This is a genomic window from Burkholderia sp. PvR073 (genome assembly GCF_054055695.1).
Genome location: NZ_JBSRXO010000004.1, coordinates 394,527 through 482,833, shown reverse-complemented (window position 1 = coordinate 482,833; position 88,307 = coordinate 394,527). Strand labels below are relative to the sequence as shown.

At 66.5% G+C, this 88,307-nt stretch carries 89 protein-coding genes and 1 tRNA gene (1 of these 90 only partly in view); 37 read left to right on the top strand and 53 right to left on the bottom strand.

The features are described from left to right. Positions 1-217: 217 nt before the first annotated feature. The 4 genes from ACVK00_RS16665 (at position 218) to ACVK00_RS16650 (ending at position 4,014) form a co-directional block, all read left to right on the top strand. Positions 218-1,435 carry a DUF2863 family protein gene (locus ACVK00_RS16665; protein WP_228904962.1) on the top strand — a complete coding sequence of 406 codons (1,218 nt, stop codon included), beginning with the start codon at positions 218-220 and terminating at the stop codon, positions 1,433-1,435. Positions 1,436-1,646: 211 nt separating this feature from the next. Beyond that, on the top strand, positions 1,647-2,483 hold the full coding sequence (locus tag ACVK00_RS16660) for a LuxR C-terminal-related transcriptional regulator (protein ID WP_166723666.1): 837 nt from the start codon (positions 1,647-1,649) through the stop codon (positions 2,481-2,483). 75 nt (positions 2,484-2,558) lie between these two features. Beyond that, the gene (locus ACVK00_RS16655; RefSeq protein ID WP_228904965.1) at positions 2,559-3,233 is read left to right on the top strand and encodes an energy-coupling factor ABC transporter permease; all 675 of its coding nucleotides are present in this window, start codon (positions 2,559-2,561) and stop codon (positions 3,231-3,233) included. A 136-nt stretch (positions 3,234-3,369) separates the two neighbouring features. Next, entirely contained in the window at positions 3,370-4,014 is a 645-nt protein-coding gene (locus tag ACVK00_RS16650) for a BspC domain-containing protein (protein ID WP_284891120.1), read from the top strand. A 69-nt stretch (positions 4,015-4,083) separates the two neighbouring features. Here ACVK00_RS16650 and ACVK00_RS16645 read toward each other — a convergent pair whose 3' ends face one another. Together ACVK00_RS16645 and yaaA are read right to left on the bottom strand one after the other, a co-directional pair. Continuing rightward, positions 4,084-5,238: a M14 family metallopeptidase gene (locus ACVK00_RS16645; protein WP_284890932.1), complete on the bottom strand. Its 1,155-nt coding sequence runs from the start codon at positions 5,236-5,238 to the stop codon at positions 4,084-4,086. A gap of 137 nt (positions 5,239-5,375) precedes the next feature. Further along, entirely contained in the window at positions 5,376-6,158 is a 783-nt protein-coding gene (gene yaaA / locus ACVK00_RS16640; RefSeq protein WP_228904969.1) for a peroxide stress protein YaaA, read from the bottom strand. A gap of 57 nt (positions 6,159-6,215) precedes the next feature. On the opposite strand from yaaA, the gene ACVK00_RS16635 reads away from it, so the two are divergent. Further along, positions 6,216-6,713 carry a putative toxin-antitoxin system toxin component, PIN family gene (locus ACVK00_RS16635; RefSeq protein WP_284890933.1) on the top strand — a complete coding sequence of 166 codons (498 nt, stop codon included), beginning with the start codon at positions 6,216-6,218 and terminating at the stop codon, positions 6,711-6,713. A gap of 32 nt (positions 6,714-6,745) precedes the next feature. Further along, a complete protein-coding gene (locus ACVK00_RS16630) occupies positions 6,746-7,918 on the top strand; it encodes a pyridoxal phosphate-dependent aminotransferase (protein ID WP_284890934.1) in 1,173 nt (390 codons plus the stop codon). Positions 7,919-7,965: 47 nt separating this feature from the next. Here ACVK00_RS16630 and ACVK00_RS16625 read toward each other — a convergent pair whose 3' ends face one another. Then, positions 7,966-8,622: a glutathione S-transferase family protein gene (locus ACVK00_RS16625; protein ID WP_228904975.1), complete on the bottom strand. Its 657-nt coding sequence runs from the start codon at positions 8,620-8,622 to the stop codon at positions 7,966-7,968. 211 nt (positions 8,623-8,833) lie between these two features. Here ACVK00_RS16625 and ACVK00_RS16620 point away from each other — a divergent pair, with 211 nt between their 5' ends. Both ACVK00_RS16620 and ACVK00_RS16615 read left to right on the top strand, forming a co-directional pair. Beyond that, positions 8,834-9,625: an oxepin-CoA hydrolase, alternative type gene (locus ACVK00_RS16620; protein ID WP_284890935.1), complete on the top strand. Its 792-nt coding sequence runs from the start codon at positions 8,834-8,836 to the stop codon at positions 9,623-9,625. 173 nt (positions 9,626-9,798) lie between these two features. Then, positions 9,799-10,491 (top strand): glutathione binding-like protein, encoded by a 693-nt coding sequence (locus ACVK00_RS16615; protein WP_228904980.1) that lies wholly within the window; start codon positions 9,799-9,801, stop codon positions 10,489-10,491. Positions 10,492-10,542: 51 nt separating this feature from the next. Here ACVK00_RS16615 and ACVK00_RS16610 read toward each other — a convergent pair whose 3' ends face one another. The 28 genes from ACVK00_RS16610 to ACVK00_RS16475 all read right to left on the bottom strand — a co-directional run bounded on the left by ACVK00_RS16610 (position 10,543) and on the right by ACVK00_RS16475 (position 37,457). Beyond that, a complete protein-coding gene (locus tag ACVK00_RS16610) occupies positions 10,543-11,019 on the bottom strand; it encodes a MaoC family dehydratase (RefSeq protein ID WP_284890936.1) in 477 nt (158 codons plus the stop codon). Next, positions 11,016-11,477, bottom strand: coding sequence for a MaoC family dehydratase (locus ACVK00_RS16605; protein WP_006750473.1), 462 nt, complete (start codon positions 11,475-11,477; stop codon positions 11,016-11,018). Before ACVK00_RS16605 ends, ACVK00_RS16610 begins: the two co-directional genes overlap by 4 nt. 34 nt (positions 11,478-11,511) lie before the next feature. Then, the gene (locus tag ACVK00_RS16600) at positions 11,512-12,645 is read right to left on the bottom strand and encodes an acyl-CoA dehydrogenase family protein (RefSeq protein ID WP_284890938.1); all 1,134 of its coding nucleotides are present in this window, start codon (positions 12,643-12,645) and stop codon (positions 11,512-11,514) included. A gap of 19 nt (positions 12,646-12,664) precedes the next feature. Next, positions 12,665-13,861, bottom strand: a complete 1,197-nt coding sequence (locus ACVK00_RS16595; protein ID WP_011657475.1) for an acyl-CoA dehydrogenase family protein — start codon at positions 13,859-13,861, stop codon at positions 12,665-12,667. A gap of 54 nt (positions 13,862-13,915) precedes the next feature. After that, the gene (locus ACVK00_RS16590; RefSeq protein WP_006756910.1) at positions 13,916-14,338 is read right to left on the bottom strand and encodes a DUF1178 family protein; all 423 of its coding nucleotides are present in this window, start codon (positions 14,336-14,338) and stop codon (positions 13,916-13,918) included. Positions 14,339-14,476: 138 nt separating this feature from the next. After that, complete coding sequence (locus tag ACVK00_RS16585) at positions 14,477-15,067, bottom strand: NUDIX domain-containing protein (RefSeq protein WP_228904985.1); 591 nt, start codon at positions 15,065-15,067, stop codon at positions 14,477-14,479. Between the two features lie 254 nt (positions 15,068-15,321). Further along, complete coding sequence (locus tag ACVK00_RS16580) at positions 15,322-15,618, bottom strand: DUF2818 family protein (RefSeq protein WP_228904987.1); 297 nt, start codon at positions 15,616-15,618, stop codon at positions 15,322-15,324. Then, entirely contained in the window at positions 15,618-17,072 is a 1,455-nt protein-coding gene (nuoN, locus tag ACVK00_RS16575) for an NADH-quinone oxidoreductase subunit NuoN (protein ID WP_228907630.1), read from the bottom strand. Before nuoN ends, ACVK00_RS16580 begins: the two co-directional genes overlap by 1 nt. A gap of 36 nt (positions 17,073-17,108) precedes the next feature. Then, positions 17,109-18,599 carry an NADH-quinone oxidoreductase subunit M gene (locus ACVK00_RS16570; protein ID WP_228904989.1) on the bottom strand — a complete coding sequence of 497 codons (1,491 nt, stop codon included), beginning with the start codon at positions 18,597-18,599 and terminating at the stop codon, positions 17,109-17,111. A gap of 18 nt (positions 18,600-18,617) precedes the next feature. Beyond that, the gene (gene nuoL, locus ACVK00_RS16565) at positions 18,618-20,672 is read right to left on the bottom strand and encodes an NADH-quinone oxidoreductase subunit L (protein ID WP_212086688.1); all 2,055 of its coding nucleotides are present in this window, start codon (positions 20,670-20,672) and stop codon (positions 18,618-18,620) included. A gap of 17 nt (positions 20,673-20,689) precedes the next feature. Continuing rightward, complete coding sequence (nuoK, locus tag ACVK00_RS16560) at positions 20,690-20,995, bottom strand: NADH-quinone oxidoreductase subunit NuoK (RefSeq protein WP_004185739.1); 306 nt, start codon at positions 20,993-20,995, stop codon at positions 20,690-20,692. A 17-nt stretch (positions 20,996-21,012) separates the two neighbouring features. Further along, on the bottom strand, positions 21,013-21,663 hold the full coding sequence (locus ACVK00_RS16555) for an NADH-quinone oxidoreductase subunit J (protein ID WP_006750464.1): 651 nt from the start codon (positions 21,661-21,663) through the stop codon (positions 21,013-21,015). Between the two features lie 114 nt (positions 21,664-21,777). Continuing rightward, positions 21,778-22,266 carry an NADH-quinone oxidoreductase subunit NuoI gene (nuoI, locus tag ACVK00_RS16550; RefSeq protein WP_006398806.1) on the bottom strand — a complete coding sequence of 163 codons (489 nt, stop codon included), beginning with the start codon at positions 22,264-22,266 and terminating at the stop codon, positions 21,778-21,780. A 15-nt stretch (positions 22,267-22,281) separates the two neighbouring features. After that, positions 22,282-23,349, bottom strand: coding sequence for an NADH-quinone oxidoreductase subunit NuoH (gene nuoH, locus ACVK00_RS16545; RefSeq protein WP_006750463.1), 1,068 nt, complete (start codon positions 23,347-23,349; stop codon positions 22,282-22,284). After that, complete coding sequence (gene nuoG / locus ACVK00_RS16540) at positions 23,350-25,680, bottom strand: NADH-quinone oxidoreductase subunit NuoG (RefSeq protein ID WP_228904991.1); 2,331 nt, start codon at positions 25,678-25,680, stop codon at positions 23,350-23,352. An 84-nt stretch (positions 25,681-25,764) separates the two neighbouring features. Next, positions 25,765-27,075: an NADH-quinone oxidoreductase subunit NuoF gene (gene nuoF, locus ACVK00_RS16535; RefSeq protein ID WP_006756904.1), complete on the bottom strand. Its 1,311-nt coding sequence runs from the start codon at positions 27,073-27,075 to the stop codon at positions 25,765-25,767. Then, the gene (nuoE, locus tag ACVK00_RS16530; protein ID WP_228904993.1) at positions 27,072-27,557 is read right to left on the bottom strand and encodes an NADH-quinone oxidoreductase subunit NuoE; all 486 of its coding nucleotides are present in this window, start codon (positions 27,555-27,557) and stop codon (positions 27,072-27,074) included. The genes nuoF and nuoE overlap by 4 nt, the downstream gene beginning before the upstream one ends. A 168-nt stretch (positions 27,558-27,725) precedes the next feature. Further along, positions 27,726-28,979, bottom strand: a complete 1,254-nt coding sequence (locus tag ACVK00_RS16525; RefSeq protein WP_011657482.1) for an NADH-quinone oxidoreductase subunit D — start codon at positions 28,977-28,979, stop codon at positions 27,726-27,728. 9 nt (positions 28,980-28,988) lie between these two features. Next, positions 28,989-29,591 (bottom strand): NADH-quinone oxidoreductase subunit C, encoded by a 603-nt coding sequence (locus ACVK00_RS16520; protein WP_228904996.1) that lies wholly within the window; start codon positions 29,589-29,591, stop codon positions 28,989-28,991. A gap of 21 nt (positions 29,592-29,612) precedes the next feature. Further along, complete coding sequence (locus ACVK00_RS16515) at positions 29,613-30,092, bottom strand: NuoB/complex I 20 kDa subunit family protein (RefSeq protein ID WP_006398799.1); 480 nt, start codon at positions 30,090-30,092, stop codon at positions 29,613-29,615. A 63-nt stretch (positions 30,093-30,155) separates the two neighbouring features. Next, positions 30,156-30,515 carry an NADH-quinone oxidoreductase subunit A gene (locus ACVK00_RS16510; protein ID WP_006398798.1) on the bottom strand — a complete coding sequence of 120 codons (360 nt, stop codon included), beginning with the start codon at positions 30,513-30,515 and terminating at the stop codon, positions 30,156-30,158. Positions 30,516-30,669: 154 nt separating this feature from the next. Further along, a tRNA-Leu gene (locus ACVK00_RS16505) sits at positions 30,670-30,754 on the bottom strand. A 110-nt stretch (positions 30,755-30,864) separates the two neighbouring features. Continuing rightward, positions 30,865-31,242, bottom strand: coding sequence for a preprotein translocase subunit SecG (gene secG, locus ACVK00_RS16500; RefSeq protein ID WP_114177584.1), 378 nt, complete (start codon positions 31,240-31,242; stop codon positions 30,865-30,867). 72 nt (positions 31,243-31,314) lie between these two features. Beyond that, entirely contained in the window at positions 31,315-32,070 is a 756-nt protein-coding gene (gene tpiA, locus ACVK00_RS16495) for a triose-phosphate isomerase (RefSeq protein WP_228904997.1), read from the bottom strand. A 141-nt stretch (positions 32,071-32,211) separates the two neighbouring features. Continuing rightward, positions 32,212-33,231 (bottom strand): NAD(P)H-quinone oxidoreductase, encoded by a 1,020-nt coding sequence (locus ACVK00_RS16490; RefSeq protein WP_284891001.1) that lies wholly within the window; start codon positions 33,229-33,231, stop codon positions 32,212-32,214. Between the two features lie 142 nt (positions 33,232-33,373). After that, positions 33,374-35,518, bottom strand: a complete 2,145-nt coding sequence (gene pnp, locus ACVK00_RS16485; protein ID WP_228904998.1) for a polyribonucleotide nucleotidyltransferase — start codon at positions 35,516-35,518, stop codon at positions 33,374-33,376. 291 nt (positions 35,519-35,809) lie between these two features. Continuing rightward, positions 35,810-36,079 (bottom strand): 30S ribosomal protein S15, encoded by a 270-nt coding sequence (rpsO, locus tag ACVK00_RS16480; protein ID WP_006398792.1) that lies wholly within the window; start codon positions 36,077-36,079, stop codon positions 35,810-35,812. Between the two features lie 118 nt (positions 36,080-36,197). Further along, complete coding sequence (locus tag ACVK00_RS16475) at positions 36,198-37,457, bottom strand: branched-chain amino acid ABC transporter substrate-binding protein (RefSeq protein ID WP_284891005.1); 1,260 nt, start codon at positions 37,455-37,457, stop codon at positions 36,198-36,200. Positions 37,458-37,647: 190 nt separating this feature from the next. Between ACVK00_RS16475 and ACVK00_RS16470 the strand changes: the two genes are divergently transcribed. The 3 genes from ACVK00_RS16470 (at position 37,648) to ACVK00_RS16460 (ending at position 40,783) form a co-directional block, all read left to right on the top strand. Next, positions 37,648-38,160, top strand: a complete 513-nt coding sequence (locus ACVK00_RS16470) for a hypothetical protein (protein ID WP_228905003.1) — start codon at positions 37,648-37,650, stop codon at positions 38,158-38,160. A gap of 392 nt (positions 38,161-38,552) precedes the next feature. Beyond that, entirely contained in the window at positions 38,553-39,194 is a 642-nt protein-coding gene (locus ACVK00_RS16465; RefSeq protein ID WP_284891006.1) for a carbonic anhydrase, read from the top strand. 38 nt (positions 39,195-39,232) lie between these two features. Continuing rightward, positions 39,233-40,783, top strand: a complete 1,551-nt coding sequence (locus tag ACVK00_RS16460) for a SulP family inorganic anion transporter (RefSeq protein ID WP_284891007.1) — start codon at positions 39,233-39,235, stop codon at positions 40,781-40,783. A 71-nt stretch (positions 40,784-40,854) separates the two neighbouring features. On the opposite strand, the gene ACVK00_RS16455 is transcribed toward ACVK00_RS16460, so the two are convergent. From ACVK00_RS16455 to ACVK00_RS16430, 6 genes are all read right to left on the bottom strand, one after another. Further along, positions 40,855-42,399: a 2-isopropylmalate synthase gene (locus ACVK00_RS16455; RefSeq protein ID WP_228905008.1), complete on the bottom strand. Its 1,545-nt coding sequence runs from the start codon at positions 42,397-42,399 to the stop codon at positions 40,855-40,857. Between the two features lie 313 nt (positions 42,400-42,712). After that, a complete protein-coding gene (pssA, locus tag ACVK00_RS16450; RefSeq protein WP_006750448.1) occupies positions 42,713-43,582 on the bottom strand; it encodes a CDP-diacylglycerol--serine O-phosphatidyltransferase in 870 nt (289 codons plus the stop codon). Between the two features lie 15 nt (positions 43,583-43,597). After that, a complete protein-coding gene (locus ACVK00_RS16445; RefSeq protein WP_059468119.1) occupies positions 43,598-44,242 on the bottom strand; it encodes a phosphatidylserine decarboxylase in 645 nt (214 codons plus the stop codon). Positions 44,243-44,369: 127 nt separating this feature from the next. Then, positions 44,370-45,386 (bottom strand): ketol-acid reductoisomerase, encoded by a 1,017-nt coding sequence (ilvC, locus tag ACVK00_RS16440; RefSeq protein WP_006750446.1) that lies wholly within the window; start codon positions 45,384-45,386, stop codon positions 44,370-44,372. A gap of 95 nt (positions 45,387-45,481) precedes the next feature. Continuing rightward, positions 45,482-45,973, bottom strand: coding sequence for an acetolactate synthase small subunit (gene ilvN, locus ACVK00_RS16435; RefSeq protein ID WP_034207977.1), 492 nt, complete (start codon positions 45,971-45,973; stop codon positions 45,482-45,484). Between the two features lie 110 nt (positions 45,974-46,083). Continuing rightward, positions 46,084-47,847, bottom strand: a complete 1,764-nt coding sequence (locus tag ACVK00_RS16430; RefSeq protein ID WP_006750444.1) for an acetolactate synthase 3 catalytic subunit — start codon at positions 47,845-47,847, stop codon at positions 46,084-46,086. Between the two features lie 353 nt (positions 47,848-48,200). On the opposite strand from ACVK00_RS16430, the gene ACVK00_RS16425 reads away from it, so the two are divergent. The 11 genes from ACVK00_RS16425 (at position 48,201) to ACVK00_RS16375 (ending at position 57,723) form a co-directional block, all read left to right on the top strand. After that, positions 48,201-48,764, top strand: coding sequence for an RNA polymerase sigma factor (locus tag ACVK00_RS16425; RefSeq protein WP_166723640.1), 564 nt, complete (start codon positions 48,201-48,203; stop codon positions 48,762-48,764). Then, positions 48,761-49,201 (top strand): DUF3619 family protein, encoded by a 441-nt coding sequence (locus ACVK00_RS16420; protein ID WP_228905009.1) that lies wholly within the window; start codon positions 48,761-48,763, stop codon positions 49,199-49,201. Before ACVK00_RS16425 ends, ACVK00_RS16420 begins: the two co-directional genes overlap by 4 nt. Positions 49,202-49,227: 26 nt before the next feature. Further along, the gene (locus ACVK00_RS16415; RefSeq protein ID WP_284891009.1) at positions 49,228-49,992 is read left to right on the top strand and encodes a DUF3106 domain-containing protein; all 765 of its coding nucleotides are present in this window, start codon (positions 49,228-49,230) and stop codon (positions 49,990-49,992) included. A gap of 6 nt (positions 49,993-49,998) precedes the next feature. Further along, positions 49,999-50,508 (top strand): RDD family protein, encoded by a 510-nt coding sequence (locus ACVK00_RS16410; protein ID WP_284891010.1) that lies wholly within the window; start codon positions 49,999-50,001, stop codon positions 50,506-50,508. 236 nt (positions 50,509-50,744) lie between these two features. Next, on the top strand, positions 50,745-51,683 hold the full coding sequence (locus tag ACVK00_RS16405) for a UDP-2,3-diacylglucosamine diphosphatase (protein WP_228905015.1): 939 nt from the start codon (positions 50,745-50,747) through the stop codon (positions 51,681-51,683). Between the two features lie 29 nt (positions 51,684-51,712). Beyond that, positions 51,713-52,747, top strand: coding sequence for a glycosyltransferase family 4 protein (locus ACVK00_RS16400; protein WP_284891012.1), 1,035 nt, complete (start codon positions 51,713-51,715; stop codon positions 52,745-52,747). After that, complete coding sequence (locus ACVK00_RS16395; RefSeq protein WP_228905017.1) at positions 52,744-53,280, top strand: diacylglycerol kinase; 537 nt, start codon at positions 52,744-52,746, stop codon at positions 53,278-53,280. The genes ACVK00_RS16400 and ACVK00_RS16395 overlap by 4 nt, the downstream gene beginning before the upstream one ends. Before the next feature lie 193 nt (positions 53,281-53,473). Continuing rightward, the gene (locus ACVK00_RS16390; protein WP_059680581.1) at positions 53,474-54,229 is read left to right on the top strand and encodes a TetR/AcrR family transcriptional regulator; all 756 of its coding nucleotides are present in this window, start codon (positions 53,474-53,476) and stop codon (positions 54,227-54,229) included. Beyond that, positions 54,226-54,810, top strand: coding sequence for an LOG family protein (locus ACVK00_RS16385; RefSeq protein WP_166726011.1), 585 nt, complete (start codon positions 54,226-54,228; stop codon positions 54,808-54,810). The genes ACVK00_RS16390 and ACVK00_RS16385 overlap by 4 nt, the downstream gene beginning before the upstream one ends. A 22-nt stretch (positions 54,811-54,832) precedes the next feature. Then, positions 54,833-55,594, top strand: a complete 762-nt coding sequence (locus tag ACVK00_RS16380; RefSeq protein WP_006754241.1) for an SDR family oxidoreductase — start codon at positions 54,833-54,835, stop codon at positions 55,592-55,594. Between the two features lie 230 nt (positions 55,595-55,824). Further along, positions 55,825-57,723: an ArnT family glycosyltransferase gene (locus ACVK00_RS16375; RefSeq protein WP_354122999.1), complete on the top strand. Its 1,899-nt coding sequence runs from the start codon at positions 55,825-55,827 to the stop codon at positions 57,721-57,723. A gap of 101 nt (positions 57,724-57,824) precedes the next feature. On the opposite strand, the gene ACVK00_RS16370 is transcribed toward ACVK00_RS16375, so the two are convergent. The 14 genes from ACVK00_RS16370 to ACVK00_RS16305 all read right to left on the bottom strand — a co-directional run bounded on the left by ACVK00_RS16370 (position 57,825) and on the right by ACVK00_RS16305 (position 73,717). Continuing rightward, positions 57,825-58,442 (bottom strand): DUF924 family protein, encoded by a 618-nt coding sequence (locus ACVK00_RS16370; protein WP_284891015.1) that lies wholly within the window; start codon positions 58,440-58,442, stop codon positions 57,825-57,827. Next, on the bottom strand, positions 58,439-59,170 hold the full coding sequence (locus tag ACVK00_RS16365; protein ID WP_228905023.1) for an alanyl-tRNA editing protein: 732 nt from the start codon (positions 59,168-59,170) through the stop codon (positions 58,439-58,441). The genes ACVK00_RS16370 and ACVK00_RS16365 overlap by 4 nt, the downstream gene beginning before the upstream one ends. A gap of 103 nt (positions 59,171-59,273) precedes the next feature. Further along, on the bottom strand, positions 59,274-59,684 hold the full coding sequence (locus tag ACVK00_RS16360) for a group II truncated hemoglobin (protein ID WP_006754237.1): 411 nt from the start codon (positions 59,682-59,684) through the stop codon (positions 59,274-59,276). A 43-nt stretch (positions 59,685-59,727) separates the two neighbouring features. Then, entirely contained in the window at positions 59,728-62,232 is a 2,505-nt protein-coding gene (locus tag ACVK00_RS16355) for an ABC transporter permease (RefSeq protein ID WP_354123052.1), read from the bottom strand. A 107-nt stretch (positions 62,233-62,339) separates the two neighbouring features. Further along, a complete protein-coding gene (locus ACVK00_RS16350) occupies positions 62,340-62,957 on the bottom strand; it encodes a DUF4126 domain-containing protein (RefSeq protein WP_012364337.1) in 618 nt (205 codons plus the stop codon). Positions 62,958-63,179: 222 nt separating this feature from the next. Continuing rightward, complete coding sequence (gene sugE / locus ACVK00_RS16345) at positions 63,180-63,500, bottom strand: quaternary ammonium compound efflux SMR transporter SugE (protein WP_228905025.1); 321 nt, start codon at positions 63,498-63,500, stop codon at positions 63,180-63,182. A gap of 160 nt (positions 63,501-63,660) precedes the next feature. Beyond that, the gene (locus ACVK00_RS16340; protein WP_284891016.1) at positions 63,661-63,945 is read right to left on the bottom strand and encodes a putative hemolysin; all 285 of its coding nucleotides are present in this window, start codon (positions 63,943-63,945) and stop codon (positions 63,661-63,663) included. Positions 63,946-64,106: 161 nt separating this feature from the next. Further along, a complete protein-coding gene (kdpE, locus tag ACVK00_RS16335) occupies positions 64,107-64,805 on the bottom strand; it encodes a two-component system response regulator KdpE (protein ID WP_059468136.1) in 699 nt (232 codons plus the stop codon). Continuing rightward, positions 64,798-67,632 carry a sensor histidine kinase gene (locus ACVK00_RS16330; protein WP_284891017.1) on the bottom strand — a complete coding sequence of 945 codons (2,835 nt, stop codon included), beginning with the start codon at positions 67,630-67,632 and terminating at the stop codon, positions 64,798-64,800. Before ACVK00_RS16330 ends, kdpE begins: the two co-directional genes overlap by 8 nt. Before the next feature lie 145 nt (positions 67,633-67,777). Continuing rightward, the gene (gene kdpC / locus ACVK00_RS16325) at positions 67,778-68,359 is read right to left on the bottom strand and encodes a potassium-transporting ATPase subunit KdpC (RefSeq protein WP_284891018.1); all 582 of its coding nucleotides are present in this window, start codon (positions 68,357-68,359) and stop codon (positions 67,778-67,780) included. Between the two features lie 24 nt (positions 68,360-68,383). Further along, positions 68,384-70,495: a potassium-transporting ATPase subunit KdpB gene (gene kdpB / locus ACVK00_RS16320; protein WP_228905031.1), complete on the bottom strand. Its 2,112-nt coding sequence runs from the start codon at positions 70,493-70,495 to the stop codon at positions 68,384-68,386. A gap of 45 nt (positions 70,496-70,540) precedes the next feature. Next, entirely contained in the window at positions 70,541-72,346 is a 1,806-nt protein-coding gene (gene kdpA, locus ACVK00_RS16315) for a potassium-transporting ATPase subunit KdpA (protein WP_228905033.1), read from the bottom strand. Next, positions 72,343-72,435 carry a K(+)-transporting ATPase subunit F gene (gene kdpF, locus ACVK00_RS16310; protein ID WP_006752209.1) on the bottom strand — a complete coding sequence of 31 codons (93 nt, stop codon included), beginning with the start codon at positions 72,433-72,435 and terminating at the stop codon, positions 72,343-72,345. Before kdpF ends, kdpA begins: the two co-directional genes overlap by 4 nt. A 307-nt stretch (positions 72,436-72,742) precedes the next feature. Beyond that, complete coding sequence (locus ACVK00_RS16305) at positions 72,743-73,717, bottom strand: quinone oxidoreductase family protein (protein ID WP_166725070.1); 975 nt, start codon at positions 73,715-73,717, stop codon at positions 72,743-72,745. Between the two features lie 372 nt (positions 73,718-74,089). Here ACVK00_RS16305 and ACVK00_RS16300 point away from each other — a divergent pair, with 372 nt between their 5' ends. Both ACVK00_RS16300 and ACVK00_RS16295 read left to right on the top strand, forming a co-directional pair. Beyond that, positions 74,090-74,443, top strand: a complete 354-nt coding sequence (locus tag ACVK00_RS16300; protein ID WP_175677880.1) for a Rap1a/Tai family immunity protein — start codon at positions 74,090-74,092, stop codon at positions 74,441-74,443. A 15-nt stretch (positions 74,444-74,458) separates the two neighbouring features. Then, on the top strand, positions 74,459-74,926 hold the full coding sequence (locus tag ACVK00_RS16295) for a T6SS effector amidase Tae4 family protein (protein WP_284891050.1): 468 nt from the start codon (positions 74,459-74,461) through the stop codon (positions 74,924-74,926). 141 nt (positions 74,927-75,067) lie between these two features. On the opposite strand, the gene ACVK00_RS16290 is transcribed toward ACVK00_RS16295, so the two are convergent. Next, positions 75,068-75,460: a methylglyoxal synthase gene (locus tag ACVK00_RS16290; protein WP_228905037.1), complete on the bottom strand. Its 393-nt coding sequence runs from the start codon at positions 75,458-75,460 to the stop codon at positions 75,068-75,070. Between the two features lie 55 nt (positions 75,461-75,515). After that, positions 75,516-76,295, bottom strand: a complete 780-nt coding sequence (locus ACVK00_RS16285; protein ID WP_284891052.1) for an SDR family oxidoreductase — start codon at positions 76,293-76,295, stop codon at positions 75,516-75,518. Positions 76,296-76,518: 223 nt separating this feature from the next. Here ACVK00_RS16285 and upp point away from each other — a divergent pair, with 223 nt between their 5' ends. The 13 genes from upp to ACVK00_RS16220 form a co-directional block, all read left to right on the top strand. After that, the gene (gene upp / locus ACVK00_RS16280) at positions 76,519-77,169 is read left to right on the top strand and encodes a uracil phosphoribosyltransferase (RefSeq protein WP_006478229.1); all 651 of its coding nucleotides are present in this window, start codon (positions 76,519-76,521) and stop codon (positions 77,167-77,169) included. Between the two features lie 216 nt (positions 77,170-77,385). Next, positions 77,386-78,114, top strand: a complete 729-nt coding sequence (locus ACVK00_RS16275) for a YebC/PmpR family DNA-binding transcriptional regulator (RefSeq protein ID WP_006752214.1) — start codon at positions 77,386-77,388, stop codon at positions 78,112-78,114. 105 nt (positions 78,115-78,219) lie between these two features. Next, complete coding sequence (purD, locus tag ACVK00_RS16270; protein ID WP_006752215.1) at positions 78,220-79,500, top strand: phosphoribosylamine--glycine ligase; 1,281 nt, start codon at positions 78,220-78,222, stop codon at positions 79,498-79,500. Positions 79,501-79,611: 111 nt separating this feature from the next. After that, positions 79,612-80,532 carry an oxygen-dependent coproporphyrinogen oxidase gene (gene hemF, locus ACVK00_RS16265; protein WP_284891058.1) on the top strand — a complete coding sequence of 307 codons (921 nt, stop codon included), beginning with the start codon at positions 79,612-79,614 and terminating at the stop codon, positions 80,530-80,532. Then, entirely contained in the window at positions 80,529-81,287 is a 759-nt protein-coding gene (locus ACVK00_RS16260) for a nicotinate-nucleotide adenylyltransferase (protein ID WP_284891060.1), read from the top strand. Before hemF ends, ACVK00_RS16260 begins: the two co-directional genes overlap by 4 nt. A 4-nt stretch (positions 81,288-81,291) precedes the next feature. Beyond that, positions 81,292-81,732: a ribosome silencing factor gene (rsfS, locus tag ACVK00_RS16255; protein ID WP_006752218.1), complete on the top strand. Its 441-nt coding sequence runs from the start codon at positions 81,292-81,294 to the stop codon at positions 81,730-81,732. A gap of 19 nt (positions 81,733-81,751) precedes the next feature. Continuing rightward, positions 81,752-82,222, top strand: a complete 471-nt coding sequence (gene rlmH / locus ACVK00_RS16250) for a 23S rRNA (pseudouridine(1915)-N(3))-methyltransferase RlmH (protein WP_011657522.1) — start codon at positions 81,752-81,754, stop codon at positions 82,220-82,222. 50 nt (positions 82,223-82,272) lie between these two features. Continuing rightward, positions 82,273-82,905: a Maf family protein gene (locus ACVK00_RS16245; protein ID WP_284891063.1), complete on the top strand. Its 633-nt coding sequence runs from the start codon at positions 82,273-82,275 to the stop codon at positions 82,903-82,905. A gap of 8 nt (positions 82,906-82,913) precedes the next feature. Next, positions 82,914-84,383 (top strand): ribonuclease G, encoded by a 1,470-nt coding sequence (gene rng / locus ACVK00_RS16240; protein ID WP_166725064.1) that lies wholly within the window; start codon positions 82,914-82,916, stop codon positions 84,381-84,383. A 121-nt stretch (positions 84,384-84,504) separates the two neighbouring features. Next, a complete protein-coding gene (locus ACVK00_RS16235; RefSeq protein ID WP_006752222.1) occupies positions 84,505-84,840 on the top strand; it encodes a YggL 50S ribosome-binding family protein in 336 nt (111 codons plus the stop codon). A gap of 459 nt (positions 84,841-85,299) precedes the next feature. Next, positions 85,300-86,469, top strand: a complete 1,170-nt coding sequence (locus ACVK00_RS16230; RefSeq protein WP_284891068.1) for a collagen-like triple helix repeat-containing protein — start codon at positions 85,300-85,302, stop codon at positions 86,467-86,469. 265 nt (positions 86,470-86,734) lie between these two features. Beyond that, positions 86,735-87,703: a PRC-barrel domain containing protein gene (locus ACVK00_RS16225; protein WP_284891070.1), complete on the top strand. Its 969-nt coding sequence runs from the start codon at positions 86,735-86,737 to the stop codon at positions 87,701-87,703. After that, on the top strand, positions 87,700-88,307 hold the 5' end (the start) of the coding sequence (locus ACVK00_RS16220; RefSeq protein WP_166726467.1) for an MFS transporter. It continues 652 nt past the right edge of the window; 608 of the gene's 1,260 nt are visible here — the first part of the coding sequence; it begins with the start codon at positions 87,700-87,702; its stop codon lies beyond the right edge, outside the window. The genes ACVK00_RS16225 and ACVK00_RS16220 overlap by 4 nt, the downstream gene beginning before the upstream one ends.

Here is an 88,307-nt window from a genome sequence, read left to right as displayed (position 1 = left end):
CGCCAGCACCGCTTCCCTTCCCTCCCGCGCTGCGTTTCCGTTAGCGCGAAAGAGGCGTGATTGTAGGCAGCCCCCTCGAACTGCGCAAGGGGTTTGATGGATTTTTCTTCAACCCCGTCGATACGGCCTTCCGGCCATGCCGGAGCACAAGGCCGCTTATGGTGCAAAGAACGGACTAGAATGTGAGGTTCTTCGCCTCTTTCTATACGTATTTAATATGCGCCAGCGAATCGCCAAACGCCTCCCCCCCGACGCCGACAAACTGGTCGGCCTGTCGCTTGCGCTCTTCGCCTCGGGCAGCCGCATCGAGGATCGCTTCTGGGAAGCGAAGCTCGACGCGCTGCTCGCCAAGATCGTTCGCAACGGCAACCAGACCACGCTCGACGCGGCACTCGACCATCTGCAGCAGAACCACCCCGATGCCTATGGCGCGCTCGCCGACATGGCCGAGACGCACAGTGAATCGATGGTGATCGAGCACGACGGCCAGCCGTACGATGCGCTGCTGGTTGCCGTGCCCGTTCTCGCGTGGACGCGCTACATGATTCCGTCGGGCCCGCTGAAAGGCGACGTCGCCGACGCACTGCGCACGCAACTGCAGGCGCACGTGCTCGCAACCGGCACGCTCGTCGGACTGGCCCCGTTCCTGTACAGCATCGACCAGTTGCCGCGCCACCACGTCGAGACCTACCGGCTCGCCCAGCAGCTTGCACATGCGGCACTCGGCCAGCACGCCGCCAAGCTGAGCTTCGGCGACCTGCCCGAAACCTCGCCGATCCTGGCCGACCCGCGCTTCCTGCTCGCCGTGGTTGCCGCGCCGGCCGGCGCACCGCTGTTCCGCTGGCAGGAAGAAGAGCACGGCAACCGGATCGAACGCGGCCAGTGTCTCGAGCAGTGGACCGCCCAGGGCGGCCCGAACCTGTCGATTGCCCTCCCCGGCTGCGAGTTCGAATGCCTGCTTCCGGACGCGTACTATTCGGCCTGCCGCGATGCGGACGAGCGGATCCGTCCGCACACGGTCCGAACGGCCATCCGTTATCTTTTCGACACACTTGGTGCGGCACCGCAGGAACTGCGCGCCGTGGTCGCGGGCTTCGGCGAGCGCCGGATCGACGAGTATCGCGTCGGCTTCACGCGACGTGCCAGCAACGACGTGATCTATGGCGTCGTGTGGCCGCTCTACGGCCGCGAGAACGGCGACGTGTCGACCGACAGCGCGACGCTCGAAGGCGAAGCGCCGATCGAAGGGCCGATCGAGGAAATCGTGAGTCTGCTGAAGGAATGCGGCGTAACCGACGTCCGCCGGCACGCAGGCCGCTTCGAGCCCGAGTACTGCGACGACTGCGGCGTGCCGCTCTATGCGGACCCACTCGGCGAGATCGTCCATGCGGAAATGCCGGAAGACGCATCGCCGGCCCAGCCGCACTTTCACTGATCGCGCACCGCGGGCTCACCGAGCCTGCCCGACAAAGCCGCTCCCGGTTCCCGCCGGAGCGGCTTTTTTTCTCGCCCGCATTTCCCTCCACTCAAAATTTCGGACTTTTCCTAAGCCTTTCAGCCAAGCAGACATCGTGTAAGGTATTTGTCATGATCGAACCCAAGACATGCCGACGGCAGATCAATGACTCACCTTATGGAGGTTGAATATGCGGTTCCTGGTGCTGAACTCAGACGCCGAACGGCGTGACGGACTGAAGGCCCTGCTTCGGCAGATCGACCGTCACGCCAGCATCAACGATGCGCCCGACGGTTTCCAGGCGCGCCGGCTGCTGCGCACCCAGCGTTTCGACCTCGTCGCAATCAACTGGCTGGACGTCGGCCGGCTCAGCGAACTGCAGGCGCTCTGCAGCGCCTGCTCGCCGACGCCCGCCGCGGTACTGATCGACGAATCCACGCCGGAAGCCATCCAGCGCTTCTACAACTATGGCATCGCGGGCGTCATCCCGCACTCCATGCGACCGCACCTGATCGTGCGAGCACTCGAAATGGTTCTGCTGGGCGGCCACTACATCCCGCCCATCGCGCTCAGCCTGCTGCCCTCCGCTGCCGCGGCACGCCACGACGCCCATTTCCAGACGCTCGCCGGATCGCTGCCGCGCCGCCCGGCAAGCCGCCTCCTGTCGCCGAGACAGGCGCAGATCATGCGCTTCGTCCATATGGGCAACACCAACAAGATGATCGCCCGCACGCTCGGCATCAGCGAAGGCACCGTAAAGATCCACCTCGCCAGCATCTTCCAGCAGCTTGGCGCGGCAAACCGCGCCGCCGCCGTCGCAATCTACAACGGCTGGCTGTCGCCGCATCTCGAGGTGCTGCTGGCGAACCGCGAGCGTGCGGACAAGCCGGCCATCGGCGAACGCGGCCCGGTTCCTCTGCGCACGCAACGGAACAACCGTCCGTACCCGCTGCCGGACGCGAACACCGACACCGCGGACCTGCCGCTCGCGGCCGAACCACCGGCGCGGTTTCGGCGCGAACGCTAGTCGGACAGTATCGATATTGCGACGGTCGGCAAGTGCGGATTCCCACCTTTGATGCTCAACGAGTAATATGGACGCATGGGTTTTCTTTTCACACCGCTTCCGCTCTGGGTTGGCATCGGCGGCTGGATCGCCGCCGTGGCTCTGCTCGCGCTCGCGCTCTGGAAGCGTCCCTTCGTCCGCCTGCAGGACGCAACGCTCCAGCACGTGTGGCTCGCGCTCGTCACAGCGATCACGGTCCTGTGGGCCTCGAATGCATGGCTCGAGGACGGCATCGTCATGCACCTGCTCGGCGCGACACTGCTCGTCACGCTGTTCGACTGGACGCTTGCGCTGATCGCGATGGGTGCCGTCACGGGCGTCGCCGCGATCGTCTTCGACGCGCCGTGGCAAGGCATCGGCCTCACCTATCTGATCTACGGCGCACTACCAGTCGCCGTGTCTGCGTTGCTGCAGCGCGCCGTGATCGCGTGGCTCCCGCATAACCTCACGTCGTTCATCACAGGCCAGGGATTCCTGTCTCCGGCCATCGCGATCGTCGCGGTCGCCGCGGCCGCGGCCGGCGTCCAGCTCGCACTCGCGGACGGCGTGCCCGTCGTGATTCCCGCCGGCTATCTGCTCAACACCGCGCTGCTCGCGCTTGGCGAAGCGTGGTTCACCGGCATGGCCACCGCGCTCATCGCCGTCTATCGTCCGGCGTGGGTCACGACGTTCGATGTGCGGCGCTATCGACTCGGCGGCCCGCGCGCCTGAGTGCACCTGTCCCGATGCGATCGGTGCATGCGGCGATCCGATTCCGCAGCGCGGGAAAGTGTGGCATCTACTGCCGCCCAACTTTTTTACGCTAAGATTGAACTCCTGTTCTTCATCGGGCATCTATACCTGCCCGATGCCTCATTCGCTCCTCACCAATAACCAGATGGACAGCTCTCCTGCCTCGCTCCGGATTTTCCGGGCGCTCGGCAAGCTGGCGGCCTGTGTCGCGGGCCTGTCGCTTGCGCTTCCGGCACCGGTATTCGCCGACCTCCTCGACCAGCGCTCCGAACTGATCAACAAATTCGTCACCGAGATGCATGCCGATCCGATCGTCGCCGATTGTGCGGCGCACGGCAGCTTCATCGCCAGCACGTCGTCGGCCTTCGACCGCGTCGACTTCGCGCCGAACGCATTCGAAAACGGCAACGCGACGATCACGCCGTGGAACGATTCGTTCGATCAGGGCAAGCAGCGTGTAAAGGTCGACAACATCGTCGCCGTGGACGGCCTCGGCATCCACAGCGACGGCAGCGAGCCGACACCGCTGAAATTCCGCTGCGGCTATGTCGGTCAGCAAATGCTGGCGTTCAGCTGGAACGATCCCGTGCCGCCGCTGAAGCCGCGCGTCGAGCGCTCGTCGTCGACGAAGAAGTTCAAGGGCAAGACGCACCGCGGCAAGGTCAAGGCATCCGGCCGCACCGGCAAGAAAGCCGCCGCAACGAAGAAATCAAGCGGCCAGAAGAAAGCCGTGAAGAAGAAAACCGCGAAGAAGTCCTGATACGACAGAAGCGAAAAAGCCGGCGCATCGCACGATGCGCCGGCTTTTTTCATGTCGACGGCGGTGCGCTTACGCGAACGTCTCGACGTGCACCAGGATTGCCGCCAGCATCGCGGCACCAAGCGCCGCGCTGCGTTCGCCGTTCCAGCCGACCCGCTCGTCGGGCAGGTTCGCGTTGTCCTTGAACGGCATCTCGAGCGTCAGCGACAGGCAGCCGAACTGGTGGCCGATGTATTTCGACGCGAGCTTGAGCGCGTCTTCCTTGTACTTGCTCGCCGCGTAGCCGTGCTCGGTCTGGAAATCCGGGCTCGCGACCTTGAACGCATCGATGAACGCCGTCTGCTCCTTGCGCTGCTGCTCGGTGAAGCTCGGCAGCATCTCCGAACCCGCGACGAACACGTATGGCAGATCCTCGTCGCCGTGAATGTCGAAGAACATGTCGCAGCCGATCGCATGGATCGCATCGCGCACGGCCAGCACTTCGGGGCTGCGCTCGGCATCGGGCTCCATCCACTCGCGGTTCAGGTTCGCGCCCGCCGCGTTGGTGCGCAGGTTGCCGTGCACGCTGCCGTCCGGGTTCATGTTCGGGACGATGTAGAACGTCGCGCGGTCGTAAAGCTTGCGCGCCACCGGATCGCCTGCCCAATCGCCCCATCCGGCCAGCCGCTTGACGAGCCCTTCGGTGAACCACTCGGCCATCGTCTCGCCGGGGTGCTGGCGCGCGATGATCCACACCTTCTTCTTCGGTACGCCGTCGACTTCCGGCGTACCCAGCGTCAGCAACGACATCGGACGACCTTCGACCGTGCGGCCAAGCTCGACGACGCGCGCCTGCGGCAACTGCTGGACCGCGCCGAGAAACGCCGCATGGCGCTCTTCGGAATACGGCTCGAAATACGCGTAGTAGATGCTGTCGAACTCGGGCGTATGGTCGATGGTCATCGTCTTGCCGTCGAATGTCGTCGGCACGCGGAACCAGTCGACGCGGTCGTAGCTCGCGACCGCGCTGTAGTTACGCCATCCCGACGGATACGCGCATTCGGCCGCATTCTCGAACGACATCACGCACCGCTCGCCGCGCGCGCCCGTCAGGCGGTAGTAGAACCATTGTGCGAATTCCGAGCGGTTGTCGCCGCGCACGCGCAGCCGGATCGCGTCCGGGCTGTCGCACGACACGACGTCGATGGCGCCCGCGTCGAAGTTGCTGGTGATCGAAAGGGTCATCTGTCTCTCCTCTGTCGACCGGAGTTAGTGCTTCAGCACTGACTCCGGGCCCATGCAGAGCTGTCGAGCGGAACGGGCGATTTGCCGCGTGCCCGGCCTCATGCATGCGCCGGCCGTCTCGTGAACGGCCGCCAGGGTCACTCGCCGATTCGCCGGCGATATACGTAAGTCGAATCGTTCGATGCAGCGGCGTCGAACGCGTAGTCCTCCATCGCGAAATCCTTCAGCGCCGCCGGTTCGGCAATGCGGTTCTCGACGATATAGCGCGCCATCAGGCCACGGGCGCGCTTCGCGTGGAAGCTGATGATCTTGTAGCGGCCGCCCTTCCAGTCCTCGAACACCGGCGTGACGACCGGTGCGGCCAGCAGTTTCGGCTTGACCGACTTGAAGTACTCGGTCGACGCGCAGTTGACCAGCACGCGCGCCGCACCGCTGCGCGTCTCGAGCTGCTCGTTCAGCGCACGCGTGATCCGGTCGCCCCAGAACGCATACAGATCCTTGCCACGCGCGTTCGAGAAACGGGTACCCATCTCGAGCCGGTACGGCTGCAGCAGGTCGAGCGGGCGCAGCAGCCCGTACAGGCCCGACAGCACGCGCACGTGCTGCTGCGCGTAGTCAAGATCGGCGGCTGACAGCGATTTGGCATCGAACCCTTCGTACACGTCACCGTTGAACGCGAGCACCGCCTGCTTCGCATTGGCCGGCGAGAAGGTCGGCGACCAGTCCGCGTAGCGCTGGAAGTTCAGGCGCGCGAGCGGGTCGGAGATGTCCATCAGCGTCGCGATGTCCTGCGGCGACAGCTTGCGCAGGCCGTCGATCAGTTCCGACGCATCGTCGACGAATGCAGGCTTCGTGTAAGACGGGACGTGGGCGGGCGTATCGTAGTCGAGGGATTTTGCGGGAGAGAGAACGATTATCATAGAGGCTCGCTGGCACGCCGTGCCTTGCGGTCAGACGAAAACCACCGATTGTAACGAATGACCCGCTCCTCCGCCCCGCATGTCGCACATCGCGTCGTGCTCGACTCGAACGTCTGGATCGACATACTCGTATTCGACGACCCTGCCACACGCCCGATCCGGGCTGCGCTCGAACGCGGCACGCTGGCCGCCGTGATCGACGGCCGCTGCCTGAACGAACTCGAGCTCGTGCTCGACTACCCGCAATTCCGGGAGCGCGCGATCGACAAGGCCCAAGCGCTCGCGACCGTCGCACGCCTGACGAGCCTCGTCGAGCCGCCGCCCGTCGACGCCGACGCGCCGCCGCTGCCGAAGTGCAAGGACCGCGACGATCAGAAGTTTCTCGAGCTCGCGCGCGCCGCGCAGGCCGATTGGCTCGTGTCGAAGGACCGTGCGCTGCTCAAGCTCGCGAAGCGCACCGCACGCGACTTCGGCTTCCGGATCGCGCAGCCCGCGCCGTTTACCGAAGCCTGCGCGCTCGACGCCGCGTCGGCCACCCCCACCACGCCGGCCTGACGGGCCGACGCAACACGCTTGCGACCGTATCGATGAACGCTCCTTCCGACATGCCTACGAATCCCGTTTTCCCATCGCGCCTGCCGACCGTCGGCACCACGATCTTCACGGTCATGAGCGCGCTCGCCGCCGAGAAAGGCGCCGTGAATCTCGGCCAGGGCTTCCCCGATTTCGACTGTGACCCGCGCATCGTCGACGCGGTCGCGGCCGCGATGCGCAACGGCCACAACCAGTATCCGCCGATGGCGGGCGTCGCGCCGCTGCGCGACGCGATCGCCGACAAGATCGCGCAGGTCTACGGCCGGCGCTACGACCCGGCCACCGAGATCACGGTGACGGCCGGCGCGACGCAGGCACTGCTGACAGCGATCCTGTGCGCGGTGCATCCGGGCGACGAGGTAATCGTCGTCGAGCCGACCTACGACAGCTACCTGCCGTCGATCGAACTCGCCGGCGGCAAGCCGGTGTTCGTCACGCTGGAGGCGCCCGACTACGCGATCCCGTTCGATCGTCTCGCCGCCGCGATCACGCCGAAGACGCGGATGATCATGATCAACACGCCGCACAACCCGACCGGCACCGTGTGGCGCGAGGCCGACATGCGCAAGCTCGAGGAGATCGTGCGCGGCACCAATGTGCTGATCCTGTCCGATGAAGTGTACGAGCACATGGTCTACGACGGCGCCCGGCACGAGAGCGTCGCGCGCTACCCGGAATTGGCCGAGCGCAGTTTCATCGTGTCGAGCTTCGGGAAGACCTACCACGTGACGGGCTGGAAGATCGGCTATGTCGCGGCGCCCGCCGCGCTGACCGCGGAGTTCCGCAAGGTCCATCAGTTCAACGTGTTCACGGTGAACACGCCGACGCAGATCGGGCTCGCCGACTACCTGCGCGATCCGGCACCGTACCTGACGCTGCCCGACTTCTACCAGAAGAAGCGCGACTTCTTCCGCGCCGGCCTCGAACGCACGCGCTTCAAGCTGCTGCCGTGCACGGGCACGTATTTCCAGTGCGTCGACTATTCGGCGATCAGCGACCTGCCCGAAGCGGAATTCTCGAAGTGGCTCACGTCGGAGATCGGCGTGGCGGCGATTCCGGTGTCGGCGTTCTATCACGAGCCGCACGAATCGGGCGTCGTGCGCTTCTGCTTCGCGAAACAGGAAAGCACGCTCGCGTCCGCACTCGAACGGCTCGCGCGCCTGTAAGTCCGGCACGGGCGGCCAGACGCGGCCCGTGCCGTGCCGGGTCGCGCTTACGAACGCGCGGTGCTCGTCGCCTCGACATAGGCCTTGCGATCGGCCGCCACGCGCTGCGCGGCCGGCCGCTCGCCGACCAGCTTCGCGTGCGCCTTCCAGTCGATGCCTGCGTCGAGCAGGAAATCGCGGCCGAACATGGCCTTCGTCGCCATCCCGATCACCGGCAGATGGACCGACGCGGCGATGTCCGCAAGACCGAATGTGTCACCGAGCACGTAGGGCGAGAATTGCGTCATCCGCTTGAATGCATCGATCGCACGCGGCAGGCGCTTCTCGACATGCGCCTTGATCCCGTCGCTAACCTTGCCGCCGAAAAACGCTTCCGTATAGACCTCTCGCGCGGTCCATTCGAGATACAGCTCGAGCGTCTCGATGAGCTCGCGCACCTTCGCGGCCGCGAACGGCCCCGCCGGGAAAATGGCCTTGTCGGGATAACGCGCTGCCAGATACTCGATGATCACCTGCGACTCGAACAACGCACCCTCTTCCGTCTTCAGGAACGGAATCTTGCCGAGCGGCGAATCGGCGAGCAATGCCGGATCGCCGATCGGCAAGCGGCATGTCGCTTCCTCGAACGGGATGTCATGTTCGAGCAGAACGAACTTCACCTTGTTGTAGTAGTTGGACAACGGAATACCGCACAGCTGTAGCATCGGAGTCTCCTTCGTTGCTGGAGCGCGGCCGCAGCGACGCCGGCCGCATCAGGATTCGTCGCGCTGAAAAGCACGTTCGTGCTAGTCTAAAACAGTTTCGTGTCCGTCACGACAACAATGCATCCGCTGCGGCAGCGCCCTCACGGGTATGCGCACGAGCCCGCGCAACGCGCGGCGCCGCAGCCTCGCCATCCGATGGAGACACCCTCGCATGAGTGCTGAACTGCTCGCCTCGCGTCCGCCCGAGAGCGAATCGACGCTCGTCCTCACGCTGTCCAATCCCGGCGCGCGCAATGCGCTGCATCCCGACATGTATGCGGCCGGCGTCGAAGCGCTCGCCACCGCCGAGCGCGATCCCGCGATTCGCGCGGTCGTGCTCACGGGGGCCGATCGTTTCTTTTGCGCGGGCGGCAACCTGAACCGGCTGCTCGACAACCGCTCGAAGGATCCGTGCTACCAGGCCGACAGCATCGATCAGCTCGGCGCGTGGATCACGGCGATCCGCGCATCGACGAAACCCGTGATCGCGGCGGTCGAAGGTGCGGCGGCCGGCGCGGGCTTCTCGCTCGCGCTCGCGTGCGACCTCATCGTCGCCGCGCACGACGCGAAGTTCGTGATGTCGTATGCACGCGTCGGCCTCACGCCTGACGGCGGCGGCTCATGGTTCCTCGCGCGCGCGCTGCCGCGCGCGCTGGCCGCCGAAATCCTGTTCGAAGGCAAGCCCGTCGCGGCCGAACGCCTGCATGCGCTCGGCGTCGTCAATCGGCTCGCCGTGCCCGGTACCGCATTCTCCGATGCGCTCGCGTGGGCCGACTCGCTTGCCGGCATCTCGCCGAACGCACTCACGCGCATCAAGTCGCTGCTCGACGATGCGCCCGCGCAGCCGCTCGAAACCCATCTCGGCACCGAGCGCGATCACTTCGTCGCATCGCTGCATCACGCGGACGCGTTCGAAGGCATTACCGCGTTTCTCGAGAAACGCCAGCCGCGCTACAAGCGCTGATCCGCGCAATCCCGCTGTTCTAACGGCCTCGCCGTCGCCGCATCGACACGCGTGCGCCGGCGCGCGGCCGCGCATTTCCGCCGCCTGCAACGCACGTCGATCCATGCTCTAATGACCGCCTGTCGCGGCGTCCTGCCGGCGCCGTTTTCGCGCATGCAACGAAGGAGTTGACGATGATCGACGTCTACAGCTGGGCGACCCCGAATGGCCACAAGGTACACATCATGCTCGAGGAAACGGGCCTCGCGTATCGTGTGCATCCGGTCGATATCGGTGCGGGCGACCAGTTCAAGCCCGAATTCCTGAAGATCAGCCCGAACAACAAGATTCCCGCGATCGTCGACGCGGACGGCCCTGGCGGCAAACCGATCTCGCTGTTCGAATCGGGCGCGATCCTCGTGTACCTTGCGGAAAAGACCGGCAAGTTCCTGCCGACCGACCCGGCCGCGCGCTACGCGACGCTCGAATGGCTGATGTTCCAGATGGGCGGCGTCGGCCCGATGCTCGGGCAGGCGCATCACTTCCGCCTCTACGCGCCGGAGCAGATCGAATACGCGGTCAATCGCTACACGAACGAAGCGAAGCGCCTGTACAACGTGATGGACAAACGCCTCGGCGAATCCGAATATCTCGCGGGCGACACGTACACGATCGCGGACATTGCGACGTTCCCGTGGACGCGTTCGTGGCAGAACCAGGGCATCGTGCTCGATGAACTGCCGAACGTGAAGCGCTGGCAAGAAGCGATTGCCTCGCGTCCTGCCGTGCAGCGCGGCGTCGAAGTCCTCGCATCGCTGCGCAAGGCACTGCAGGACGACAAGGCGCGCGAGATGCTGTTCGGCGCAACGCAATACGCGAAGCACTGAAGCAGCACGGGTGGGCAACGCGGGCGGCATCCGTCGATGCCGCCGCGCGCATCAGAAGTAGTGCAGCGTAATGAATTCCGCCGCGCAAACAAGCAACGGCGCGTCGGGACGCTCGGCCTGCACCGACACCGACCACGTGACCTGCACGCCGCCCTGCGCGGCCTCCGCGGTTTCCTTCACCGCGAACAGCGCGCGCACACGCGTGCCGACCGGCACCGGCTTCAGGAACCGCACGCGATTCAGTCCGTAGTTCACGCCCATCTTCTGCTCGAAGCGCATCGCATCGGCCATCAGCGCGGGAATCAGCGACAGCGTGAGGAAGCCATGCGCGATCGGACCGCCGAACGGTGACTCGCGCCGCGCGCGCTCGGGATCGACGTGTATCCACTGGCGATCTCCGGTCGCGTCGGCGAAACCGTCGACCCGACGCTGGTCGATCTCGACCCAGCCGCTTGCCAGCGGTTCCGCGCCGACGCGGGCATGCAGCGCCTGCATCGACGCGATCAGCGGCAATGTCACGTCCGTCATGCGTCCGCTCCTTGCGGATGGCGCAACCCGAAGATCACCTTGGTATGCACCGAGATGACCGTGTCGCCGGCGCCGTTGATGCCGATCCACTCCGTCGACACGATGCCGCGGTCGGGCTTGCTCGCCGACACGCGCTTGTCGTGGATCTTCTGGTGCATCGTGATCGTGTCGCCCGCACGCACGGGCTTGAGCCACCGGATCGAATCGATGCCGGGCGAACCCATGCTGGTCGAATCCGGCCCAAGCTTCTTGATGAGCAGGCTCATGAACACCGAACACGTATGCCAGCCGCTCGCGACCAGTCCGCCGAACGGCGATGCCTTGCCGGCTTCCTCGTCCAGGTGGAACGGCTGCGGATCGTAGCGTTGCGCGAATGCCTTGATGTCGTCCGGTTCGAACGTGTAGCGGCCGATTTCGGTCGTACTACCGACTTCCAGGTCTTCGTAACTGATACCCACTGTGTGTCTCCTCTGGCGCGCTCGCGCATCGCCGTCATGCCGCGTCGGCCTGCACGAAATCCGGCAGGGCCGCGATACGCGCAAGATGGTGATCGGTGTCGCCGAGTGTCGTCTCGATGATCGACAGCCGCTTGAACAGGTGCGCGGCGGCCACCTCGTTGGTCACGCCCATGCCGCCGTGCAGTTGCACGGCCTGCTGGCCGATGAAGCGGGCTGCCGCGCCGACCCGCGCCTTCGCGGCCGAAACCGCCTTGCGCCGCGCATCGGCATCGCCGCCCGCGTAACGCACCGCGGCCAGGTAGGTCAGCGAACGTGCCTGCTCCGCGTGAATCAGCATGTCGACCATCCGGTGCTGCAGCGCCTGAAAACGCGCGATCGGCACGCCGAACTGTTCGCGCGTCTTCGTGTATTCAACCGTCGCGCGGTTCAGTTCGTCGAGCGCGCCGACCGCTTCCGCGCAGAGCAGGAAGGTCGCGTAATCGGCAATCTGCTCGAGCGCGGCCGCGTCACGTGTGCCGCCCGTCAGTTGCCGTGCGGGCGTTTCATGCAGTTCGATCGTCGCGGCGCGCTGGCCGTCGATCGTCCGATAGTCGACGAGCTTCACTCCCGCGGCGTCGCGCTCGACGACGAACAGGCCGATGCCGCCGCCGTCGACCCGCGCGGGCACGATCCACACATGCGCCTGTGCGCCGTGCTGGACGACCGACTTGGTGCCGGTCAGCCGGTAAGAGCCGTCCTGCTCGCGCGCCTGCGTGCCGAGTTCGTACAGGTCGTAGCGCGCCCGCGGTTCGTGAAACGCAACCGCCAGGCGCTTTTGCCCCTGTGCGACCGCTTCCAGCAGCGCGGCATCGTCGCCCGTGCCGGACCCGGCCACCCGCAGCGCCTCGATGCCGACCGCCGTCGCCCAGTACGGCTCGACCACGAGTGCGCGGCCGAGCTCCCGCATCGCGACCAGCATGTCGACCGCGCCGCCGCCGAATCCGCCCTGTGCCTCCGGCACGGGCAGCGCGGTCAGGCCCAGTTCCGCGAATGCGCTCCATTGCGCGTCCGATACGCCCGCATCGCTGCGCACGATGGCCTGGCGTGCGTCGAAACCATACTGCTCGCCAAAATAGCGGCGCAGCGCGTCGGCGAACTGTTGCTGCTCATCGGTAAAGCTGAAATCCATGGTTGTCTCCGTTCCCTGATCACAGCCCGAGAATCATCTGCGCGATGATGTTCTTCTGAATCTCGTTCGAGCCGCCGTAGATCGACGTCTTCCGATAATTGAAGTAATACGCGGCGAGCGGCGCGGCATCGTCGTCGCCCGCGATGCTGTGTTCGCGCTCGCCCTCGAGGAACGGAACGTCGAACGGCGCCGCGAGCGGCCCGATCGCCTCGAACATCAGCTCGGTGAGCGCCTGCTGCACCTCGGTACCCTTGATCTTCAGCATCGACGCTTCGGGGCCCGGCCCCTTGCCGCTCGTCTCGCGGCTCACGACGCGCAGCACCGTCACCTCGAGCGCCATCAGCTCGACCTCGAGCGCCGCGACCTTCGCGGCAAACACGGGATCCGCGAGCAACGGCTTGCCGTTCTTCTGCTGGTGCGACGCCACGCGCTTCAGGAACACGAGCTCGCGCTTCGACGCGCCGACGCGCGCGATACCGGTGCGCTCGTGACCCAACAGGTATTTCGCGTAGGTCCAGCCGCGGTTTTCGTCGCCGACGAGATTCTCGACGGGCACCTTCACGTCCTCGAAGAACACCTCGTTGACCTCGTGATCCTCGTCGAGCGTGATGATCGGACGCACCGTGATGCCGGGCGTCGCCATGTCGATCAGCAGGAACGAGATGCCCTCCTGCTTCTTCGCCGCCGGATCCGTGCGCACGAGGCAGAACATCATGTCCGCGAACTGGCCGAGCGTGGTCCAGGTCTTCTGGCCGTTGACGACGTAGTGATCGCCGTGGCGTTCGGCGCGCGTGCGCAGCGATGCGAGGTCCGACCCGGAGCCCGGCTCCGAATAGCCCTGACACCACCAGTCGGTGCCGTCGAGGATGCGCGGCAGATAGTGACGCTTCTGCGCTTCGCTGCCGTATTTCATCAGCACCGGCGCGACCATCGACACGCCGAACGGCAGCACGGTCGGCGCGCCGATGCGGGCGCACTCCTCGTCCCAGATGTGCCGCTGCGTCGCGTTCCAGCCCGGGCCGCCATATTCAGCGGGCCATGCGGGCGCGGACCAGCCGCGCTGGCCGAGAATCCGGTGCCAGCTCGCGAAATCCTCGCGGTCGAGTCGTTTGTGATCGAGTACTTTGGCGCGCAGGGCGTGAGGCAGATTGGCCTCGAGCCAGGCGCGGACGTCAACGCGGAACGCGTCGTCGGCGGGGGAATAATCCAGATCCATGCGCAGTGTCTCCTGACCGCGGCCATCCGGCCCGGCCAAGACCCCCTGCGTACGTCATTGCAGCGGTTCTTTCAGCGCGGCAGGAATCGGCAGCGGCATCACGTCGATGCCTTCTTCAGCCAAGGATTGCGCATCCTCCGGCGTCGTGACGCCACGAATGCTGCGTGCCGGCGCCTCGTTGTAATGGATGCGCCGCGCTTCCTCAGCGAAGCGCTCGCCCACATTCTCGGTCTTCTCCAGCACCTCGCGCAGCGCGCGCATCACCTGCGCCTGCAGCGCACGCGGATCGGCCGGCTGCGCCTGCGTCGCACCTGACAGGTTCAGGCGCGGCGCCGACGGCATCCGGTTGATCTCGGTCGTCCCGCACACCGGACATTCGACCAGCTTGCGGGACAACTGCGCTTCGAACTCATCGGCGGAAGCGAACCAGCCTTCGAACCGATGACCGTGCGGGCACTGTAAATCGAGGACCTTCATGCTGTGAATCAGGGCGTGTGACGAGTGTAGCGCAAAACGCGCTTTTGTGAACGATCGTGCTAAATCAGGATCGCGCAGCCGGAAAGCGGCCGCGTCACTGGATTGTAACGCTGCGCCCCACCCGCCGCTGACGCGCCGTCAGGGTTTCTGGACCGGGCCGAGCGGCCAGGTGCCGGACAGTACCTTGTCGAGCCACATCATGCCGATGATGGTCTTCACGTCGGTGATCTGGCCCGTGCGCACCCACTCCTGCAGGTCGGCCGGCGTCGCCGTGAAGGTTTCGAGGAATTCGCCTTCGTCGAGCTTGCGCTCGCCGGCCGTCAGCCCGCGTGCGAGATACAGGTCGATGAATTCGGTCGAGTAGGAAATGATCGGATGAATCCGGGCCAGGAACACGTATTCGCGTGCCGTGTAGCCGGTTTCCTCGCGCAGCTCGCGCACCGCGCAGGCGAGCGCGCCTTCGTTCGGATCGAGCTTGCCGGCCGGGAATTCGGCCATGACCTTCCCGATTGGATAGCGATACTGGCTTTCCATCAGCACGCGGCCGTCGTCGAACAGCGGGATCACCATCACCGCGCCCGGGTGCTGAACGTATTCGCGCGTGGCCTGCTTGCCGTCCGGCAAACGGACGGTATCGCGCTTGAGCTTGAGGAACGAGCCTTCGAAAATCGCCTCGCTCTCGAGGCAGGTTTCGGTCAGTGCGGCGTCGTGATTGGGTAGTTCGGCCATCGGCGGCTCCGTGATTGAGCGCGACGGCCAAGGGCCGGTCCGCGCTAATAACAAACTTGCGCTGGCCGCCAGAAGGGCCGAACACAAGGATTGCGACGAAGAGAATACTCGACGTATTCGCAACGAGCATGACGCCGCGATCGGCCGTGCTGGCGGCCAGCCCCACTACTACTGTGTTTTTTCAATCAGGCGAACGCGCATAGCGGGCCGCACCGCGCGTACGCAAGCTTGCGATCAGCGCGGACAGGCCCTTGTCAGCGTCGTTTGACGAGATACTGGAACGTGAAGCCGGGAAACGCGAACACGACAAAGAGACTGAAGGTGATCGCGTAAAACTGCCAGCCCTGTTCGAAGCGGTTGCCGGCGCGCGACTCGAGCCAGAAGCCGAGGGCGCCGACGACGAAATACAGCACGATCAGCTCGCCGATCCGAACCCACGCGTTCTTCTTCGTCGTGCCGAACGGCACGACGGCGAAGAGGCGTTGGTTCAGGAACGGCACGTTGGCGCATACGAGCGCCAACAGCACGATGAACCAGCCGGCTGCCGACATTACAGCGGCAGCGTATGACGGATCGCCTGCAGGCAGGCCGTCAGCAGCGGGCTCGGGATCAGGCCGAGCACGACGACCGCGATGCCGTTCAGCGCGAGGATCGTGCGCTTGCAGAAATCGCCGGTGATCGGGGTCGTGTCCTGCGGCGCATCGAAGTACATCAGCTTGACGATGCGCAGGTAGTAGAACGCGCCGAACAGCGACGTGATCACGGCCAGCACGGCCAGCCACGTGAGGCCCGCGTTGACGGTCGCCTCGAGCACCGCGAGCTTCGCGTAGAAGCCGACGGTCGGCGGGATACCGGCCAGCGAGAACATCATGACCATCATCACGAACGCAAACACGGGGCTGCGCTTGTTGAGGCCCTTGAAGTCGTCGATCGTCTCCGCTTCGAAATCGCGGCGCGCGAGCAGCATCACCACGCCGAACGAGCCGAGCGTCGTGATCAGGTAGACGATCGCGTAGAACATCGCCGAGCTGTACGCGTTCGCCGGTGCGGCCGCGTCGCCCTTCACGATGCCGGCGAGCAGGCCGAGCAGCACGAAGCCCATGTTCGAGATCGCCGAGTACGCGAGCATCCGCTTGATGTTGCGCTGGACGATACCGGTGATGTTACCGACGATCAGCGACAGCGCGGCGAGGATCACGAGCGCGGTCTGCCAGTTCTGAGCGAGCGGCAGCAGGCCCATCACCAGGAAGCGCAGACCCCACGCGAACGCGGCAACCTTCGGGCCGCCGCCGACGAACAGCGTCATCGCGGTCGGTGCGCCCTGGTAGACGTCCGGCACCCACATGTGGAACGGCACGGCGCCGAGCTTGAACGCGATACCGGCGACGATGAAGACCACGCCGAACATCAGCACGGCTGCGTCGGTGTTGCCGCCGACTGCCTTGTACACCTCGCCCAGCTCGAGCGAGCCGGTCGCGCCGTAGAGCATCGAGATGCCGTACAGCACGAAGCCCGACGCGAGCGCGCCCAGCACGTAGTACTTCATCGCGGCTTCGCTCGACTGCGGGGCATCGCGGCGCAGCGCGATGACCGCGTACAGCGACAGCGACATCAGTTCGAGGCCGAGGTACAGCGTCAGGAAGTTGTTGCCCGACACCATCACCAACTGACCGAGCAGCGAGAACATGCCCAGCAGGAATACGTCGCCGCGGAACATGTCGCGGTCTTCGAGGTATCTGCGCGAATAGACGAGCGAGACCGCGAAGCCGATCGACACGACGGCCTTCATCATGCTCGCGAACGAGTCGACGACGACCATTCGCGAGAAGAAGTAGTACTGGTGCGGGTCCAGCGCCTGCACCGCGAACCATACGCCGGCGACGACCGACGAAACCACCGCGATCAGATAGGTCAGGCGACGGCCAGCGGCACCGGTAAAGGTGTCGTTCAGCCATGCGACGACGATGGCGACCATCACCAGCGCGTCAGGCAACAGGACATTCATAGGTGCGTTCATGATCTTGATTTCCTCCGCTCGCGATTACTGGGCCAGCGGCAGTTTCGACTGCGCGACATGGGAGAGGAGGTTTTCCACGGAAACGTGCATCACGTCGGTGAAAGGCTTCGGATACAGGCCCATCAGCATCGTGAACGCGGCAAGCACGGCCAGCATCAGGAATTCGCGACGGCCGATGTCCTTCAGCTTGGCAACGTGATCGTTCGCGACCGCGCCGAAGTACACGCGCTTGTACATCCACAGCGTGTAGGCGGCGCCGAGGATCAGCGTGAATGCCGCGCCGAATGCGATCCAGAAGTTGTACTGGACGGCCGCGAGAATCACCATGAACTCACCGACGAAACCCGAGGTACCCGGCAGGCCGCAGTTGGCCATCGAGAACAGCATCGCGAATGCCGCGAACTTCGGCATCACGTTCACGACGCCGCCGTAGTCGGCGATCTGGCGCGAGTGCACGCGGTCGTACAGCACGCCGATGCACAGGAACATCGCACCCGACACGAAGCCGTGCGAGATCATCTGGATGATCGCGCCTTCGACGCCGAGCTGGTTGAAGATGAAGAAGCCGAGCGTCACGAAGCCCATGTGCGCGATCGACGAATACGCGACCAGCTTCTTCATGTCGGCCTGCACCATCGCGACGAGGCCGATGTAGATCACCGCGATCAGCGACAGCGTGATCACGACCGGTGCCAGGAAGTGGCTTGCGTCAGGCGTGATCGGCAGCGAGAAACGCAGGAAACCGTACGCGCCGAGCTTCAGCATGATCGCCGCCAGCACGACCGAGCCGCCGGTCGGCGCTTCCACGTGCGCGTCCGGCAGCCAGGTATGCACCGGCCACATCGGCACCTTCACCGCGAACGCGAGGAAGAATGCAATGAACAGCAGGATCTGCGGCGTCATCGCGATCTTGGCGTTCTGCCACGTCGCGAGGTCGAACGAATGCGTCTGCGTGTACAGGTAGATCAGCGCGACCAGCATCAGCAGCGAGCCGGCCAGCGTGTACAGGAAGAACTTGAATGCCGCATACACGCGGTTCGGGCCGCCCCACACGCCGATGATGATGTACATCGGGATCAGGGTCGCCTCGAAGAACACGTAGAACAGCAGGCCGTCGGCCGCCGAGAACACGCCGATCATGATCCCGGACAGGATCAGGAAGGCCGCGAGGTACTGCGCGACGTTCTCGGTGATCACTTCCCACGCGGCGATCACGACGATCACCGTGATCAGCGCGGTCAGCACGACGAACCACATCGAAATGCCGTCGACGCCGAGGTGGTACGAGATGTCGAAGCGTTCGATCCAGGTCGACTGCTCGACGAACTGCAGCGCGGCCGTGCTCGAGTCGAAGCCCGTGATCAGCGGGATCGTGACCGCGAGACCGAGCAGCGAACCGATCAGCGCGACCCAGCGGGCCGTCCCCGGATTTTTGTCGTTACCCACCGCGAGCACGAGGAGGCCGAAAACGATCGGCAGCCAGATCGCGGTACTGAGAATCGGAAAAGCGTGCATTAGTGTTGTCCCCCCGCCTTATTTGCCGCCGAGCGTTACAAACAGGGTCAGGAGCCCCAGCATGCCGATGATCATGGCGAACGCGTAGTGATAGATGTAACCGGATTGGAGGAAGCGGATCACGCCGGCGAACCAGCCGATGAACCGGGCGCTGCCGTTGACGAGGCCGTCGATCACGACGACGTCACCTTCCTTCCAGAGGCCGCGGCCGATCGCCACCGAACCACGGGCGAACACCACTTCGTTGATCTTGTCCATGTAGTACTTGTTGTCCAGCAGCGTGTAGATCGGGCCGAACGCGCGGCGGATCGACGCCGGCAACTCCGGACGCTTCAGGTACAGGAACCATGCGACGACGACACCGGCGAGCGCCAGCCACACCGGCAGGCCCGACACCGAGTGCAGGCCCATGCCGACCCAGCCGTGGAACTCTTCGGCCATCTCGGTCAGTGCCGGATGGTTCGCGCCGATGAAGATCACCTTGTCGAATGCGACGCCGTGCTGGAAGAAGTCGCCGAACAGCATCGGGCCGATCGCGATCGCGCCGATGATCACCGACGGAATCGCCAGCAGGACCAGCGGCACCCACACGACCCACGGGGTCTCGTGCGGCTCGTGCGCGTGGTCGTCATGACCGTGGCCATGGCCGTGATCGTCGTGGCCGTGCGCAGCCGCCATGCCCATCGGCGATTCCGGATGCTTCGGCTTGCGGAAGCGCTCTTCGCCGTGGAACACCAGGAAGTACATGCGGAACGAGTACAGCGCCGTGACGAACACGCTCGCGACGACCGCGAAGTACGCGAAGCCCGAGCCCGGCAGGTGCGACAGCTTCACCGCGTCGATGATCGAGTCCTTCGAGTAGAAGCCCGAGAAGAACGGCGTACCGATCAGCGCCAGCGAACCGACGAGCGACGTGATCCACGTAATCGGCATGTACTTGCGCAGGCCGCCCATGTTGCGCATGTCCTGGTCGTGGTGCATGCCCATGATCACCGAACCGGCGCCGAGGAACAGCAGCGCCTTGAAGAACGCGTGCGTCATCAGGTGGAACACGGCGACCGGGTAAGCGGACACGCCGAGCGCGACGGTCATGTAGCCGAGCTGCGACAGCGTCGAGTACGCGACAACCCGCTTGATGTCGTTCTGGACGATCCCGAGGAAGCCCATGAACAGTGCCGTGATCGCGCCGATCACCGTGATGAACGACAGCGCGGTATCCGACAGTTCGAACAGCGGCGACATGCGCGACACCATGAAGATGCCGGCCGTCACCATCGTCGCCGCGTGAATCAGCGCGGAGATCGGGGTCGGGCCTTCCATCGAGTCAGGCAGCCACACGTGCAGCGGGAACTGTGCCGACTTGCCCATCGCGCCGATGAACAGGCAGATACAGGCGACGGTCAGCAGGCCCCAGTCGGTGCCCGGGAAGTGCAGGCTTGCGAGCTCGGCGCGCTTCGCGAACACTTCGCCGTAGTTCATCGAACCCGCGAACGCGAGCAGCAGGCCGATGCCCAGCAGGAAGCCGAAGTCGCCCACGCGGTTCACGAGGAACGCCTTCATGTTCGCGTAGATCGCGCTCTCACGCGTGAAGTAGAAGCCGATCAGCAGGTACGACACCAGACCCACCGCTTCCCAGCCGAAGAACAGCTGCAGGAAGTTGTTGCTCATCACGAGCATCAGCATCGAGAACGTGAACAGCGAGATGTACGAGAAGAAGCGCTGGTAGCCGTCTTCCTCCGACATGTAGCCGATCGTGTACACGTGCACCATCAGCGAGACGAAGGTCACGACGACCATCATCATCGCTGTCAGCGAATCGACGAGGAAGCCGATTTCGAGTTTCAGCGAGCCGACGTTCATCCATTCATAGACGGTCGCGTTGAAGCTCGCGCCGCCCATCACGTCGAGGAAGACTTTCGCCGACAGGAGGAACGCGATCAATACGCCGAGGATCGTGATCCGGTGTGCGCCCTTGCGCCCCACTGCGTTCCCGAACAGCCCCGCAATCAGCGAGCCGGCCAGCGGAGCGAGCGGAATCGCCAGCAGCAGGTTTTCATTGAGTGTCATTGACATAACAGCGTTGCCTGAAATTAACCTTTGAGCTGATCGAGATCCTCGACATTGATCGTGTCGAGCTTACGGAACAGGGTCACCAGAATCGCGAGACCGATCGCGGCTTCCGCTGCGGCGACGGTCAGCACGAAGAACACGAAGATCTGGCCGTGCACATCGCCGAGGTAGTGCGAGAACGCGACGAAGTTGGTGTTCACCGCCAGCAGCATCAATTCGATCGCCATCAGGATGATGATGATGTTGCGGCGGTTCAGGAAAATCCCGACGATCGCGATCGCAAAGAGGATCGCGCCGAGTACGAGGTAGTGAGCAAGAGTCAGCATGGTTTCTTTTCCTCCGCTTAGCCGTTGGTGCTCGTACCGGCTTCGCTCTGCGCCGTTTCCGGCTGCGGCTTTTCCGCTTCCATCTTCACGAGGCGCACGCGGTCGTTGCGGCGCACCTTGACCTGATCCGACACGCGCTGGCGCTTGCTGTCCTTGCCCTTGCGCTCGGTCAGCCCGATCGCGGCGATGATCGCGACCAGCAGCACCAGGCCGGCGATTTCAAACGCGAAGATGTAGTCGGTGTAGATCACCTTGCCGATCAGTCGCGTGTTCGACCAGTCGGCCATCGCGCCCGTCGCCATTGCGTGCACCGTGTGCGTGTCGCCGTAGCCGCGCCACAGGATCAGCGCGGTCTCGACCACGATGATCGCGCCGACCACCGTTGCCATCGGCACGAAGCGCTTGAAGTCGCGGCGCAGGTAATCGATGTTGATGTCCAGCATCATCACGACGAACAGGAACAGCACCATCACGGCGCCCACGTACACCAGCACCAGCAGGATCGCGAGGAACTCCGCTTCCAGCAGCATCCAGATCGCGGCGGCGTTGAAGAACGCCAGCACAAGGAAAAGCGCAGACGCCACCGGGTTGCGCGAAGTGATCACCTTCAGCCCTGATACCACCAGGAGCAGCGCGAAGATGTAGAACAGTACGGTCGTGAATTCCATGATTACCGGTTCATCGTTAGGCCATAGTCAGGCGCGGCTTGCGGGACGCTCTCGCGTGCCGCACCCGTCGCGGCGGCTCGACCCGTTCATGCCGGGCCGGCACTGCAAACACAATCAACGATACGGCGCGTCGGCGGCCTTCGCCGCAGCGATGTCCTTCTCGTAGCGATCGCCCACCGCGAGCAGCATTTCCTTCGTGAAATACAGGTCGCCGCGCTTTTCGCCGTGGTACTCGAGAATCTGCGTCTCGACGATCGAATCGACCGGGCAGCTCTCTTCGCAGAAACCGCAGAAGATGCACTTCGTCAGGTCGATGTCATAGCGCGTCGTGCGGCGCGTGTTGTCCGCACGCGTTTCCGATTCGATCGTGATCGCCAGTGCGGGGCACACGGCCTCGCAGAGCTTGCACGCGATGCATCGCTCTTCGCCGTTCTCATAGCGGCGCAGCGCATGCAGCCCGCGAAAGCGCGGCGAAATCGGAGTCTTCTCTTCCGGGAACTGCACGGTGAACTTGCGCCGGAACGTGTAGCGACCGGTCAGCGCGAGCCCCTTCAGCAGCTCCGTCAGGAAGAAGGTCTTAAAGAAGTGTTGGATTGCCGTCATGATTTCGTCCGATCTTTACTTCACCCAGATGTTGAGCGGCGACATCATCCAGAAGCCGACCACGACCACCCAGATCACTGTGACGGGCAGGAACACCTTCCAGCCCAGACGCATGATCTGGTCGTAACGGTAGCGCGGGAACGTCGCGCGAACCCAGATGAACACCGACAGCAGCGCGAACACCTTCAGCACCAGCCAGAAGACGCCCGGAATGAACGACAGGAATTCGAACGGTGCATCCCAGCCGCCGAGGAACAGCGTCGCAGCGAGCGCCGAGATCACGATCATGTTGATGTACTCGGCGAGGAAGAACAGCGCGAACGCCATGCCCGAGTAATCGATCATGTGACCCGCGACGATCTCCGACTCCCCTTCCACCACGTCGAACGGGTGACGGTTCGTTTCGGCGATACCGGACACGAAGTAGACGACGAACGCCGGCAGGAGCGGCAGCCAGTTCCACGACAGGAAATTCACGCCGTGGCCGGCGAAGAAGCCGTGCTGCTGCGAGCCGACGATTTCCGACAGGTTCAGGCTGCCGGCCGTCATCAGCACGAGCACCAGCGCGAAGCCCATCGAGATTTCATACGACACCATCTGCGCAGCTGCGCGCATCGCGCCGAGGAACGCGTACTTCGAGTTCGACGCCCAGCCGGCGAGAATCACCGCGTACACGCCGATCGACGAGATCGCCATCGCATACAGCAGGCCGGCGTTCACGTTCGCGAGCACGGCTTCGGCCTGGAACGGGATCACCGCCCAGACGGCGAACGCCGGCACGACGGTCATGACCGGCGCGATCAGGTACAGCCAGCGGCTGGCGGCGCTCGGCTGAATGACTTCCTTCAGCAGCAGCTTCAGCACGTCGGCGATCGGCTGCAGCAGGCCGGCGGGGCCGACGCGGTTCGGGCCGAGACGCACGTGCATCCAGCCGATCAGCTTGCGTTCCCACAGAATCAGGTACGCGACGCACAGCAGGATCACGACGGCGACGACGAGGATGCGCACGATGGCCCACACCGTCGGCCATGCGATGCCGAGAAGCTGGGCTCCGCCCGCGTTGATCGTATCGAACAAGCTCATTTACGCCTTCTCCACCACCAGTTCACCGGACAGGCTGCCGAGCGCTGCGCCGGCAGGCGTCGCCGCCGACACGCGAACGACCGTCTCCGCAAGATTCGCGTCGCGCACGGCCGGCAACTGCACCGCACGCTCGCCCTGGCGCACGCGCACCGCGTCGCCTTCCTTCAAGCCCAGCTTGTCGAACAGCGCGGCCGGCAGGGCTGCGGCGTTCGCCACCTTCGCGGCGGCCGTCAGGTGCAGCGCACCTGCGCGGCGCACGAGTGCGTCGGCGTGATAGATCGGCACATCGGCGAGGCGCTCGAAACCGCCGTTCGCGGCAGTCGCCGCGACGCGTGCCGGCGCGACCGACGCCTGGTTCGACAGACGGCTCGCGACACCTGCATCGCCGAGCGCCGCAAGACGCACTTCTTCAGCGGTCTCGTATTCGAAGTTCGGTAGGCCGAGCAGGCTGCCGAGCACGCGCAGCACCTTCCACGCCGGACGCGTGTCGCCGAGCGGGCGCACGACGCCGTTGAAGCTCTGCACCGAGCCTTCCGCGTTCACGTACGTACCGGCCGTTTCCGTGAACGGCGCGATCGGCAGCAGCACGTCGGCGTAATCGAGGCCGTGCTTGAACGGCGACATCACGACGACCATTTCGGCCTGGTTCAGCGCGGCAAGCGCCTGCGCCGGATCGGCGGTGTCGAATTCCGGTTCGACGTTCAGCAGCACGTAGCCCTTGCGCGGCTGCGCGAACGCTTCGCGCGCGTTCAGGCCGCCTTCGCCCGGCAGCGCACCGACGACGTGCGCGCCGACCGTGTTCGCCGCTTCCGTCAGGAAGCCGAACGTGGCGCCGGTGTTGTCGGCGATCCACTGTGCGACGGCGTGCAGCTGCGCGAATTGCGGATGACGGACGGCCACGTTGCCGAGCAGCACCGCACGGCGCTCGCCGTTCGCGAGCGACTGGGCGACCGCTTGCGCGGCCGGCGACGCAGTGACGCCCGCGAGCGTGTCCGGCAGCGCGACGCCGCGCAGTTGCGCGACGGCCGCGGCGACGCCGGCCAGTTCGTCGAGCCATGCCGACGGCGCGGCGACGATGCGCTTCGCGGTCGGGATCAGCGAGTCGTCGGCGGTCGCGTGCAGGAAGTGCAGCTTCGCGCCGTTCTTCGCGGCCTGACGCAGGCGTGCGGCGAACAACGGGTGGTCGCGGCGCAGGAACGAACCGACGACGAACGCGGCATCCACGTTCGACAGGTCGGCGATCGGCATGCCGAGCCACGGTGCGCCCTGGACCGGCGCCGAGAAATCCTGCTGACGCAGACGGAAGTCGACGTTCGGCGTCTTCAGTTCGTTGGCGAGCTGCTTCACGAGGAACAGCTCTTCAGCGGTGCTGTGCGCGCTCGCGAGCATCGCCAGCGCGTTCGCGCCGTGATCCGCGGCGATGCCCTTCAGGCCCTTCGCGACATACTCGAGCGCGGTCTGCCAGTCGGTTTCGATCCACTGGCCGCCCTGCTTCAGCATCGGCTTCGTCAGGCGCTCTTCGCTGTTCAGGCCTTCGTACGAGAAACGATCCTTGTCCGAGATCCAGCATTCGTTGATCGCTTCGTTCTCGAACGGCAGCACGCGCATCACGCGGTTGTTCTTCACCTGCACGACGAGGTTCGCGCCGACGGAATCGTGCGGGCTCACCGACTTGCGGCGCGACAGTTCCCACGTACGGGCGCTGTAGCGGAACGGCTTGCTGGTCAGCGCGCCGACCGGGCACAGGTCGATCATGTTGCCCGACAGCTCGGAGTCGACCGTCTTGCCGACGAACGTCGTGATTTCCGAGTGCTCGCCGCGACCCAGCATGCCGAGCTCCATCACGCCGGCGACTTCCTGGCCGAAGCGGACGCAGCGCGTGCAGTGGATGCAGCGCGACATCTCTTCCATCGAGATCAGCGGGCCCACGTTCTTGTGGAACACCACCCGCTTTTCTTCCGAGTAGCGCGACGACGACTTGCCGTAGCCGACCGCCAGATCCTGCAACTGGCATTCGCCGCCCTGATCGCAGATCGGGCAGTCGAGCGGGTGATTGATGAGGAGGAATTCCATCACCGACTGCTGCGCCTTCACGGCCTTGTCGGACTGCGTGTGCACGATCATGCCGGCCGACACGGGCGTCGCGCAGGCAGGCACGGCCTTCGGCATCTTCTCGACTTCGACGAGACACATCCGGCAGTTGGCCGCAACCGACAGTTTCTTGTGATAGCAGAAGTGAGGAATGTACGTATCCGCCTTGTGCGCAGCCTGGATCACCATGCTGCCTTCGGGCACCTCGACCTTCTTGCCGTCTATTTCAAGTTCAACCATGATGGTGAATGGTCCTTAACCTATTTCCGCCCGTTCGCGCCTTCGCCCGACCGTGCGCTCAAATTCCGCAACCGGTGCTTCGCTTCAGGCTGCCGCCGCGTGCGCGTGGCCGCCGACCATGCAGTGCTTGTGCTCGACGTGGTACGCGAATTCGTCCCAGTAATGCTTGAGCATCCCGCGCACCGGCATCGCCGCCGCATCGCCGAGCGCGCAGATCGTGCGGCCCATGATGTTCTCGGCAACCGAGTTCAGCAGGTCCAGATCTTCCTGGCGGCCTTCGCCGTGCTCGATACGATTCACGACGCGATACAGCCAGCCGGTGCCCTCACGGCACGGCGTGCACTGACCGCACGATTCCTCGTAGTAGAAGTACGACAGGCGCAGCAGCGAACGCACCATGCAGCGCGTCTCGTCCATCACGATCACCGCGCCGGAGCCGAGCATCGAGCCCGCCTTCGCGATCGAGTCGTAATCGAGATCGGTCTGCATCATGATGTCGCCCGGGATCACCGGCGCCGACGAACCGCCCGGAATCACGGCCTTGATCTTGCGACCGCCGCGCATCCCGCCGGCGAGTTCCATCAGCGTCGCGAACGGCGTGCCGAGCGGCACTTCGTAGTTGCCCGGACGCTCGACGTCGCCCGACACCGAGAAGATCTTCGTGCCGCCGTTGTTCGGCTTGCCGATCTCGAGGTAATTCTGCGGCCCGATGGACAGCAGGAACGGCACCGCGGCAAACGTCTCGGTGTTGTTGATCGTGGTCGGCTTGCCGTACACGCCGAAGCTCGCCGGGAACGGCGGCTTGAAGCGCGGCTGGCCCTTCTTGCCTTCGAGCGACTCGAGCAGCGCCGTTTCCTCGCCGCAGATGTACGCGCCGTAACCGTGGTGCGCGTGCAGCTGGAACGAGAATTCCGAGCCCATGATGTTGTCGCCGAGGAAACCCGCGGCACGCGCTTCATCGAGCGCGGCCTCGAAGCGTCGATACACTTCGAAGATTTCGCCGTGAATGTAGTTGTAGCCGACGGTGATGCCCATCGCGTACGCGCCGATGGCCATGCCTTCGATCAGCGCATGCGGGTTCCAGCGCAGGATGTCGCGATCCTTGAACGTGCCCGGCTCGCCTTCGTCCGAGTTGCAGACGAGGTACTTCTGCCCCGGGAACTGGCGCGGCATGAAGCTCCACTTCAGGCCGGTCGGGAAGCCCGCACCGCCACGGCCACGCAGGCCCGACGCCTTCACGTCGGCGATCACCTGCTCCGGCGGAATCTTTTCTTCGAGAATGCGGCGCAGCTGCTTGTAGCCGCCGCGCGCAACGTAATCTTCGAGATGCCAGTTCTCGCCGTTCAGACCAGCGAGGATCAGCGGTTTGATGTGACGGTCGTGAAGGGACGTCATTTCGAAAGCTCCTCAAGCAGCTGGTCGATCTTCTCGCGGCTCATGAAGCTGCACATTCTGTGATTGTTCACCAGCAGCACCGGCGCATCGCCGCACGAGCCCATGCATTCGCCTTCCTTCAGCGTGAACTTGCCGTCAGGCGTGGTCTCGCCGAAGCCGATGCCCAGCTTCTGTTTCAGGTACTCGGCCGTCGCCTCGGCGCCGCCGTCCGGACCAAGCTGGCACGGGAGGTTCGTGCAGAGCGTGATCTTGTGCTTGCCGACCGGGTTGAGCTCGTACATCGTGTAGAACGTCGCGACTTCCTGCACGGCGACGGCCGGCATGCCGAGATAGTCCGCGACGAACTGCATCAGTTCGGGCGACAGCCAGCCGTGCTCTTCCTGAGCAACGGCCAACGCCGACATCACGGCGGACTGTTTCTGATCGGCGGGATACTTCGTCAACGCTCGATCGATTTCCTTCAGGCCTTCAGCTGAGATCATTTTCAGACACGACTCTTTCAATTCCTACCGAACGAACAACCTGCCGCACTGCTGTGCATGGACGGCAGACCTGGCGCTCACTGTTGACAGCTTGCGAAGCCGCGCCGGCTCAGCGCGCATCGCGTGTGACTTACTGCTCGCCGCCCGCACGCGCAGGCGGCGCAACCATTAGCGATCGATTTCGCCGAACACGATGTCCTGCGTACCGATGATCGTGACGGCGTCGGCAATCATGTGGCCGCGCGCCATTTCGTCGAGCGACGCGAGATGCGCGAAGCCCGGGGCGCGAATCTTGAGGCGATACGGCTTGTTGGCACCGTCCGACACGAGGTAGATGCCGAATTCGCCCTTCGGATGCTCGACTGCTGCGTACGCTTCGCCTTCCGGCACGTGAAAACCTTCGGTGAAGAGCTTGAAGTGGTGAATCAAGTCTTCCATGTTGGTCTTCATGCCAACGCGCGACGGCGGTGCAACCTTGTGATTGTCCGTCATCACCGGGCCCGGATTCTTGCGGAGCCACTCAATACACTGTTTCGCGATGCGGATCGATTGGCGCATTTCTTCGACGCGCACCAGATAGCGGTCGTAGCAATCGCCGTTCACCCCGACCGGCACGTCGAAATCCATGCGGTCGTACACTTCGTACGGCTGCTTCTTGCGCAGATCCCATGCGATACCCGAACCGCGCAGCATCGGGCCCGTCAGGCCCATCTGCAGCGCACGTTCCGGGCTGACGACACCGATCCCGACCAGACGCTGCTTCCAGATCCGGTTGTCGGTCAGCAGCGTTTCGTATTCGTCGACGCACTTCGGGAAGCGCGTGAAGAAGTCGTCGATGAAGTCGAGCACCGAGCCGCTGCGCGCTTCGTTCATCCTCGCGAGCGCTTTCTCGTTGCGAATCTTCGACGCCTTGTATTGCGGCATTGCGTCAGGCAGGTCGCGGTAGACACCGCCCGGACGGTAGTACGCCGCGTGCATCCGTGCACCGGACACCGCTTCGTACACGTCCATCAGGTCTTCGCGCTCGCGGAATGCGTACAGGAACACCGCCATCGCGCCGACGTCGAGTGCGTGCGCGCCGATCCACATCAGGTGGTTCAGCACGCGCGTGATTTCGTCGAACAGCACGCGGATGTACTGCGCGCGCTCCGGCACGTCGATGCCGAGCAGACGCTCGATCGCGAGCACGTAGCCGTGCTCGTTGACCATCATCGACACGTAGTCGAGACGGTCCATGTACGGCACGGACTGGATGAAGGTCTTGCTTTCCGCGAGCTTTTCAGTCGCGCGGTGCAGCAGGCCGATGTGCGGATCGGCGCGCTGGATGACTTCGCCGTCGAGCTCGAGCACCAGGCGCAGCACGCCGTGCGCTGCCGGGTGCTGCGGGCCGAAGTTGAGGGTGTAGTTCTTGATTTCTGCCATGACGCCCCCTTAATGTTTCAGACCGCCATAGCGATCCTCGCGGATCACGCGCGGCGTGATTTCGCGCGGCTCGATCGTCACCGGCTGGTAGACGACCCGCTTCTCTTCCGGGTCGTAACGCATTTCGACATAGCCCGACACCGGGAAGTCCTTGCGAAACGGGTGGCCGATGAAGCCGTAGTCGGTGAGGATGCGGCGCAGGTCGGGGTGCCCTTCGAACACGAGGCCGTACAGGTCGAACGCTTCGCGCTCGTACCAGTTTGCGGAGGTCCAGATGTCGACGAGCGACGCCACGATCGGCAGATCGTCGTCCGGCGCGAACACGCGCAGGCGCAAGCGCCAGTTGTTCGTGATCGACAGCAGCTGCGACACGGCCGCGAAACGCGGGCCGTCGTACGCACCGTCGCCGTAAGCCTGGTAGTCGACGCCGCAGAGGTCGATCAGCTGCTCGAAACGGAGCTTCGGATCGTCGCGCAGCGTCTTTGCGACTTCGAGGTAATCGCTCGCCTTCACGACGAGCGTCAGTTCACCGATCGCTTCGGTGAGGCTCACCACGCGCGCGCCGAGCGCGGCTTCGAGGTTTGCCTTGAGGATCTCGATTTTGCTTGCCATATTGAGGGGACGCTCGGGGCTTTATTGACGGGCGATGGTGTTGGTGCGGCGGATCTTCGCCTGAAGCTGGATCACGCCATAGACCAGCGCCTCGGCCGTGGGCGGACAGCCCGGCACGTAGACGTCGACCGGCACGATCCGGTCGCAACCGCGGACCACCGAGTACGAGTAGTGGTAGTAGCCACCACCGTTCGCGCACGACCCCATCGAGATCACCCAGCGCGGCTCGGCCATCTGGTCGTACACGCGGCGCAGTGCGGGCGCCATCTTGTTGCACAGCGTGCCGGCGACGATCATCACGTCCGACTGACGCGGGCTCGGACGGAACACGACCCCGAACCGGTCCAGATCGTAACGGGCCGCGCCCGCATGCATCATCTCGACGGCGCAACATGCGAGCCCGAACGTCATCGGCCACAGCGAGCCGGTACGCGTCCAGTTGATCAGCTTGTCAGCCGTCGTGGTGACAAACCCTTCCTTCAAGACCCCTTCGATACTCATTTGCTTTCCACTCCAGACGAGCGACCCAGCGTGGCCGCCCATGCAAACCGGCGATTAACCCCATCACTCCCAGTCGAGACCGCCTTTCTTCCAGATATAGGCAAAGCCCAGCAGGAATTCGAGCAGAAAAATCATCATTGCGATGAAACCGGGCCAGCCGATGTCCCGCAGCGCGACGCCCCACGGAAACAGGAATGCGGTTTCGAGATCGAAGATGATGAACAGGATGGCGACGAGGTAGTACCGGACGTCGAATTTCATCCGGGCGTCTTCAAAGGCTTCGAAGCCGCACTCGTATGGTGCGTTCTTCTCGACGTCCGGCTTGTTGGGACCAAGGAGCTTGCCGATGCTGACCAGCGCTATACCTAAACCAGTGCCCACGAGGAGGAACAACAAGACGGGGTAATAGGCTGCGAGGTTCAAGGCAATCCTCTATCGGTTGGTTCTGAGCGTCCGGAGAATACCACTTCCGGCGGAAGGAATCATTTCGGAGTGCGTGCGATCACAAGACAATCGCAAGACATACCCCACAAATGAAAAATGCCAGCCACTAGAAGCGGCTGGCATTGAGTAACTTTGGTGCCGACGGCGAGACTCGAACTCGCACAGCTTTCGCCACTACCCCCTCAAGATAGCGTGTCTACCAATTTCACCACGTCGGCACTGCATGCAACTCGGGTTGTGCTGCTTGTTCCCGCGAATCGCTTCAAGAATTAAATTCTAACCCGAGTTCCAGATTTGTTCAACGCACAAACGCAAAAAATTCGACTTTTTATTTCGGGACATCCTGGCCCGGCGCGCTCGCGGCCGAACCGGCTGCAGCGGACGCCGCGACGGCCGGCGCCGACGCTGCGGGCGCCGATGCCGGTGCAGTCGCAGCCGCGCCCAGCACGCCTGCCGACGGCGTTGACTTGTACGAGCCGAGGTACGTCAGCGCGAGCGTCGCGACAAAGAAGATCGTGGCCAGCACGCCTGTCGTGCGCGACAGGAAGTTCGCCGAACCCGTCGCACCGAACAGGCTGCCCGACGCGCCGCTGCCGAATGCAGCGCCCATGTCGGCACCCTTGCCGTGCTGCAGCAGCACGAGCCCAATCACACCGAGTGCAGACAGCACCTGCACGACAATAATCAGCGTCTTGAATAACAGCATCACACCCACCCGATTGGATCAGGCGACCGGACCAACCGGCCGCCATCATGTTTCAATTCGACCCCGGACCGCTCAACGTGCGGCCCGGCAGATCGCCAGGAAATCTTCCGCCTTCAGCGACGCGCCGCCGATCAGGCCGCCGTCGATGTCCGGCTGCGCGAACAGCTCTTCCGCGTTGTCCGGCTTCACGCTGCCGCCGTACAGCACCGACACGTCCGCCGCACCCTTCGCCGCGAGACGCGCACGCAGGAACGCGTGCACATCCTGCGCCTGCGCCGACGTCGCGCTCTTGCCCGTACCGATCGCCCAGACCGGCTCGTACGCGACGACGATGCGAGCCGCCTCGTCAGCCGTCAGCACGGCCAGCACGGCGTCGAGCTGAGCACCGACCACCTGCTCGGTCGCGCCCGCTTCACGCTCGTCGAGCGTTTCGCCGACGCACACGACGGGCGTGAGGCCTGCCGCGAGCGCGCGCTGCGTCTTTGCCGCGACGGTCTCGTTGCGCTCGCCGTGATACGCGCGACGCTCCGAGTGACCGACGATTGCATAATGCGCGCCGAACTCCGCCACCATCGCGGCAGCCACTTCGCCGGTGAACGCGCCCTGCTCGTGCGCGGACACGTCCTGCGCGCCGAACGCGACACGGCCAGCGCCGAGCTGCGCCTGAACCTGCGCGAGATACGGGAACGGCACGCACACGCCGATCGACGTTTCAGCCGCCACCGCGCCCGCGCCCTGCACCACTTCATTCAGCAACGCCTGGTTGCCGGCCAGCCGGCCGTGCATCTTCCAGTTGCCGATCACTCGCTTTGTTCGTTGTTTCGACATCGTGTCTGTCTCGTCACTATCGTGTCATTAACGTACCGGAAACCGGCCGTCAGGCTGGATCTGGCGAAGCAAACCCGCGATTTTACTGCGCGCGGCTTGAACCGGTCAAACCGCGCATGTCAAGTCCGGCCGCACGGACCGTCAGGCGGTCGTACCCCAATCGAGCACGATCTTGCCGATATGCTCGCCGCTCTCCATCAGCGCATGCGCCTGCGCGGCCTCGCCGGCCGGCAGCACGCGGTAGATGACGGGCTTGATGCGGCCGTCCGCGAGCAGCGGCCAGACGCGCGCCTTCAGCTGGGCGGCGATGCGCGCCTTGAACTCGACCGGACGCGGACGCAGCGTCGAACCCGTCACCGTCAGCCGGCGACGCAGGATCTCGTTCAGGTTGACCTCGGCCTTCGCGCCGCCGAGCAGCGCGATCAGCACCAGGCGACCGCCATCCGCGAGCGCGGACAGCTCGCGCGGCACGTACGAACCGGCCACCATGTCGAGAATCACGTCGACGCCGCGATCGTGCGTCAGCGACTTCACGACTTCGACGAAATCTTCGGTCTTGTAGTTGATCGCGCGTTCAGCGCCGAGCGCCTCGCATGCACGGCACTTGTCGGCAGTGCCGGCCGTCGCGAACACGCGAAAGCCGAGCGCGTGCGCGATCTGGATCGCCGTCACGCCGATCCCGCTCGAGCCGCCCTGCACGAGCAGCGTTTCCTGCTCGCCGCCCTCGCCCGCGCCCAGCAACGCACGGTCGAACACATTGCTCCACACGGTGAAGAACGTTTCGGGCAACGACGCGGCTTCGATGTCGGTCAGCCCGTCAGGCACCGGCAGACACTGCGACAACGGCGCGACCGCATATTCGGCGTAGCCGCCGCCCGCGAGCAGCGCGCAGACGCGGTCACCGAGCTTCAGGCCGAACGGGTTCAGCGCGGCATCCGACAGGTCGCCGCCGACGATCTCGCCCGCGACCTCGAGGCCCGGCAGATCGGAGGCGCCCGGCGGCGGCGCATACGCACCCTTGCGCTGGAAGACATCCGGCCGATTCACGCCGGAAGCCGCCACCTTGATCAGCACTTCGCCGCGCTTCGGTTCGGGGCGCGGACGCTCCGCGAGCTTCAGCACGTCGGGGGCGCCGAATTCGGTGATTTCGATGGCTTTCATGGTGGTCGCTCCAGGATCGGAATCGGGGGCACATCCGTGCGCGGCACGGACGCCTCGCCGGCGCTGCTGCACCGCGCAACGATGCTACAGAAAAAACGGCCGGCGCGCTTTCGCACAGCCGGCCGTTCTCACGCCTTTGCGCTTACTGCTGCGGCGGCGTATCCGACTGCGACGCCGCTGCTTCGTTCAGCAGCGCCTTCGCCGACAGACGCACGCGACCCTTCTCGTCCGTCTGGATCACCTTGACCTTCACCTGCTGGCCTTCCTTCAGGTAGTCGTTGATGTCCTTCACGCGCTCGTTGACGATTTCCGAGATGTGCAGCAGGCCATCCTTGCCCGGCAGCAGGTTCACGATCGCGCCGAAATCGAGCAGCTTGAGCACCGTGCCTTCGTACACCTGGCCGACTTCGATCTCGACCGTGATGTTCTCGATGCGCTTCTTCGCTTCGGCCATGCCTTCGCTGCTCGTGCTCGCGATCGTCACGACGCCGTCATCCGAGATGTCGATGGTCGTGCCCGTTTCTTCCGTCAGCGCGCGGATCACCGAACCGCCCTTGCCGATCACGTCGCGGATCTTTTCCGGGTTGATCTTGATCGTGATCATGCGCGGCGCGAATTCCGACAGCTGCGTGTTCGCACCCGAAACCGCCGACGTCATCTTGCCGAGGATGTGCATGCGGCCTTCCTTCGCCTGCGCGAGCGCGACCTGCATGATTTCCTTCGTGATGCCCTGGATCTTGATGTCCATCTGCAGCGCCGTCACGCCTTGCTCCGTGCCGGCCACCTTGAAGTCCATGTCGCCGAGGTGATCTTCGTCGCCGAGGATGTCGGTCAGCACCGCGAACTTGTTGCCTTCGAGGATCAGGCCCATCGCGATACCCGCGACGTGCGCCTTCATCGGCACGCCGGCGTCCATCAGCGCGAGGCAGCCGCCGCACACCGACGCCATCGACGACGAACCGTTCGACTCGGTGATTTCCGACACGACGCGGATCGAGTAGCCGAATTCGTCGGCGCTCGGCAGGCACTTGACCAGCGCGCGCTTCGCGAGACGGCCGTGGCCGATTTCGCGGCGCTTCGGCGAGCCGACGCGGCCCGTTTCGCCGGTCGCGAACGGGGGCATGTTGTAGTGGAGCATGAAGCGCTCGCGGTATTCGCCCTCGAGCGCGTCGATGATCTGCTCGTCACCCTTCGTGCCGAGCGTCGCGACGACGAGCGCCTGCGTTTCGCCACGCGTGAACAGCGCCGAACCGTGGGTGCGCGGCAGCACGCCGGTGCGGATCTCGATCGGACGCACGGTGCGCGTGTCGCGACCGTCGATGCGCGGCTCGCCGTTCAGGATCTGCGAACGGACGATCTTCGCTTCGATGTCGAACAGGACGTTGCCGACGGTGGCCTTGTCGGCCGCAACCGTACCGGCCGCCACTGCGTCTTCCTCGAGCTTCGCCGAGGTCGCCGCGTAGACTTCCTTCAGCTTCGTCGAACGCGCTTGCTTGTCGCGCAGCTGGTAAGCGGCGAGCAGGTCGCCGTGCGCCAGTTCCGTCACGCGCGCGATCAGCGCCTCGTTCTTCGGTGCCGGCTGCCAGTCCCACTCGGGCTTGCCGCCTTCGCGCACGAGTTCGTGGATCGCGTCGATCGCCGTCTGCATCTGCTCGTGGCCGAACACGACCGCGCCCAGCATCACGTCTTCCGGCAGCTGGTCGGCTTCCGATTCGACCATCAGCACCGCGCGCTCCGTACCGGCGACGACGAGGTCGAGGCTCGATGCCTTCAGCTGGTCACGCGTCGGGTTCAGCACGTACGCGTTGTCGATGTACGCCACGCGCGCGGCACCGACCGGACCGTTGAACGGCAGGCCCGACACGGCGAGCGCGGCCGACGCACCGATCAGCGCGGGGATGTCCGCCGGGATTTCCGGGTTCACGGACAGCACGTGGATCACGACCTGCACTTCGTTGTAGAAGCCTTCCGGGAACAGCGGACGCAGCGGACGGTCGATCAGGCGCGACGTCAGCGTCTCGTGTTCCGACGGACGGCCTTCGCGACGGAAGAAGCCGCCCGGGATCTTGCCGGCCGAGTAGGTCTTTTCGAGGTAGTCGACGGTCAGCGGGAAGAAATCCTGGCCCGGCTTCGCCGACTTCGCGCCGACGACGGTTGCCAGCACGACGGTGTCTTCCACGTCGACGATCACGGCACCGCTCGCCTGGCGGGCGACTTCACCGGTTTCGAGGCGCACCTTGTGCTGGCCCCACTGGAATTCCTTCACGACCTTGTTGAACATGGACATGGTTGCTCCTTTGAATTCATTCATTTCATTCGCCGTGCGGGCCATCCCGCGCGGCGGCGTCCCGACCGAATCACCCGGAGCAAGGTGTGTTTTTTATGCCATTCCAGCGCAACGCTCATCGAGCGACGCGCTGGAATGACACAAATCCCGACCCCGGCATCAGCCGTTCCGGCAGTCCGGCAAGCACGTGCCGAACAACCTGCGGTGCGCGTGACGCTACGCACCGCGCAAAAACAAAATGCCTGCATCAGCGGACTGACACAGGCATCTTGCTGGCGGCAATCGCCTCGATTACTTACGCAGACCCAGCTTCTCGATCAGCGCGCGGTAACGGTCGGCATCCTTGCCCTTGAGGTAGTCGAGCAGCTTGCGGCGGCGGCTCACCATACGCAGCAGGCCGCGACGGCTGTGGTGATCCTTCGCGTGGGTCTTGAAGTGACCCGTCAGTTCGACGATACGGGCGGTCAGCAGTGCGACCTGGACTTCGGGCGAACCCGTGTCGTTGGTACCACGGGCGAACTGAGCAACGACTTCCGACTTCTTGATATCTGCAACAGACATGTGATTTCCTTGGTTTCCTACTTGCTAACTAAACAGGCGGACACGGAAGAATGGCCGTGCCGTGACTTACAACCGGCGGGCATTGTAACACAACTGCACACCGTTCTACCGCCTCCTGTCACGGGCGCGTCATCGAGCAGGTCGACGACATCTGCGTCCGCTGGGCGGGCACCGCGAGGACCGTCCGGAAGCCGTAGCCCGAGCCCTCGTTGTCGAAGCGCACGCCCGGCGTGCCGGCCTTGTCCATTTCCATCACGTAAAGGGGCTGGATCAACTGGTGATCCCGCGCGCGCATCGTCGACGCGTGGAACCCGTCGTCGAACGACAGCCCCTCCAGCGCGCGCGCCACCGCGACCGGGTCAGCTGAACCGGTCCGAGTCATCGCCGCCGCGAGCATGTCGATCATCAGGCTCATGCGCCGCACCGGATAGTCGTCCTGCGCCGCGGGGAAACGGGTCCGGAACGCGCGGTAGAACGCATCCGACTTCGCGCCGCCGGCGTTCGGATGCCAGTCCGCGACGGCGATCACCCGCCCGACGCCGGCGTCGCCGAGCGCGGCCGGCGCGCCGAGGCTGTTGCCGTAGAACGTATAGAACTTCGCGTTCAGCCCCTGCTCGCGCGCCGCCTTCACGAGCAGCGTGAGATCGTTGCCCCAGTTGCCGGTCACGACGGCGTCCGCGCCGCTCGCCCGGATCTTCGCGATGTACGGCGCGAAATCCTTGATGCGACCGATCGGATGGAATTCGTCGCCGGCGATCGTCACGTCGGGGCGCCGTTCGGCCAGCGCCTGCCGCGCGAGCGTGCTGACGTCGTGGCCGAAGCTGTAGTCCTGGTTCAGCAGGTAGACCTTGCGCAGCGCGCGGTCGCGCGCCATCACGTCCGCCAGCGCAGCCATCCGCATCCCCGCGTGCGCATCGAAACGGAAATGCCAGAAGCTGCACCGCGCGCCGGTCAGCGCCGGATCGTCGGCCGAATAGTTCACGAACAGCATCCGGCTGTCCGGATTGCGCGCGTTCAGCTTGTCGAGCGCCGCGACGAGCGCGGCCGCGACCGCCGAACTGTTGCCCTGCGCGACGAAGCCGATGTGCCGGTCTGCCGCCGCGCGCAACTGCACGAGCGCCTCTTCCGGGCTGCCCTTGCTGTCGAGCACGACGAGTTCGAGCGGATGCGCGCCATCGCGCAGCTTCACGCCGCCCGCCGCGTTGACCTGCTCGACGCCGAAACGCAGGTTGCGCTCGACCGCCGCGCCCGCATTCGCGAACGGGCCCGACATTCCTTCGATCAGCGCGATCCGCACCGGCTCGCCTGCCGCGAACGCGGACGACACCAGCATCCACCCCGCGCTCAACGCGAGCGCGCACCGTTTCCACTGCTGCATCGGCTACCTGCCCTTCAATCTGTCCGAGAAGCGCGGATCATAGGCCGCGGGCGCTGCCGGCCGCAAGCGCGGTGCGACACCGCGCCCCGACGGCACACCGGCGGCGATCCGCACCGATTTTTTCGGCACGACGCGCCGGCGCGCGCCGTCCGTGATACAACTGAACGGTCAGAGAGTTCTGGAGAATCCGATGCGCATTAGCATTTCCGTGCGCCTGCCGGTGCTGGTCGCCTGCGCGGCGGCGCTGCTCGCCGGCTGCGCGCAACCGTGGCAGCAATACCAGGCCGGCCAGGACGAGTCGGCGATCGTGGCGCGCATGGGCCCGCCGCGCGAAATCTACGACCTGCCGGGCGGCGGCAAGCGCCTGATGTGGCCGACTCAGCCGATGGGAGAGATCACTGTCGCGGCCGATGTCGACGCGGCCCACCGCATCGTCAACGTGCGTCAGGTGCTGCAGCCGAGCGAGTTCTATCGCGCGGAAATCGGCAAGTGGACCAAGACCGACGTGCTCGTGAATTTCGGCCGCCCGGTCGAGACGTCCTACTTCCCGCTGATGAAGCGCGAGGTGTGGACCTACCGCTATCTCGAAGACAACGTCTGGTACATGATGTACAGCTTCTACTTCGACCCGCAGGGCATCCTGCGCACGACGCAGAAAACACCGGACCCACTTCACGATCCCGACCGCCGCAACCTGTTCTGACCGATTACGCATTTATCTGCAATTTTCACAATGGCCATTCACGAATTATTGCGTGAATGGCCATTTCATTTTTTCCGTCATATTCGATTAATTCCCCAATCGCGCGGCAATCCTTTCCGATTGACGGCGCTCTGCAAGCGATCCCGCGAAACGCCGCGCCACGCGGCCGCAGCGGGAAACAGGCATGCGCGATACATCTCATGCGTCGCATTGGTGCATTTAGTGCACCTCGCCCGATCCAGTTGAAACAATTTGTATCAGTGGCACCCGGCGTTAGGGCATACCCCTAATATCAGTCGAAATTGAACCTTTCAGTTCAGAAAGGATCCTATTGCTCCACTTCGTCCCGTATTTGTTTGCCATTTGTTTTCCTTTATCGGAAAGGAGTCCTTATGAACCGCCCCAAGAGCATGCTGGTTGCCAACATCGCCTGGGCCCGCGAGACGCGCGAACACACGCCCGGCTTCTTCGACGCGCTCGCGCGCGGCCAGAACCCGCGCGTGCTGTGGATCGGCTGCGCCGACAGCCGGGTGCCGGCCGAAACCATCACGCACAGCGTACCCGGCGAGCTGTTCGTCCATCGCAACATCGCCAACCTGTTCCATCCCGACGATGACAATTCCGCCAGCGTGCTCGAATACGCGGTGCGCGTGCTCGAAGTCGACCACGTGATCGTATGCGGCCACTACGGGTGCGGCGGCGTGCGCGCGTCGCTGCTGCCGCCGCCCGCCGACTTGCCGCACGTCGCGCGTCGCATCGCACCGCTTTGCGCGCTCGCGCGACGCCATCGCGACGCGCTCGACGGACTCGACGACACGGCCGCCGCCGACCGCCTCGCCGAGCTGAACGTGCTCGAACAGGTGCGGCTGCTGCGCGCGTCGCCGATCGTGCATGGCCGGCAGCGGCCGCCGCTCGTGCACGGCTGGATCTTCTCGCTCGCCGACGGCCGCCTGAAGGAGCTCGACTCCGGCTATGCGGCACCGCCGGCCGAAGCCGAACCGGAGCCTGCCGCCGCGGCCGCCGCAGTCGCCTGACCCGCGCCCTTCCCCAACGCCACGAAATCGCCCCAACCATGAAACTGAACGAGCGCCTGTCCACCCTGCCGCGCGACATCGTCGCCGGCATAGTCGTTTTCCTCGTCGCGCTGCCGCTGTGTCTCGGCATCGCCAATGCATCCGGTGTCGAGCCATTCGCCGGGCTCGTGTCCGGCATCGTCGGCGGCATCGTCGTCGCGCTGCTGAGCGGCTCGTCGCTGTCGGTCAGCGGGCCTGCCGCCGGCCTCGTCGTGATCGTCGTCGAAGGGATCGCGCAACTCGGCAGCTTCTCCGCGTTCCTGCTCGCGGTGCTGCTGTCCGGCGTGCTGCAGTTCGGCTTCGGCATGCTGCGCGCCGGCCGCTTCGCCGCCTATGTGCCGTCGCCCGTCATCAAGGGCATGCTCGCGGCGATCGGTCTGCTGCTGATCCTGAAGCAGATTCCGTTCGCGTTCGGCCTTGGCGGCTCGGCCGCGCAATCGTTTGCATCATGGCCAAGCCTGCCGACCGCCTGGGCCGCCACGGCCATCGCGCTCGCCTCGCTCGGGTTGCTGATCGCCTGGGACGCGCCGGCGCTCAAGCGCTTTGCCTGGGTGCGCTCGGTGCCCGCGCCGCTCGCGGTCGTCGTGTTCGGCATCGGCGCCACGCTGGTGCTCGGCGCCTTCATGCCGTCGGTCGCGCTGGGCGCCGCGCATCGCGTCACGTTGCCCGAGCTCGAATCGTTCGCGGCGCTCGCGGCATCGCTGAAGCACGCCGAGCTCGGCCCGAACTTCGCGCAGCTCGTCAATCCGGACGTATGGCGCGTCGCGATCACGCTCGCGGTCGTCGCGAGCCTCGAAACGCTGCTGAGCCTGGAGGCGGTCGAACAGATCGATCCGAAGCGCCGACCGACCCAGCCGGACCGCGAACTGAAGGCGCAGGGCGTCGGCAATCTCGTCGCGGGCGCGGTCGGCGGGCTGCCGATCACGTCGGTGATCGTGCGCAGCTCGGTCAACGTGAACGCGGGGGCGCAGAGCCGGATGTCGGCGATCGTGCACGGGATCCTGCTGCTCGCCAGCGTGTTCGCGCTCACCGGGCTGATCAACCTGATCCCGCTCGCGAGCCTCGCGGCCATCCTGATCCACACCGGCTTCAAGCTCGCGAAACCGGCGCTGTTCCGCTCGGTGCTGAAGCAGGGCCCGGCCGCGTTCGTGCCGTTCGCCGCGACGATCGCGGGCGTGCTGGCGGTCGACCTGCTGTTCGGCATCGCGCTCGGCCTCGCATGCAGCGTGCTGGCGGTCGCGGTGGCGAACCTGAAGAGCCCCGTCACGCTCGCGCAGCACGACGACCACTTCCTGCTGTCGTTCCGCAAGGACGTGTCGTTCCTCGGCAAGGTGCAGGTCAAGCATCACCTGCGGCACATTCCGGACCGCGCGGCCGTGATCATCGACGCGACGCGCGCCGACTACATCGATCACGACGTGCTCGAACTGCTCGATGCATTCGTCGCCGATGCGCCGCGGCGCGGGATCACGGTGGAATTCCGCCGCCGCAGCCCGGCGCCCCGCCCGGCCGCGCGCCGCTGGCTGTTCCGCACCCCGGCCGCCGAATGAGCGACGCATGAAAAAACGCCCCGGGCGGCGCAGGGCCGCACGGGGCGTTTCGGGCGCTCGACGCGCAGCGCTTACGAGCGCTGCGGGTTGAGCTTGTCGTCCTTCGAGTGCAGCTTGTTCAGCGCGGCGATGTACGCCTTCGCGGAAGCCGCGACGATATCCGGGTCGGTGCCGACGCCATTGACGATCCGCCCGCTCTTCGACAACCGCACCGTCACTTCGCCCTGCGCCTGCGTACCGGTCGTGATCGCGTTCACCGAGTACAGCAGCAGTTCCGAACCGCTGCCGACTTCGCTCTCGATCGCGTTGAACGTCGCGTCGACAGGGCCATTGCCACGTGCCTCGCCGGTCACTTCCTTGCCCTCGAGCGCGAACACGACCTTGGCCTGCGGCTGCTCGCCGGTTTCGGAGCGCTGCGACAGCGACACGAACTTGTAGTGCTCGTGCTCCTGCGCGAACGCCGACTCCTCGGAGACGATCGCGATGATGTCTTCGTCGAAAATCTCGGACTTGCGGTCGGCGAGGTCCTTGAAGCGCATGAACGCGGCGTTCAGTTCGGTTTCGCTGTCGAGCGACACGCCGAGTTCCTGCAGACGCTGCTTGAACGCATTGCGGCCCGACAGCTTGCCGAGCACGATCTTGTTCGCGGTCCAGCCCACGTCTTCCGCGCGCATGATCTCGTACGTGTCACGCGCCTTCAGCACGCCGTCCTGATGGATCCCCGACGCGTGCGCGAAGGCGTTCGCGCCGACCACGGCCTTGTTCGGCTGCACGACGAAACCGGTGATCTGCGACACGAGCTTCGACGTCGGGACGATCTGCGTGGCGTCGATGCCGACGTCGAGGCCGAAATAGTCCTTGCGGGTCCTCACGGCCATCACGATTTCCTCGAGCGACGTGTTGCCCGCGCGCTCGCCGAGACCGTTGATCGTGCACTCCACCTGCCGCGCTCCGCCGATCTTCACGCCGGCGAGCGAGTTCGCTACCGCCATCCCGAGGTCGTTGTGGCAATGCACGGAGAAGATCGCCTTGTCCGAGTTCGGAATGCGTTCGCGCAGCGTCTTCACGAGGTTGCCGTAGAGTTCCGGCACGCCGTAGCCGACCGTGTCGGCGATGTTGATCGTCGTCGCTCCTTCGGCGATCACGGCTTCCAGCACGCGGCACAGGAAGTCGAGATCCGAACGGCTGCCGTCTTCCGGCGAGAATTCGACGTTGTCGGTGAACTTGCGCGCGAAGCGCACCGCGAGGCGCGCCTGCTCGAACACCTGGTCCGGCGTCATCCGCAGCTTCTTCTCCATGTGCAGCGGCGACGTCGCGATGAACGTGTGGATCCGCGCACTATTGGCCGGCTTCAGCGCGTCGGCCGCGCGCTGGATGTCCTTGTCGTTGGCGCGCGCCAGCGAGCAGATCGTGCTGTCCTTCACGAGACCGGCGATCGTGTGGATCGCGTCGAAGTCGCCGTTCGAGCTGGCTGCGAAGCCGGCCTCGATCACGTCGACCTTCATCCGCTCGAGATGCTTCGCGATGCGGATTTTCTCTTCCTTCGTCATCGACGCGCCGGGCGATTGTTCACCGTCACGCAACGTCGTATCGAAAATGATCAGCTTGTCTGTCATGGGGGGCTCCAGGGCTCTTTATACGGGAATCAAACGTAATGAGATCGCGCCACCGCTGGCGACGCTCAACAACAGACGAGGCTTGACGGAGGGCGAGAACGGTCAGCGCGGCAGGCGCGCCAAAGCTAGCGCGCGTAGCGGCGCACCGGCTAGAAGGAGGGAGAGGCGGGAAAATGCAGTCATGCCAAAGACTATAGCGGCATTCCGCAAGGTGCGCAATCGGACGGCACCCGCGAGACCGGGCCGCGCAATGCGCAAAAGGGGCACATGAAAACGGCGGCCGCAAGGCCGCCGTTTCCGGGCAGGTGGCGCGTCAGTGATCGCGCTGCGACGAGCGTGCGGGATTCGCCCGCCCGCGGATGGCCATGTAGGCCCAGAACACATAGCCGGACAGCCCATACAGCACGAACAGGCAGAACAGCATCAGCGGCGGATCGGACGACACGAGCACGAACGCGACGACGACCAGCAGGATCGCCGCGAACGGCACGCGGTGCCGCACGTCGAGCGCCTTGCCGCTGTAGAACGGCGCGTTCGATACCATCGTCACGCCCGCGTAGATCGTCAGCACGAACGCAACCCACGGCAGCCAGCCGAGCTTCATCGGCACGCGGTTGTCGGTCGCGAGCCAGACGAAGCCGGCGATCAGCGCGGCGGCGGCCGGGCTCGGCAGCCCCTGGAAGAAGCGCTTGTCGACGACGCCGATGTTGGTGTTGAAGCGCGCGAGGCGCAGCGCGGCGCCCGAGCAGTAGACGAACGCGGCGAGCCAGCCCCAGCGGCCGAGATCCTTCAGCACCCATTCGTACATCACGAGCGCGGGCGCGACGCCGAACGACACCATGTCCGACAGGCTGTCGAACTGTTCGCCGAACGCGCTTTGCGTATGCGTCATGCGCGCGACGCGCCCGTCCATCCCGTCGAGCACCATCGCGACGAAGATCGCGATCGCGGCGATCTCGAAGCGCACGTTCATCGCCTGCACGACCGCGAAGAAACCGCAGAACAGCGCGGCGGTCGTGAACGCGTTCGGCAGCAGGTAGATGCCGCGCGTCTTCAGGAACCGCTGGCGCGCGGCGCGGCGGCTTTCGGGCACCGGATCGGGCGCCATTATCTTGTTGCGGCGGAACGGGCGTGGCGTCTGGCTGGAGCCGTTGCGCGGCCGGCGCGGTTTGAATGCGGCCATCGTGCGTTCCGCCGGTTACTGTTCGAGCTCGGCGAGGATCGTCGACGACGCGTAGACCTTCTCGCCGATCGACACCTTCGCGCGGCTGCCGAGCGGCAGGTACACGTCGACGCGCGAACCGAAGCGGATGAAACCGTAGCGCTGGCCGCGCGACAGCGGCTCGCCGGCGCGCACGTAGCAGAGGATCCGGCGGGCGACGAGGCCGGCGATCTGCACGGCGGTGACGGTCTTGCCGCTCGCCGTCTGGATCACGACCGCATTGCGCTCGTTCTCGGTCGATGCCTTGTCGATTGCCGCGTTCAGGAACGCGCCCGGGAAGTACTCGACCTTGGTGACCGCGCCGTCGACCGGCGAACGCTGCGAATGGACGTTGAAGACATTCATGAACACGCTGATCTTCAGCGCTTCGCGGTTCGCGTATGGATCCTGCGTGGTCTCGACCGCGACGATGCGGCCGTCCGCCGGACACAGCACCGCGTTCGGCTGCGCCGGAATCGGGCGCTGCGGATCGCGGAAGAACTGGACGACGAAGACGAGCAGCAGCCAGAACGGCCACGCGAAGCCGAAGCCCCCGACGGCGTGGATCAACAGCGCGATGACGGCAGCAATCGCGATGAACGGCCAGCCTTCGCGCGCGATGATCGGATGAGGATAGTTCATGGATTCGTTCTGTGTTCGGTGAATTGCAAAGCCCGTAGGATAGCAAAAGCCGCCCGGGGCACTACTGCCTTCGGGCGGCTTTTTGATGCCGACCCTCCAATCGAAGGGCCGGAACGGCGCGCAATGCTTAGTTCTTCGTCTGGTCGACGAGCTTGTTCTTCGCGATCCACGGCATCATCGCGCGCAGCTTCGCGCCGACTTGCTCGATCTGGTGCTCGGCCGTCAGGCGGCGACGCGACTGCAGCGTCGGGGCGCCTGCCTTGTTCTCGAGGATGAAGCTCTTCGCGTACTCGCCCGTCTGGATGTCCGTCAGGCACTGCTTCATCGCCTTCTTCGTCTCTTCCGTGACGACGCGCGGGCCCGTCACGTACTCGCCGTACTCGGCGTTGTTCGAGATCGAGTAGTTCATGTTCGCGATGCCGCCTTCGTAGATCAGGTCGACGATCAGCTTCAGCTCGTGCAGGCACTCGAAGTACGCCATTTCCGGCGCGTAGCCGGCTTCGACCAGCGTCTCGAAACCTGCCTTGATCAGCTCGACGGTACCGCCGCACAGCACGGCCTGCTCGCCGAACAGGTCGGTTTCGGTTTCTTCACGGAAGTTCGTCTCGATGATGCCGGCACGGCCGCCGCCGTTCGCTGCCGCGTACGACAGCGCGATGTCGCGTGCCGCGCCCGACTTGTTCTGCGCAACCGCGATCAGGTGCGGCACGCCGCCACCTTGCGAGTACGTGCCGCGCACGGTGTGGCCCGGTGCCTTCGGCGCGATCATGATCACGTCGAGGTCGGCGCGCGGGATCACCTGGCCGTAGTGGACGTTGAAGCCGTGTGCGAATGCCAGCGCCGCGCCCTGCTTGATGTTCGCGTGCACTTCCTTCGCGTACACGTCGGCGATCTGCTCGTCCGGCAGCAGCATCATGACGACGTCCGCGCCCTTCACCGCTTCAGCGACTTCCTTGACCGACAGGCCTGCGTTTTCGGCCTTGCTCCACGACGCGCCGTCCTTGCGAAGGCCGACCGTCACGTTTACACCGCTGTCCTTCAGGTTCAGTGCGTGCGCATGGCCTTGCGAGCCGTAGCCGATGATCGTGACTTGCTTGCCCTTGATGAGGGAGAGGTCGGCGTCTTTGTCGTAGAAAACGTTCATGATGGTTCCTTCGCTAATTCAAAAATTCAACAATTCGTTCGGATTGGGTACTGCGGGCCGGGCCATGACGGCGCACCCGGCGTGCCTCTTCGGCATTACACCTTCAGGATGCGCTCGCCGCGTCCGATGCCGGAGCTGCCGGTACGCACGGTCTCCAGGATCGCGGTGGCGTCCAGCCCCTGGATGAATGCGTCGAGCTTGTCGCTCGCGCCCGTCAATTCGATCGTGTAGGTCTTTTCGGTCACGTCGATGATGCGGCCGCGGAAAATGTCCGACATCCGCTTCATTTCTTCGCGCTCCTTGCCCACTGCACGTACCTTGATCAGCATCAGCTCGCGTTCGATGTGTGCACCGTCGGTCAGGTCCACCACTTTCACCACCTCGATCAGGCGGTTCAGATGCTTCGTGATCTGTTCGATCACGTCGTCCGAGCCAATGGAAACGATGGTCAGCCGCGACAGCGATTGGTCTTCGGTCGGCGCCACCGTCAAGGTTTCGATGTTGTAGCCGCGTGCGGAAAACAGACCGACCACGCGCGACAGCGCGCCCGGTTCGTTTTCCAGCAGGACGGAAATGATGTGTCTCATGTTCGCTTCTTCCAGAATGTGTCCGTGTCGATTCACTCGCGCCGCGCGCCGCCCGGTGCCGCACCGCCCTTCGTGAAGGCGGCCGCACGGCTCAAGCGCGCGTCGCGCCGTTACAGATCTTCCGATCCGAGCAGCATCTCGGTGATGCCCTTACCGGCCTGTACCATCGGCCAGACGTTTTCGGTCGGATCGGTCTGGAAATCGAGAAACACGGTGCGGTCCTTCAGGCGCAGCGCTTCCTTCAGCGCCGGCTCCACATCCGAGGTCTTTTCGATCCGCATGCCGACATGGCCGTACGCTTCGGCGAGCTTCACGAAATCGGGCAGCGCATCCATGTACGAATGCGAATAGCGCTTGCTGTATTCGATCTGCTGCCACTGGCGGACCATGCCGAGATAGCGGTTGTTCAGCGAAATGATCTTCACGGGCGTGTCGTACTGCAGGCAGGTCGACAGTTCCTGGATGCACATCTGGATCGAGCCTTCGCCCGTGATGCACAGCACGTCGTCGTCCGGGTGCGCCATCTTGACGCCCATCGCTGCCGGCAGGCCGAAGCCCATCGTGCCGAGGCCGCCGGAGTTGATCCAGCGACGCGGCTTGTTGAAACGGTAGAACTGCGCGGCCCACATCTGGTGCTGGCCGACGTCCGAGCACACGAACGCGTTGCCGTCCGTCAGCTCCCACGCCTTCTCGACCACGTACTGCGGCTTGATGATCTCGCTTTCGCGGTCGAACTTCAGGCAGTCCTTCGAGCGCCAGCCCTCGATGTCCTTCCACCATTGCGCGAGCGCGTCGGTGTCGGGGCCATGCTCGGCCGTCTGCAGCTGCTCGATCAGCTCCTTCAGCACTTCCTTCACGTCGCCGACGATCGGGATATCGACCTTCACGCGCTTCGAGATCGACGACGGGTCGATGTCGATGTGGATGATCTTGCGCGGACGCGACGCGAAGTGCGCCGGGTCGCCGATCACGCGGTCGTCGAAGCGGGCGCCGATCGCGATCAGCACGTCACAGTGCTGCATCGCCATGTTCGCTTCGTAGGTGCCGTGCATGCCGAGCATGCCGAGGAATTTCTTGTCCGACGCGCGATAGCCGCCGAGGCCCATCAGCGTGTTCGTGACCGGGTAGCCGAGCAGGTCGGCGAACTGGTTCAGTTCGCGCGCCGCGTCGGCGAGGATGATGCCGCCGCCCGTGTAGATGTACGGACGCTTCGCCGACAGCAGCAACGACACGGCCTTGCGGATCTGACCCGAATGACCTTTCGTGACGGGGTTGTACGAGCGCAGCGACACACTCTTGACCGGCTCGTACTGGCACGGCGTCTTGGAGATGTCTTTCGGGATGTCGATCAGCACCGGGCCCGGACGGCCGGTGCGGGCGATGTAGAACGCCTTCTTGACGGTTTCCGCGAGGTCGCGCACGTCCTTCACGAGGAAGTTGTGCTTCACGCACGGACGCGTGATGCCGACGGTGTCGCATTCCTGGAACGCGTCCTGGCCGATCGCGGCAGTCGGCACCTGGCCGCTGATCACGACCATCGGGATCGAATCCATGTAGGCCGTCGCGATGCCGGTCACCGCATTGGTGACACCGGGGCCGGACGTCACGAGACAGACGCCGACGTTGCCGGTGGAACGCGCATACGCATCGGCTGCGTGCACGGCCGCCTGTTCGTGGCGCACCAGCACGTGCTGAATCTTGTCCTGCTTGTAAAGCTCGTCGTAGATGTAGAGTACCGAGCCGCCGGGGTAGCCCCAGATGAATTCGACGTTCTCGTCGGCCAGTGCCTTCATGAGCACGGTGGCGCCGATGGAGTCGCTATCGGGAGGGGAAAGGGGTTCCGACGTGGAGAATTCCGCGCTGGGCATGTTCATTTTGACCTTTCGAATTTTCGGCAAAAAATTGATCGGGTGCTCTCTGCCGGGCTTGTGGCTCGGGTTCAAGCGGCGCGTCCAGTTTGAAGGGCGGGCTTCTTGGGCCAGCCTCAAATGAGACCATCACTTCATGTTGCGAATCGTTGACGATAGCGGCTCATGATTGGGTCGTCAAGCAAAATATCCCGCAGCGCATCATGGCCGCCGCCCGGCGGCCCGCGGACGCGGCTCGCGCGCAACGTGGCGCGCCGTAACCGGTGCCAAGTTGCGCGAAAATTTGTTAGCATCCGCGGGTTTTACGAAATTTTTCGACCTTTTCACACGCCGCAGTCCGCAGCGCATACCTTTACGGAATGGCATCAGACAAGGAACTCGCCGACTTTCTGGCGGGCGTCGAAAGGCGCGCGTTCAAGCAGGCTGCGTACGCCGTGCGTGACGACGATGCGTCGCTCGACATCGTGCAGGACGCGATGATCAAGCTGGCGGAGAAATATGGCGACCGGCCGGCGGCCGAGCTGCCGCTGCTGTTCCAGCGGATCCTGCAGAACACCATCCACGACTGGTTCCGCCGGCAGAAGGTCCGCAACACGTGGGTCACGCTCTTCTCGTCGCTCAACAATACCGACGACGACGACTTCGACCCACTGGAAACACTCGAATCCGCGGACGACAATGCGGGTGTCGAGAGCACAGAGCACCGCCTCGAGCGGGAACAGGTTCTGGCCCTGATCGACGAAGAAATCCAGAAACTTCCGGCGCGTCAACGGGAAGCGTTCCTGATGCGTTATTGGGAAGATATGGATGTCGCCGAGACTGCCGCCGCAATGGGGTGCTCCGAAGGCAGCGTCAAGACGCACTGCTCGCGAGCCACTCACACCCTGGCACACGCGCTCAAGGCCAAAGGAATCACGCTATGAGCTCCGCTCCCGTAAATCGAGAATACGAATTCGCGCTGAAGGTCCGCCGCGCGCTGGACGAACGTGCCGCGGCGCTGCCTGCCGCGACCACCGACCGTCTGGCCGTCGCGCGCCGGGCCGCGCTCGCGCGCAAGAAGCCGGAACCCGCGAACGCGCCGGTGTTCGTGCCCGCCTTCGCCGGTGCGGCCGGCGCATACGGCATGTCGCCCGCGAGCCACCCGCAGGCCGGCCGCCCGTCCGTGTCGCTCGCGCGCCGGCTGCTGCGCGCGTGGCCGCTCGCGCTGCTGCTGGCGGGGCTCGTCGGCATCGCCTACTGGGAAGACATGCAGCGCACCGCCGAGCTCGCCGACATCGACGCGGCAATGCTCAGCGACGACCTGCCGCTCAACGCGTATCTCGATCACGGGTTCAACGCGTATCTTTCGCACGCACGCTAACAGACAATAACGAGGGGATCGCACGGGTGAATCAGAAACGCGGCCTGGCCGTATTTTTCGGATGCGTGATCGCGATCGCCGTTTCCTACGTCGCCACCTACTCCCGATTCAACCCGCCCCCCGCGACGGTCTCCGCCGCGGCCAGCAGCGCGCCCGCGCCGACCTCGGCCGCCGCCGCGCTGTCCACCGAACTCGCCCCGCTGCCCCTGCCGCTGCCGGCCGCCAACGGCCCGCTGTCGTGGGCGCGGCTGACGCCCGCACAACGTGTGGCGCTCGCGCCGTTCGCCGATCAGTGGGACGGCTTCAGCGATGCACGCAAGCGAAAATGGCTGAAGATCGCATCGCGTTTCGCGAAATTGACGCCTGATGCGCAAAAAAACCTGCAGGACAGGATGTCCGAATGGGCGCGGATGACGCCCGAGCAGCGTCGCGTCGCGCGCGAGAATTACCAGAGCGCGAAGGAGCTGTCCGCGCAGGCGCGCGAGCGCGCGTGGAAGGCCTACCAGGAATTGCCCGAAGAACAGAAGCAACGCCTCGCCGCGACCGAGCGCCGCCGCCGGCCGAGCGTCGTCAGCGCGCCGCCGACCGTCGCCGACCGCGATGTGCGCCGCCTCGTCAATTCGCACGAGCATCCGGCGAGCAACGTCGCAGCCGCGCCGGTGCCCGCATCGGCCGGTGCCGGCGTGCCGCCCGCCGCGTCATCCACGTCCGGTACCGGGCCCGCAACCGCACCGGCCGTCGTCACGCCCGTATCACCGGCCGACGCGCCGTCGATGTTCAAGGGTTCCTGAGCGGCCGTGGCGAGCGCCCCCGCACCCCAGGCCCCGGCCATCGCCGCGCCGTCCGTGCGGCGGCGCCTCGCGGCGATGCTGTATGAGGCCGTGCTGCTGTTCGGCGTTGTGTTCTTCGCGGGCCTCGCATTCAGCCTCTCGACGCAGCAGCGCAACGGCCTCGTCCATCACGACCTCCTCGCCGCGTGGATCGCGCTCGTCGTCGGCGCGTATTTCGTCTGGTTCTGGACCCATGGCGGCCAGACACTGCCGATGAAGACCTGGCGGCTGCGGCTCGAATCGTCGAGCGGCCGGCCGCTGAGCGCCGTGCATGCGCTCGTGCGCTATGCGCTCGGCTGGCTGTGGTTCCTGCCGCCGCTCGCGCTGCATCCGCTGCTCGGCCTGTCGGTGCCCGTCACGCTCGCGCTCGCCGCCGCGTGGATCGTCACGTGGGCCGGCGCCGCCCGCCTGCACGCCGAGCGTCAGTTCCCCCACGACCGCCTCGCGCGCACGCGCGTCGTCGCGATTCCGCGCTGACGCACTGCGCGCGGTTCGCGCATCCCTCAGACGAAACCCGTCGAAACCACCCGCAGGGCCGCCCCGCACGGCTTGCCCGATAGCGACAGGCCCGTCGGTTCGGCAGGTGACACAACCCCGCCCCATTCACCGCTAAACACGCCGCGACGACAGTAATAAGAACGTCTCGTGACTGTCATGGCATGGTCACGCCCACATGGCGCAATGCCGGTAATGTCAACCGGCGCGAGTCATGCATGGGCCAGAAAACGTCCGCGACCTCCCTGTTCCGTCAACCGCTCGGCGCCCGCGCCGTCACCGCCTTCCTGTCCGGCTCGGCCGCAACCGATGCCCTTTCGACGCACGAGCCGCCGGCCGCGCACGCGACGCAGCATGACGACCCCGAACCGTCCGCGCATCGTTACCGCACGATCTGGCTGTCCGACATCCATCTCGGCTCCAGCGGCTGCCAGGCGCCGTACCTGCTCGACTTCCTGCGCCACAACGATTCGGAGTACCTGTACCTCGTCGGCGACATCATCGACGGCTGGCAGCTGAAGAAGGGCTGGTACTGGCCGCAAGCGCACAACGACGTCGTGCAGAAGGTCCTGCGCAAGGCGCGCAAGGGCACGCAGGTGGTCTACATCCCGGGCAACCACGACGAAGGCGCGCGGCAGTTCTGCGACCTCGCGTTCGGCGACATCCAGGTGCGCGGCGAGGCGTTTCACACGACGCTCGCGGGCAAGCGTCTGTGGATCGTGCACGGCGACCTGTTCGACGGCGTGATCCAGCACGCGAAATGGCTCGCGTATCTCGGCGACACGCTCTACACGCTGATCCTCGTGCTCAACCGCTGGTTCAACCGGATCCGCAGCCGGCTCGGCTTCCAGTACTGGTCGCTGTCGCAGTACCTGAAGCACCAGGTGAAGAACGCAGTGAACTTCATCTCGCAGTTCGAGACCGTAATGACCGACGAAGCGCGCCGCCGCGGCTGCGACGGTGTCGTGTGCGGGCACATCCACAAGGCCGAGATCCGCGACATCGACGGCGTGCTGTACTGCAACGACGGCGACTGGGTCGAGAGCCTGTCCGCCCTCGTCGAAACGATGGAAGGCGAACTGAAGATCGTCTACTGGACGGCGATGCGCACCGCGCCGTCCGCTGCCCCGTCGCGCAAGGCCAAGGCCACCGCCTGACACAACTCCACTTACAGGACACAGCCGCGATGAAGATCATGATCGTCACCGATGCATGGGAACCGCAGGTCAATGGCGTCGTGCGCACGCTGAAGAGCACCTGCCGCGAACTCACCGCGCTCGGCCACCGGGTCGAAATGCTGACGCCGCTGGAATTCCGCACGGTGCCCTGCCCGACCTACCCCGAGATCCGCCTGTCGATCCTGCCGTACCGCAAGCTGCGCGCCCGCATCGATGCGTTCGCACCCGACGCGCTGCACATCGCGACCGAAGGCCCGCTCGGCCTCGCCGCGCGACGCTATGCACGCTCGCGCAAGCTGCCGTACACGACCGCGTATCACACGCGCTTTCCGGAATACGTGCAGGCGCGCTTCGGCATCCCGCTGTCGGCCACCTACAAGTTCCTGCACTGGTTCCACGGGCCGTCGCTCGCGGTGATGGCGCCGACCCCGGTCGTGAAGCAGGATCTCGAGAAGTTCGGATTCACGAACGTCGTGCTGTGGACGCGCGGCGTCGATCTCGACATCTTCCGGCCGATGGAGTCGAAGGTGCTCAACACCGCGCGACCGATCTTCCTGTACGTGGGCCGCGTCGCGATCGAGAAGAACGTCGAGGCGTTCCTGCGTCTCGATCTGCCGGGCTCGAAGTGGGTCGCGGGCGAAGGCCCGGCGCTCGCCGAGCTGAAATCGCGCTATCCGGAAGCGAACTATCTCGGCGTACTGTCGCAAGCCGAGCTCGCCAAGGTGTATGCTGCGGCCGACGTGTTCGTGTTCCCGAGTCGCACCGACACGTTCGGCCTCGTGCTGCTGGAGGCGCTCGCGTGCGGCACGCCGGTCGCCGCTTACCCCGTGACGGGCCCGATCGACGTGCTCGGCGGGGGCGCTGCCGGCGCGATGCACGAAGACCTGCAGGAAGCCTGCCTCGAGGCGCTGAAGATCGAACGCGAGACTGCCCGCGCGTGGGCCGAGCGCTTCTCGTGGCGCGCGGCGTCCGAGCAGTTCGCGTCGCATCTGAAGCCGCTGCCGAAGACCTCGTACTCGCCCGCCGAAGGTGCCGCCGTTTGAAACGAGACCTGAACGACAAGATCCCACCCGCTGCCGCGACGGCGCAACTGCCTCATCCGTTCGACGAAGAAGAGCCGCACGCCGACGCGGACGTGCACACGCACGAACCGCTCGGCCCCGACGATCGTCTGGCGCCGCTGCCGCCGAACCCGTACAAGCGCCATCGCGGCATCACGCGCGCGTGGTACGCGCTCAAGCATTCACTGAACGGGTTTCGCGTCGCGATCCGTGAGGAAAGCGCCTTTCGCCAGGAGCTCACGCTCGCCGCGCTGATGCTGCCGATCGGTGCGTTCTCACCGGTCCCGGCCGCGTCACGCGCGCTGCTGATCGCGTCGGTGCTGCTCGTGCTGATCGTCGAACTGCTGAACTCGAGCGTCGAGGCCGCGATCGATCGCATCTCGCTCGAGCGCCACGAACTGTCGAAGCGCGCGAAGGACCTCGGCAGCGCGGCCGTCACGGTCGCGCTGTTCGCGTGCGTGACGACGTGGGGCTTCGTGCTCGGCCCGGTCGTCGCGCGCTGGCTCGGCTTCTAGCGGCATCCGCGGCATCGCCGCCGTGCGGCGGTGCACCATGCGCCGGGAACGCGCGCGATCACGAAATGCGCCCGTTGGCAGGAAACAGCGGTTTATAATCGTCCGCTAGACTTAGAACAGCAACCCGCGCCGGACGAATCTCGCAGCATCGATTGCAGCGCCCGCCAGTCCGGCACACACAGGGCCGGACGACATGGAAGCGAAACCTCCCCGCCGCACCCGCGAACGGATTCTCGAGTTGTCGTTGAAACTCTTCAACGAGATCGGCGAGCCGAACGTCACGACCACGACGATCGCCGAGGAAATGGAAATCAGTCCAGGCAACCTGTACTACCATTTCCGCAACAAGGACGACATCATCAACAGCATCTTCGCGCAGTTCGAGCAGCAGATCGAACGGCGGCTGCGCTTCCCCGAAGATCACCGTCCGACGATCGACGAGACCTGGTCGTATCTGCAGTACATGGCCGACTTCATGTGGACCTACCGGTTCCTGTATCGCGACCTCAACGACCTGCTCGCGCGCAACCGCACGCTCGAGACGCACTTCAAGCAGATCATCAGCCACAAAGTGCGCTTCGCGCACGACATGTGCGAACTGCTCGTGTCCGACGCCGAAATGGTCGCGACGCCGGCCGAGATCGAAGTCATCGCCACCAACATGGCCGTGATCTCGACGTACTGGCTGTCGTATCAGTACGTGATGCATCCGCGCAAATACAACGATCAGGACGCGATCCGCGAAGAGCTGCACCAGGTGAGCATGCACGTGATCTCGGTGATGGCCCCGTATCTGCGCGGCCGTTCGCGCCAGCTGTTCGACGATCTCGTCTCCGGCAAGCTGCCCAAGCGCCAGTTCACCGACTACCTGCCGCCGCGCGACGGTTCGCCGCGCCCCGCCGGCAGCCCGGTCACCGCCAAGCCCGCCGCGAAGGATACGAAACAATGAAGGCAGTGTGTGTTTATTGCGGCTCGTCGTCCGGCGTGCGGCCCGTCTATGCGGACGCCGCGCGCGCGTTCGGCCGCGCACTCGTCGATGCGGACCTGACGCTCGTCTACGGCGGCGGCCGTGTCGGCCTGATGGGCGTGATCGCCGATGAAGTGATGGCGGCCGGCGGCCGTGCGGTCGGCGTGATCCCGGAGCTGCTCGTCGACAAGGAAGTCGGTCATACCGGGCTGTCCGAGCTGCACGTCGTGCCCGACATGCACCACCGCAAGAAGATGATGGCCGACCTCGCCGACGCGTTCGTCGCGATGCCCGGCGGCGCCGGCACGCTCGAGGAACTGTTCGAGGTCTATACGTGGGCGCAGCTCGGCTATCACCGCAAGCCCGTTGCGGTGTACAACATCGATTCGTTCTACGATCCGCTGATCGCGCTGCTGCGCCATACGGTCGACGAAGGCTTCATGCGTCCGACCTACTTCGACGCGCTGTGCATCGACTCCGAACCGGTCGCGCTGATCGAGCAGCTGCGCCGCTACCAGCCGCCCGTCCGCGACAAGTGGGCGTCCGACGACGCGGCCAAGTAACGCTTCCCGGGAGCCACGCGCGATGCCCGCACCGTCCGATCGCAAAGCCGTCCTGATCACCGGCGCGAGCCGCGGCATCGGCCGCGCGACCGCCGTACTCGCGGCCGAGCGCGGCTGGGACGTCGGCATCAACTACGCGCGTGACGCGGCGGCCGCCGAACTGACCGCGCAAGCCGTTCGCGACGCCGGCGCACGCGCGTGCGTCGTCGCCGGCGACGTCGCGAACGAAGCGGACGTCATCGCGATGTTCGATGCAGTCACGGCGGCGTTCGGCCGCCTCGATGCACTTGTCAACAATGCGGGGATCGTCGCGCCGTCGATGTCGCTCGCCGACATGCCGGTCGACCGGCTGCGGCGGATGTTCGACACCAACGTGCTCGGCGCCTACCTGTGTGCGCGCGAAGCCGCGCGCCGGCTGTCCACCGACCGCGGCGGGCGCGGCGGCGCGATCGTCAACGTGTCGTCGATCGCGTCCCGGCTCGGTTCGCCGAACGAGTACGTCGACTACGCGGGCTCGAAAGGCGCGGTCGATTCGCTGACGATCGGCCTGGCGAAGGAGCTCGGCCCGCACGGCGTGCGCGTCAACGCGGTGCGCCCGGGCCTGATCGAGACCGAAATTCATGCAAGCGGCGGCCAGCCGGGCCGCGCGGCGCGCCTCGGCGCGCAGACACCGCTCGGCCGTGCGGGCGAAGCGCAGGAGATCGCCGAGGCGATCGTCTGGCTGCTCGGCGACGCGGCGTCATACACGACGGGCGCCCTGCTCGACGTCGGCGGCGGACGATAATCGCCCTCCAAGGCACCAAAACGGGCCGACTGAAACATTCCCTTGGTCACGACACCACAAATCTCCACAATATCGTGACCATTTCAGTAAACGTTCGTAACAGTTCCATGCTTTACTAGCGCCAAGCCTGAAAACGGCCGGTCACCGGCTGTCTTTCTCGCCTTGATGTGCCCCTTATTGGTTCCGGCCCATGTCGCCGGACCGGCTTGACCCGACCGAGATCTTTTTCCATGCCCGGAACCGCAGCACCCGGCCGGCGACGCACGTCCTCCGTGCCCGCTTCGGCCACGCACGCCCGATCAGCCGCCGATCCCGACCTCAACGCGACGCTCAATGCCGCCGGCACGCCCGCCGTGGCCGGCGCGAGCGCGACGAACGGCGTCGGCGATCGCGTGCTGCGGCTCGGCTGGCGCGTCTGGCTGCTGGTCGCCGCGCTGGTCTGCGCGTATACGCTGCCGGGCGTGCTCGGCCACGATCCGTGGAAGCAGGACGAAACCTATACGTTCGGCATCATTCAGCACATGCTCGAGACGGGCGACTTCGTCGTACCGACCAACGCCGGCCTGCCCTTCATGGAAAAGCCGCCGCTCTACGCGTGGGTCGCGACGAGCCTCGCGTGGCTGCTGCAGCGCGTGATGCCGCTGCACGACGCGGCACGGCTCGCGAGCGCGCTGTTCGCCGCGCTTGCGTTCGGCTTCATCGCCCGCGCGGCACGCAGTGCCAGCCGGGCCCAAGGCTGGCTCGAGCTGCGCGTAATGGGCCCCGTCGTGCTGAGCGCGGGCACGCTCGTCGTCATCAAGCACGTGCACGACATGATGACGGACGTCGCGCTGTTCGCCGGCACGGCAATGGCCTTCTGCGGCCTGCTCGAGCTCGTGATGCAGCACGTCGCGCGCGCGCAGCAGATGCGGCATGCGCTGCCGATGCAGCCGTCGAGCCGCTGGGCCGCGCCGATGTTCGGCGCGGGCGTCGGCATCGCGCTGATGGCGAAGGGGCTGTTCGTGCCGCTGGTGTTCGCCGCCACGCTCATGGGCGCGCTGGTGCTCTACCCCGCCTGCCGTACGCGCGCGTTCGCGCGCTCGCTCGGAGTCGCCGCGCTCGTGTTCGCACCGTTCGCGCTGATCTGGCCAACCGCGCTGTTCCTGCGCTCCGAGACGCTGTTCATGACGTGGTTCTGGGACAACAACGTGGGCCGCTTCTTCGGCTTCTCGGTGCCGGAACTCGGCGCGGAAAACGACAAGCCGTTCTTTATCCTGCGTGCGTTCCTGCTCGTCGGCTTCCCGGTCGCGCCGCTCGCGATCGTCGCGCTGGCGCGCGGCGCATGGCGGGACTGGCACGCGCCGCGCATCGCGCTGCCCGTGCTGTTCGCCGGCATCGGCCTCGCGGTGCTGCAAGTGTCCGCGACCTCGCGCCAGCTCTACATCCTGCCGTTCTTCGCGCCGCTCGCGCTGGTCGCCGCGCAGGCGATCGAACGCCTGCCGCGCGGGCTGCATCTCGCCTGGGATTACCTGAGCCGCCTGCTGTTCGGTACCGCCGTCGCGCTCGCGTGGGTGATCTGGGCGGTGATGGCCGATCCGCGCGCATCGCGGGCGAGCCTCGCCCCGCTCGGCCGCTGGCTGCCGCTCGACTGGACGATGCCGATCGAGCCCGGGTTCGTGATCGGCGCGCTGGTGCTGACCGTCGGCTGGCTGTGGCTGCTGCCCAAGCTGCGCACGACCGGCCTGTGGCGCGGCGCGCTGTCGTGGGGCGCGGGCGCGCTGGTGGCATGGGGCCTCATATATACGCTGCTGCTGCCGTGGCTCGACGTCGCGAAGAGCTACCGGTCGGTGTTCGACGACCTGAACGCGCATCTCGCGCTCGAATGGAGCGACGGCGACTGCATGGCGAGCCTGCACGGGCTCGGCGAGTCGGAAGCGCCGATGCTGTACTACTTCTCCGGGATCCAGCACACGCCGATCGACGACGCGAAGACGACACGCTGCACGTGGATGATCGTCCAGGGCGTGCGGGCCGTCGATCCGGCGCCGGGCAGCGAATGGAAACTGTTCTGGACCGGCGCGCGCCCGGGCGACAACGAGGAACTGCTGCGCGTCTACGTGCGCACGCCTGAAGAACACGACGCGCCGTGATGCAAGGCGGCGCCGCGCAACGGCGCCGTCATGATCTCCGGCATGCGACTCAAGCGGCGCGCGAGCGCCGCGTCACGCCCGGCGCGCCACCGCTGCGCACGTCAAAACGACGAACCGGGCTCGCGCAGGAATGCCGCCTCTTCATCGGTCGACGCGCGGCCGAGAATCGCGTTCCGGTGCGGGAACCGCCCGAAGCGCTCGACCACCGCCGCATGGCGCAGCGCGAAGTCGTGATAGCTCTCGCACCCGGCCTCGCCGCGAATGCCCGCGCACAGCCGCACGGCCTCGCGCTGGCTCTCATCCGACTCGTCATGTTCGAACGGCAGGTACGCAAACGCGCGGTGATGGCCGCTCGGCAGTTGCGCGTCCCACCCGGCCGCGACGACACGCCGTGCGAGCGCCAATGCCTTCGGATCGGCGGCGAATGCGCGCGGCGTGCCACGATGAATGTTGCGCGAGAACTGGTCGAGGACCACGATCAGCGCGAGCGCGCCAAGCGGCGTGGCGGCCCAGCGATCGCACGCGCCGTCGCACGCGGCGTCGAGCAACGCGCCGTAGCGCGTGCGCAGCACGTCGTCGAACGCCGCGCCGCCGTTGAACCATACCTTGCGCGCGTGGCCGAACTCGGCCGAATCCGGCTCGCCGAACCAGAAATCGAGAATCTCGCGCGCTTGCGGATCGAGCGCCGCGGCGCTGTCCGTCAGGTTGTCGATCGTCATGCAAACTCCAGTACGAGGCGCCGTGTCCGCGCGCTCTTCTTTTCAAGTTTGGCGACCCGCAGGTCGCCGATTTCCGACGTATTGTGCACGTGCGTGCCGCCGCACGGCTGCAGGTCGACGCCGGCGATGCGCAGCAGCCGCACGCGGCCCAGCCCCATCGGCGGCTTCACGCTCATCGTGCGCACGAGCTCGGGCCGCTCGGTCATCTCCGCGTCGGTGATCCATTCGGTCGTGACCGCATGCGCGCCGCGGACCAGCTCCGCGAGACGGCGCTCGACGTCGACGCGATCGATCGCGTCGGACGTCGCGAAATCCAGCCGCACGTAGTCGGCCGTCACGCTGCAGCCGTCGACCGGGTACGGCAGCACCGCGCACATCAGGTGCGCGGCCGTATGCAGCCGCATGTGCCGGTAGCGGCGCGGCCAGTCGAGGTCCGCGACCACGCGCGCGCCGGGCGTGAGCGCCGCCACGCGCGCTTCCTGGCCCGGCGCGGGCACGTGCACGGCGTCGTCGGGGGTTGCGCCGTCGAACTTCGCCTTGCGCGTGTCGGCGATCGCGATCGTGCCGCCGTCGGGCAGCGTCAGCATGCCGCTGTCGCCAGCCTGGCCGCCGCCGAGCGGATAGAACACGGTGCGGTCGAGCCGGATGCCGTCATCGCCGACGGCCGCGACGACGGCGTCGCATTGCGTCAGATAGGCGTCTTCGCGAAACAGGGCCTGGGTCGTCATCGGGGGACCTCGTATCGATCGGGGAAACGGTCAGTGTCGCGCCGCACCGGATCGGCACCCATACGCAGATCGTCCAGCGTCCGGGCAGCGGCGTACCGGTCGATCAACCGGGCCGGTTGCGCATCCAGTCGGCCGTGTCGTAGAACGAATGCATGAGCCGCTCGCGCAGCGGCTCGGGCAAGCCGGTGTCCTCCATCGCCCACGCCATGCAGCGCAGCCACTGGTCGCGCTCGACCGACGCGATCGGGAACGGCAGGTGCCGTGCGCGCAACCGCGGGTGGCCGAACCGGCTGATGTAGTGGTCGGGGCCGCCGAGCCAGCCGCACAGGAACCAGAACAGCTTGTCGCGCGAACCGTCGAGCGACGCCGGATGCAACGCGCGAATCTCCGCGAACTCGGGCTCGAGGTCCATCAGGTCGTAGAAACGGTCCACCATCTCGCGCACGCGGGCTTCGCCGCCCACGAGCTCGAACGCCGTCGGCTGCGACGGCGCATCATCATTCACATCGGTCATTACGGATAATCGGAAACGGGATATTCGGGGCCGCCGGCGACGCTCAGGCGTCGCGCAGCGACTGCAGCGCGGGGCGCCGCAACACATTATGCAGGCTCAGCCAGCCGGCCGCACCGGCGCACGCGACGCCGGCCGCGATGCCGGCCGGCACGAGCCACGGATCGACGGCGAGCTGGAAGTCGAACACGCGCGATGCAAGCACCCAGCCGACCGCGATCGCGCCCGCCGACGCCAGCGCGCCGGCGAGCGCGCCGACGACGATGAATTCCGCGCGCTGCACCGCATTGACCTGCGCGCGCGACGCGCCGAGCGCGCGCAGCAGCGCGGCCTCGTGCACACGCTCGTCGCGTGAGCCGGCGAGCGCCGTGTACAGCACGAGCACGCCGGCCGCGAGCGTGAACCCAAACAGGAACTGCACCGCGCCGACCACCTGCAGCATCATCCGCTGCAGCTGCGCGAGGATCGGCGCGACGTCGATCGCGGTGAGGTTCGGGTAGCGCGCGATCAGCGGATCGAGCAGCGCCGCCTGCTCGGCAGGCAGGTGGAAGCTCGTCAGGTAGACGGCCGGGAAATCCTTCAGCACGGGCGGCGGCATCAACACGAAGAAATTGACGCGGAACGAGCCCCAGTCGAGCTTGCGCACGCTGGTGATCGGCGCATCGACCGTCAGCCCCGTCACGTCGAAGCGCAGCGTGTCGCCCGGCTTCACGTTCAGGATCTTCGCGAGCCCGTCCTCGATCGAGATCTCCGGCCTGGCCGAGTGGCCAAACCAGTCGCCCGCGACGATCCGGTTGTCGGACGGGAGCTCGGTCGTATACGACAGGTTGAATTCACGGTCGACGAGCCGGCGCGCCTCGTCCGACGGATACGCGTCCGGGTTCACCGGCTTGCCGTTGATCGCGACGAGCCGGCCGCGCACCATCGGCGCGGGCACCGCGTCGCGCACGCCGTGCGCGGCGAGCCACGCCGCGACGTCGTCGCGCTGGTCGGGCTGGATGTCGATCAGGAACTCGTTCGGCGCATCGGGCGGCGTCGACTGCCGCCAGCCGGCGACCAGATCGTTGCGCGTGATCGCGATCAGCAGCAGGCACATCAGGCCCAGCGCGAGCGCGGTGATCTGCAGCGCACTCGCCGTGCCGCGCCGGTGCAGCGACGCGAGCGCGTAGCGCCAGCCGATGCCCGCGGCCACGCGCGCATTGCGCACCGCGCGCGCCGCCGCGTACAGCACGAGCCGCGCGATCAGCGAGAAACCGACCAGCGCGCCGGCGAACCCACCCGCCACGATCAGTCCGAGCTTCAGGTTGCCCGCCGCGACGATCAGCAACCCCGCGAACAGCACGACGCCGATCGCATACGCGGCCCACGCGATACGCGACGCGTCGCCCCAGTCGCGCCGCAGCACGCGCACCGGCGGCACGCGCGTGAGCGGCGCGAGCGGCGGCAGCGCGAAGCCGAGCAGCAGCACGAGCGCGGCGCCGACCCCGACGAGCGCGGGCCAGAGTGTCGGCGGCGGCAGCGCGACCTCGATCAGGCCGCCGAGCGCAGCCAGCAGCGCCCAGTGGCCGCCGTAGCCGAGCACCGCGCCCGCGATGCCCGAGACGATGCCGATGCCCGCGAATTCGAGCGCGAACAGCGCGCCGAGCGTGCGGCGGCTCACGCCGAGACAGCGCATCGTCGCGCAGCCGTCCAGATGGCGCCGCATGTAGCGCTGCGCGGCCATCGCGATCGCCACCGCCGCGAGCAGCGCGGTCAGCAGCGCGACGAGCGTCAGGAAATGGCGTGCGCGATCGTGCGTCTGGCGCACCTGCGGCTGACCTTCCTGCAGCGATTCGAGGCCGACGCCGCGCAGCTTGCCGCCGTCGACGCGCCCGTGCGCGTAGGCCTCGAAGCGCGCGACGGCCGGCGTGTCGCCGGCAATCAGCAGCCGGTACGTGACGCGGCTGCCGTAGCCCGTGAGCCCGGTCGCGGCGAGTTCGTCCGCGCGCATCATCAGCCGCGGCGAGAAATTGACGAACGAGAAGCCACGATCGAGCTCGCGGGAGATCGACGCGGCGACCGTGAACGTGCGCAGCCCGACGCGCACGGTGTCCCCCGCCTTCAGATGCAACGCATCGAGCAGCGCGGGATCGGCCCACACGGTGCCGGGCGCGGGAATCGCAGTCGCCTTGTGCGCGGCGCTCGCGCCGGCCGGCACGATCTCGACCGCGCCGCGCAGCGGATAGTCGGGCGATACGGCCTTGACGGCCGCGAGGCGCGCGGGTGCCGCGTCGCTCGCGTGACCGCCGGCGGCCGACGCGATCATGCTCGGGAAGATGGCGGTCGTCGCGGTGCGCAGCCCGAGTGCGCGCGCCTCCTGATCGAACGACGGATCGACGGGATGGTCGGCACGCACGACGAAATCGGCGCCGAGCATCTGGCGCGCGTCGCGCTCGAGCCCCTGGCGCAACCGGTCGGCGAGAAAACCGACGCTTGTCAGCGCCGCGACCGCGAGCACCAGCGCCAGCACGAGCAGCGTCAGCTCGCCGGCACGCCAGTCGCGTGCGGTCATCCGCGCGGCCTGGTGGATCAGGTCGTGCCAGCCGAAGCGGCCGGCATGGCCGGGCCGCCCGGCCGGCGACGGGTCAGCGTGCTGCCGCTCGGCGGGTGACGGCGCCTTCAATCGCGCTTGCCCCCGATCGAGTTGAGCCGCGTCACCATGTGGTTGGCCATCCCGCGGAATCCGCCGGACACGCCGCGCCACAGACGCGGCAGCGCCCACGCCGACGCCGCGATGAACGCCGCGAGCAGCACGAGGAATGCGAGCGGAACGAAGAACGCGAGCGCGAGGCCACCGAACACGAGCCCGTCCTCGGTAGACGACGCGACCCAGTTGGAGATCGGTTCCGGAGACAGGTTGATCAGCGCGCGCGTGCCGGCCTTCGCGACGTGCGCGGCGCCGGCGAGCGAACCGCCAGCCAGCCCGGCGACCGCGAGCACGGTCGGGTCGGCATGACCGAGCGCACCGGCGGCCAGCACCGCGCCGGCCGGAATGCGGATGAACGTGTGCACGGCGTCCCACAGCGAGTCGAACGCGGGAATCTTGTCGGCGAGGAATTCGGTGACGGCGAGCACGGCGGCGGCGCCGATGACCCACGGCGACGTCAGGACCGCCAGCGTATCGGGCAGATGAAGCCAGCCGACCCGCGCGAGCACGCCGGCGATCAGAACCGTCAGGTAAAGGCGCAGCCCGCTCGCCCACGCGAGCCCCGCGCCGAGCGAAATGGCTTCGATCATGGCCCTCTCCTTGCACGTGCCGTGCGATTTGCCGATTGATCGGATCGAGTCGGTATGACCGGCCGCGGGGCGCGTGGCGACCGGCCCCGCCTGCCGCGAACGGCGCAACGGCATTCAGGCCCGAATGCGTTCCATTATAGACAGGCTGTCAGGAGGGTCGACGCAATTCCGCGGTGCGTCACGGCCGGGCGCGGGCGCCAGCCGGCGCCCGGCAGGTCGGCATCAGGCAGCGGACGACAGTTTCAGGCCGACCAGCCCGAGCACGATCAGCGACGCGCTCGCGACGCGGGCGACGGTCAGCGCCTCGCCCATCATGACGATCCCGAACACGAACGCGCCGACCGCGCCGATACCCGTCCACACCGCATACGCGGTGCCGAGCGGCAGCTGGCGCATCGCGACCGCGAGCAGCCCGAAGCTGGCGAGCGACGTGACGATCGTAAACACCGACGGCCAGAGTTTCGTGAAACCCTCTGACGATTTCATGCCGGCCGCCCAGGCCACTTCCAGCAAACCGGCGATCAACAACAATACCCACGCCATCTCGATTACTCCGTATCGGATGGGGCCGTCCCCGTTGAATCGAATGACCCGGGGTCGTCCCCGGGCGGCGCCGAGTATAACAAGAGGCTTACAGGTATGCAGGATGCCCACATTGAGAATCGGGCCGGAACATGGTCCGGCCGCGGCGGCCACGCCGCGCTCAGTTCGACACGCGCTTGGCGCCGCCACCGCCGACGCAACGGTCGTCGCGGTACAACGCCCATTCGTCGCACACGCGGCCGTCCTTGAACACGCACATCCCGATCTGACCGCTCGGCAGGTTGCGGATCATGTGGCGGCCGCCGAGCTTCACGCAGTTGACCGACGCGGGATTGGCAAGCGCCGCTTGCGGCGCCGAAGGCTGCTGCCCGGGCGGCAGCGGCTGCGAGAACGCGCCGGACGCGGCAAGCGCCAGCGCACACATGACGACCAGACGGACGGACATTGGACGCTCCTCGGTTTCGTTCGCGCAACGGTCAGCATAGCGGGGAATGCGTGGCGGGTGTGCGCGGCCGGCGCGTGCGGCGGCGATGTCGCGCCGATGCAACTTCACCGGCGGGCGGCCTTGCATTCCGGCCGCATCACGCGGCGGGCATCACGCCGCGATCACGCGGCGCCCACGAGTCGGTAGCCGACGCCCGTCTCGGTGACGATGTGCTCGGGCTGCGCGGGATCGCGCTCGAGTTTCTGGCGCAGGTGCGCCATGTAGATGCGCAGATAGTGGTGGCTCTCGACATGCGACGGGCCCCACACGTCGCGCAGCAGCTGGCGATGCGTGAGCACGCGTCCCGCATGCCGCACGAGCGTCGCGAGCAGCCGGTACTCGAGCGGCGTCAGGTGCACGATCTCGCCGTCGCGCCACACCTGGCGCAGCGCGAGATCGACGCTCACGCTGCCGAAGCTGACCTTCGGCGATTCGTTCGCGCCGCCCTGGTTGCGCCGGCGCAGTTGCGCGCGGATCCGCGCGCGCAGTTCGGACACGCCGAACGGCTTGGTCAGGTAGTCGTCGGCGCCCGCGTCGAGCGCGGCGACCTTCTCCTCTTCCTGTGTGCGCGCGGACAGCACGATCACCGGCACTTCCGACCAGCCGCGCAACTCGCGGATCACGTCGAGGCCGTCGGTATCGGGCAGACCGAGGTCGACGATCACGAGATCGGGCTTGCGGGTCGCCGCGTCGATCAGCCCCTGCTTGCCCGTCTCCGCCTCGAACACGGCGATGTCCTCCTCTTCGAGCGCGGCGCGCACGAAACGGCGGATCTGTTTTTCGTCCTCGATCAGGACGACGGTCAGGCTCGGTTCACTCATGATCTGGCAATGGCTCGGAGGGTGACGGTGCGCCGGGCACGTCGAGGTCGTCGGGTACGGCAGGCACGGCCGGCGGCGTGTCGACCGGCAGCGTGAACCAGAAGCGCGCCCCCGTCACGCGGCCGTCGGGCCCGGTCCGGTTGAGCGCGCCGATTCTACCGCCGTGCGCCTCGACGATCGCGCGGCAGATCGCGAGGCCGAGCCCGATGCCCGGCGTCGCCGATTCCTTCTCGCCGCGCGTGAACTTGTCGAAGATGCGCGTTTCCATCCCGCTCGGCAAGCCCGGGCCGTGATCGTCGACGTGCACGCGCACGAACGGGCGCCCGTCGTCGGTCACGCGTGCCGCGCCGATGTCGATCGGCGTGTCGGCCGGCGTGTACTTCGCCGCGTTCTCGAACAGGTTGGTGAGCAGCCGCTCCATCAGCACCGCGTCCATCTGCAGGAGCGGCAGGTCGGCCGGCAGCGACACGCGCGCGGGATGGTGCGCGAGCACGCGCTTGCATGCGGCGAGCGCGGCGCCGACGGTTTCCTCGAGCAGCGACCACTCGCGCTTGAGCTGCACGCTGCCGGCCTGCAGCCGCGCCATGTCGAGCAGGTTCGTGACGATGCCCGTCATCCGCAGCGCCTCGTCGTGGATCGCGTCGACGAGTTCGCCTTCGCGCTGCGCGGACCGTTCGGCCGCCGGCGTGTGCGGCGCGGCCGCGCGCGCGTTCGCGAGCATCGACGAAAAGCCGACGATCGTCGTGAGCGGCGTGCGCAGGTCGTGCGAGATCGCCGACAGTAGCGAGTTGCGCAGCCGCTCGGACTCCATGTTGACGAGCGCATCGCGCGCGATCTCGACGTAGTGCACGCGTTCGAGCGCGAGCGCGATCTGCGCGGCGAACGCATCGAGCATGCGCAGCTGCTCGGGCACCTCGAGCTCGCGCGGCTCGCGCGACGCCACCGCGAGCACGCCGCGCGTGCGCATCGGCGCCTTCAGCGGCAGGTACAGCGCGGCGGTCGCGGGCAGCGTGTCGGTGCCGCGGCCGGCCGGCTTCTGCTGGTCGTACACCCACTGGCCGACGTCGCTGTCGAGATCCGCGCCCGTCAGCGTGACGGCCTCGTCGGGTTCCTCGATCTTCTGCCGCACCTGGTCCGCGCTGTCGGGCAGCAGGAACGCGACGCGCGCGCGGAACACCTCGCCCACGTGGCGGCTGCCGATCTCGACGATCTGTTCCGTCGTCAGCGCCGCGCCGAGTTCGCGCGCCATCGCGTAGATCGCGCCGGTCCGGCGCTCGCGGTGCTGCGCGACGCTCGCCTGGCGCGTCAGCGTCGACGTCAGGTGGCTGATCACGAGCGACGTGAGCAGCATCCCGAAGAAGGTCAGCAGGTATTGCGTGTCGCTGACCGAGAACGACATGCGCGGCGGCACGAAGAAATAGTCGAACGCCGCGACCGACAGGAACGACTGCAGCACGCCCGGGCCACGTCCGAGCCGCACGGCCGAGAACACGACGCCGAGCAGGTACAGCATCACGAGGTTCGTGAGGTCGAGCCGTGCGGATACGAGGCTCGCGACGCCGGTGATCGCCGCGCAGATCGCGGCGGCGTACAGGTAGTGTCGCGGCGGCGAACGCCGCGTGCCGAATTGCGCGAACGCATCGCGCCAGTCGCGGGCGCGCGCGTCGAGCGGCACCGCGCGCACTTCGTCGCTCGCCGACGCACGGATCAGCATCAGGTCGACGTCGCCCGCGCGTTCGGCGAGCTTTTCGCCGAACGGCCGCGCGAAGCGGCGCGCGAGCCCGACCTTCGGCGAGCCGCCCGCGACGATCTTCGACACGTTGCGCACCTTCGCATAGCCGATCAGCGCGGCAACTGCGTCGTCGCCAGCGAGCGTGGCCGTCTCCGCGCCGAGCTCGGCCGCGAGCTTCAGCGCATCGAGCGTGCGCTGCCGCCGCGCGTCGGGCAGCCGCTGCAGCCGCGGCGTCTCGACGTACACGGCGATCCAGTCGGCCTTCACGCTCGCGGCGAGCCGCGCGGCCGCGCGCACCAGCGTCGGCGCCTCGGGACCGGGCCCGACGCACACGAGCAAGCGCTCGCGCGCCTGCCAGATGCGCTGGATCGAACGATCGGCGCGGTACTCGCGCATCTGCGCGTCGACGCGGTCGGCCGTGCGCCGCAGCGCCAGTTCGCGCAGCGCGATCAGGTTGCCCTTGCGGAAGAAGTTGCGCACCGCGCGCTCGGCCTGCTGCGCGAGATACACCTTGCCGTCGCGCATCCGCTCGAGCAGCTCCTCGGCCGGCAGGTCGACCAGCGTGACCTCGTCGGCCGCGTCGAACACGCGGTCGGGCACGGTCTCCCACACGCGAATGCCGGTGATCGCGCCGACCACGTCGTTCAGGCTTTCGAGGTGCTGGACGTTGACGGTGGTGTACACGTCGATGCCCGCATCGAGCAGTTCGTAGACGTCCTGCCAGCGCTTCAGGTGACGTGCGCCCTGCACGTTCGAATGCGCGAGCTCGTCGACGAGGATCAGCTGCGGGGCGCGCGCGAGCGCGCCGTCGAGGTCGAATTCGGCGAGCGTGCGGCCGCGATAGTCGATGCGCGCGAGCGGCAGCACGTCGAGGCCGTCGAGCAGCGCGGCGGTTTCGCCGCGGCCGTGGGTCTCGACGATGCCGACGACGACGTCGACGCCGTCCTGCAGCCGCTGGCGCGCGGCCTGCAGCATCGCGTAGGTCTTGCCGACGCCCGCGGACGCGCCGAAGAAGATCTTGAGCTGGCCGCGCCGCTGCTTTTCTTCGTCGCGCTGCAGCTTGTCGAGGAGTTGGTCGGGATCGGGGCGGTTCATGCGTGAGGAAGGCGAAGCGCCGGATTGCGCGCGAGTATCGGCATTGTTGTTCCAAATCGCCGCAAAAGGCAAAGACGGCGCAGGCGCCGTCGGAAAAGTCGGACCCGGCGCGCCGCAAGCCGCGCCGGGAAGCCCGCGTCCACTTTCAGTGCGCGGCCTGCGCCGCGTCGAGCGCGAGGTTCAGCTTCAGCACGTTCACGCGCGGCTCGCCGAGCACGCCGAACTGGCGGCCCGCCGTGTTCGCGGCGACGAGCTGCGCGACCGCGTCGGCCGTCAGGTTGCGCGCCTTCGCGACGCGCTCCACCTGGTACGCGGCGGCGGCCGGCGTGATCTCCGGATCGAGGCCGCTCGCCGAGGCCGTCACGAGGTCGACCGGCACGGGCTTCGACAGGTCGGTGCCCGCGTCGCGCAGCGCGGCGATGCGCGCCTTCACCTGGTCGGCGAGCGACGGATTCAGCGGGCCGAGGTTCGAGCCGCCGGAGCCGCTCGCGTTGTACGGCATCGGCGAGGTGGCCGACAGCCGGCCCCAGAAGTACTTCGGCGCATCGAACGGCTGGCCGATCAGCGCGGAGCCGACCGCACGGCCGTCCTTCTCGATCAGGCTGCCGTTCGCCTGCGACGGGAACACGGCCTGGCCGAACACGGTCATCACGGCCGGGTAAGCGAATCCCGTCACGACGGTCAGTACGACAAAGATCACGACGAGCGGGCGAATCAACGTTTTCATGATGGTTCCTTCAGGTACAGCACATCAGGCCCAGCCGAGTGCGGCGAGCGTCATGTCGATCAGCTTGATGAACGGGAACGGCAGCAGCAGGCCGCCGAGGCCGTACACCAGCAGGTTGCGGCGCAGCAGCGACGCGGCGCCGAGCGGCCGGTAGGGGACGCCCTTCAGCGCGAGCGGAATCAGCGCGACGATGATCAGCGCGTTGAAGATCACCGCCGACAGGATCGCGGATGCCGGCGAGCTCAGGTGCATGATGTCGAGCACGCGCAGTTGCGGGTACGTGGTCACGAACGCGGCCGGGATGATCGCGAAGTACTTCGCGATGTCGTTCGCGATCGAGAACGTCGTCAGCGAGCCGCGCGTCATCAGCATCTGCTTGCCGATCTCGACGATCTCGATCAGCTTCGTCGGGTTCGAATCGAGGTCGACCATGTTGCCGGCTTCCTTCGCCGCCTGCGTGCCGGTGTTCATCGCCACGGCCACGTCGGCCTGCGCGAGCGCCGGCGCATCGTTGGTGCCGTCGCCCGTCATCGCGACGAGCCGGCCGGCCGTCTGGTGCTCGCGGATCGTCGCGAGCTTGGTTTCCGGCGTCGCTTCCGCGAGGAAATCGTCGACCCCCGCCTCCGCCGCGATCGCCGCTGCCGTCAACCGGTTGTCGCCCGTCACCATCACGGTCTTGATGCCCATCTTGCGCAGCTCCGCGAAGCGCTCCTTGATGCCGCCCTTCACGATGTCCTTCAGCTCGATCACGCCGAGCACGCGCGCCACGCCGTCATGCAGGTCGGCCACGACGAGCGGCGTGCTGCCGCGGCGCGCGACGTCGTCGACCGCGCGGCGCACTTCTTCCGGGAAGCGGCTGCCGTGCGTCTCGACATAGCGGCGAATCGCGTCGGCCGCGCCCTTGCGGATCTCGCGACCGGGCGCCCCGGCGGAAGTCCCCTCGGGGAACAGATCGACGCCGCTCATGCGCGTCTGCGCGGAAAAGCTGAGGAACGTCGCGTGCAGTTGCGCCATGTCGCGCTGGCGGATGTTGAAGCGTTCCTTGGCCAGCACGACGATGCTGCGGCCTTCCGGCGTTTCGTCGGCGAGCGACGACAGCTGCGCGGCATCGGCCAGCGCTTCCTCGGTCACGCCCGGCGCGGGCACGAACATCGACGCCTGGCGATTGCCCAGCGTGATCGTGCCGGTCTTGTCGAGCAGCAGCACGTCGACGTCGCCGGCCGCTTCCACCGCGCGGCCCGACGTCGCGATCACGTTCGCCTGCATCATCCGGCTCATCCCCGCCACGCCGATCGCGGACAGCAGGCCACCGATCGTCGTCGGGATCAGGCACACCAGCAGCGCGACGAGCGCGGTGATCGTCACCACGTGACCGGCCTTCATCGCTTCGACCGAGAACATCGAGAACGGCAGCAGCGTCGCGGTCGCGAGCAGCATCACGATCGTCAGCGCGACGAGCAGGATCGTCAGCGCGACCTCGTTCGGCGTCTTCTTGCGCTTCGCGCCTTCGACCATCGCGATCATCCGGTCGAGGAACGCCTCGCCGGGGTTCGCGGTGACCTTCACGACGATCCAGTCGGACAGCACGCGCGTGCCGCCCGTCACCGACGAGAAGTCGCCGCCCGACTCGCGGATCACCGGTGCGGATTCGCCGGTGATCGCCGATTCGTCGACCGAGGCGACGCCGTCGATCACCTCACCGTCGGCCGGGATCACGTCGCCGGCCTCGACCAGCACGACGTCGCCACGGCGCAGCTCGGACGCGGTCGTGATGCGGATCGGCGACTTCGGATGCGGCTCGTTCAGCTTCTTCGCCATCACATCCTTCTTCGCGCTGCGCAGCGACGCGGCCTGCGCCTTCGAACGCCCTTCGGCGAGCGCTTCGGCGAAGTTCGCGAACAGCACGGTGAACCACAGCCACAGCGCGATCGCGAGGATGAAGCCCGCCGGCGCCTCGGCCTGGCCGGCGAGTGCCGCGATCCACAGAATCGTGGTCAGGATGCTGCCGACGTACACGCAGAACATCACCGGGTTGCGGAACTGCGTGCGCGGCGTGAGTTTCTTGAACGAGTCCACGATCGCCGGACGCACCAGCGCCGGATCGAACATGGACCGTGTTGCGGAATGTTGAGTCATTGCGATCTCTTCAGTCTTTTCAAGGTGTCGCGATGCGGGCGCGCGTTACGCGCCCAGCCACATCATCAGATGTTCGACGCCCGGGCCCAGCGCGAGCGCCGGCACGTAGGTCAGCGCGCCCACCAGCAGCACGGTGCCGAGCAGCAGCACGACGAACAGCGGACCGTGCGTCGGCAGCGTGCCGCTCGTCACCGCGATGCGCTTCTTCGCAGCGAGCGAGCCGGCGATCGCCAGCACCGGCACGATCGTGCCGAAACGGCCGAACCACATCGCGATCGCGGTCATCCAGTTGTAGAACGGCGTGCCGACCGTGAGGCCCGCGAACGCGCTGCCGTTGTTGTTCGCGGCCGAGCTGAACGCGTACAGGATTTCCGAGAAGCCGTGCGGGCCCGGGTTCGCGATGCCGGCCTTGCCTGCGTCGGCCAGCACCGCGATCGACGTGCCGACCAGCACGAGCAGCGGCGTGAGCAGCACGACGATCGACACCATCTTCATCTCGTACGACTCGATCTTCTTGCCGACGTATTCGGGCGTGCGGCCGATCATCAGGCCGGCGACGAACACCGCGAGCAGCGCGAACACGAGCATCCCGTAGAGGCCCGAACCGACACCGCCGAAGACCACCTCGCCGAGTTGCATCAGCAGCATCGGCACGAGGCCGCCGAGCGGCGTCAGCGAATCGTGCATCGTGTCGACCGCGCCGCACGACGCGGCCGTCGTCGCGACCGTGAAGATGCCGGTCTGCGCGATCCCGAAGCGCGTTTCCTTGCCTTCCATGTTGCCGCCCGGCTGCAGCGCGCCGGCCGACTGGTCGACGTGAAGCGCGGCGAGCGTCGGGTTGCCGGCCTGCTCGGCGCTCACCTCGACGCCGATCGCGACCGCCAACGCGACCGTCATCGCCGCGAGCACCGCAATGCCCTGCCGGCGGTCGCCGATCATGCGGCCGAACACCAGGCACAGCGCGGCCGGGATGATCAGGATCGAGAAGATCTGCAGGAAGTTCGCGAACGGCGTCGGGTTCTCGTACGGATGGGCGGAGTTCGCATTGAAGAAGCCGCCACCATTGGTGCCGAGCATCTTGATCGCTTCCTGCGACGCGACCGGGCCCATTGCGAGCGTCTGCTTGACGAGCGGGGTCGGCACCGTCACCGGGTTGCCCTTGTCGTCCTTCACCGGGCTGCCCTGCGCGTCGAGCTTCGGCGCCGCGTAGGTGCTCGCCTGCAGCACCGGCACGTCCTGGTACGCCTTCATGTTCTGGATCACGCCCTGGCTCATCAGCAGCGCGGCGACGAGCGCGGCCATCGGCACGAGCACGTACAGCGTCACGCGCGTGAGGTCGACCCAGAAGTTGCCGATGGTCTGCGCGGTGTGGCGCGCGAAGCCGCGGATCAGCGCGATCACGACGATGATGCCGGTCGCCGCCGACAGGAAGTTCTGCACGGTCAGGCCGAGCATCTGCGTCAGGTAGCTGACCGTCTGCTCGGGTGTGTAGTCCTGCCAGTTCGTGTTGGTGACGAAGCTGACGGCCGTGTTGAACGCACCGTCGGGCGTCATCGCGCCGAATTGCTGCTGGTTGCCGGGCAGAAAGCCCTGCAGGCGCAGCAGCCCGTATAGGAACAGTACGCCGAGCGCGTTGAACGCAATCGTCGCGATCGCGTATTGCTTCCAGTTCATTTCGGTGCCGGCGTCGACGCCGGCGATGCGATACAGCGCGCGCTCGAGCGGCCCGAACACGCGCACGACGCGCGAGCTGCCGTCCATCACGCCGGTCAGGTAGCGCGCGACGGGCACGGCCGCCGCGAGCAGCACGACGATGAACAGCAGCGTCTGCAACAGGTTGTTCGCGTTCATTCGATGTCCTCCGCGCGCAGCAGCGCAAAGACGAGGTACGCGAACAGCAGGGCCGTCGAGGCGCCCGCCAGCCAAAGCATCCAGGTCATGCTCGCCCCCCGCGACCGTATTGCACGAGCTTCTCGCAACCGGCAAGCAAACCGAGGATCAGCGCGGTGAACAGCACCAGTGCACCGATGAAAACCCCATCCATTTTTGTGTTCTCCGTCGTCGAAATCTGACGACTCGAACATTATGGGAATGCGCGTAAAGGACGGGTCAAAGGTGATCGGGCGGGTGTAAAAAACGCGTAAACGCGTGCAGCGGAGGACGGCGGGCGGGACAGGAGCAGGACGGGCGGCGGCCGGCGCCGCCCGCAAGGGCGCGTGCCGGCGGGGTGCCGGCACGAAGGGAGCGTCAGGGAATGAGGATCGTCGAGCCGGTCGTCTTGCGCGATTCGAGGTCGGCATGCGCGCGGCCGACTTCCGCGAGCGGATAGCGCTGGTTGATGCTCGTCTTCACCTTGCCCGACAGGATCACGTCGAACAGCTCGGCGGCCGCGGCTTCGAGATCGGCGCGCTTCGCGATGTACGTGAACAGCGTCGGCCGCGTGAAGAACAACGAGCCGCGCGACGCGAACTCCTTCGAGTCGATCGCCGGCAGCGGGCCCGATGCATTGCCGAAGCTGACGAAGTAGCCGAGCGGCGCGAGGCAGTCGAGCGAACCGATGTAGGTGTCCTTGCCGATCGAATCGTAGACGACCGGCACGCCCGCGCCGTTCGTGATCTCCTTCACGCGCTGCGTGAAGTTCTCGCGCGTATAGACGATCGGATGATCGCAGCCGTGCGCCTTCGCGAGCGCGGCCTTCTCGTCGGAACCGACCGTCCCGATCACGGTCGCGCCGAGCGCCTTCGCCCACTGGCACACGAGCAGGCCGACGCCGCCGGCCGCCGCATGGATCAGGATCGTGTCGCCGGCCTTCACCGGGTAGGTGCGGCGCAGCAGGTAGTGCGCGGTCAGCCCCTGCAGCATCACCGAGGCCGCGTCGTCATAGCTGATTCCGTCCGGCAGCTTCACGAGCCGCTCGGCCGGCATCACGCGCTCCTGCGCATACGCGCCCGGCGGCTGCCCGACGTACGCGACGCGATCGCCCGCCTTGAGCGCGGTCACGCCGTCGCCGACGGCCGTCACCTCGCCCGCCGCCTCCATCCCGAGGCCGCCGGGCAGCGGCTGCGGATAGAGGCCCGTACGGAAATACACGTCGATGTAATTGAGCCCGACCGCGTGCTGCCGGATGCGGACTTCGCCCGCTTTCGGCGCGCCGACCTCGACATCGACCCACTTCATCACGTCCGGGCCGCCCGGCTGGTCGTATCGGATTGCTTTCGGCATCGTTTCGCTCCTCGTTTGTCTGGAAATCGGATCTGGCAAACGCGTCAATGTCGCCCGATAGGCGATGCATGCAGACGCAGGGCTCAGCGCCTGATTCTCGCGCGTCGTATGCAGCGCGTCGCCGAAATCCCTTCACGTCCGTAGGGTTTTCGCGAAAGAGGGATGGCACGACGTCCAGCCGGTCATGCGCAACACTTTGTCACCTTCAAGTCACGACTTGCAGGGTAGATGAAATGGACGCCGGGTACGCGACGGCAAAGCGCTGCCGCCCGGCGGCCCCGCGTGCCGTGCCCTGCCGTGGAGCGTCGAAGGAAGCTGCGGGGAAGACGGCCATGCTATTTTGCTTTTCGCCGAATCCACGAGCCCCATGCCATGAACGTCTTTGTCATCCGAAGTGTGTTTGTTTTCGCGTCGTTGTCGGCAAGCATCGGCATCGCACACGGCGCAGGGGTACCGCGTGTCGACGGCACCCGACTACTCGACGGCATGAGCCGCACCGACAACACGCCGTACGCCGACGCCGAGCGTCACGCCATGACCGGTTATCTGGCCGGCGTGGCCGATACTTCCGAAGGCAAGGACTGGTGCGACAACGGGCGCGTCAAACCGGGAGAAATCGATTCCGAAGTACTCGGCGATCTCCGGAAACTACCGAACGTTGCGTTGCGGGCAAACGCAGCAGGACTGGTCATCCGCATCCTGCAACAAAAATATCCTTGCCGTTGATCGGAGAACATTTGTTTGAGACCGCACTTTTCTTTGCTGAGCAGCCACTACCCGAGCAACAGAACCGTTTCGCGGGAAGCGCTTTACGAGGCATTGGGCTGGCAGGACCTGATCTCCAATCCGTCGTATGCGAATACCTGCGCCATCCGGGTCAGCCTGGCACTCGTCAGGAGCGGCATGACATTGCGCGGCGGGCTCATGATTCAGAAAGGTCCGCACCGGGGGCGGCGCATTGAAGCCGGACAAGCCAGACTGGCCAGAATGCTGACAGAGCCGGCGTATTTCGGCAAAGCCGAAGTGTTTCGGCGGGACGACGCGACAGCCGGCATTGCCGGCAGAAAAGGCGTGGTGGCGTTCTGGAATATCCCAGGCTACATGAACGGCCGTGGCGGCCACATCGACCTGATTGACGGTGAACGCGCCCTCTGCAGCTCGGATTGCTACTGGACGGCATCGACCGTGTGGTTCTGGCCGCTACGATGATCGCCGGTCCCCGATCTCGCCCGTCGCAATCGGCACCCATGTCGACACACCGCCGACACACCCTGAACGCTCGGCGTCATCTGCCGCATCCTCCACGCGACCGATGACGCCGACCGAGCGCGCTCATCTGTAGCCCGCGCCCTAGCAGACGTCCTGCATGTTCCGCGCCAGATCGTCGAGCAGCATCCGCGCGGTCGCGACGTTGGTCGCGACCGGCACGTCGTGCACGTCGCACGCGCGCACCAGCGCGGTGATGTCCGGATCGTGCGGCTGCGCGGTCATCGGGTCGCGCAGGAACACGACGATGTCGACGCGGCCGTCGGCCAGCTCCGCACCGATCTGCAGGTCGCCGCCGAGCGGCCCCGACAGCTTGCGCTCGACCTCGAGCCCGTGCGCGGCGGCGATGCGGCTGCCCGTCGTGCCCGTCGCGACCAGCCGGCATTGCGCGAGCGTCTCGCGGAACTGGCCCGTGAGCGCGACGATCTCGTCCTTCTTCGCGTCGTGCGCAATCAATGCGATGCGGGGTTTGCTCATCTCCGGTTCCTTCGTGGTTCGATGGTTGTCGTCTTCGTGAATGGCGGTGCGTGCGTCAGAAGGTGCCCGGATACGCGCCGCCGTCGAGCAGCCAGTTCTGCCCGGTGATATAGCCGGCATGCACGCTGCAGAGAAACGCGCACGCGGCGCCGAATTCGGCACGCGTGCCGAGGCGCCCGGCCGGGATCTCCTTCGCGCGCCGCGCGCGCAGTTCGTCGACCGTCACGCCCTGCGCCTTCGCCGACGCGGCAAGCGTCGTCGCGATCCGGTCGGTGTCGAACAGACCCGGCAGCAGGTTGTTGATCGTCACGCCCTGGCCGGCGACCTTGCGCGACAGCCCCGCGACGAAGCCGGTCAGCCCCGAGCGAGCGCCGTTCGACAGCGCGAGCACGTCGATCGGCGCCTTCACGGCCGAACTCGTGATATTGACGATCCGGCCGAAGCCGCGCCCGATCATCCCGTCGACGGTCGCGCGGATCAGCTCGATCGGCGTCAGCATGTTCGACTCGAGCGCGCGGATCCAGTCGTCGTGCGAGAAATCGCGGAAGTCGCCGGGCGGCGGCCCGCCCGCATTGTTCACGAGAATGTCCGGCTGCGGGCAGGCGGCGAGCGCGGCCGCGCGCCCGTCGGGCGTCGTGATGTCACACGCGACGGCGGTGACCGACACGTTCGCCCCGGCGCGGATCTCCTCGGCGGTTTCCTCCAGCGTATCGCGCGTGCGCGCGACGATCACGAGGTTCACGCCCTCGGCGGCCAGCGCTTCCGCGCAGCCGCGCCCGAGGCCCTTGCTCGCCGCGCACACGAGTGCGGTCTTTCCTGCGATGCCGAGATCCATCGTCGATTCCTTTATGGCGACGCGCGCCGGCGCGGCCCGGCTCGGCCGCATCGCCGGACGGGCGAACGGTCGCGAACGGGCTGACACGACGCGCGGATTGTCGTGAGACGTCGATAATATCCGGATCGCGCGGCGCGCCTTGGTAAAATTGCGGCCATAAGCGGCAGCCGGCTTGCGCCCGGCGCCGCCCCCGATCCCCTTTTGCCGTCAAGGCGCCCCCGTCATGAAACAGGACAGCCGTTTCCCGAATCTCTTCATCACCGATCACCCGCTGATCCAGCACAAGCTCACGCACATGCGCGACAAGGACACGTCGACGCGCACGTTCCGCGAGCTGCTGCGCGAAATCACGCTGCTGATGGGCTACGAGATCACCCGCAACCTGCCGATCACGACCAAGCGGGTCGAAACCCCGCTCGTCGCGGTCGACGCACCGGTGATCGCGGGCAAGAAGCTGGCGATCGTGCCCGTGCTGCGCGCGGGCATCGGGATGTCGGACGGCCTGCTCGACCTGGTCCCGTCCGCGCGGGTCGGCCACATCGGCGTGTACCGCGCGGAAGATCACCGCCCGGTCGAATACCTGGTGCGCCTGCCGGATCTCGAAGACCGCATCTTCATCCTGTGCGACCCGATGGTCGCGACCGGCTACTCGGCCGTGCACGCGGTCGACGTGCTCAAGCGCCGCAACGTGCCGGCCGCGAACATCATGTTCGTCGCGCTGGTCGCCGCGCCCGAAGGCGTGCAGGTGTTCCAGGATGCGCACCCTGACGTGAAGCTGTTCGTCGCGTCGCTCGACTCGCACCTGAACGAGCACGCGTACATCGTGCCGGGCCTGGGCGACGCGGGCGACCGCCTGTTCGGCACCAAGAACTGACGCGCCGCGGCCGGGCCGAACGGCCGGTGCGCGGCGACGGCCCGCACCGGCCGTTCGGCCATGCGCGGCGGCCCCGAAGCGACGGTCGCCGCGTGATAAAATCACGTTCTACTCGACACGCGCGGCCCCGCGGCATCACGCCCGCCGACACGGCCGCCGATTCAACGACACATTGGCACAATCGCCCGCGCAGCGCGCCCGGGCACGGAGAAAGGTATGGCTGGTCATTCGAAATGGGCCAACATCAAGCATAAGAAGGCAGCAGCCGACGCGAAGCGCGGCAAGATCTGGACCCGCCTGATCAAGGAAATCCAGGTCGCGGCCCGTCTCGGCGGCGGCGACGCGAATTCGAACCCGCGTCTGCGTCTCGCGGTCGACAAGGCGGCCGACGCCAACATGCCGAAGGACAACGTCAAGCGCGCGATCGACCGCGGTGTCGGCGGCGCGGACGGCGCGAACTACGAAGAAATCCGTTACGAAGGCTACGGCATCAGCGGCGCGGCCATCATCGTCGACACGCTGACAGACAACCGCACCCGCACGGTCGCGGAAGTCCGCCACGCATTCTCGAAGTTCGGCGGCAACATGGGCACCGACGGTTCGGTCGCGTTCATGTTCGATCACGTCGGCCAGTTCCTGTTCGCGCCCGGCACGTCGGAAGACGCGCTGATGGAAGCGGCGCTCGAAGCCGGGGCGGACGACGTCAGCACGAACGACGACGGCTCGATCGAGGTGCTGTGCGACTGGCAGGCGTTCTCGGCGGTGAAGGACGCGCTCGAAGCCGCGGGCTTCAAGGCCGAACTCGCCGAAGTGACGATGAAGCCGCAGAACGAAGTCGAATTCACCGGCGACGATGCGGCAAAGATGCAGAAGCTCCTGGACGCGCTCGAGAACCTCGACGACGTGCAGGAGGTGTATACGAACGCCGTCATCGTCGAGGAATGAGATGCCGGCCGCCGTGCCCACAGTCACGGCGGCGGCCCGACCGATTTCGCGGCCGGCGCGCCTGAGCGTGCCGGCCGCCCTGTTTTCTAGTCTGCGGGGAATCCCATGAAACTACTCGTCGTCGGTTCAGGCGGCCGCGAACATGCGCTCGCGTGGAAGCTCGCGCAATCGCCGCGCGTCCAGATGGTCTACGTCGCGCCCGGCAATGGCGGCACGGCGCAAGACGAGCGTCTGAAAAACGTCGACATCACGTCGCTCGACGCGCTGGCCGATTTCGCGGAAAGCGAAGGCGTCGCGTTCACGCTCGTCGGGCCGGAAGCGCCGCTCGCGGCCGGCATCGTCAACCTGTTCCGCGCACGCGGCCTGAAGGTGTTCGGCCCGACCCGCGAAGCCGCGCAGCTCGAAAGCTCGAAGGATTTCGCGAAGGCGTTCATGAAGCGTCACGGCATTCCGACCGCCGACTACGAAACCTTCTCCGACGCCGCCGCCGCGCACGCGTACATCGACGCGAAGGGTGCGCCGATCGTCGTGAAGGCCGACGGCCTCGCGGCCGGCAAGGGCGTCGTCGTCGCGATGACGCTGGAAGAAGCGCATGCCGCGGTCGACATGATGCTGTCGGGCAACAAGCTGGGGGATGCCGGCGCGCGCGTCGTGATCGAGGAATTCCTCGACGGCGAGGAAGCGAGCTTCATCGTGATGGTCGACGGCAAGCACGCGCTGGCACTGGCATCGAGCCAGGACCACAAGCGCCTGCTCGACGAGGACCGCGGCCCGAACACAGGCGGCATGGGCGCCTATTCGCCCGCGCCGATCGTCACGCCGCAGATGCACGCACGCGTGATGCGCGAAATCATCATGCCGACGGTCCGCGGGATGGAGAAGGACGGCATCCGCTTCACGGGCTTCCTGTACGCGGGCCTGATGATCGACAAGGAAGGCAATCCGCGCACGCTCGAGTTCAACTGCCGGATGGGCGACCCCGAGACGCAGCCGATCATGGCGCGCCTGAAGAGCGATTTCTCGAAGGTCGTCGAACAGGCGATCGCGGGCACGCTCGATTCGGTCGAGCTCGACTGGGATCGCCGCACCGCGCTCGGCGTCGTGCTGGCCGCGCACGGCTATCCGGACGCGCCGCGCAAGGGCGACCGCATCAACGGGATCCCGGCCGAGACGGCACAGGCCGTGACGTTCCACGCGGGCACGACGCTCGCCGAAGGCGACAAGCTCGTCACGTCGGGCGGCCGCGTGCTGTGCGTGGTCGGCCTCGCCGATTCGGTGCGCGAAGCGCAGCAGCATGCGTACGACACGATCAACCAGATCAATTTCGAAGGCATGCAGTACCGGCGCGACATCGGCTTCCGTGCACTGAACCGCAAGAGCGCGTGACGCACTGACCGCCGCCCTGCTCGCGCAGGCCCCTCTGCCGGGGTTCGATAGAATGCCCGGCAGCGGCCTTTTTTCCGGCCCCCGCTTCGCGCGGGGGCACCCAGTCCAGACATGACCGATTCCACCTACGACGTGCCACGCGTGCGCACCTACCTCCAGGGCCTGCAAGCTCGCATCGCCGACGCGCTCGGCGCGCTCGACGGCACGCCGCTTGCGACCGACGCATGGCAGCGCGGCCCTGAAGAGCGGCTGCGCGGCGGCGGCTGTACGCGGATTCTCGAAGGCGGCCGCGTGTTCGAGCGCGCGGGGATCGGTTTTTCCGACGTCGCGGGCGACGCGCTGCCGCCGTCGGCGAGCGCCGCGCGCCCGCAGCTGGCCGGCCGCGGCTTCGAGGCGCTCGGTGTGTCGCTCGTGCTGCACCCGCGCAACCCGTACTGCCCGACCGTGCACATGAACGTGCGGATGCTGATCGCGACGAAGCCGGGCGAGGCGCCGATCTTCTGGTTCGGCGGCGGCATGGATCTGACACCGGTTTATCCGTTCGAGGACGACGCGCGGCATTTCCACCAGGTCTGCAAGGACGCGCTCGATCCGTTCGGCGCCGAGCTCTACCCACGCTTCAAGACCTGGTGCGACGAGTATTTCTTCCTGAAGCACCGCAACGAGACGCGCGGCATCGGCGGGATCTTCTTCGACGATTTCTCCGAGCCCGGATTCGAACGCTCGTTTGAGATGATGCAAAGCGTCGGCGACGCGTTCCTGAACGCGTACCTGCCGATCGTCGAGCGCCGTGCCGCACTGCCGTACGGCGAGCGCGAGCACGACTTCCAGGCTTACCGGCGCGGCCGCTACGTCGAATTCAACCTCGTGTTCGACCGCGGCACGCTGTTCGGCCTGCAAAGCGGCGGCCGGACCGAATCGATCCTGATGTCGATGCCGCCGGTCGCGAACTGGCGCTACAACTGGCAGCCCGAGCCGGGCTCGCCGGAAGCGCGCCTGACCGAGTTTCTCGTGCCGCGCGACTGGGTGTGAGCCCGCCGCGCCCCGCCGCCCCAAGAACAGGACACGTTTTTCTGGACACCACCGCCCGCCCCACCCCGCAGCCGCACCCGCCGTTACGTCGCATCGGCCTGCTGGGCGGCACGTTCGACCCGATCCACGACGGTCACCTCGCGCTCGCGCGCCGGTTCGCCGACGTGCTTGGCCTGACCGAGCTCGCGCTGCTGCCGGCCGGGCAGCCGTACCAGAAGCGCGACGTGTCGGCCGCCGAGCATCGGCTCGCGATGACGCGAGCCGCTGCCGGCTCGCTGTCCCTGCCCGGCGTGACGGTCACGGTCGCAACCGACGAGATCGAGCACGCCGGCCCGACCTATACGGTCGAGACGCTCGCGCGCTGGCGCGAGCGGATCGGCCCCGAGGCGTCGCTGTCGCTGCTGATCGGCGCCGACCAGCTGGTGCGGCTCGACACCTGGCGCGACTGGCGCAAGCTGTTCGACTACGCGCACGTGTGCGCGTCGACGCGCCCGGGTTTCGACCTCGGCGCGGCGTCGCCGGACGTCGCGCAGGAAATCGCGCGGCGGCAGGCCGGCGCCGACGTGCTGAAAACGACGCCGGCGGGCCACCTGCTGATCGATACGACGCTGGCGTTCGATATCGCCGCAACCGACATCCGCGCGCATCTGCGCGAATGCATCGCGCGTCACGCGCAAATGCCCGATGCGTCGGCCGAGCATGTGCCGGCCGCCGTCTGGGCCTATATTCTTCAACATCGTCTCTACCATTCCTGATTCCATGGATATCCGCAAACTGCAGCGCGTGATCGTCGACGCTCTCGAAGACATCAAGGCGCAAGACATCAAGGTGTTCAACACCAGCCACCTGACCGAACTGTTCGACCGCGTGATCGTCGCGTCGGGCACGTCGAACCGCCAGACCAAGGCACTCGCGTCGAGCGTGCGCGACAAGGTCAAGGAAGCCGGCGGCGACATCGTCAGCTCCGAGGGCGAAGACACCGGCGAATGGGTGCTGGTCGACTGCGGCGACGCCGTCGTGCACATCCTGCAACCGGCGCTGCGCCAGTATTACAACCTCGAGGAAATCTGGGGCGACAAGCCCGTGCGGATGAAGCTCGGCGGCGGCAAGGACGGTTTCGCGACGGCCAGCGAAGGCGAGGACGACGAGGAAGAAGCGCCCGCACGCCCGGCGCGCAAGACGGCGGCCCGCCGCCGCTGAGTCGCAGCGAGTCGTCCCGATGAAGCTTTTCATCCTCGCGGTCGGCCACAAGATGCCCGGCTGGATTGCGTCCGGCTTCGACGAATACACGAAGCGGATGCCGCCCGAGCTGCGCATCGAGCTGCGCGAGATCAAGCCCGAACTGCGTTCGGGCGGCCGCAGCGCGGACAGCGTGATGGCGGCCGAGCGGCAGAAGATCGAGGCCGCGCTGCCGAAGGGCGCGCGCATCGTCGCGCTCGACGAGCGCGGCCGCGACTGGACCACCATGCAGCTCGCACAGGCGCTGCCCGGCTGGCAGCAGGACGGCCGTGACGTCGCGTTCGTAATCGGTGGTGCCGACGGGCTCGATCCGGAGCTGAAAGCGCGCGCCGACGTGCTGCTGCGCATCTCGAGCATGACGCTGCCGCACGGGATGGTACGCGTGCTGCTTGCCGAACAGCTTTACCGGGCGTGGAGCATCACGCAGAATCATCCCTATCATCGCGCATGACGTGCCGTCCTCGGACGCGCGCCGCGCGCGCTCACCGAGATAACGACACCATGCCGTCCAGCACGTCCTCCGCCCTTTTCCCGATTCTTTACCTCGCTTCGCAAAGCCCACGCCGCCAGGAACTGCTGCAGCAGATCGGCGTGCGCTTCGACTTGCTGCTGCCGGGCCCCGACGAGGACGCCGAGGCGCTCGAAGCCGAACTGCCCGGCGAAGCCGCCGATGCGTACGTGCGGCGCGTCACCGTCGCGAAGGCCGAGGCCGCGCGGGCGCGCCTCGTCGCGAGCGGCAAGCCGGCCGCGCCGGTGCTCGTCGCCGATACCACGGTGACGATCGACGGCGCGATCCTCGGCAAGCCGGCCGACGCCGACGACGCGCTCGCGATGCTGACCCGCCTCGCGGGCCGCGAACACGAGGTGCTGACCGCGGTTGCCGTGATCGGCGCCGACGGCGAACTGCTGCCGCCCGCGCTGTCGCGCTCGTCGGTGCGCTTTTCGGCCGCACCGCGCGACGCATTCGCGCGCTACGTCGAAACCGGCGAGCCGTTCGGCAAGGCGGGCGCGTATGCGATCCAGGGGCGCGCCGCCGAATTCATCGAGCGAATCGACGGTTCCCATTCGGGTATCATGGGTCTGCCCCTTTTTGAGACTGCCGCGTTGCTGCGCACCGCGCGCCTCGCCTTCTGAATCCCACCATGAACGAAGAAATCCTGATCAACCTCACGCCCCAGGAAACACGGGTCGCACTCGTCCAGCAAGGCGCGGTGCAGGAGCTTCACGTCGAGCGCACGCTGTCGCGCGGGCGGGTCGGCAACATCTACCTCGGCAAGGTCGTGCGCGTGCTGCCCGGCATGCAGTCGGCGTTCATCGACATCGGGCTGGAGCGCGCGGCGTTCCTGCACGTCGCGGACATCTGGCATCCGCGCCTCGCCGGCGAGCCGCAGTCGGGCGCGCCGCACCAGCCGATCGAGAAGATCGTGTTCGAAGGCCAGACGCTGATGGTCCAGGTGATCAAGGATCCGATCGGCACGAAGGGCGCGCGACTGTCGACGCAAGTCAGCATCGCAGGCCGCACGCTCGTATATCTGCCGCAGGAGCCGCACATCGGCATCTCGCAGAAAATCGAGAGCGAAGCCGAGCGCGAGGCCGTGCGCGCGCGCCTGACCGCCGTGATCCCGCCGGACGAGAAAGGCGGCTACATCGTGCGCACGATCGCCGAGGATGCCACCTCCGAGGAACTGGCCGGCGACGTCACGTACCTGCGCAAGACCTGGGCGACGATCGTCGCGCAGGCGCAGCGGCTGCCGGCGACGAGCCTGCTGTACCAGGATCTCGACCTCGCGCAGCGCGTGCTGCGCGATTTCTCGAACGACGACACGACGCGCATCCAGGTCGATTCGCGCGAGACGTACCAGCGCCTCGCGGAATTCGCGGGCGAGTTCACGCCGGCGGTGAGTCCGAAGCTGCATCACTACACCGGCGAGCGGCCGCTGTTCGACCTGTACAACATCGAGACGGAGATCCAGCGCGCGCTGTCGCGCCGCGTCGACCTGAAGTCGGGCGGCTACCTGATGATCGACCAGACCGAGGCGATGACGACGATCGACGTCAACACCGGCGGCTACGTCGGCGCACGCAACTTCGACGACACGATCTTCAAGACCAATCTCGAGGCCGCGCACACGATCGCGCGACAATTGCGACTGCGCAATCTCGGCGGGATCATCATCATCGACTTCATCGACATGGAGAACGCCGAGCATCGCGACGCGGTGCTGTCGGAGCTGAAGAAGGCGCTGTCGCGCGACCGCACGCGCGTGACGGTCAACGGCTTCTCGCAGCTCGGGCTCGTCGAGATGACGCGCAAGCGCACGCGCGAATCGCTCGCGCACGTGCTGTGCGAGCCGTGCCCGACCTGCCAGGGCAAGGGCCAGGTGAAGACGTCGCGCACCGTGTGCTACGACATCCTGCGCGAGATCCTGCGCGAGTCGCGCCAGTTCAATCCGCGCGAATTCCGCGTGATCGCCGCGCAGCAGGTGATCGACCTGTTCCTCGACGAGGAGTCGCAGCATCTCGCGATGCTGATCGACTTCATCGGCAAGCCGGTGTCGCTGCAGGTCGAGTCGAACCTGAGCCAGGAGCAGTACGATATCGTGCTGATGTAACCTCCAGCCTGCCCGCCGCCGGCTTTGCCGCGCGGCGCCCCGATGCGGCCGCCCGGACCGCTTGCGCATGTCGCGCCAGCACCCGCCGCCGCCCTTTTTCTCTTCTCGTACATCACCCACCATGAGCCAACGCCACAACCGTCGCCAGCGCAAGAAACTCCACATCGCCGAGTTCCAGGAACTCGCGTTCAACGCGACCGCGCAATACCGCAACGAGCTGTCCGACCTCGAGCGCGGCCAGCTGATCGATTCGTTCATCGATTTCGTCGAAGCGAACGGGCTGCTCACCGTCGCGTCCGCCGACGAAGGGATCGGCGCCTACGTGATCTCCGGCGCGCCGCGCGGCACGACGACCGATGCCGACCGCGAGAGCGTGCGTGCGTGGCTGGCCGCACGGCCGGAGCTGACCGACGTCCAGGTCAGCGAATTCAGCGACGCGTGGTATCCGGACGCCTGACGCTCCGGCTGCTTCACCCGTCGCGCGCCGCCCGCGCCTGCCCCCGTGAGGGCGGACCGGGCCGGCGCCGCCGCTTCACCCGCACGTCTCCCCCCCTTCCTCCCTTCTCCTCCTGCCCATCACACGACGCGCCCCGTGTCGATCGTGATTACCCCGATTCCGGCAGTGAATCGGACGCTTACTTCAATTTAACGATCATTAAAAGACGGCTCGCGCAGACGGACCTACTCTGATCGTACGAATCCGGTGATTTCCGGCACGATCGGCAAGCAAGACGAAAGAATGCAAACGACTCGTCTTGCAAGCGCTCCGGATTCCGACTCAGGCGAAGACGCGACACGGCGACAGGTCAATCAGGGGGACAACAACAATGCGCCCGCCGCTTCACTTCCGCAGCGACGGCACGTCGGCGCACACGAAAGCCGCCTGATCCATTTCCATAATCGAGACGAGGACGACATGAACACGCCCAGCACCCATCAAGCAGGACTCCGAATGATCATGATCGCGGCAGGCGTTGCGGCGCTGATGTCGCTGTCCGCGTGCGGCGGCTCCGGCTCGCTGAGCCAGGGCACCGGCGGCTCCGGATCGGGGTCCGGCGACACGACGGCGTCCACCGGCGGTACCAGCAACGGTACGAGCGGCACGACGGCATCGACCGGCGGCACGGGCAGCACCGGCAGCACCGGTACCGGTGCGAGCGGCACGTCGGCCAACGGCGTCGGCCAGACGGTCGCGGCGTCGAGCAACATCGTGACGGCCGGCGGCGGCGCCATCTCGGGCGTCGGCACGGCGATCGCGGCCCAAACGCTGCCCGGCACGAACCCCGCGACGACGCAGGGGCTCGGCACGGTCGTACAGGATGTCGGCGCGGCCGTCACGACGCTCGGCACCGGCCTCGGCTCGGGCCTCGGCCAGCTCGGCGCGTCGTCGAATCCGGTCGGCACGACGGTTGCGAGCACGGGCGGTGTGGTCACGAATCTCGGCCAGGCCGTCGCCGCGACGGGCGGGGTCGTGTCGAGCCTGGGGGCCACCGGCTCCGCACTGGCGCCGCTTGCGCCCGTCACCTCGCCCGTCGGCGGTGCCGTGACGATGCTCGGCAACACGATCGCGGGCGGCGGCGCGGCGCTCGGCACGCAGCTGTCGACCGGCCCGGTCGCGCAGGTGACGGGCGCGGCCAGCTCGGCGATCACGCCGATCACGACGACGGTCGGCTCGCTCACGCAGACGGCCGCGGCAAGCACGCCGCTCGGCGCGCCGCTGACGAACCTCGTCACGACCGTCGGCAACGGGGTCGCGAACGCCGGCACGACGATCGCGAAGACGGGCAACAATCCGGTCACGACCGGCGTCGGCAACGTCGTGACCGCGACCGGCAACACGGTCGCCACCGCAGGCACCGCGCTGCTCGGCGGCGGCGCGGCCGCGACGAATCCGCTCGCACCGGTGACGGGGCTCCTGTCGACCGGCGCACTCGGCGGCACGACAAGCGGCAGCAACCCGGCCGGCGCGCTGACGTCGGCGGTCGGCGGCCTGACGGGCGGCAGCGGCAGCGGCGCGCTGTCGAAGACCGGCGGCGGCCTGCTCGCCCCGGTCACGACGACGCTCGGCACGCTGGCCAAAAAGTAACGTCACGCCTGCAGCCCGTGCGGCGCCCGTACCGTCGTCGACGGTCGGGCGCCGCGCGCGTTAGGGCACCCGGACACCCGATGCCGCCCGCCCCGCGATCGATCGCTACCCTTTCCCCGCCATTGCGCGCCCAATCCTCCGCGGAAATCGGTCCTGAAAGGAAGACACGTTAAACTCTCACCTCGCGAGGTGCGCCGCCCGCACCCGCCATCCATCGCCAGCCGCGCGCCTCCGGCCCGGCCCCCGACCCATGGAGTGAGTGTCAATGAGCGGCGGACTCCCGTTTCCCGCATCCCGAATGTCGTTCCCGTCCTCGACGGTCTTCCTGGTGCTCGCAGCCGCCGCGCTGCTGTCCGGCTGCGGCTTGCTGCCGACCCAGAATCCGCCCGCGCCGATCAGCGAGGCGCTCGTCGAGCCCATCGAGGAAACCGCCGGCGAGCCGCTGACGATGCCGCCCGTGCCCGCGCCGACGCCCCCGGAGGAACCGGAAGCGCCGAAGAAGCCGCACCGTGAAGTCACGCGGCCGAAGCCCGTGCAGCGCCCCGAATCGCCGACACCGCCGCCGCCTCCGCCCGCGCCGCTCGTCGCGACGCGCCCGCTCGACCGCACCCAGATCCATGCACTGCTCGACAGCGAAGTCGCGCGCCGCAACGGCAAGGTGATCGGCCGCGCGGTCGACATGGTGATCGACGCGAACGGCAATCCGCGCGAGATGATCGTCAACCTGCAGGGCTTCATGGGCATCGGCGACCGCAAGGTCATCTTCCCGTGGAACGTGTTCCGCTTCACGCCAGGTGGCAAGCAGGAGCCGATCGTGCTCGACGTGCCGTCGGGCGACCTGCCGCCTGCCGCGAGGCCGAAGGCCGTGCCGCTGTCGGGCTCTGCCGCGGCGTCTCCCGCCACGCGACTGCCGATGCTCGACAGCGACGTCGAGCGCCCGAACGGCACGAAGATCGGCCGCGTCGTCGACGTGCTGATCGACCGCGCCGCGCAGCCGCAGGCCATCGTTCTCGACCTCGGCGGCCTCGTCAATACCGACCGCCGTTCGATCGCCGCGAGCTGGGGCGCGCTGCGCTTCGTCACGCGTGACAAGGCGCTGCACCCGCAGCTCGACCTGAACGACGCACAGATCAAGGCGGCGCCGCCCTACGCGGCCGACAAGCCGATCGTCGCGGTCTACCCGCCCGTTGCCCCGGCACCGGCGCAGGCTTCCTCTGCGAGTGCGACCCGATGACGATCAAGCATTCCGTCACCGTACGCAGTCTGCGGTCCCTCGACTGGCTCAACTTTTTCGTTGCAAACGTTCAAACCGGGTTCGGTCCGTTCATCGCGTCCTACCTCGCGTCGCACAAGTGGACGCAGGGCGAGATCGGCATGGTGCTGTCGATCGGCACGATCAGCGCGATGGTCAGCCAGGTGCCGGGCGGCGCCGCCGTCGACGCGCTGAAGAACAAGAAAGGCGCGGCCGCATGGGCGATCGTGGCCATCATCCTGTCCGCGGTGCTGCTCGCGTCGAGCCCGACGATCGTGCCGGTGATCGCGGCCGAAGTGTTCCACGGCTTCGCGAGCTGCATGCTCGTGCCGGCGATGGCCGCGATCTCGTTCTCGCTGGTCGGCCGCGCCGATCTCGGCGACCGGCTCGGCCGCAACGCGCGCTGGGCGTCGATCGGCAGCGCGGTCGCGGCGGGGCTCATGGGGCTCACCGGCGAGTATTTCTCCGCGCGCGCGGTGTTCTGGCTGACCGCGGTGCTGGCCTTGCCCGCGCTGTTCGCGCTCGCGATGATCCAGCCGACGCACGAAGTGATTCCGCAGTCGTCGAAGCCCGACGATCACGACGA

Excerpts from the sequence above, each read along its gene's own strand:
- nuoI (WP_006398806.1), bottom strand. The coding sequence starts at position 22,266 with ATGACGGCAATCCAACACTTCTTTAAGACCTTCTTCCTGACGGAGCTG.
- ACVK00_RS16470 (WP_228905003.1), top strand. The coding sequence starts at position 37,648 with ATGCGCATTAGCATTTCCGTGCGCCTGCCGGTGCTGGTCGCCTGCGCG.
- ACVK00_RS16465 (WP_284891006.1), top strand. The coding sequence starts at position 38,553 with ATGAACCGCCCCAAGAGCATGCTGGTTGCCAACATCGCCTGGGCCCGC.
- ACVK00_RS16235 (WP_006752222.1), top strand. The coding sequence starts at position 84,505 with ATGAGCCAACGCCACAACCGTCGCCAGCGCAAGAAACTCCACATCGCC.
- rlmH (WP_011657522.1), top strand. The coding sequence starts at position 81,752 with ATGAAGCTTTTCATCCTCGCGGTCGGCCACAAGATGCCCGGCTGGATT.
- ACVK00_RS16620 (WP_284890935.1), top strand. The coding sequence starts at position 8,834 with ATGAGTGCTGAACTGCTCGCCTCGCGTCCGCCCGAGAGCGAATCGACG.
- ACVK00_RS16370 (WP_284891015.1), bottom strand. The coding sequence starts at position 58,442 with ATGACGATCGACAACCTGACGGACAGCGCCGCGGCGCTCGATCCGCAA.
- secG (WP_114177584.1), bottom strand. The coding sequence starts at position 31,242 with ATGCTGTTATTCAAGACGCTGATTATTGTCGTGCAGGTGCTGTCTGCA.
- ACVK00_RS16490 (WP_284891001.1), bottom strand. The coding sequence starts at position 33,231 with ATGAAAGCCATCGAAATCACCGAATTCGGCGCCCCCGACGTGCTGAAG.
- ACVK00_RS16625 (WP_228904975.1), bottom strand. The coding sequence starts at position 8,622 with ATGCTACAGCTGTGCGGTATTCCGTTGTCCAACTACTACAACAAGGTG.
- ACVK00_RS16655 (WP_228904965.1), top strand. The coding sequence starts at position 2,559 with ATGGGTTTTCTTTTCACACCGCTTCCGCTCTGGGTTGGCATCGGCGGC.
- ACVK00_RS16630 (WP_284890934.1), top strand. The coding sequence starts at position 6,746 with ATGAACGCTCCTTCCGACATGCCTACGAATCCCGTTTTCCCATCGCGC.
- ACVK00_RS16225 (WP_284891070.1), top strand. The coding sequence starts at position 86,735 with ATGAGCGGCGGACTCCCGTTTCCCGCATCCCGAATGTCGTTCCCGTCC.
- ACVK00_RS16525 (WP_011657482.1), bottom strand. The coding sequence starts at position 28,979 with ATGGCAGAAATCAAGAACTACACCCTCAACTTCGGCCCGCAGCACCCG.
- pnp (WP_228904998.1), bottom strand. The coding sequence starts at position 35,518 with ATGTCCATGTTCAACAAGGTCGTGAAGGAATTCCAGTGGGGCCAGCAC.
- kdpF (WP_006752209.1), bottom strand. The coding sequence starts at position 72,435 with ATGACCTGGATGCTTTGGCTGGCGGGCGCCTCGACGGCCCTGCTGTTC.
- ACVK00_RS16245 (WP_284891063.1), top strand. The coding sequence starts at position 82,273 with ATGCCGTCCAGCACGTCCTCCGCCCTTTTCCCGATTCTTTACCTCGCT.
- ACVK00_RS16515 (WP_006398799.1), bottom strand. The coding sequence starts at position 30,092 with ATGAGTATCGAAGGGGTCTTGAAGGAAGGGTTTGTCACCACGACGGCT.
- rng (WP_166725064.1), top strand. The coding sequence starts at position 82,914 with ATGAACGAAGAAATCCTGATCAACCTCACGCCCCAGGAAACACGGGTC.
- ACVK00_RS16355 (WP_354123052.1), bottom strand. The coding sequence starts at position 62,232 with ATGACCGCACGCGACTGGCGTGCCGGCGAGCTGACGCTGCTCGTGCTG.
- kdpB (WP_228905031.1), bottom strand. The coding sequence starts at position 70,495 with ATGACTCAACATTCCGCAACACGGTCCATGTTCGATCCGGCGCTGGTG.
- ACVK00_RS16460 (WP_284891007.1), top strand. The coding sequence starts at position 39,233 with ATGAAACTGAACGAGCGCCTGTCCACCCTGCCGCGCGACATCGTCGCC.
- tpiA (WP_228904997.1), bottom strand. The coding sequence starts at position 32,070 with ATGTCGAAACAACGAACAAAGCGAGTGATCGGCAACTGGAAGATGCAC.
- ACVK00_RS16365 (WP_228905023.1), bottom strand. The coding sequence starts at position 59,170 with ATGACGACCCAGGCCCTGTTTCGCGAAGACGCCTATCTGACGCAATGC.
- ACVK00_RS16420 (WP_228905009.1), top strand. The coding sequence starts at position 48,761 with ATGAGCTCCGCTCCCGTAAATCGAGAATACGAATTCGCGCTGAAGGTC.
- rpsO (WP_006398792.1), bottom strand. The coding sequence starts at position 36,079 with ATGTCTGTTGCAGATATCAAGAAGTCGGAAGTCGTTGCTCAGTTCGCC.
- ACVK00_RS16555 (WP_006750464.1), bottom strand. The coding sequence starts at position 21,663 with ATGGAATTCACGACCGTACTGTTCTACATCTTCGCGCTGCTCCTGGTG.
- ACVK00_RS16285 (WP_284891052.1), bottom strand. The coding sequence starts at position 76,295 with ATGGATCTCGGCATCGCAGGAAAGACCGCACTCGTGTGCGCGGCGAGC.
- hemF (WP_284891058.1), top strand. The coding sequence starts at position 79,612 with ATGACCGATTCCACCTACGACGTGCCACGCGTGCGCACCTACCTCCAG.
- ACVK00_RS16645 (WP_284890932.1), bottom strand. The coding sequence starts at position 5,238 with ATGACCCTTTCGATCACCAGCAACTTCGACGCGGGCGCCATCGACGTC.
- ACVK00_RS16635 (WP_284890933.1), top strand. The coding sequence starts at position 6,216 with ATGACCCGCTCCTCCGCCCCGCATGTCGCACATCGCGTCGTGCTCGAC.
- ACVK00_RS16305 (WP_166725070.1), bottom strand. The coding sequence starts at position 73,717 with ATGCCGAAAGCAATCCGATACGACCAGCCGGGCGGCCCGGACGTGATG.
- ACVK00_RS16330 (WP_284891017.1), bottom strand. The coding sequence starts at position 67,632 with ATGAACCGCCCCGATCCCGACCAACTCCTCGACAAGCTGCAGCGCGAC.
- ACVK00_RS16600 (WP_284890938.1), bottom strand. The coding sequence starts at position 12,645 with ATGGATTTCAGCTTTACCGATGAGCAGCAACAGTTCGCCGACGCGCTG.
- ACVK00_RS16425 (WP_166723640.1), top strand. The coding sequence starts at position 48,201 with ATGGCATCAGACAAGGAACTCGCCGACTTTCTGGCGGGCGTCGAAAGG.
- ilvN (WP_034207977.1), bottom strand. The coding sequence starts at position 45,973 with ATGAGACACATCATTTCCGTCCTGCTGGAAAACGAACCGGGCGCGCTG.
- nuoH (WP_006750463.1), bottom strand. The coding sequence starts at position 23,349 with ATGAGCTTGTTCGATACGATCAACGCGGGCGGAGCCCAGCTTCTCGGC.
- kdpE (WP_059468136.1), bottom strand. The coding sequence starts at position 64,805 with ATGAGTGAACCGAGCCTGACCGTCGTCCTGATCGAGGACGAAAAACAG.
- ACVK00_RS16455 (WP_228905008.1), bottom strand. The coding sequence starts at position 42,399 with ATGACAGACAAGCTGATCATTTTCGATACGACGTTGCGTGACGGTGAA.
- pssA (WP_006750448.1), bottom strand. The coding sequence starts at position 43,582 with ATGGCCGCATTCAAACCGCGCCGGCCGCGCAACGGCTCCAGCCAGACG.
- ACVK00_RS16230 (WP_284891068.1), top strand. The coding sequence starts at position 85,300 with ATGAACACGCCCAGCACCCATCAAGCAGGACTCCGAATGATCATGATC.
- kdpC (WP_284891018.1), bottom strand. The coding sequence starts at position 68,359 with ATGAAAACGTTGATTCGCCCGCTCGTCGTGATCTTTGTCGTACTGACC.
- ACVK00_RS16445 (WP_059468119.1), bottom strand. The coding sequence starts at position 44,242 with ATGAACTATCCTCATCCGATCATCGCGCGCGAAGGCTGGCCGTTCATC.
- sugE (WP_228905025.1), bottom strand. The coding sequence starts at position 63,500 with ATGGCGTGGGTATTGTTGTTGATCGCCGGTTTGCTGGAAGTGGCCTGG.
- ACVK00_RS16610 (WP_284890936.1), bottom strand. The coding sequence starts at position 11,019 with ATGACGGACGTGACATTGCCGCTGATCGCGTCGATGCAGGCGCTGCAT.
- ACVK00_RS16380 (WP_006754241.1), top strand. The coding sequence starts at position 54,833 with ATGCCCGCACCGTCCGATCGCAAAGCCGTCCTGATCACCGGCGCGAGC.
- ACVK00_RS16580 (WP_228904987.1), bottom strand. The coding sequence starts at position 15,618 with ATGTCGGCAGCCGGCTGGTTCATCGTGCTGTTGGCGCTCGTATGCGCC.
- ACVK00_RS16615 (WP_228904980.1), top strand. The coding sequence starts at position 9,799 with ATGATCGACGTCTACAGCTGGGCGACCCCGAATGGCCACAAGGTACAC.
- upp (WP_006478229.1), top strand. The coding sequence starts at position 76,519 with ATGAAACAGGACAGCCGTTTCCCGAATCTCTTCATCACCGATCACCCG.
- ACVK00_RS16390 (WP_059680581.1), top strand. The coding sequence starts at position 53,474 with ATGGAAGCGAAACCTCCCCGCCGCACCCGCGAACGGATTCTCGAGTTG.
- ilvC (WP_006750446.1), bottom strand. The coding sequence starts at position 45,386 with ATGAACGTTTTCTACGACAAAGACGCCGACCTCTCCCTCATCAAGGGC.
- yaaA (WP_228904969.1), bottom strand. The coding sequence starts at position 6,158 with ATGATAATCGTTCTCTCTCCCGCAAAATCCCTCGACTACGATACGCCC.
- nuoK (WP_004185739.1), bottom strand. The coding sequence starts at position 20,995 with ATGCTGACTCTTGCTCACTACCTCGTACTCGGCGCGATCCTCTTTGCG.
- ACVK00_RS16475 (WP_284891005.1), bottom strand. The coding sequence starts at position 37,457 with ATGCAGCAGTGGAAACGGTGCGCGCTCGCGTTGAGCGCGGGGTGGATG.
- ACVK00_RS16520 (WP_228904996.1), bottom strand. The coding sequence starts at position 29,591 with ATGGCAAGCAAAATCGAGATCCTCAAGGCAAACCTCGAAGCCGCGCTC.
- nuoE (WP_228904993.1), bottom strand. The coding sequence starts at position 27,557 with ATGATCTCAGCTGAAGGCCTGAAGGAAATCGATCGAGCGTTGACGAAG.
- ACVK00_RS16385 (WP_166726011.1), top strand. The coding sequence starts at position 54,226 with ATGAAGGCAGTGTGTGTTTATTGCGGCTCGTCGTCCGGCGTGCGGCCC.
- rsfS (WP_006752218.1), top strand. The coding sequence starts at position 81,292 with ATGGATATCCGCAAACTGCAGCGCGTGATCGTCGACGCTCTCGAAGAC.
- ACVK00_RS16405 (WP_228905015.1), top strand. The coding sequence starts at position 50,745 with ATGGGCCAGAAAACGTCCGCGACCTCCCTGTTCCGTCAACCGCTCGGC.
- ACVK00_RS16430 (WP_006750444.1), bottom strand. The coding sequence starts at position 47,847 with ATGAACATGCCCAGCGCGGAATTCTCCACGTCGGAACCCCTTTCCCCT.
- ACVK00_RS16275 (WP_006752214.1), top strand. The coding sequence starts at position 77,386 with ATGGCTGGTCATTCGAAATGGGCCAACATCAAGCATAAGAAGGCAGCA.
- ACVK00_RS16650 (WP_284891120.1), top strand. The coding sequence starts at position 3,370 with ATGCCTCATTCGCTCCTCACCAATAACCAGATGGACAGCTCTCCTGCC.
- ACVK00_RS16595 (WP_011657475.1), bottom strand. The coding sequence starts at position 13,861 with ATGGATCTGGATTATTCCCCCGCCGACGACGCGTTCCGCGTTGACGTC.
- ACVK00_RS16360 (WP_006754237.1), bottom strand. The coding sequence starts at position 59,684 with ATGACCGATGTGAATGATGATGCGCCGTCGCAGCCGACGGCGTTCGAG.
- ACVK00_RS16570 (WP_228904989.1), bottom strand. The coding sequence starts at position 18,599 with ATGCACGCTTTTCCGATTCTCAGTACCGCGATCTGGCTGCCGATCGTT.
- nuoG (WP_228904991.1), bottom strand. The coding sequence starts at position 25,680 with ATGGTTGAACTTGAAATAGACGGCAAGAAGGTCGAGGTGCCCGAAGGC.
- ACVK00_RS16300 (WP_175677880.1), top strand. The coding sequence starts at position 74,090 with ATGAACGTCTTTGTCATCCGAAGTGTGTTTGTTTTCGCGTCGTTGTCG.
- ACVK00_RS16590 (WP_006756910.1), bottom strand. The coding sequence starts at position 14,338 with ATGAAGGTCCTCGATTTACAGTGCCCGCACGGTCATCGGTTCGAAGGC.
- nuoF (WP_006756904.1), bottom strand. The coding sequence starts at position 27,075 with ATGACGTCCCTTCACGACCGTCACATCAAACCGCTGATCCTCGCTGGT.
- ACVK00_RS16340 (WP_284891016.1), bottom strand. The coding sequence starts at position 63,945 with ATGTCCGTCCGTCTGGTCGTCATGTGTGCGCTGGCGCTTGCCGCGTCC.
- ACVK00_RS16290 (WP_228905037.1), bottom strand. The coding sequence starts at position 75,460 with ATGAGCAAACCCCGCATCGCATTGATTGCGCACGACGCGAAGAAGGAC.
- nuoN (WP_228907630.1), bottom strand. The coding sequence starts at position 17,072 with ATGAATGTCCTGTTGCCTGACGCGCTGGTGATGGTCGCCATCGTCGTC.
- ACVK00_RS16585 (WP_228904985.1), bottom strand. The coding sequence starts at position 15,067 with ATGGCCGAACTACCCAATCACGACGCCGCACTGACCGAAACCTGCCTC.
- purD (WP_006752215.1), top strand. The coding sequence starts at position 78,220 with ATGAAACTACTCGTCGTCGGTTCAGGCGGCCGCGAACATGCGCTCGCG.
- ACVK00_RS16375 (WP_354122999.1), top strand. The coding sequence starts at position 55,825 with ATGCCCGGAACCGCAGCACCCGGCCGGCGACGCACGTCCTCCGTGCCC.
- kdpA (WP_228905033.1), bottom strand. The coding sequence starts at position 72,346 with ATGAACGCGAACAACCTGTTGCAGACGCTGCTGTTCATCGTCGTGCTG.
- ACVK00_RS16660 (WP_166723666.1), top strand. The coding sequence starts at position 1,647 with ATGCGGTTCCTGGTGCTGAACTCAGACGCCGAACGGCGTGACGGACTG.
- ACVK00_RS16400 (WP_284891012.1), top strand. The coding sequence starts at position 51,713 with ATGAAGATCATGATCGTCACCGATGCATGGGAACCGCAGGTCAATGGC.
- nuoL (WP_212086688.1), bottom strand. The coding sequence starts at position 20,672 with ATGTCAATGACACTCAATGAAAACCTGCTGCTGGCGATTCCGCTCGCT.
- ACVK00_RS16350 (WP_012364337.1), bottom strand. The coding sequence starts at position 62,957 with ATGATCGAAGCCATTTCGCTCGGCGCGGGGCTCGCGTGGGCGAGCGGG.
- ACVK00_RS16665 (WP_228904962.1), top strand. The coding sequence starts at position 218 with ATGCGCCAGCGAATCGCCAAACGCCTCCCCCCCGACGCCGACAAACTG.